Below are 112,759 nucleotides of genomic sequence, written 5' to 3'. Positions count from 1 at the left end.
TCCCAGCAGGCGCCATTGACGAAGGCCGCCTTGGGGCCAGCCAGCAGCACCACCAGCTCGGCGACGAATTGAGGGTCCCCGAGCCGGCCCACCGGAATATTGGCGATGGCCTGCTCGAGGTTGTCGCCCAGCACCGAACGCACCATGGACGTGTCCATCGGGCCGGGGGCGATGGCGTTGCAGGTGACGCCGAACGGCGCCAGGTCGCGGGCGAAGATCTTGGTCAGGGTCAGGATGGCGCCCTTGGAAGCGGCGTAGTGGGCGCCGGTCGCGGTGCCGCCGTTCTGTCCCGCCAGGGAGGCGAGATTGACGATGCGCCCGTAGCCCCGGGCCTTGAAGTGGCGGCCGAAGATCTGGCTGCCGGCGAAGGTGCCGCCGGCGTTGGTGGCGAGCACGGCGTTGAAGTCCGCGGGGTCGATCTCCAGCACCCCCTGGACCGCCGTGCGGGCGGCGTTGTTGACCAGCACCTCCACCGAGCCCCAGCGTTCGAGGCACTTGTCGAGCACGGCCTGGAAGTCGTCGGGGCGGGCCACGTCGAGGGTCGCGGTCACCGCGGTCTCGCCGGAGAGGTCCAGCTCGCTGGCCAGCGCCGCGGCCGGCTCGGGGTCGATGTCGGAGATCACCACCCGGAAGCCGGCGCGGTGCAGGGCGCGCACCGCCTCGGCACCGAAGCCGCGCGCGCCACCGGTGACCACGGCGGTGTGGATCTTGTCAGGGGCAGGTAGCGTCATCAGAACAAATAGCTGAACGAGTTCAGCATCCCGTCGGAGTTGAGCAGGCGTGCCACCTTGTGGCGGATCTTGAAGCCGCCCGGGGTGACGATGAGGGTGTAGGTCAGGTCGGCGGCCCAGATGCGCTGGCGCCCGAACTTGTCCTCGATCAGGTGTTCGGCACAGCGCACCCTGACGTCGTCGCCGTCGACGGACTCGATCACGAAGCGCGACAGCGTGCGCACGGTGCGCGCCGGCGGCGCCGAGGAGATCGAGAAGCCCTGCTGGAAGCGGGTGATGCGCTCACGCCGCATGTGGGCGTCGTCGTGGCACAGGTTGAGCGCGTCGTCGAAGTCCTGGGTATCACCGATCGGCAGGGTGTAGAAGCCATCGTCGCTCCACAGGGCGAGCCACGCCTCGTAGTCGCGGTGGTCGAGCATGTCCGCCTCGGCCCAGATGAAGGCCTGGGCCTGCCATAGCAGGGAGTCGCTGCGGGTATCGGTCGGGGTGTTCATGCCTGCATCATCCTTTTCCACATGTCGTACGCCGCGCGCATGCCGGTCTCGGCGCTGATGTGCCCGCGCGGGCCCGCCTCGCCGGGTTGCTCGTCCTCGAGGCCACGGTTGATCAGGATGGGCAGCTCGGCGCCCCCCTGGATGCCACGCTGGATGCGCTCCCACACCTCGGCGTCGTCGGGCGAACCGAAGCCCATGGGCCCCTGGAAGTGCTCGTGCAGCCGCAGTCGCGCACGGTTGGCGGCGTCGGGGCCGCCATCCATGCCGATGGCGATATGCCGGATGTCGGTGTGATCGACGCTCACCGGCGTCAGCACGCGGAAGAAGGCCAGCGAGAACGAGACGTTGGGGAACAGGTTGAGGTTGAAGCCGGCGCCGCCCACGGCACGCACGATGCGCCGCACCTGGGCCTCGTCGTGCCCCTCGTCGCGCAGCTCCTGGGCCAGGGTCTGGAAGCGTTCGGGGATCGGCGCGTCGAGATTCTCCTCGAGATCCACCAGTTCGGGGATCATCACCATGACCGAGTGGCCGTTGCCGAGATCCTCGACGTAGCCCTTGCCCTGTTCGAGGAACGAGAAGACCGCCTCGGTCTCATCGTCCAGCGACTGCAGGAACGACTTGTGCACCACCGGGAAGTGATAGGCATCGGTGGTGTTTTCGAGCTGGATCTTCCAGTTCATCGGGACGCTGAACTGATGCTCGCCGAGCACCTTGACCGGATACCCCGCGCCCTGCTTCATGAACAGGTCGATCCAGTGGGTCACCGGGCCGAGGAAATCGAGCAGCGGCTCGGCCTGCTCGTCGAAGGTGGCGAAGATCATCCCGGCGTAGGCTTCGGTGCGCAGCTTGAGCAGGCCGTGCTGCGCCTTATCGAAGTCATCGCCGTACTGCTCGGGATAGGGCAGTGCGCGCAGCGAGCCGTCCAGGGCGTAGCCCCAGCCGTGGTAGGGGCACTGGAACGAGGCGGTCTTGCCCTGCTTCACCTCGCACACCGTGGCCGCCCGGTGGCGGCAGCGGTTGATCATGACGTGGATCTTGCCCTTCCTGTCGCGTACCACGATCACCGGATCGCGACCCACCTGGGACAGCTTGAACGAGCCCTTGTCGGGAATTTCGCTCTCGTGAGCGACCCACACCCAGGTCTTCTTGAAGATGCGCTCCATCTCGGCGTCGAACAGCGCCGAGTCGTCGTACATGGGGGTGCGGATGTGGTCCTTGAACACCAGCTCATCCGGTTCAGGGACGAGGTCGATCCGGTTGTCGATCGTCATGATGGCCTCGCGCTAGTCAGCGGTTGTCAGGTCTTTGGCGAAACGTCTGTCGTGAGACGTCTTTCTGTCAGCGTCGGGTACGGCGTACGTCACTCGGGGACGACGAGTTCGCGGCCGATGCGCGCCTCGACACGGCAGTATTTCCAGAGCTTGTAGGTGCCGTCCCCCACGGGGGTGGTGCGGAAGAAGTTGCAGGCCTCGACGATCGCCTCGTAGGTCTCGACGTCGGCCATGATGTAGAAGGTCCAGGGCGCAGCGAGGGAGGGGCCGACCTGGATACGGTCATCGTCCATGATCCCCAGGATGGTGACGCCGGGCAGGCCGTCGATGCTCTGCAGCAGGGTGCGGGTGGCTTCCCAGACCTGCTTGGCCTCGTCGGCGGTGGCGTTCATGAAGTTCTGGTTGATGCCGCAGCAGAACAGTACGCGATGTTTCATGTCGTGATTCTCCGTGGGTGCGTAAAGGGCCCGATCAGCGAAGGGATCGCCCGGCTCACAGGTAGCCCGGCAGCGGGTCGTGGTCGAAGAAGATGGCGCCGGCGTTCTTGAAGGTGATCTCGCCCATGAAGGCGTGCTGGGTACAGAGCATCGAGTCCCGCAGGATGCGTGACAGCGGATGCCCGTTGTCGGCACCGCTCATGCCACTGAGCTGATACACGCAGCGGATAGCCTCGGCACACTCCCGGGTCAGATGGGTCGTCGACAGGCGCAACAGGTTGATCTGGTCGCGACTCGGCTCACCGCCCGCCTCGACGGCGCGCCAGGCCGCTTCGGTGCTCTCGTAGAAGAAGGCGCGGGCGGCGCGTACCTGGGCCTCGGCCTTGGCCAGGCCGATCTGGGCGTATTCGCGCTCGCCCAGGTTCGGCGCGCCGGTGACCGATTTGCGGCCCCCGGCCGACGCCCGCATCACGTCGAGCGCTTCACGCGCCAGCCCCAGGGTGGTCACTGCCAGCACCTGGGCGGCAAAGGCCAGCGACGGGTAGCGGACGAAGGGCGCGTCGATGGTCGCACTGGCACCACGTACGAAGGTCCACTCCTCGGCGACGTAGGCGTCATCCACCACCAGATCGTGGCTACCGGTGGCGGCCATGCCGACCATGTTCCAGGTGGGGTCGATGCGCACCCGATCGGGCGGCAGCACCGCCATGCGCGGCGCGGCGCCAGGCTCGTCGGGCTGGATGCCGACACCGCACAGGGTGGCCCCCATGCAGCCGCTGGCAAACTTCCAGCGTCCCTTGATGCGATAGCCGTTATCGACCTTCTCGGCGGGGTGCGGCGGAAAGATGCCACCGGCGAACACCACGTCCGGGGAGTCCCGCCAGATCCGGGTGATGGTCTCCTCGGGCAGCGCGGCCAGGTAGAAGGGGTTCATGCCGAAACTCGCCACCCAGCCGGCGGAACCGTCGGCCGCCGAGATCGCCTCGACCATCTTCAGAAACTCGGCCGGGGATTTCTCGTCGCCGCCGTAGCGCTTGGGCACCAGGGCCCGGTAGACCCCGATCTCCTTGAACGCCTCGATGATGTCCGCAGAGATATGGCGCTGCGCTTCGAACTCCTCGCGTCGGCCACGGATGTCGTCGAGCAGCGCATCGAAGCGCGCCTCGCCGCCCCATTGGGCTTTATCGACCAGGCTATACATACGCATCTCCTTTGATTTAGGGGGTTGCTGCCGAGCGTGCGAGCAGATAGCGCGCGGCCCGACAGACCCCGGCGTCATCGCCGCGCCGGCCGACGAGCTGCAGGCTCACCGGGCGGCCGTGATCCGGCGCCAGGGGCAGGCTCAGGGCGGGATGACCCGACAGGTTGAAGGGCCGCACCAGGGCCGAGATGGTCAGGTCCTGCTGCCCCGCTTCGGCGGCGGCGAGGGTCAGCGGAAAATGCGGCAGCGTCGGCAGCGCCAGCACCGTGTGCCCCTCCAGCAGCCGATCGACGCTGGCGGCGAAGGCGCGGCGTACCGCTTCGGCCTCGTGCACCTCGGCGTCGGTGATCTCGGCGGCCGCACGCAGCCGGCGCTCGACATCCGCCCCCAGGCGGCCGCTGTCGAGCCAAGGCCGGCAGGCGAGATAGGTTTCACGGTTGATCAGCACCATGGCTGCGGCGTAGGCCTCGTCCATCAGCGGCAAGGGGCGCGTGGTGCTGTCCAGCCCGGCGCTTTCCAGACAGGCTGCGACCGCCCCGCGGATCGCGGGATCGGCACTGACCGCCAGCGCGCACAGGCTGGGCGGCGTGTTGTCGGCGCTGGCGCTGAACGTGGGATCGACCGCCGCCATGAACGCGATCAGGGTGTCGAGATCGGCGCTCAGCGGCCCCACGCAGTCGAGGCTGCTGTGCGCCGGCATGACGCCCCGACGGTCGAGCCGGCCAAAGCTGGGCTTGAGCCCGTAGACGCCGCAGCACGCCGCGGGTACCCGAATCGAGCCCCCGGTATCGGTGCCGATGCCGATCTCCGCCAGCCCCGCAGCGACCGCTGCCGCCGAGCCGCTGGACGAGCCGCCCGGGATCAGCGCCGGGAAGCGCGGATTCTCGGGGGTTCCGGTCCAGGCGTTGAGCCCGCTCATGCCGAACGCCAGCTCGTGCAGGTTGGCCTTGCCGACGAGGCGATAGCCCGCGGCCAGCGTGCGCTCGACGATTGCCGCATGGCGCGTGGCCGGCGGTGCCTCGGCAAGCGCCGCGCAACCGGCGCGGGTGGGATAGCCGGCGATGTCGATGCTGTCCTTAACCACGACCCGGGCGGGGCCGGTGCCGAGATCCAGGGCGTGAACGAGTGCGGACGAGGTCGACTTCATTGACTTATCACATGAAATTTCAAGTTTATGGATAAAAAAAGCGCACGCTCACCGCCCCTCGGCCGACACAGGTCACGAGCCCGAGCACCGGCCGCCACGCGATACCCGCCGGATCGGGCATCGATAAGCGCTCCAGGGAGGGGGATGGAGGATGAGATCGTGGCACGACCTGGGCGGAAGCCGCTGGCGGCGATGTCAGAACTCACCGGCCAGCGCGTGGGGCCGGCGGCCCCTGCCCGGGGCGAGACACTGGCGACTCGCTGTCTCTTCGTCATGGTGCTCTCTCGCGTTGTCGTTGTTGTGGAATCTGTCCATATCGGCAATACAGTCAATATCACATGAAATTTCAAGTAAAGTAAAACCACCTTTCGTCGTAACCCGGTCAGACCACCGCCATACACCCGTCGTATCACACTGTGCCTTGCGCTCGACGCGGCCAGCCACCATCCTTCGCGACGTCTCGGCGGCACCAGCGGTGCCGCCTTCGCGACTCTCAAGGATGAAACCCGTGTCCCGTTCCGCTCTGCCCCACCGGGGCCTGCTTACCCTCGTCGCGCTGCTGCTGGTGGCACTCAATCTGCGCCCGGCGCTCACCAGTGTCTCGCCGGTGCTCGGCAGCATCGCCGAAGCCCTGTCGCTGTCGCCCAGCGTGCAGGGCATCCTGACCACCCTGCCGGTGCTGTTTCTGGGGCTGGCCGCGCCGCTGGCGCCACGCCTGGTGCGCCGGCTGGGCCCGGAGCGCAGTGTGTTCCTGGCGCTGCTGGTACTGGGCGTGGCACTGGCACTTCGGCCCTACGTCGGCACCCTGGGGCTGCTGCTGGGAAGCGCCCTGGCCGGCGGCTGCATCGGGGTGATCGGGGTGCTGCTGCCGGGTATCGTCAAGCGCGACTTCCCCGAGCGGGTCAGCATCATGACCGGGCTCTACACCGTGGCGCTCAATCTCGGCGCCTCAGCGGCGGCCGGCAGCACCGAGCCGCTGCGTCAGGCGCTGGGCGCGGACTGGCAGGGCGCACTGGCGTTCTGGCTGCTGCCCGCAGTGCTCGCCGCGCTGCTGTGGCTGCCGCAACTGCGCGGCAGCGCGGCCACCCGGGTGGCGGCACGCGCCGGGGCGCGCCTGCGCCATGATCCACTGGCGTGGCAGGTATCGCTGTTCATGGGGTTGCAGTCGTCCCTCGCCTACACCGTCTTCGGCTGGCTGCCGACGCTGTTGCAGGATCGTGGCCTGGCACCGGTCACCGCAGGGCTGGCGCTGTCGGTATCGATTCTGCTGCAGGTGACCACGGCGCTGGCGGCGCCGTGGATCGGCAGCCGCATGAAAGATCAGCGTGCGGTGCTGGTGGCGGTGATGGGGCTGACGCTCACCGGCCTGATGGGCTGCCTGTATGCGCCTATCGGCGGTATCTGGCTATGGGTGGTGATCCTGGGGCTGGGCCAGGGCGGTACCTTCAGCATGGCGCTGACCCTGCTGGCGCTGCGCGCGCCGGATGCGCTGACCGCCGCCAGCCTCTCCGCCATGGCCCAGGGCATCGGTTATACCCTGGCGGCGCTGGGCCCACTGCTGGTGGGCCTGCTGCACGACTGGAGCGGTGGCTGGAACGCGGTCGGCGGACTGCTGGTGGTCATCGCGCTGGGCGCCATGGGCGCGGCCCTGGGGGCCGGTCGCGACCGCCAGGTGGCGTCGGTTCAGGGCGGTTGAGTCCCGCCCCGGTGCCAACTAGCCTGGCTCTGGTTCTTGCCCAGGCTATGGTTATGGCCTTAGCTCAGGCCGGAGCCAGGCGATCCGCGCCCCAGCTGCGGCGCAGGTAGCCCATCACCTCCCCCAGCTCGTCGGCGGAGACATGGGCCGGGGCGCCCTCCTCCTGCGGGTCGAGGTGGAAGATATAGAGCCGCGAGGCGAACTGGGCGAACGGCAGCGAGGCCTCGCCGAAGCGCTCGCCGTTGCCGTCGGTGCTGACCTGCACGCCGTCACCCCAGTCCTGGCCGCTGTCGTTGTTGGGGTTGAAGAAGTAGACGCGCATGCCCTCGTCGGGGCCGATCGCCGCCCGCAGGATGGTGATCGCGTGCCAGCCGATGAAGCGCGCGGCGCTGTCGGTCACCGCGATCCCCGCCGGCTGCGGATGCACCAGCGGCTGGTTGCCGTTGTAGAGCGGATGGTAGGCGGCGTAGAAGTGGCGATAGAAGGTCTCGGGGTCTTCGATCCCGCCGGTGGCGATATCCACGCAGATGTGGAAGCCACGCCCGGCCCACCAGCCGTGGAACTCGGGATTGACCCAGCGGTGCGGGTCGCCCTCGCGGCCGATGCACAGCCGCCCCATCTCGGCATAGATGCGGTCCAGATGCGGCACCACCAGCAGCGAGACCGGATCGAGATCCAGCGCCATGCCATGGGATAGCCCGACACCGCTGGCATTGGAGGAGATCGGCTGGCCCTCGAAGTGCATCACGATCTCGTCGTCGCGGGCGGCCCAGGTCACCATCTGCAGCAGATAGTCCGGGTCGTTGTAGGCCCACATCGACAGCGCTCGCGCCGACTGGCAGGTGGGGTTGTTGCCCTGCCCCACGCCCAGCGGCAGGCCGAGCATGCACAGTACGCCCTCCAACAGCCGCGCCTCGGGGGTGGCGGCGTCACCGTAGGCCAGGCGCAGGCGCTGGCGCGAACTCTCGCTCAGCAGCAGACCCAGTTGACGCCACAGCGCCGGCGCCAGCGGCGGCTGGTAGAGAATCCCGCGTTCGAGCAGCAGCGCCAGCCCGTAGAGCCCCTGGGCGGTGGCCGGGTGCGCCACCGCATCGATCAGTGCCCGAATCAGCTGGTGATAGCAGAGCAGACAGTCACGCCCGGTGGTCGAGAGCCCCAGCGCCTCGCTGAGCAGGTGATCACCGTGATCGAGCAGATAGCGCAGCAGCACAGGATGGTAGGGCGAGACCAGGCCGGTATCGTGCATCGCCCGCGCCATGCCGGTGGCTTCCTGCTGCAGCGCCGCGGTATCCATCCCCGCGAGCCGGCCGGCATAGGCCTCGATACCGGGGTCCTCGCGACTCCCCTGGGTCGGCCCATAGAGGCTGCTGACCAGACGCGCCGCGCCCTGACCGCTGGTGCCGAGATCGATCTCCGGATTGGCCTGGCACAGCGCCATCTGGTCGATCATCCGGCGCACCGGGGCGACCATCAGCGGACGCTGTCCGAGCAGCCGCCAGATCTCGTCGATCATGGTATCGACGATGAACTCGTAGCCGATGCGCTCGGCGAGATAGCGCAGCAGCGCCCTGGGCACCTCGGCCAGACGCCCCTGGGTCTCGCGCTCGGCCTCGCCGGAGAAGGCGAAGATCCGCGACAGGTTGAGCGCCAGCACCTGGGTGAGATGGTTGTGCGCCTGCTCGGCGGAGAGCAGCGGATGCACGTAGTCGCCCCGCGCCACCGCCAGCAGCCGCAGCTCGCTGAGCGCTTCGATCACCACCGTCTCGGCCTGGGGGCTGCCGAGGGAGGCCGGGGTCAGCGCCGGCTGCAGACGCTGCGGTTCGGCCCAGTCGGAGTCGGCGAAGGTCCCCGCCTGCTCGATCGCCTGGGCACGCTGCTCCAGCGCCGCGCAGCCACCTGGCTCGAGCAGGATACGCCGCGCCAGATCGAAGACCCGCCCGGCACGGCCGGGACGGGAGAAACTGGGCGCCGACTCGAGCGCGGCCAGTGCCACCTCGAGCTGTTGCAACAGCGCACCCAGGCGCTGCTCGCTGACCGGCAGCTCGTTATCTGATGACATGCGCTGTGACTCCTCACCGCCATGGGCAAACCTGGAAAGACCCTGCCACTGTCGCGGATCAGACGTAGAAATCAAGCGACTCCTGATGTTTGAGCAGATCGCGTAGCGTGTGCGGGTCGTCGCCGAAGAAGAACATCAGCCCCCAGTGGGTACCGAAAGCCGTGCGCTTGGTCACGGTCGCCTCCAGTGGTGCCGAGAGCTCGTGGTAGTCGAAATAGGGGTGCTGCTCGGTCTCCTCCGGGATCTCCAGACGGCTGACCACCCGCCGGCGTGGATAGACGCCGAAGCAACCGGCGTGGCCCTTGGCATCCTTGACCGGCTCGGGGAAGAAGGCGGCGACCTCGTCAGCGGTGGCCTTGGGATCGAACACCAGCATCGATGCCTGGTAGGCGTTGAAACCGTAGGCGCGCTCGATCAGCTCGAACGCCTTGAACCCCGGCGGGCGATAGGCGACCTCGCCGAAGTACATGGTGCCGTCGCTGGTGACGAAGTACTCCGGGTGGATCTGGCCGAACTGGATATCGAAGGTCTTGATCAGCAGCTCGATCTGGCGCGTGATCTGCTCGCGATACTGCTCCAGCTCCGGGGTCGCCGGGACGAAGACCGAATAGCCGAGGGTGACGTATTCGGAGATGTTGAGGAACTGGATCTTGCCATCCCAGACCCAGGCCTCGACGGCGAACTCCCAGCCGTCCAGATGGCTCTCCATCAGCAGCGGATACTCGCTCTCGGGGATGGCGTCGATCTCTTCATAGGTGCGGATCACCCGGTGGCCGAGGCAGCCGGCCTTGTCGAAGGCCTTGAGATGGATCGGGTCGTCGGGGTCGCCATCGAGCTTGAGCAGCGTCTGGTTGACGCGCTTGAAGAAGCGCACCACGTCGCTCTTCTCGTGGGCCTCCTCGAAGATACCCACGCGGATACCGCCGAGCTGCGCGCGGCGCTTCATCAGTGCCTTGTCGCGGAACAGCACCGCCTGGCCGTGCAGGCGCGGATTCTGCATCAATACCGAGTTGATCGCCCCGGCCCACTCCACGGTCTCCTCGAACAGCGGCACCGCCGCATCCACGCCCATGTCGCGCAGGGTCTCGGCGATCTCCATCGAGCGGTCGTTGAGACGTTCGAAGTTCCACGGCAGATAGGGGATTTCGTGCTGGAGGCAGTACTCTTCGGCCCACTCCGGGGCGACCACCACGTAGCGACGATCAAAGGCCGCGGCGGCCTCCACCGCGCCCAGGCTCCAGCCAAGCAGCGCGATGTAGCCCTTGTCGGGATTCTTTTCCATGGTCGTTGTCTCCCTGTTCGCTGTGGTTGTGATTTATGCCTACCTCAGTGTAGGGGAGATGCTGACCTATGCCACCCTACCGGCACAAAGTCGTAACAAAGCCGTCATAATCTCTGCATATCGGCACCAGAAAAACGCATTTTCTGTCATTCTTTATTAGAAATATCATACCCTTCCAGTAGCCACCCCGTGCCGGGGTTATGGTGTTCACGCCTTAAATGCACGCCGACTGCCGTAGAGGCGTCAAGCTCACTGGAATCGGATACCCTAGGACGCTCCCCCCATCGCTTAGGAGATCCGCATGCCAGCCAGAGCCATCAGCCTCGAGCAACAGCAGCAGTTGATCGAGATCGTGCGCGATGCCGCCAAGACCGAAATCCTGCCGCGCTTTCGCAACCTGTCGGAGGAGGCGATTCGCTCGAAGAGCGCGCCGGACGATCTGGTCACCGATGCCGACCAGGGGGCAGAGCGGATGATGACCGCGGCGATTCGCGAGCTGCTGCCGGAGGCGACGGTGATCGGCGAGGAGGCGGTGGCCGACGGCAGCGCCAATCTCGACGACATCGCCGGCGCCGAGCTGGCGCTGATCATCGACCCGGTCGACGGCACCTGGAACTTCGCCCGCGGGCTCAACCAGTTCGGCGTGATCCTGGCCGCCACCAGCTTCGGCGAGACGATCTTCGGGCTGCTCTACGACCCCATGGCGGATGACTGGATCGTCGCGCGCCACGGCGAGGGCGCCTGGTTCGGCCGTCCCGATGGCACCCAGCGCCGGCTACAGGTCTCGGATACCGACCAGTTCGACGAGATGGTCGGCTCGAACTCGATCCGGCTCTTCCCCAAGCCGCAGCAGTATCAGCTGGCGGCGACCTTCCCCGACTTCCAGCGCATGATGGCGTTCGGCTGCGCCTGCCACGAGTACCGCACCATGGCGTTCGGCTTCGTCGACTTCATGCTCACCGGCAAGCTGATGCCGTGGGATCATGCCGCGGGCCTGATGATCCACGCCGAGGCCGGTGGCTACTCGGCGTTGCTCGATGGCACGCCCTACCAGCCGACGATCCACCAGGGCACGGTGCTGGCCGCCAGCTCAAGAGCGCATTGGGAGCAGTTGCGCGAGAAGTTCAGCTTTCTGGGCTAAAAAGTGCCTGCGCTCGCCCATGCGGCGTTAAAAATTGGCTCACTGAACAACGTTCAGAACGTCCGAAGGACGGCCCGAAGGGCGAGCGGAGCGAGTAAAATGCTCATTTACACCCCGTAAACTCCGCGTTTTCGCCAATTTTTGCCTTGCCTGGCCTTCGCTCGTCGACTTTTTTACGCAGGGCATTGGCCATCATCATTGACCACCAAGACGACGAAAACCGGCGCCGAGAAGGCGCCGGTTTTCTTTTCTGTAGCCAATCGGGACGAATCGATCAGCCGGATCGATCAGGGAATGATCCTCTCCGCCCGCAGGCGATCGAACAGGTCGAGGAACGCGGCCCGCGTCTCGCGGAAGTGGTCGAAGCCGAAGTCCCGCGACTTGGTGGTGTCGTTGACGCACTCCTGATCGCGGCCGAGATCGGCATCGGTGTGCCACCAGGAGGCCAGCTTGGTGACATCCGGTTCGACCAGACCATGCTTCGCGGCGATCTCGCGCCAGATCGATTCGGCATCGGCCATCTGCGTTTCCAGCGGCTGCATCGACGCCGGGTCGTCCGAGGCTGCGGGGCCCTGAATCTCGAGACCCTGGGCCTCTAAACCAAAGTACTCGCCGATCTCGTGCCACATCCGGCGCCAGCGGAAGACGTCGCCATTGACCGTATTGAAGGCCTGATTCGCCGCGCCCGGCGTGGTCGCCGCCCACTCCATCTGGCGCGCCAGCACCAGCGCGTCGGTCATGTCGGTGAGCGCGTTCCACTGGGTCCGGGAGCCGGGAAAGACGAAAGCTCGCCCGGTCTCGCGGCAGATCGAGGCGTAGACCGCCAGCGTCACCCCCATGTTCATGGCGTTACCGCGGGCGTGGCCGATCACCGTGTGCGGACGATGGACGTTCCAGGTAAAGCCCTGGCGCTCGGCGGCTTCGAACAGCACGTCTTCCAGCGCGTAGTAGAAGTTGTCACCCGGTACTCGCGGCTCGGACTCGCGGAACGGCGTCTCGATGCGCCCGCTGCCGTAGGCCTCGAACGAGCCCAGATACTGCTTGGTGCCGGTGACCAGCGAGGCATGCGCGACCGGGGCCGTTTCGAGGGCAGCGAACAGGTTGCGCATCATCTGGCTGTTGGCCTCGACGTTGGCCTTTTCGCTGTCGCGGCGAATCCAGGTGCAGTAGAAGACATGGGTGATCGCCAGGCCGGCCAGCGCCTGCTCGGTCGCGGACGGGTCCAGCAGATCGGCGGCGACGGGGATCACGCCGCTCTGCTCGGTGGCACGACGTGACAGGCCGTAGACGGTCCAGCCGCTGGCGATGAGATGGCTGGCCAGATTGCTGCCGGTGATGCCGGTGGCGCCGACCACCAGTGCCGTTCCTTTACGCATGTTGCTCTCCTCGTTCGGCTATGAGAGGCGCCGTGAGCGAGTGGCATCGCGGCGCGTTGACGAGAAGCAGTCTGGGAGCGCTTCGGTGTTGCTACAATCGATATCATCGCAAATCTTTATTGCATGAGACGCAACTCGATGAATCTCGATCGACTCGACCTCAACGCCCTGCGCACTTTCGAACGGGTCGCCGCCAGCGGCAGCTTCACCGTGGCAGCGCATCACTTTCACCGCGCGGTGTCATCGGTGTCGCGCCAGATCAAGGGGCTGGAAGAGGCGCTCGGGCAGCCACTGTTCTATCGCCACACCCGTGCGGTGACCCTGACCGAAGCGGGCTGGCGCTACTACGCCGAGGTGCGCGAGGTGCTCGAACGCCTGGATCTCGCCAGCGAGGCGCTGGCCCACCCCAGCGCCGAGCCCAGCGGCACGTTGCGCATCAATGCGCCGGTGGCCTTCGGCCAGCGCCAGATCGTACCGCTGCTGCACGCCTTCCAGCGACGCCACCCCGCCATCCGCGCCGAGCTGCAGCTCGACGACCGGGTGGTCGACCCGGTGCGTGAAGGGTTCGACATCACCTTTCGGGTCGGCGAGCTGGCCGACTCCAACCTGCGCGCCCGTCGCCTGGCGCCGATGCACTACCGGGTCGCCGCCACGCCCGGCTATCTCGCCTCCCGCGGCACACCCGCCACCCCCGCCGAGCTGGCCGAGCACGACTGCCTGATCTATCAGGGCGAACTGGGCCGCCAGCGCTGGTACTTCCAGGCCGCCGACGAGACCACGCCAACCGCCCTCGAGGTCTCCGGCAGCCTCTACAGCAACGATGCCGAGAGCCTGCTGCGCGCCGCGCTGCTGGGCCAGGGGCTGGTGCTCTTCCCCACCTGGCTGCTCGCCGAGGCGCTGGCCAGCGGCGCCCTGGTCAGCGTGCTCAGGGCATGGCGCTGCGAGGTGATGCCGGGCCAACGCCATATCCACGTACTCACCCCCGAACGCCGCCTGCGCGCGCGCAAGGTGCGCGCCTTTCTCGACCATCTCTTCGCCGCAGTGACACCGCTGCCGCCCTGGGACCGATCGTCGGAATAGTAAAACTTAATTAGCGATTGAATCGTGCACGATCTATATTGTCGGCATGGCAACCACCGATGACACCGACAACGCCCTGGCGCTCGAATCGCAGCTCTGCTTCGCGCTCTATTCGACCCAACTGGCGATGAACAAGCTCTACCGCGGCCTGCTGCGCGAGCTCGACCTGACCTATCCCCAGTATCTGACCCTGCTGGTGCTATGGCAGCGGGATCGTCAGACGGTGTCGGAGATCGGCGAGCACCTCTATCTGGATTCGGCGACGCTGACGCCACTGCTGAAGCGCCTGGCAGCGGCCGGTCTGGTCACGCGTCAGCGCTCGCGACAGGACGAACGCCAGGTGGAGATCGCCTTGACCGATCAGGGCCGGGCGCTGCGGGAGCGGGCCAAGTCGATCCCGCATGCCGCCGGCTGCGCGGGCCAGTGCACGCCGGAGGAGGCCGCCGAACTGCGCGATGCCCTGCACGAGCTGCGCCAGCGACTCGACGGCCAGTGACGTTGTGGCGCGAGAGTTGTGGCGCGAGAGATAGTGACGCCATAGAAATAGCGACGTCATAGATAGCGACGCCTTAGACAGTAGCGCAATGCAGCGCCGAGCGTTTTCACCCCATTAGGTCGTGCACGATTCAATCGTCAGCGACCTTCACCCGGAAGGAGAAGTCCCATGTCACTCGATAAAGTCCTCTACCGTGCCGAAGCCACCGTCACCGGCGGTCGTGATGGCCGTGCCACCGCCGAAGACGGTGCCATCGACCTCAAGCTGTCGACCCCCAAGGAGCTGGGCGGCGCCGGCGGCGACGGCACCAACCCCGAGCAGCTGTTCGCGGCTGGCTACTCCGCCTGCTTCATCGGCGCGCTCAAGCTGGCGGCATCGCAAGAGAAGGCCAAGCTGCCTGAAGAGACCCGAGTCCAGGGTGAAGTCGGCATCGGCCCCAAGGGTGACGGTTTCGGCATCGAAGCCACGCTGACGGTGAAGCTGCCAGGCATGGATCGTGAACAGGCCGAAGCGCTGGTGGAGAAGGCGCATCAGGTCTGCCCCTACTCCAACGCCACCCGCGGCAATATCGACGTGACCCTCAACGTCGAGGTGTAAACCGGCGTCGGCAGCGCCGGCGCCCACCCGGACGCCCCGCCCCTTGAGACAGGGGGCGGGGCGTCATGCTTTGGCGGTGACCAGCGCTATAGCCAATTCGGGTATGGGTTAACTATGCTGAGGAAAATGATCCGCCAAGAGACTCGCCATGCCGGACACCCCCCGCGATAGTGCCGATACCGATCACAAGACCACAGGCGATATCGCCACGCCTCAGGCCGTCTGCGATTTCTGGTTCGAGACGCTGAGCGCCAAGCAGTGGTTTGCCAAGGATGCCGCCCTCGACGGCGAGATCGCCGAGCGCTTCGGCACCACGCTCGCTGCCGCGGCGCGCTGCGAGCTTTGGCACTGGCGCGACTCGCCCACCGGGCGCGTGGCCGAGATCGTGGTGCTCGATCAGTTCTCGCGCAACGTCCATCGCGATACGCCCGCCGCCTTCGCCCAGGACCCGCTGGCCCTGGCGCTGGCCCAGGAGTTGATCGCCCGCGGCGAGGACACGGCACTGCCCCTGGCGCAGCGCATCTTCGCCTACATGCCGTTCATGCACAGCGAGTCGCTGGCGATCCACGCCCGCGCAGTCACCCTGTTCGACACCCCCGGTATGGAAGCGCAGCTCGACTACGAGCACCGCCACCGCGAGATCATTCAGCGCTTCGGCCGCTACCCGCATCGCAACGCCATTCTCGGGCGCGTCTCGACGCCGGAAGAGATCGCGTTCCTGCGCCAGCCGGGCTCGGCCTTTTGAGCCGCTGCTGGTCACGCTTGCCCAGCGTTGACGCAGGTTTTCGCCACCCTCGCCACAAGGCAGAACCGCGTGGTCGTCGGCGGGTCGAAACTCCACGCCACGCTGCACCAGGATACCGCCATGCCACCGCGATCGACTTGCCCCCCTCACTTTCCCGACGCGGCGCTGATGACCCTGATCCGCTCGACCCCGCTGGCGATCTGCATCACCGACGCCGATGGCTGCTTTCAAGTCGTCAACGCCGCCTATTGCCGACTGTATGGCTATACCGAGGAGGAGCTGCTGGGCGAAGAGTTCACGCTGGTGGTAGCGCCCGAACACCGCGAGATGATGCGGACCATGCACCGCGCCTTCATCGAGACGGGCGAGGACAACGACCCGCTGATCGGCAAGCCGGGAGCCCGCGCCGAGTGGGAGGTGCTCGACCGCCAGGGCAGGTCGATCTCGATCCTGGCCGAGGCGGTCCGCCTGGAGGATGACCAGGGTAACGTCTACAAGGCGACCTTCGTGGTCGATATCAGCGAACACAAGGCGCTCGAGCGCTCGCTGCGCAAGGCCAACCAGCGCCTGACCCAGATCGCCATGTACGACGAGCTGACCGGGCTGCAGAGCCGGCGCGCCGGCCTCGAGCGGCTCGAGGCGGAGATTCACGAGCAACAGCGCTACGGCCATCCGCTGTGCATCGCGGTGATCGACCTGGACGGTTTCAAGCAGATCAACGATACCCACGGCCACGCCATCGGCGACGAGATCCTGGTCGGCATCGCCGAGCTGCTGCGCCGATCGCTGCGCGAGAGCGATGCCGCGATCAGACTCGGCGGTGACGAGCTGCTGCTGGTGCTGCCCGGGGTGACGCTGGATCAGGCGACCCAGGCGGTCGAGCGCATCCGTCAGGCCCTGGCGGCGACACCGCTGACCAGGCTGGCCCTCGAGATGACGCTATCGGCGGGCATCGCCGACTATCGCAACGAGAGCCAGGACGCCCTGCTCGAACGCGCCGACCGCGCGCTCTATCTCGCCAAGCGCCGCGGACGCAATCGGCTCGCCCAGGCAACGTGACCCGCGGCTGCCGTTAGCCCTGAACGCTCAGCACCAGCCACAGCACCATGGCATAGCGCAGGCCCTTGCCGATCGCCACCAGCACCACGAAGTTGAGCCACGGCACCCGCATGACCCCACCGATCAGTGTCAGCGCATCGCCACCGATGGGCAGCCAGCCGAGCAGCAGCGACCACTGCCCGTAGCGATTGAAGCGCGCCCGTGCCCGCGCCAACTGCGCCTGGCTGAGCGGAAACCAGCGCCGCTGCTGGAAACGATCCACCTGGCGCCCCAGTACACCGTTGATCACCGAACCGAGGGTATTACCTGCGGTGGCCCAGAACCACAGCCAGAAGAGCGCATGCTCCTGGGTCGCCAGTGCCCCCAGCAGCACCTCGGACGAGGCCGGCAGCAGGGTGGCGGAGACCAGCGCGGTGACGAACAGGGTCAGATAGCTCACGCGGCTCTCCGGATCGGGCGCCTGGGGGTTCTGGATAGGGTTCCTGGATAGGTGCTCGGGATATCAGCTCAGAATGAACCCTACACAGGCGGCCGTCGCCAGCCCCATCACGCCATTGAAGATACGCCACGCCCGCGGCGTCGTCAGCAGCCGCCCGATCGCCATGCCGAATGCCGCCCAGAAAGAGATGCAGAAGAACGCCACACTCTCCATCACCAGCGCCAGCACCAGGGCGTTGAGAACGAGCAGCCCTTCGTGGGGCAGAAAACCCGCCACCAGCGCGATGCCCATGACCCATACCTTGGGATTGACGAACTGGAAGGCTGCCGCCTGCCACGCAGTCAGCGGTCGCGCCCCATCACGAGCGGCAAGGTTCGGTGGCGGAGCACTGGCGATCTTCCACGCCAGATAGAGCAGATAGACCGCGCCCACCACCTTGAGACTCTGCTGGATCAGCGGGTAGCGCTCGAACAGCGTCCCGAGCCCTAGTGCGATGCTCAGAAAGAGTACGAAACCGCCGGCCATGATGCCGAAGATGTGCGGCAGCGTGCGACGGTAGCCGTAGAGCGCCCCGGAGGCGGTGAGCATGACGTTGTTGGGCCCGGGGGAGCCGGTCATCGACGCGGCGAAGAGTGTCAGCGATAGCCACCAAGCGAGCGAGGTCATGCTTGCCCCTCCGCGGTCTGATTCCAGGCCAGGGTGATACGGCGATTACGGGCACCGCGGTTCTTGATGCTGGCCACGTGCAGCGCGCCGATCTGGGCGGTGGAGGTCACATGGGTACCGCCACAGGGCTGGTAATCGATATCACCGATACGCACCATGCGGATCATGCCGGCACCACGCGGCGGCGCCACCGACATCGTCTTGACCAGCTCAGGGCGCGCGTCGAGCTCGGCCTCGCTGATCCACTCGCTGGTGACCGGGTGGTCGGCCGCGATCAGCGCCTTCAGGCCGGCGTTCAGCGTCTCCTTGTCGACGCTGGCCTCACCGAGATCGAAGTCGAGCCGGCCACGCTCGGCGCCGATGCTGCCGCCGGTGACTCCATGCGGCACCAGCACCGAGAGCAGATGCAGCGCGGTATGCATGCGCATGTGCGCCCAGCGCCGCGGCCAGTCGATCTGCTGGGTCACGCTCTGGCCGGCCACGAGATCGTGACCGGGATCGAGGTAGTGCCAGACGTCACCGCCCTCGCCCTTGCGCGTGTCGTGCACCGGCAGACAGCGGCCGTCGGCGGTGATGAATACCCCACGATCGCCGGGCTGGCCGCCCCCCTGGGGATAGAAGAGCGTAGCGTCGGTCACCACCACGCCGTCGGCGCCCACCGCGGTCACGCTGGCCAGACTCTCTTGTGCCATGGGCAAGTCGCGGAAACGCAGCTGCGTGGACATGATGACCTCCTCTCGACCCGGCGCTTGACCGGATCAAATTGTATGGGTTCAATTTATTGACTTTTCGACGTCCATTGCGAACAATTCAAGCATAAACGCCCCAACAACCGGGTCAACCCGATTTTTGTCACCATGACAATCTGGACACCGACACTCTCCGGCAGCGGCCCCCGCTATCGTCAGCTCGCCGATGCCATCGCCGCCGCCGTGGCTAGCGGTGAACTGGCCGCCGGCCACAAGCTGCCCCCGCAGCGCCGGCTCGCCGACGCCCTCGGCGTGACCGTAGGCACGGTCACCCGCGCCTACGCCGTGGCCGAACAGCGTGGTGTGGTCAGCGCGCGGGTCGGCAGCGGCACCTATGTGCGCGGCGCCGAGGCCGGTATCGCCGCCTTCGACCATCTGTTCACGCGGCCACGCGACCGTGGTCTGATCGATCTCAGCCACGCCACGCCGCCGCCGACCGCGCAGCGCAGCCTGCATCTGGCCTGCGCGATGCAGGCGATCCAGCAGAATCCGGAGCAGCTCAACGCGATGATCGACTACCAGCCGGAACCCGGGCAGGCGTGGCAGATTGCCACCCTGGCAGCCTGGCTGGGCAAGATGGGCCGCGCGCTCGACCCGGCCGAGCTGCTGCTCGACCAGGGCGGCATGCACGGTATCCATCTCTGCCTCAGCGCCCTGCTGCTGCCGGGGGAACGGGTCGCCGCCGAACGTCTCACCTATCCGGGCCTGATCAGCGCGCTGCAGCAACTGTCGCTCAAGGGCGTGGCGATACCCCACGATGCGCACGGCATCGACGTCGACGCGGTGGCCCGCGCCCATGACCAGCAGCCGTTCGCTGCGCTCTATCTGATGCCGGATTGCCACAACCCGACGACGGTACGCCTGAGCGAGCCACGCCGCCGCGCCCTGGCTGCGCTGGCCGAGGCACGCGGATTCTGGCTGATCGAGGACGACATCTACCCGCAACTGGGTGCCACGGAGACGCCGCTTTACCAGCTCGCCCCGGCGCACACGCTGACGCTGTTCTCGGTCTCGAAACTGCTCGGCGGCGGGCTCAGGGTAGGGGCGATACGCGCCCCGCAGGCGCTGCACGGGCGGCTGATAGCGGCGCTGCGCGCGCAGTGCTGGATGCCACCGCCGCTGATGAATGGCGTGGTCGCGCACTGGATCACCAGCGGTGACGCCGATGCACTGCTCGCCTGGCAGCGCGAAGAGCTGGAATGGCGCTTCGATCGCGCCCAGGAGAAGCTCGCGGCCTTCCATCCACAAGGCCAGCGTGGAGGCTTTTATCTGTGGCTGCCACTACCTGCGGATCTGCGTTCGAGCCACGTGGAGGCGCAACTGCGGGAGCGCCAGGTCGCCGTCAGCAGCGCCGAGAGCTTCTGCCTCGGCAGCGTCAGCGCCCCCCAGGCGATTCGTCTCTGTATCAGCGCCGCCGAGAGTCGCGACGCCCTCGACCGTGCCCTCGACATCATCGCCGAGACCCTCGGCGACCCGGGACCGATGCTTTGGCAGACGCTATGAGCCGACGCTGCCGTTCTCTCTCAAACGCGCCCGATACCGCTCTGCCTCATAGAGCCCAATGAGGCTGCCCCAATACCCCAGCACCGCCCATGGCCGATATTGATCACTTATTGATCCTCCGGGCGGGCGCCTACGACCTCGGCCCGGCACCGCGCCAGGATCACACCGGCAGCGGGCGGCTCTCGGCCAGCGCCTCCATGGCGAAGTAGGAGGTGACGGTGTCGATCTCGAAGCCATCGATCAGGCGCTGATAGATCAGATCGAAGGCGCCGATGTCGCGGGCCACGATCTTGAGCATGTAGTCGTAGTCGCCGCCGATACGGTAGAAGTCGATCACTTCGGGGATGCCCAGCACGTGCTCGCGGAAGGCCGCCAGCCAGGTCCGCGAGTGGCTGCGGGTGCGAATCATCGAGAACACCACCAGCCCGAAGCCGAGCGCCTGACGGCTCAGCACCAGCCGCCGCGCCTCGATCACGCCCGCCTCTTCGAGCTGCTTGATCCGCCGCCAGCAGGCGTTCTGGGAGAGATTGACCCGCTCGGCCAGCTCGCGCTGGGCGCAGCCGGGGTGCTGCTGCAGCTCGCGCAGAATAGCGAGGTTGAAATGATCCAATTTCACGCCACTCATGGTGTCAAATCACTCGAGCTTGAGGAGGATTTCGGGTCATAACGAGAAATTTACCCGCCGATATCGGGATATCATAGCCTCGTTCGCCGCACTTGCGCGTCCTCTTATGATGAGGCCCCCATGACAACACTCGCCGACTTCCGTCACGCCCTTTCCGGACCGGACCTGCTGCCACGCCTGCGCCAGGGCCTGATCGGCGACGATCTGCCGATCACCACGCCCTTCGGCCAGCGTCGTCTGCTCTACGCCGACTATGTCGCCTCCGGGCGTGCGCTGCGCCAGGTCGAGCGCTTCATCAGTGAAGAGGTGCTGCCGTTCTACGCCAACTCGCACACCGAGGCCTCGCACTGCGGGCAGACCATGACCCGGCTGCGCCAGGAGGCACGGTCGCTGATCGCGCGGGAGCTCAATGCCGAGGATTGCCATGTGGTGTTCAGCGGCAGCGGCGCCACCGCCGGCATCAACCGTATCGTGGCGCTGCTCGATATCGCCGCCGGGGTGCGCCGCGGCGAGCGCATCAGCGTGCTGCTCGGCCCCTACGAGCACCACTCCAACCTGCTCGCCTGGCGCGAGAGCGGTGCGCGCGTGACCGAGATCCCCGAGGGCGACGCCGGCGGGCCGGACCCGGCGGCACTGGAGCAGGCGCTGGAGGAGGCCGCCGGCAGCGATCTGATCGTCGGCGCCTTCTCGGCCGCCTCCAATGTCACCGGCATCATCAGCGATGTCGATGCGATCACCCGCCGCCTCAAACACCACGGCGCCCTGGCGGTGTGGGACTACGCCGGTGCCGGCCCCTACCTGGCGATGGACATGGCACCCGCACCGGACTGCCGCAAGGACGCCATCGTCTTCTCGCCGCACAAGTTCGTCGGCGGCCCCGGCGCCTCCGGAGTGATGGTGGTGCGCGACACCCTGGTGCGGCGACAAACGCCCTCCCTGCCCGGCGGCGGCACGGTCAGCTTCGTCTCGCCCTGGGCGCAGCACTACAGCACCAGTCTGGCGGCGCGTGAAGAGGGCGGCACGCCCAACGTGATCGGCGATATCCGCGCCGCGCTGGCGCTGATGGTCAAGGCGGCGATCGGACTGCCCGAGATCGTCCGCCGCGATGCCGAGCTGCGTCGCCGCGCCCTCGCCCACTGGGCCGGCGAGCCGCGGCTGGAGCTACTGGGGCGCCAGGACGTGCCGGCACTGCCGATCTTCTCCTTCCGGGTACGCGATGCCGACGGTGGCCTGATCCATCACCAGCTGTTCACCCGCATGCTTTCGGATCTCCACGGCATCCAGGCGCGTGGCGGCTGTGCCTGCGCCGGGCCCTACGCCCATCGCCTGCTGGGGATCGACGCAGCCGCCTCGGCGGCGCTGATCGCGCGTCTCGAGCAGGGGCACGAGCTGGAAAAGCCCGGCTGGGTGCGGCTGAGTCTGCATCTGCTCCACGACGACGACCAGGTGGCGCGCCTTCTCGATGGCGTGCTCACGCTGGCCCGGGAGGCGCCGACCTGGGCCCGCCACTACCGCGCCGATCCAGCTACCGCGCGCTTCCGGGTCGAGCCCGCCGAGGGATGACAGCCGCACCGAGGCGGGTAAGATGAGTGCCTTCGTCGCGCCAGTCGCTCCCGTTCTCCTGTTCGAGCCATCGCCATGACCCATCTGATTCGCCGCCCCTTCGTCTTTCTGCGCCACGCCCAGAGCACGCGCAACCAGGAGCGGCGCATCGGCGGTCAGCACGACGTGCCCCTTACCCCCCGCGGCGAGGCCGAGGCGCGCCGGGCCCAGGCGCTGGTCGGCGGTCTCGACTGGTCGCTGGCAGTCGCCAGCCCGCTGGCACGAGCCCGGCATACCGCCGAGCTGGCCCTGGGGCGCGCCCCCGACCGCCTGGTCGAGGGCCTGATGGAGCGCCACTGGGGTGACCTGGAGGGTCAGCCGATCCCCCCCGAGATCCCCTATACCGACACGCCGCCCAACGGCGAGGCCTGGGAGGCCTTCGTCAGCCGCATCGCCACCACCCTCAATGGGCTGCTCGACGAAGCCGACACCCCGCTGGTGGTGGGCCACTCCGGGCTGGTGCGCGCGGTGCGCTGGCTCACCAGCGGCAGCCCCACCGGCCCGCGTTCGGCCAATGCCACCCCACTGTGGATCGCCCCTACCGCCGGCGACCTGTGGGAGATTCGCGACTTCACCGCCGCCGATCGCGCCAGGCTCGGGGGCTAGCACGGCACGCAGGCGACCCATGGCTTCTCCCTGGGCAGCGGCGCAACGGGGCGCGCCGCGTTGACCTGTTCACGAATAAAAATGATAATGATTATCTTTAATCAACTAGAAAAATATTGCCGATGCTTGCCCGCCGCGGCCGCCCCGCTTCTCCCCTGCGTCACTGGCGCCGATCGCTTCCCCGTCTGATCCTCTGTGCCTGGCTGCTGCCAGGGCTGTTGTCCCAGGCGGCGGTGGCCGACGCTGCAGCCAGCGGCGATACGCCGATCAGCGACAGCTCCATCGACGACACGTCCGCCGGCACGAGTGCCGAAACGCACGCAGAGACCCGCTATCCGCTGCAGGTGACCGACCTCGCCGGGCGCGTGGTGACCCTCGACCATCCTCCGAAGCGAATCTTCCTCGACGACCCCCGGCATCTGCTGGCACTGGCGGCACTGCTGCCCGACCCGGTGGCGCGCCTGAGCGGCTGGCACGGCTCGCTCGCCGACTTCGACCCCGAGGCCCAGGCACGCTTCACCAGCGCCTTCCCCGCCCTGGCCCGGCTGCCGGTGCTGCAGGGTGGCGACCCGCTGCCCAGCGCCGAGGCACTGCTCACGCTCGCCCCGGATCTGGTCCTGGTCAATCTCTCACGCTACGGCGCCATCAGCGGCACTCGGCTGCTGACACAGCTCGATGCCCTGGGCATCCCGGTGCTGTTCATCGATTTCCAGCGGCATCCGCTGGCGGATACCCGCCCCTCGCTGACGCTGCTGGGTCGCGCGCTCGGCGTCGAGCCGCGGGCGGCAGCGCTGAACCGGCGGCTGGACGGGCTGGAGGCGGCGGTGGATGCCTGCGTCGACGCCGCCGCCCACGACACCGATGGCGACACCGCCAGAAACACTGCCAAAGCCCCCCGTCCCAGCGTGCTGATCGATATCGCCCCCGGTCTCAAGGTGGCGTGCTGTCGCAGCAACTTCGATAGCGGCCTGGCGGACCTGGTGGCCCGGGCCGGCGGCGACAACATCGCCGCCGGCATGACCCCGGGCAGCGAGAACGTGCTCAATCCGGAAGCGATTCTGGCGCGCGACCCGGCGGTCATCATCGCCACCGCGGCCCAGTGGCCGGCGGGGGGCTCGGTGCGCGCCGGTTTCGGCGTCACCCCCGCGCAGACACAGCGGGACCTGGCCGATGTGGTCAGCCGTCGCCCAGGCTGGGCGACGCTCTCCGCGGTCAATCAAGGTGGCCTCCACGCCCTCTGGCACGGCTATCACCAGAGCCCGTTCAGCGCCCTCGCGTTGACGGCCATCGCCCGCTGGCTCCACCCCCAGGCCTGCGCCGCGCTCGATCCCGAGGGGGCGCAGCGAGCGCTGTTCCGCGACTTCCTGCCGATCGCCGCCGACGGCACCTTCCGCGCCACCTACGGGGAATCGCTCCCCGGCCGCTGATCGCCCCGCGCCGACGGCACACCAAGACGTTCAACGACAACAAGCCAAGACGCTCGACAACAACAAGACACGACGACCTTCAACGACAACGCACCGGCACCGAGGGCCACCCGGCGCCGTCAGGGAACACCACACATGACTGCACGATCCTTCACCCCGGGGCGCGCCCTGCCACGCTGGCAGCCACTCGCCGCCCTGCTGACCCTGTTGCCACTCACACCCGCTCACGCCGAGGACACCGGCGAGGTCGCCCTCGACCCGGTGGTGGTCAGCGCCCGGGCCCCGGTTGATTCCGTCGAGGGCTATCGCCCCGGCGCCTCGAATCTCGTCACCGGCCGCCGTACCGATTTTCTCGCCCAGGCGCGTACCGTCGATGCGCTCACGCCGCAGCTGCTCACCGATATTGGCGCCGACTCCCTGACCGATGCCATGGCGTTCGTGGCCGGGGTCACCCAGGGCAACACCATGGGCGGCACCGAGGCCGGCTTCATCAAGCGCGGGTTCGGCAGCAACGGCGACGGCTCGATCCTGCGCGACGGCATCCGCCAGCCGCGCAATACCTTTCCACTGTTCACCACCGAACGCATCGAAGTACTCAAGGGGCCGAGCTCGTTTCGTTACGGCATCCAGGAGCCCGGCGGGGTGATCAACGTCATCAGCAAGAAGCCACAATACGCCTGGGCGCGCACCATCAGCGGCAAGGGCACCTCTTTCGGCGGCGGCAATGCCAGCGTCGACGTCACCGGTCCGCTGGGCGACAGCGGCGCGGCGTTTCGCTTCATCGTCGGCCAGCAGGACGAGGATTACTGGCGCGATTTCGGCAGCAACCGCCAGACGGTGGTGGCGCCCTCGCTGAGCTGGGAGGACGACAATACCCGGCTGTGGTTCGCCTATGAGTATCGCGACTATGATCTGACCCTGGACCGTGGCACCGCCTTCGTCGACGGCGATCCCGTCGACGTGCCGCGAAAGCGCCGCTTCGATGAGGAGTGGTCGCGGGTGACCGGCCACGATCAGTCGTTCACCGCGCGCTGGGAGCAGGATCTGAACAGCGCCTGGACCAGCCGCCTGACCTACGGCTGGACCCGTCGCCAGTACGACGACGGCCAGCTGCGGGTGCTGAGCGTCGACGAGGATGGCACCGCCAGGCGTCGCGCCGATGCCAACCACGGCTTCGATCGGCGCGTGATCTATACCGCCGCGGAGCTGCTCGGCGATGCCGAACTGGCCGGTATCCGCCACGAGATGACCGTCGGCATCGATCACGAGCGCCGCCGCGACTACCTGGCCGACCGCTATCGCGGCGTCAACGATACGATCTCGATCTACCACCCGCATCATGGCGATCTGACGCTGGACGGCGCCACCTATCTCGACGGCAGAAGTCATCGCCTCCACGAGATCAACACCACCGGCGCCTACGCCGACGACAACCTGCATCTGGGTAAACGCTGGATCCTCGGCCTGGGCGGCCGTTTTCAGCACACCGAGCAGTATGGCGGCCAGGGTCGACCCTTCGTGGTCGACACCGATACCCAGGACGACATCTTCCTGCCCCACGCCAGCCTGCTCTACCAGGTCGACCCGCTGACCTCGGTCTATGTGAGCTACAGCGAATCCTTCGTCCCCAACGCCCCGGACAGCGACACCGGTCAGCGCTTCGATCCCGAGCGGGGTCGCGGCTGGGAGGCCGGGCTCAAGCGCCGCCTGTTCGACGAGCATGTGGACGCGGCGCTGGCCTACTTCGAGATCACCAAGGAGAACGTGGTCGTGAGCGACAACGACGTGTCGCGGGCGGTGGGCAAGAGTCGTGCCAGAGGCGTGGAGATGTCGCTGCAGGGCCAGCTGACCGATCGGCTGTCGCTGCTCGCCAACTACGCCTACACCGATGCCGAGGTTGTCGAGGACGCCGACGGCGGCACGGCCGGCAACGCGCTACCCAACGTGGCACGGCACACCGCTTCGCTGCTGCTGGCCCAGACGCTGGCCCTGAACCCGGATCTCGGCCGCTGGCGGGTCGGCGGCGGGCTGCGCTACGTCGGCAGTCGCGAAGGTGACAGCGACAACAGCTTCACTCTCGACGCCTACACCGTCGCCGACGCCTTCGTCGCCTGGGACACCCGCTGGCTGGGCGACGCCACCCATCTCCAGCTCAATGTCCACAACCTGTTCGATACCACCTACTACCCCTCCGGTCTCGGCGACACCCGGGTGGTGGTCGGCGAACCGCTGGAAGTCACACTGCAGGCCAGCGTGACGTTCTAGCGAGGCTGACTCACGCGCGCTACCGTGACCGTCAACGCCCCTTGGTGGTCGCGAGATCCAGCCCGACGACCTGTCCGTGCCAGCCGTCGCCCTGGCGGGTCGCGATGACGAGCGCATCATGGTCATCGGCCGCGGCCAATGGGCCTGAGTCGGTCCAGAAGCCGCTGCCCCCGATCGCCGCCATGCCGCCGCTGGTGCCGTTGTGGTTGGCCATGCCGACCAGCATGGCATAGCGCTCGGCGATCTCGGCCAGGCGCCGGGTATCGGCGTCATAGCCGCCCGCGGTGATCAGGGCCCCGGCCAGATAGACCGTCGCACCCAGCGACGCGCACTCGGCGGCATGCGCAGGGGCGTTGGTATCGGCACAGATGGCGAAGGCCACACGCTCGTCGCCGAACTCGCAAACCACCTGCGTCTCGCCGACCTCGAAGACGGCCTCTTCCCCGGCATGCAGGTAGCGCTTGGCGTAGGTCATGGGCTCGTCATCCTCCGGGCCGACAATCACCACCCCGACCCGGGGCCGAGCCTCACCGTTCAGCGGCACCCCCGCCACCACGTGCATGCCGTAGCGTCTGGCCGCTGCGCGCAGCGGAGCCAGACGCTCGCTGCGCGACGGCACCGCCAGCACGGCGGCCAGATCGGGCTCGTATCCCGTCAGGGAGAGCTCGGGGAACACCAGCAGCGAGACACCCTGACGGGCTGCCGCCTCGACCACCGCCAGGTGCCGCGCCAGGTTGGCGTCGAGATCGCCGGCCAGCGCAGACAGCTGCGCCAGGCCGATCACCAGCTCGGATCGCGCCAACGTCGCCTCAGTCATTCAGCGTCGTCTTCCAGGTCAGCGACTCTCCGGCCCGATAGGGCACGAAGGTGTTCTCGCCCTCGCCCACGCTGGGTGCCACCGGGGTCGGCTGGCGGGTCAGGGTGATCGTGCCCTGGTTCAGCGGCAGGCCGTAGAAGCGTGGGCCGTTCTCGGAACAGAAGGCTTCGAAGTGATCGAGCGCCCCCTCCTGCTCGAAGACATCGGCATAGACCGACAGCGCAGCCTCGGCATTGAACACGCCGGCACAGCCGCAGGAGGTCTCCTTGGCAGCGGTGACATGAGGGGCGGAGTCGGTGCCGAGGAAGAAGCGCGGATGCCCGCTGGCCACCGCGCGGCGCAGCGCCGCCTGGTGCTCCTGACGCTTGAGGATCGGCAGGCAGTAGAGGTGCGGGCGGATACCGCCGACCAGCATGTCGTTACGGTTCTGGGCCAGGTGCTGCGGGGTCAGGGTGGCGCCCAGGTACTCGTCGCCCTCGAGCACGAACTGAGCCGCATCCCGGGTGGTGATGTGCTCGAACACCACGCGCAGCTCGGGGAACTGGCGGCGAATGTCACTCATCACCTCATCGATGAAGACCTTCTCGCGGTCGAAGATATCGATCTCACCCCGCGTCACCTCACCGTGCACCAGCAGCGGCATACCGATCCGCTGCATCGTCTCCAGCAGCGGATAGACGTCGCTGATGCGCTTGACCCCATGCTGGGAGTTGGTGGTGGCGTTGGCCGGGTAGAGCTTGGCCGCGGTGAAGACGCCCTCGGCATGCCCGCGGGTCAGCGTCTCGGCGCTCACGCTCTCGTTGAGATAGCAGGTCATCAGCGGGGTGAAGTCATGACCGGCGGGCAGCGCGGCGAGGATACGTTCACGATAGGCCGCAGCGGCCTCGACCGTGGTCACCGGCGGCGCCAGGTTGGGCATGACGATGGCACGGGCGAAGGTCGCGCTGGTGTAGGGCACCACGGTCTGCATGACCTCGCCGTCACGGAAGTGCAAGTGCCAGTCATCGGGGCGGCGGAGGGTGAGCATGTCGGGCGCAGCGGTCATCGGAAACTCCTGGCAGGGGTGAACGAAGGGACCCCGTAGCATATCAGAGCTCGAGGCCATGGACGCAGCGGCGCTTGCCCGGCCAACCTGCACCGCGGGGCGGCATCCCTGGAGAGCTCTTCGGTCGAGATGGCGCCCTTCGCCATATGGCGCTATGATTTTGCCATATGGCGAATGCCGCGAGGAATTGAGAATGACGACCACCGAGTTCGGGTCCTCCCGGGAACCCAGCATCAGTGAGCGAGCGATCCGCCGCCTCACGGGCAGACGCCGGGTCGCGGCCACCTCCCCCTACGAAATCCATCGGCTCATCGAGCAAGGCTTTGCGTCGGCCGGGGTGATCAAGTTCTTCGAAGAGGTCGATCTGCTTCAGGACAGAAAGATCGCGGTCAAAATCCTCGGTGTATCCGAGCGGACCCTGTATCGCCGGCGGGACAAACCCGACACCCTCAGCCCGGAAGAGAGCGGTCGCGCCTGGCGGTTCGCCGAAACGCTCACCCGCGCGGAAGACGTCTTCGGCAGCACCGAGGCGGCCCAGCGCTGGCTGGACACCCCGGCCATGGCGCTGGAGGGGCGCAAGCCGCTGGACTTGATGACCACGCCGGTCGGCCACGATCTAGTCGACGATCTGCTGACCCGTCTGGACTACGGGGTCTATACCTGACCATGGCCGCCGCGAGCCACAGTCTCCGGTTCTGGCGCCTCGAACGCGACCGCCATGTCGCCACCTGGGAGAAAGGCATCGGCGCGGAGCGCGCGGGCGGGCGCTGGAACTCTCCCGGCCGCCCGGCGGTGTATGGCTCGCTGGATGCGGCCACCGCGATACTCGAAGTCGCGGTCCACAAGGGCTTTGCGACCCTGGATACCGACCCGCACACGCTTCTGTGCATCGAGATAGCGGACCCGACCTGCATTCACTGGGTGAACGCCGAGACGCTGCCGAATCCCAACTGGCTGGTGCCGGGCACGCCCAGCGCCGGCCAGCAACGCTATGGCGACGCCCTGCTCGATGCATACCCCTTCTTCGTCGTGCCCTCGACCGTGTCACGCCATAGCGCGAACCTGGTGATGAACCCGTATGCCGCCCAGGGCAAGTACCAAGTGGTCCTGCAGGAGCGGTTCTCGCTCGACACCCGCCTGAACCCGCCGCCGCGTTAGCCGTTGAAGGCGAGGCGAAGGCTGCGCTATGTCGCCTCGCTCCCCCTCACCCCGCCTTGGCCGCTGGGCGGCGCAGCAGCAGGCCCAGGGCCACGCAGCAGAGCAGCGCCACCAGGGCATCGAACAGCAGCCCGGTGAGCTGCAGCCCGAGCACGCTGGCGACCAGGCCGATACCGATCACCGGCAGCGAGATCGCCACGTAGGCGACGACGAAGAAAGTCGAGACCACCGCCGCCTTGTGCTGCACCGGGCTGGCCGCGGCCACCGCGCCCAGCCCGGCGCGGAAGGCGATGCCCTGGCCGATGCCCGCCACGATGGGGCCAAGGATGAAGCCTGCCAGGGTCTGCGCGGCCATGCCCCAGGCCAGCAGCAGGACGCCGACCAACAGCACGCCGCAGCCGATCGGCAGACGCCGGGCTTCGGGCAACTTGTCCTGCACCATCTGCCCCAGGGTGGAGGCGATGAACAGGCTGCCGGCGACGACACCGATCAGCGCCGGGTTGTGATAGCCGAGCTGACCGCCGACGAAGGCCGGGGTCACCGAGGTGGCGAAGCCGCACACCATGAAACCGGCGAAGGCGGCGATCGCCGCCGGCACGAAGACACCGCGCACCTCCGGCGGCACCTTGAGCTTCTGTACCCGCAGACGGATGCGCGCCGGACGCGTGACCGTCTCCGGGGCGCGCCAGATGAACAGCGCCGCCAGCAGCGCCAGCACCAGATGCAGCACATAGGGCAGCACCAGCGGCAGCGGCGCCAGCGCCGCCAGCACTCCAGCCACCATCGGCCCCAGCCCCAGTCCACCCATGTTGGCGGCGGTGGCGACCAGCGGGCCGACCCGCTTCCAGGCATCGGGGACCAGCTCCATCACTGCGACCGTGGCGGTGCCGGTGAAGATGCCGGCGGAGATGCCCGACAGCACCCGCCCGAACAGAATGGGGCCGAGCCCCTGGGCGTGCCAGAACACCAGGTCGCTGGCCGCCGAGATCAGCACCCCCGCCAGCAGCATCGGCCGCCGCCCGAGCTGGTCGGACCAGCGCCCGGTGATCAGCAGCGCCCCCATCACCCCGGCCGCGTAGACCGCGAAGATGATGGTGATGGTGAGCTGCGAGAAGCCGAAGGTCTGCTGATAGATCGGATAGAGCGGGGTCGGCATGGTGGTGCCGATCATGGTGAGCGCGAAGGCGAAGGCGGCACCCAGAAATGCCGCACGCCCGCCGCGGGCCGCGGTGGCTGAAGCGTTCATGACAGATCCTTGTGAATGAGGAGGGTCGCCCGCGCGGGCTCGGAGCGCGCGCCGTGAACGGCGATGATGCCGACAAGCATCGTGAATGCCGCGCCGGGGCGCAACCGCTCACCACGCTCATTGCGCGTGGCGGCCTCGATGCCACTCGCCCCCACCGCGATCCCAACCCCCGGGGGATTCGTGGCATACTGTGCGGCTTCACGCACCCTGATCACGGCCACGTCATGTCTCGACCCGACACCCCGGTCTCCGCCTTCGCCAACGCTTCCGCCGCGCCCGCCACCCAGGGCACGCTCTACATCGTCTCTGCCCCCTCCGGTGCCGGCAAGACCAGCCTGGTGCGCGCGCTGCTCGAGCGTAACGCGGCGATCGGCGTCGCCGTCTCCCACACCACCCGCGCCATGCGGCCCGGCGAGGCGGACGGCGTCAACTATCACTTCGTCACCGAAGAGACCTTCGAGGCGATGATCGCGCGCGGCGAGTTCTTCGAACACGCCTGGGTCTTCGACCGCCACTACGGCACCTCCCGTGCCGAGGTGGAGAAGCGTCTGGCGCTGGGCGAGGACGTGATTCTGGAGATCGACTGGCAGGGCGCGCGCCAGGTCCGTGAGCTCGCCCCCGAGGCCGAGTCGATCTTCATCCTGCCGCCCTCGCGGGAGGCCCTGCGCGAGCGTCTGGCCGGACGCGGCACCGACGACGACGCGGTGATCGCACGCCGCATGCGCGATGCGGTGAGTGAGATGTCACACTTCGACGAGTACGAGCACGTGATCATCAACGACACCTTCGAGCACGCCCTGCACGAGCTGGAGTGCATCGTGCATGCGCGCCGCTCGCGGCTCGACAAGGTCCGCACCCGCTACGCCAGGCTGCTCGCCGAGCTGCTCGACGCCCCCCGCTGAGCCGCGTGCCGCCCCCCGCCAGCGGGCGGCACGCGGGCCTTTCGCCTTGTCAGCTACGCCAAAGGTCCAGTAGACTGCACGGTCCCGCATGGCCCCGCTTCGGCTGGGGTGCGACCACTCATTTTCTGGCAGCAGGGTTACCACCATGGCACGCGTGACCGTCGAAGATTGTCTGGACCATATCGAGAACCGTTTCAAGCTGGTGATGATCTCCTCCCAGCGCGCCCGCCAGCTCTCGCGCGGCTCTCGCGACGCGCTGCTGCCGTGGGAGAACGACAAGCCCACCGTCATGGCGCTGCGCGAGATCGCCGCCGGCCAGGTCGACGAGAGCGTGCTCGACGAGCCGATCGAAGCGGCTCCGCCGCGTCCGCGCCCCGAACCGCACCAGGATTTCGAGCTCTGATCCGGCCGCGCCTCGCGTAACTCTCTCGTTCGCGGCCCGCGCGAGCGCGCGGTGCCGGCACGGCCTTCGAACCGGCCCGACCCCTGGAATAGGCGCGCAGTATGTTCACCATCGATGACCTGGCCGATCGCCTCGGCGGCTATCTTCCCATGGAGGAGATCCAGCAGGTCAGGCGCGCCTTCTACTACGCCGAGCAGGCCCACGACGGCCAGACCCGCCGCTCCGGCGAACCCTACGTCACCCACCCCCTCGCGGTCGCCAATATCCTCGCCAACATGCACATGGACCATCAGAGCCTGATGGCCGCCATGCTGCACGACGTGATCGAGGATACCGGGGTGACCAAGGACGCCCTCGCCGCCCAGTTCGGCGAGGCGGTGGCGGAACTGGTCGACGGCGTCTCCAAGCTGACCCAGATCACCTTCGAGGACAAGGCGGTCGCCCAGGCCGAGAACTTCCAGAAGATGGTGATGGCGATGTCCCAGGACATCCGCGTGATCATCGTCAAGCTCGCCGACCGCCTGCACAACATGCGTACTCTGGGGGCGCTGCGGCCTGACAAGAAGCGCCGCATCGCCCGCGAGACGCTGGAGATCTACGCCCGCATCGCCGGACGCCTGGGGATCAACACCATCCGTGTCGAACTCGAGGATCTCTCCTTCCAGGCGATCCACCCGATGCGCGCCGAGCGCATCAAGCGCGCCGTGGCACGGGCCCGCGGCAACCGCCGATCGACCATGCGCCAGATCCAGAGCAGCCTGCAGCGCCGGCTCGACGAAGATGACCTCACCGGCAGCGTGGTCGGCCGCCAGAAGCATCTGCTGTCGATCTATCGCAAGATGCACGACCAGCGCAAACCGTTCGCCGAAATCATGGATGTGTTCGGTTTTCGCATCATCACCGACGATGTCGACAACTGCTATCGCATCCTCGGCGCGGTGCACAATCTCTACAAGCCGGTGCCCGGGCGCTTCAAGGATTACATCGCGATCCCCAAGGCCAACGGCTACCAGAGCCTGCACACCACCCTGTTCGGGCCCAGCGGCATGCCGATCGAAGTGCAGATCCGCACCCGCGAGATGGAGGCGATGGCCAACAACGGCATCGCCGCCCACTGGCTCTACAAGGCGGGCCAGACCGAGCGGCCGATCGCCGTCGGCAGCCACGCCCGGGCCCGCGAATGGGTCCGCGGGCTGCTCGAGATGCAGCGCCACGCAGGCGACTCACTGGAGTTCATCGAGCACGTCAAGAACGATCTTTTCCCCGACGATGTCTACATCTTCACCCCCAAAGGCGACATCATGGAACTACCCCAGGGGGCCACGGCGGTCGACTTCGCCTATACCGTGCATACCGATATCGGCAACAGCTGTATCGCCTGTCGTATCGACCGCCATCTGGCGCCGCTCTCGACCCCGCTGGAGAGTGGACAGACCCTGGAGATCATCACCGCGCCCGGCGCCCGACCCAATCTCGCCTGGCTCAACTTCGTGGTCACCGCCAAGGCGCGCTCGGCGATTCGTCACGCACTCAAGAGCCAGCAGCGCAGCGAGGCGATCCAGCTCGGCCGGCGCCTGCTCAACCGCGCCCTGAGCAGTTTCGACACCAGCCTGGAGAAGCTGCCCGCGGAGCGTCTCACGGCGCTGCTGGCGGAGCTCGATCTGGCCAACGAAGATGATCTGCTCGAGACCATCGGCCTCGGCACCCGGCTGGCCCACGCCACCGCCAAGCGTCTGGCCGACGCCAGCCTGAGCGGCGACGAGGATGCCGCAGGGTCGCCGGATGCCTCACCGCATACGGGGCCACACACCGGGCCGATCGTCATCAACGGCTCCGAGAGCATGGCGATCAGCTTCGCCCGCTGCTGTCACCCGCTGCCCGGCGACCCGGTGATCGGCCATCTATCGATGGGCAAGGGGATCGTCGTGCACCGCCACGATTGTGGTAATCTCGATGAACTGCGCGATGACCCCGACAAGCTGGTCTCCTTGACGTGGTCGAACCAGATCGAGCAGGATTTCCCGGTGCCGCTGCGCATCGAGGTGGAAACGAGACGTGGGCTGATCGCCGAACTGGCCAGCCTGATCACCGACGCCGATGCCAACATCGAACGCATCGGTATCGAAGAGCGCGATGCCCGGCTGTCGATCGTCAACCTGACCATTCTGGTCAAGGGGCGTATCCACCTGGCCCGGATCATCAAGCGCCTGCGTAACCTGAATCATATCGGCCGTATCGTTCGCGCGAGAAGCTGATACGCAGGCTCCGACGCCCGCCCGGCGTCGGCCAGACATATGAACACGACCTTGCCCCGCCATGGCCCACCACGGCGGGGCGTCGTTTTTTACGTCGTTCCGGGACGCGGGACGCCGAATCGAAGCGTCGTCTTCGGGACGCAATAGAAGGCATCGTCTTCGGGAGGCAATAGATAGCAAGACGCGTCCCGGCGCGCAGGAAAAGATCGCTGCATCTCAATCGATAACATCTGGAGGGTACGCCATGAGCAACAAAGCCGTTATCAACACCGACAACGCCCCGGCCGCCATCGGCCCCTATTCCCAAGCCGTGAAGTCCGGCAACACCGTCTATCTCTCCGGCCAGATCCCGCTCGATCCGTCCACCATGGAGATAGTCTCCGATGACTTCGAGGCCCAGGCGCGTCAGGTCTTCAAGAACCTCTCCGCCGTATGCAAGGAGGCCGCCGGCTCGCTGCAGGACATCGTCAAGCTCAACCTCTACCTCACCGATCTCGACAACTTCGGCGTGGTCAACAAGGTGATGGAAGAGTTCTTCACCGCCCCCTTCCCTGCGCGGGCCGCGGTCGGCGTCAAGCAGCTGCCCAAGGGCAGCCTGGTCGAGGCCGAAGCGGTGATGGTGATCGGCGACTGAGACCGGAACACTGACAGCGTTGGCGGGGCAGCCTCAGCGCTCCGCCAGTGCCGGCGCCGGCAGATCGCCGCGCAGCTTGATCACGTCCGCCCGCGGCGGCACCCCGAACATGCGGCTGTATTCACGGCTGAAGTGGGAAGGGCTGCTGTAACCGACGCGATAGCTGGCCGTGGCGGCTTCCATGCCCTCGGCCAGCATCAGCCGGCGCGCCTCGTGCAGACGCAGGCGCTTCTGGAACTGTAGCGGCGACATCCGCGTCACCTGCTTGAAGCTGTGGAACAGCGACGACTCGCTCATGCTGACCAGGTCGGCGAGATCGCCCACCCGCAGCGGCTCCCTGAAGCGCGCCTGGAGCACACCGATCACCCGGGCCATGCGGTGGGTCTGGCTGTCAGCCATGGCTAACTTGCGCATATAGGGCGCCAGTTCTCCCACCAGCGCTCGATAGAGGATCTCACGCCGCACCAGCGGCGCCAGGATCGCGATATCCTGGGGTGTGTCCAGTAGGCCCACCAGACGCGACAGCGCCTCCAGCATCCCCCGATCGGCCAGCACGTGGCCGAGCCCGCAGGCCCCCTCCGGGCACGCCTCCTCTTCCGTCTGCCGTACCACTGGCAGGCCCATCGCCAGGATCAGATCGGAGACCTCCTGAGGATCGATCGTGAGCTTGATACCCAGATACGGTGTCTGGGGCGAGGCATCGGTCACCTTGCCGAGAATCGGCAGCGGCACCGCCGAGACCATGCAGCTGAGCGGGCCATAGTCGATCTGGCGATCCCCCAGCCACACCGTCTTGGCGCCCTGGGCGATCAGACAGAGCGCCGGCTCGTAGACCCGTGATCCCATGCAGGCCGTGGTCGAATCGGCGCGTACCAGCTCGAGGCCGGGAATGGTGCTGGCGATGAATCCCTCCTCGTCGGCATGGGCGAGAATTCGCGCCACGAGAGTATTCATCAATGCTTCGAACGACGAATCGGCGTGCCTCGGGATGGGCTGCGCGGCGGTCACGGCGTCACTCCCCTGCTGGGCGGATAAAAAGGCGTCAAGCGATCGAGCGCGAGTATAAGCCCGATTTCGGCGATTTTGGGCGCCTTTGACCCAGACTTGCAGAATCGGGCAAGCACTCTGAAGTATCCGGCAAGTCCCCGCCGCCGCGCCAACCCCGGTGTCGTTCCCGCCATGAAGCGGCACATACGGCCCAGGCGGCATTGCGGAGAATCAGGCAATCAATCGACAGGAAGCCGATAACGCTCCCTGACTGCCACCCCTTAGATTGGCGCTCCATGCCCCAGGCGGTTTCCCCCGCCGCGCTCGACCTCGACGTTCCAGACAAGCGCCTGGGTCGAGCCAATAGCGAGTCCTCCACCGGGGAATATCACACGGAGCGAACCATGATGGAGAAGTTCAATCAGCCCCCTGCGCCTGGCGCAAGGTCGGCCGCCTTCACGCCGGTCACCGGGCAGCCGGTCAAGTGGCTACCGGCCATATGGCTGCTGGCGGCCCTGAGCCTGGCCGGCTGCGATGCCCACGGCGAGCCCCAGGCCGCCGCACCGCCACCGCCCGAGGTCGATGTCGCCACCGTCGCGGCCGAGCCGATCACACTCACGGAGACCTTTACCGGGCGCATCGAGGCCCCCGAGACCGTGGCCTTGCGCCCGCGGGTGAGCGGCTATGTCGATGAGATCGCCTTCACCGAGGGCCAGTTGGTGAAGGCCGGCGACCTGCTCTTCCGCATCGATCCGCGCCCCTACGCAGCGCGCGTCGATGCCGCCAAGGCGGCCCTGGCGCAGGCCCGTAGCCAGCGTCAGCTCGCCGACGTCGAGGCCGGCCGCTCGCGCAAGCTGATCGGCCGGCACATGATCTCCCAGGAGCAGCACGACCAGCGCCAGGCGGCGGCACAGGACGCCCGCGCCCGCGAAGCACAGGCCCGCGCCACACTCACCAGCGCCGAGCTCGACCTCGAGTACACCCGCGTCACCGCGCCGGTGGCCGGACGCGCCGGGCGGGCGATGGTCACCCGCGGCAATCTGGCCAACGCCGACCAGACGCTGTTGACCACGCTGGTCTCGGTCGACCCGCTCTACGTCTACTTCGACAGCAACGAAGGCGGCGCCGAGAGCACGCAGGCGAACCTCGACCCGGCCCATCCCGTGCCGGTGCGAGTGAGCCTCACCGGCGAGAGCGGCTTTCCCCATCGCGGGCGGCTCGACTTCGTCGACAACCGTATCGATCCCACCACCGGCACCCTGACCTACCGCGCCGTGCTCGACAATCCAGAAGGTCGCATCCGGCCCGGCCAGTTCGCCCGCGTCGAGATGCCCGTCGCCTCGCTCACCGCGGCGGTGCTGATCGACCGCCAGGCGGTGTTGACCAACCAGGATCGGCGCTTCGTCTATCGGGTGGCCGACGACAACAGCGTCACCCCGCGCCCGGTGGTGACCGGCCGCGCGGTGGGTGACCGGGTGGTGATCCGCGACGGTCTCGCCCCCGGCGACCGCATCGTGGTCAACGGCACCCAGAAGATCTTCGCCCCCGGCATGACGATCTCACCGCATCCGGTCGATCAGCATCCGGCCAACACGCAATCCACGGCCGAGGGCGCGCTCACCTCGCGCTCTTGAGCGACGGCGGCGCCAGGTGCGCCGCCCACGCCCCCATTCCCGGGAACGACGACAAGCGGCGGGCATCGCATCCGCCGCGCAGGAGCCCCAAGGCATGAATGTTTCGCGTTTCTTCGTCGACCGCCCGATCTTCGCCGCGGTGCTGTCGATCGTCATGCTCGCGCTCGGCGCGATCTCGATCCCCAACCTGCCGATCGGCGAGTATCCGGACGTGGTGCCACCCTCGGTGCTGGTGCGCACGGTCTACCCCGGCGCCAACCCCAAGGAGATCGCCGACACCGTCGCCGCACCGCTCGAGGAAGCGATCACCGGCGTCGAGGGGATGATGTACTACAAGTCCGTCGCCGGTTCCGACGGGGTGCTGCAGATGACGGTCACCTTCCGCCCCGGCACCGATGCCGAACAGGCCACGGTGCGGGTGCAGAACCGCGTCAGCCAGGCCCTGGCACGCCTGCCCGAGGCGGTGCGTCGCCAGGGTGTGACCACCCAGAAGCAGTCGCCGACCTTTCTGATGGTGGTGCATCTGGTCTCGCCGGACGACCGCTACGACACCCTCTACCTGCGCAACTACGCCCGCCTGCACGTACGCGACCAGCTGGCGCGCATTCCCGGCGTGGGTGAGGCGCAGATGTTCGGCGGCGGCGACTACGCCATGCGCGTATGGCTCGACCCGGACCGGGTCGCCGCCCACGGTCTGACCGCCGGCGATGTGGTGGCGGCGATTCGCGACCAGAACGTGCAGGTCTCCGCCGGGCAGATCGGCGGCGAGCCGATGCCGGACAGCGACTTCCTGACCCTGATCAACGCCAAGGGGCGCCTGACCAGCGAGGCGGAGTTCGGTGACATCGTGCTCAAGACCGGCGCCGATGGCGACATCCTGCGGCTCAAGGATGTCGCCCGACTGCAGCTCGGCGCGGGCGACTACACCCTGCGCGCCCGCCTGGACGGCAAGGACGCCGTGGCGATCGGCATCTTCCAGTCACCCGGGGCCAACGCGCTGGAGATTCGCGACCAGGTGATCCACACCATGGACGAACTGGCGACCCAGTTCCCCGCCGGGCTCGAGTATCGCAGCGTCTACGACACCACGCTGTTCGTCACCGACTCGATCCACTCGGTGATCCAGACACTCCTCGAAGCGGTGCTGCTGGTGGTGCTGGTGGTAACGCTGTTTCTGCAGACCTGGCGCGCCTCGCTGATCCCGTTGCTGGCGGTACCGGTATCGGTCGTGGGCACCTTCGCGGTACTGCTGCTGCTCGGCTATTCGATCAACACCCTGACCCTGTTCGGGCTGGTGCTGGCGATCGGTATCGTCGTCGACGACGCCATCGTGGTGGTGGAGAACGTGGAGCGCAACATCGAGCAGGGGCTGGCACCGCATGCCGCGGCTCACCAGGCGATGCGCGAGGTCTCGGGGCCGATCGTGGCCATCGGCCTGGTGCTGTGCGCGGTGTTCGTACCGATGGCCTTTCTCTCCGGCGTTACCGGCCAGTTCTATCGCCAGTTCGCGGTGACCATCGCCATCTCCACGGTCATCTCGACGGTCAACTCGCTGACGCTGTCGCCGGCCCTGGCAGCGATGCTGCTCAAGCCCCACGATGCCCCCAAGGATCGCCTGACGCGCCTGATCGATTTCCTGTTCGGCTGGCTGTTCCGCCCCTTCAACCGGCTCTTCAATGCAGGCTCCGAGCGCTATCGGGGCGTGGTGTCGCACAGCCTGAAACGCCGCGGCGCGGTGTTCGTGATCTACCTGATACTGCTGGGCGCCACCGGCTATCTGTTCAAGGCGGTGCCGCCAGGGTTCATTCCGGTGCAGGACAAGATGTACCTGATCGCCGGCGTCAAGCTGCCCGAGGGCGCCTCCCTCGAACGCACCGACGCCCTGTTGCGCCAGGTGGTGGAGATCGCCAAGCACACCGATGGCATCGAGCACACCCTCTCGTTTCCCGGCCTCAACGCACTGCAGTTCACCAACACGTCCAATACCGGCCTGGCGTTTCTGACGCTGGCACCGTTCACCGAGCGCACGCGCTCCGCGGCACAGATCAATGCCGAGCTCGCCGGCAAGCTCGCCCAGCTCAAGGCCGGCATCGCCTTCTCGTTCATGCCGCCACCGATCCTGGGTCTCGGCAACGGCTCCGGCTACCAGCTGTTCCTCGAGGATCGCGGCGGCCTCGGCTATGGCCCGCTGCAGGAAGCGGTGAACGCCTTCCAGGGGGCGGTGATGCAGACCCCGGGGATGTCCTACCCGATCACCAGCTATCAGGCCAACGTGCCCCAGCTCGATGCCGAGGTCGATCGCTTGAAGGCCAAGTCGCAGGGGGTGGCGGTAGCGGATCTCTTCGCCACCCTGCAGACCTATCTGGGCTCGATCTATGTCAACGATTTCAACCAGTTCGGCCGCACCTGGCAGGTCATTGCCCAGGCCGACGCCCCCTACCGCGACAGCGTCGAGGACATCGCCCGCCTGCGCACACGCAACGCTCAGGGCGAGATGGTACCGATCGGCTCGATGATAAAGGTCAACCAGACCTTCGGCCCCGACCCGGTGCTGCGCTTCAACGGCTATCCTGCCGCCGATCTCGCCGGCGAGGCCGACCCGCGGGTGCTCTCCTCGCCCCAGGCGATGGCCGAGCTGACCCGGATCGGCGCCCAGGTACTGCCGGCGGGGATCGACTTCGAGTGGACCGATCTCAGCTATCAGCAGGCGACCCAGGGCAACGCGGCGCTGATCGTGTTCCCGCTGGCGGTGATGCTGGTGTTCCTGGTCCTGGCCGCGCTCTACGAGAGCTGGACCCTGCCGCTGGCGGTGATCCTGATCGTGCCGATGTGCGTGCTCTCGGCACTGATCGGAGTGCGCCTGGTGGGCGGCGATACCAATATCTTCGTCCAGGTGGGGCTGGTGGTGCTGATCGGGCTGGCCTGCAAGAACGCGATTCTGATCGTCGAGTTCGCGCGTGAGCTGGAGCTGCAGGGGCGCGATACCGTGACCGCGGCGCTGGAGGCCTGCCGCCTGCGCCTGCGCCCGATCATCATGACCTCGATCACCTTCACCGCGGCGGTGATACCGCTGGCGCTGGGCCACGGCGCGGGTGCCGAGGTGCGCCAGGCACTGGGGGTCGCGGTCTTCGCCGGCATGCTCGGGGTGACCCTGTTCGGCCTGCTGCTGACGCCGGTGTTCTACGTTGTACTGCGTAAGCTGGCCGGGCCGCTGAAGCACGCGCATGCCTCCACGCTGGAGGGTGAAGAGTCACGGCCGAACCCCGATACCCACTGAGCGGCAACCGCGGTCGCATGGGGAAGCGTTGGCACGACGGGAAGCGATGCGTCACCCTGCGGGTAACGCCATCGGGAGCCACGCTCGTGACCCTTTCTCGCCGACTCTTCTTCGCCCTGTGGCCCGACGACGCCAGTCGCCGGGCCCTCGCCACCGAGGCCGAGCGCCTGGCACCCCGCTGCGGTGGCTATCCGCTACCGGCGCAGAACATGCATATCACGCTGGCGTTTCTGGGCAGTGTCGACGCCTCGCGGCTGACAGCACTGCTGGAGCTGACCCGAGCGTGGCCGGCGCTGCAGGGCGAGTGGACGCTGGATCGACTCGGCCACTTCCCCCAGCCGCGCATCGTCTGGGCCGGCAGCCAGATGCCGGACCCTGCCCTGCTGGCGCTCAATGCCGAGCTCTGGCAGGCGCTGGCACGGCACGGTTTCACTGCGCCACAGCGTGACTTCACCCCGCATGTCAGTCTGGTTCGCCAGGCCGACCGCGCACCGCCCTCATCACGGCTCTCCGCCCCGCTGTGCTGGCGTTTCGACCATCTCGCGCTGGTGGAGTCGCAGCTCGGCGAGGGCGACTCGCGCTATCGCACCCTGGCTTGCAGCCACGGCACTGCTTGACCCCGGGGTCAGCACCGAATCTCCTGACTGTCACAGGCGACCTCGACGCCCTCGGGCAGCATCGGGGGCGCAGCCAGCCAGTGGGCGTCCAGTTCGTGACTGATGTGTGTCAGCCAGGCGCGGGAAGGGCCCAGACGCTCGATGATCTCCAGTGCCATGGTGAGGTTGTTGTGGTTACGCGGCGTGTCAGAGGAATCCGGATGGGTCGCGTCGATCACCACGCCATGGGGCTGCCACTCGCTCAGGAAGCGCTCGGTGGCCCCGGGCAGGCCAACGGTGTCGCACAGCCAGGCCAGACGGTTGACGCCGTCTTCGATCGCATAACCCAGCGTCGGCTTGCTGTGATTGAGCGGCAGCGGCGTCAGCGTGAGGCCACCGAGGATGAGCGGCCGAAACGGCTTGAGACCCGGGCGGAAGTCGAGAATGCCGGGGTTCTTGTGCAGGTCGGCGCAGCCCTGGGCATCCTTGGGGCCATACACCGGAATCGACTCACCCCGCCCCCAGCGCAGGTGCAAAAGCCCCTGGACGTGATCGGCGTGGTAGTGGGTCAGCAGAATCGCGGCCGGGCGCTGACGCTCGCAGCGTTCAGCCAGGTCCATACGACCGGCGTCGATCAGGATCAGCTCGCCATCGAGCTCGATCTCGCCGGCGCAGGGCCCGCGGCGGTGGCCGTTCAGCAGCCGCGCCCGCTGACACGCCGGGCAGTCGCAACCGAAGCAGGGCACCTGGGCGCTGTCGCCGGTGCCGGCGAAACGCAGCTTCACGCCGAGGGCTCCGTCAGGTGCGGCGCCTCGATCCAGGCTTCGAGCGCCGCGACGCTCAGTGCCAGTTCGCCGCCGTTGTCGAGCCGCGGGATGTCGCCCAGGGTCTCCTCGTCGCCGACCCGCGCCAGCCGCGCCTCGATCTCGGCGGGCGTCTCGCGCCCACGCGCGAGCAGACGTCGGCGCAGCACCTCGGCATCCGCCACCACCAGCAGGGGCAGCAGCGACTTCCCGAAGCGCGCCCGCGCGAGCGCCAGCGCGCGGCGGCTGCCGTTGAGCACCACCGTATGCCCCGCCGCCAGCCAGGACTCGAGCTCGATGCCGACGCCATAGTCGAGTCCATGGGCGTGCCACGCCAGGCAGAACAGCCCCTGCGCCCGGCGCTCGGCGAACTCGGCGGCGCTCAGCTCGACGCAGTTCTCGCCGCTACCGCTGGCCCGAGTGATATAGCGATGCGCCACCAGCACATCCGGGCGGTGCTGGCGCAGTTCGCGCAGCAAGCTGTCCTTGCCGACCCCGCTGGCACCCATGACGTAGATCAAACGACCGTCGCTCATTTCAGCCTCTTTCTATCTACGTATTCCAGATACTCCCGGCCGTGAGATAAATTGCCGGGCGTGATGACCGAGACATCGGCATTTATCCAGGGTCGATCTGAAAATCGACTAGCGCAGTCCAGACAAGGCAAAAATCGGCGAAAGAGCGGAGTTTACGGGGTGTAAATGAGCATCTTGAGCCGATTTTTAACGCCGTATGGACAAGCGCAGGCATTTTCAGACGTACCCTCAGTGAACTTGCTTACCGGCAGACCAAACCCGCTGCACCACCGGATGCCCGTCGATCACGCGCACCCGAAGCAGATCGGCACGCAGCCCCGGCGCCAGACGGCCGCGGTCGGTCAGGCCGACCGCCTCGGCCGGCAGGCGTGTCGCCGTGGCAACCGCCTGGGGCAGTGCGTAGCCGTTCTCCATCGTCGCCACCTTGAACACCGCATCGAGCAGCGCCGCCGGGTAGTAATCCGACGACAGGATATCCAGCACGCCCAGTTCGACCAGCTCGGCAGCGGCGATATTGCCGGAGTGGGAGCCGCCACGAACCACGTTGGGCGCCCCCATCATCACCGCCATGCCGGCCCGGTGAGAGGCCTGTGCCGCCTCGCGGGTGGTCGGAAACTCCGCCACACGGGTCCCATACTCGGCGCTGTCGGCGACGTGCTCGACGGTGGCGTCATCATGGCTGGCGATCGCCAGCCCGCGCTCGCGACAGATCGCCGCGATGGCGCGACGATGCTCGGCGCTGTAGCGCTGGCTGTTGTCGATCTGGGACGCCATGAAGGCATTCATGGCCGCGTCGTCGAGCTTGTACTTGCCCTGATAATAGATGCGATAGGCGTCGAGGCTGGCGAACTGGCGCTGACCGGGGGCGTGATCCATCAGCGACACCAGCCCCAGCAGCGGTGATGACGACAGCTCGTGGAAGCGCGCCAGCGTGTTCGGGTGGCTCACCTCGCAGCGCAGATGGAGGCGATGATCGACCCGCGCCAGCCCCTCGTGGGCGATCCGCGCCAGGGCGTGGCACATCGCATCGAGTGCGCCATGACGCATGCTCTGTTCGTCGACGTCACCCACCGAGACCGCGTCGAACACCGTGGTGATGCCGCTCGCCGCCATCTGGGCGTCATGCGCCAGCGCGGCCTGGAGCCCCGGCCACTCGACCTTGGGCCGCGGCTCGAAATACTTCTCCATATTGTCGGTGTGCAGCTCGACCAGCCCCGGCAGCAGGATGTCGCCCTCGCAGTCGATGGCAGCCGCGACCTGACTGGCACCGCGATCGACGGCGGCGATACGACCGTCGCGGATCACCAGGGTGCCGTCGATCGTCTCGTCGTCGAGCACCAGTGTGGCGTGCGTCAGAATCTGTTCCCGTACGCTCATGACAGGCTCTCCCGGCAGGGCTGGCTGGCGTTGGACAAGCCGCCCAGACTGCCATCCAGCGGCAGCAGGCGGTCGGCGACGCGCTCGCGCACGTCTTCGTCGTGAAAGATGCCGAGCATGGCGGTACCGCGCGCCTTGGCCTCACCGATCAGTGCAATCACCACGTCACGGTTGGCGGCATCCAACGATGCGGTGGGCTCGTCGAGCAGCAGCAGCGGATGCTCGCCGATGAAGCCGCGGGCGATATTGACCCGCTGCTGCTCGCCACCGGAGAAGGTCCCGGGGGGCAATTGCCACAGCCGCTCGGGCAGGTTGAGTCGCGCCAGCAGCGTCTCGGCCCGCTGGCGCGAGTCGGCTTCGTCGGCACCGCGGGCCAGCAGCGGCTCCATCACCACGTCGACGGCGGCGACCCGCGGTACCACCCGCAGAAACTGGCTGACATAGCCGATCACGTCGCGGCGCAGGCCATGCCAGGCATAGGTCGGCAGGGTTTCCAGGTCGAGATCGCCATCGTCGAAGTGCAGCCGGATCCGGCCCTGATCGATGCGGTAGTCGCCGTAGAGCATCTTCAACAGCGTGCTCTTGCCGATACCGCTGCGTCCGGCCAGCACCAGACATTCGCCAGCCTGCAGCGTCAGCGAGAGATCGCGCATCACGTCGATTTCGACCCCGCCCTGGCCGTGGAGCAGAAACCGCTTGTGGAGCCCCGCCACCGTGAGGCGAGGTCGGGCACGCTTCGGGGAAGCGCCAGTCTCGGAAAGCATCGAAGATATCCTCAAGGGGTGAGCACGGATGACACCAGCAGCTGCGTATATTCGTGCTGCGGATCGTCGAGAATCTGGTCGGTGAGGCCGGTCTCGACCACCTGACCTCGGCGCATCACCAACAGCCGGTGGGCGAGCAGGCGAGCCACGGCGAGATCATGGGTCACCAGCACCACTGAGAGGCCGAGTTGACGTACCAGCGTGCGCAGCATGTCGAGCAGCCGCGCCTGTACCGAGACGTCGAGCCCGCCGGTGGGCTCGTCCATGAACACCAGCCGTGGCCGGGTGACCAGGGTGCGGGCGATCTGCAGGCGCTGCTGCATGCCGCCGGAGAAGGTCCGCGGAGCATCGTCGATACGCCCGGGGTCGAGTTCGACCTGACGCATCCACGCTTGGCCGCTGGCGCGGAGCTGGCCGTAATGGCGCTGGCCCTGGGCCATCAGTCGTTCGCCGATGTTGGCCCCGGCGGACACGCCCATACGCAGGCCATCGCGGGGGTTCTGATGCACCAGCCCCCACTCGAGACGCAACAGTGCCCGGCGTCGCGCCTCGCCGATGGCGTAGAGATCGAGCTCGGCGTCCTCGCCCCCCGCGTCATCCGCCTGACGGCGGTACAGGACCTGTCCGGCATCCGGCGCTTCCAGGCCGGCGAGTACCCGCAGCAGGGTCGACTTGCCGGAGCCGGACTCGCCGACGATGCCCAGCACTTCGCCGGCGTGGAGTTGAAAGTCGATCGCCTCGCAGCCCTTCGCCGGGCCGTAGAGTCGGGTGATGCCCTGCACATCCAGCAGGACCGGGCGTTCCAGTACCGGCTTCTTCATGCCACCTCTCCCCGCCGGCTCTGGCAGTAGTCGGTATCGGAGCAGACGAATATCCGCCCGCCCTGGTCGTCAGTGATCACTTCGTCGAGATAGCTGTGATCGCTGCCGCACAGCGCGCAGGCGTGCTCCCAGCGCTGGACCTCGAACGGGTGGTCCTCGAAGTCGAGGCTCTCGACCCGGGTGTAGGGCGGAATCGCGTAGAGCCGCTTCTCGCGCCCGGCGCCGAACAGCATCAGCGCCGGATTGCCGTCGAGCTTGGGATTGTCGAACTTGGGGATCGGGGAGGGATCCATCACGTAGCGTCCGTCGACCTTGACCGGGTAGGCGTAGGTGGTCGCGATATGGCCGTAGCGGGCGATGTCCTCGTAGAGCTTGACGTGCATCACGCCGTACTCCTCCAGCGCGTGCATCAGCCGGGTCTCCTGCTCGCTGGGTTCGATGAAGCGCAACGGCTCGGGGATCGGCACCTGGAACACCAGAATCTGGCCGGCGCGCAGCGGGGTTTCGGGAATCCGGTGGCGGGTCTGGATCACGTCCGCCGCCGTGGTTGCGGTGGTGGTCTCGACCCCGGCCACGCGCTGGAAGAAGTGGCGGATGCTGACCGCATTGGTGGTGTCGTCGGCGCCCTGGTCGATCACCTTGAGGATGTCGTCGGCGCCGAGAATGCTCGCGGTGAGCTGCACACCGCCAGTGCCCCAGCCGTAGGGCATCGGCATCTCGCGGCCGCCGAACGGCACCTGGTAACCGGGGATCGCCACCGCCTTGAGCAGCGCGCGGCGGATCATCCTTTTGGTCTGTTCGTCGAGATAAGCGAAGTTGTATCCGTTCATATCAACGCTCCTCCGGCTTGGGGCTGGCCGCATCACGGGCACCTTCGACTTCGGCCTGGCGCGCGGCATGTTCGCGACGCAGTCGCCTGAGCAGATCGAGCTCGGACTGGAAGTCGACGTAGTGCGGCAGCTTCAGGTGGGAGACGAAACCGGAGGCGTCGACGCTGTCGGCGTGGGCCAGCACGAACTCCGCCTGCTGCGCCGGGCCGCTGATCGGCTCGCCCAGCTCCTCGGCGCGCAGAGCGCGATCGACCAGCGCCATGGCCATGGTCTTGCGCTCGTTGTGGCCGAAGGCGAGGCCATAGCCGCGGGTGAACTGCGGCGCGGCTTCGCGCGAGCCGCCGAACTGGTTGATCATCTGGCACTCGCTCAGCGCGATCTCGCCGACGCAGATCGTCTCGTCCCACTCCTCGACATGGATCTCCACTTCCACCTGGCCCTGGCGAATCTCACCGGCGAACGGATGGTTGCGGCCGTAGCCGCGCTGGGTGGAGTAGCCCAGCGCCAGCAGGTAGCCCTCGTCGCCGCGGGCCAGCATCTGCAGCCGGGCGGCGCGCTCCATCGGGTAATCCGGCGGATCGCGGGTGATATCCATGGGCTCGCTGCCGTCGTCGATCGCCTGCTCCACCAGGCCCTCGTCGTTGAGCAGTTCTAGGATCTGCGGGCAGGGCTCGGCGTCGGTGACGTCATCCCGGGTCTCGGCAGGCGGCACCTCAGCGCCGACCAGCTGGAGGAAGTCGAGCAGCCGATGGGTGTAGTCGTAGGTCGGGCCCAGAATCTGGCCGCCGGGAATATCCTTGTAGGTGGCACTGATGCGCCGTTCGATGCGCATGCCGGCGGTGTCGAGCGGCTCGCTGACCGCCAGCCGCGGCAACGTGGTGCGATAGGCGCGCAGCAGGAACACGGCCTCGGTGAGGTCGCCACTGGCCTGCTTGAACGCCAGCGCGGCGAGTTCGGGATCATAGAGCGAGGCTTCGCTCATCACCCGGTCGACAGCCAGACGCAACTGATCGCCGATCTGGGCGACCTCGAGCTCCGCACGGTCGCGATCGCCCCGGCGGCGGTCGGCCAGCCAGCGGTGGGCACTGGCGATCGCCTGCTCGCCTCCCTTGACGGCAACGTACATCAGTTCACCTCCTTGGCATCGGCGCGCGTGACGCGGGTGCTGCGTGGCACCGCCGCCAACCGCGCGCTGCAGCCGAAGATCATGTCCAGCCCCTGGGGGAAGCTGGTGCGATTGGCGCCAAGGCGGCTCATCAGCCGCCGGCAGCCGGGGCTGTCACCGATATCGAGCAGCCGCGAGTCGGCGATACCGGGGCCACTGAGCCGCCAGCCGTTGGTATCGCCGCGTGCCTCGTTCGATTCGTTTTCCAGCCGCTCGACGGCGACCAGCAGCGTGGTGCCGCGGTCGGGGTAGGTATCGCTGCCCAGCGCAAACGGCATCTCTGGATCGAAGGCGTCATGGGTCAGCAGCGCAAAATCGGCGCTCGCCGGGTCGTCGGTGACGCGCGCCCCGGTGTGGAAGGTCAGCGCCTGGCGCAGGGCCGGCGAGTCGAGATCGGCGGCGATCCACACACGTGTCTCGAGATCGCAGAGCGTCAGCACCACGCCCCATAGCGCAGCGCCCAGGGCGTCACTCGGCGGTGCGGGCAGTGTCAGCGTCTCGAGCGTGCCCGGCTCGGACATCGCGCCGAGGATCTGGCGAAACAGGCGCTGGCTGTCGTGGGCGGGGTCGGCCAGCCCGGGCCAGGCTGCACTCACCGTCTCTCTCTGCACCCTCTCTCTGTTTTCTCTTTCTCTCTGCGCCATTGTCACTCCCCCCTGACCAGCGTGAAGAAATCGACCCGGGTGGCAGCAGCGGTGGCGGCATCACGTCGCTGGCGCTCGGCGAGTTCGTCGGCCAGCGGCGCCAGCACCTGGGTCTCGAGTGCCTCCTGCCACTCCGCGTGCTGGGCGACGGCATCGGCCAGCGCGATCAGTTCAGCGTGACGATGGTCGCGCCCGCGCACCCAGCCGTGGCCGACGGTGCCGTCATCGAGCGCCACGCTGGCACGGGTCAGGGTCATCTCGCCCAGGTGGAAAGCGTTGCCGGTGGCGCCGATGCGCCCCTTGAGCATCGCCATGCCGGTCTCCGGCCCGCGCAGGCAGCGGTGGCCGGGCAGCCGGCCCAGCGCGCCCCAGTGGGCCTCGATGTGGTGACGGGAGGAGAGCGCCAGCAGCCGCTGGCGGGCGCCTCGGGAGGTGCGAGTCATGCGTCGTCCTCGTCGGATGGAAAGAGAGCGGAAGCGGCGCTTGCGCCGGGGCTTGCGTGGCCCTGGCCCGCGGCTTCCTCGAAATCCCGGCCCGCGGCTTCTTCGAAATCAACGTGGTAGGCGAGCCGATCGGCACGCGCTCGCCCCACGGAGACCTCCACCAGCGCCCCCTCGGCATCGGTGTTGTCGCTGGTCATCACCAGCAGCGGAGCGTTGAGCGGGCACTGTAGCCAGCGGGTGTCGTCGCGATCGGCGCCGACGGCGTCGATGCGCACCCGCCGCCGATGCAGCTGCAGGCCGTAGTGCTGGGTCAGCAGGGCGCGGGTGGAACCGCCGCGATAGCGCGCCAGCCAGCCCGGTACCCGCGCCGGATCGAACCAGTGGCGCAGTCGCATCAGCGGGGCGTCGTCGACGGTGCGCACGGTATCGACCCGCAGCAGCGGCTCGCTGGCGGGGCGCCCGAAGCGCTGGGCGATGGACTCGGGAGGCTTCACGAGCCCCTGCTCGAGACAGCGGGTCGTCGAGGGCAGCCCGAGGCCGGCCAGGTTCTGGGTCACCTTGCTGCCGGCGCTGACGGCGTAGTCGAGCCGGCGGTCGACGACCTGGGTGCCGCGCCCCTGATGGCGGGTCACCATGCCGGCGGCGACCAGTTCGTCCAGCGCGCGACGCACGGTGTGGCGGTTGACCGCGAAGCGCTTGGCGAGCTGCGCCTCGGTCGGCAGCAGATCGCCCGGGGCATAGTCGGTATGGACCTCGCGCACCAGCACCTCGGCCAGTTCGCGGTAGCGGGGTAGTGTCAAAACTTGTCTAGACATCATCGGATACGCTCAAACCTGGATTGGAATATCCTCCGGGCCGTCTACGAAAAGTCGCCGAGCGACGCCCAGCCCTAGGCCCGTTCCCTACGGGCCAACGCACTTCCCACCTCCCTGTGGGTCGCAAGGCAAAAATTGGCGAAAAAGCGGAGTTTACGTGTGTGTAAATGAGCATTTTTTACCGGGCTGGCGTTCCAGCCGATTTTTAACGCGGTATGGGCGAGCGCAGGCAGTTTTCGTGATGGCCTAGATGAAGCGCTTGCGAACACGCTGCGACACCATGTCCAGCAGCGTCACGGCGACGATGATCACCAGCATGATCGTGGCGGTCTCGGTGTACTGGAAACCGCGCATGGTCTCCCACAGCGAGACGCCGATACCGCCGCCGCCGACCATGCCGAGCACCGTGGCGGAGCGGATATTGGATTCGAAGCGATAGAGGCTGACCGAGATCCACAGCGGCAGTACCTGGGGGATCAGGCCGAAGACGATCTCTTCCAGCCGCCCGGCACCGGTGACGCGGATACCCTCCATCGGCCCGGCGTCGGTGGCCTCCACGGCTTCCGAGAAGAGCTTGGCGAGCACACCGGTGGTATGCACGAACAGCGCCAGGGTGCCGGCGAAGGGGCCGAGCCCGACGGCGACCACGAAGAGCATTGCGAACACCAGCTCGTTGATCGCACGGCAAGCGTCCATCAGCCGCCGCACCGGCTGGTTGATCCACCAGGGCGCCAGGTTGTCCGACGAGAGCAGACCGAAGGGGATAGCGAACAGCACCGCCAGCAGCGTGCCCCAGATGGCGATCTGGATGGTGACCAGCATCTGGTCGATGTAGTGGTCGAGACGGCCGAAGGTGGGCGGCACGAAGTCGGCGGCCAGGGTCGCCATGTTGCCGGCGTTCTGGAACAGCAGGCTCGGCGCCATCTCGGCGCCCTGCCAGGCCCAGCCCAGCACGACGACGGCAATGGCCCAGCCCAGCAGCGTGGTCCAGCGGCGTCTGCCGGATCGGGCACGGATGTCGAAGGAAGCGGCGCTTTGCATGTGCGTTGTCCTGACGAAATCGGTGAAGGCCGAGGTGGCGCTATCGCTGGCGGCCGGGCGCTGTCCGCGACCTGCCGCCAGCGAGGGACATGGCCTAATCGACCATCGCCGTGGTGTGGTCGGCCTGAGCGGCGTCACGCGCTTCCATACGCTGGTTCAGCGCGTCGAGACGGGCGTCGAGCTCTGCCAGCTGTTGCTGCTTGGCGCTGGCATCGAGGGAGTCGTCGGCGGCGACCTGGGCACGCTGCTTGAACAGCTCGAGCTGACGAATCGGCAGCAGCTGGTCGTTGTCGGAAGCCGCGAAGCCGGACCACTGCAGCGGCTCGAGGATCGCTTTCTGCTCGTCGGTATCGCCGTAGCCGAGGAAGAACTGGCGCAGTTCATCCTTGGTCTGCTGCGGCAGATTGGTGCGCCAGACCAGCGGGTCGGACGGGATCAGCGGTGACTTCCAGATCACCTTGAGCTGGGCGGCCTTGTCGGGATGGGTGATTTCGAGGCGCTCCATGCTCTCGGTATTGAACGTGGCGACGTCGACCTGGCCGTTGGCCACGGTCAGCGCATTGGTCTCGTGGTTGGCGTTGAGAGTGCGCTTGAACGCGGTGTTGGGATCGACATGGTTCTTGGCGAAGACGTAGTAGCCCGGCACCAGATAGCCCGAGGTGGAGTTGGGATCACCATTGCCGAAGGTCAGCTTGCTGGCATTGGCGAGGATGTCCTGAACATCGTTGTAGGGGCTGTCCTGATTGACGATCATCAGGCTCCAGTAGCCCGGCGCGCCGTTGGCGGCGACGGTCTGGGCGAAGATCTCGCCGCTGGCGCGGTCGACCGCTTCCATCGCCGACTTGTTGCCGTACCAGGCCAGGTCGATCTTGTCGAAACGCATCGCCTGGATCACTGCGGCGTAGTCGGTGGCGAAGAACGGCTCGACCTTGACGCCCAGGGCATCGGACATGTCATCCAGAAACGGCTGCCACTGGGTCGCCTGATTGGTGCTCGACTCGGTGGAGATGATGCCGAAGCGCAGTGGCTCGTCGGCGGCCTGGGCGGAACCGGCGGCAAGCGTACCGCCGAGCAGACCGACCCCAGCGATCAGAGGCAGGGCCGTGCGGCGCAACAGGGAGGAGATCATGTCGTTTCCTTGAAGTGTCGTTGGTGATGACGCTTTGGGTGTGGTGCGTGGGTGAGGTGTCATGGGCCTTGAATCGCCCGCCCGAACGGCTCAGCCCACCGCATGCAGCGGCGGCGCGAACCGGTGATCGGCTTGGCGAGCTTCGAGCTCATCGAGGCCCGCGTTCTCGTAGAGCGCCTGCAGGCGAGCGTCGGTGAGGCCGGCGATGGGCCCGTCGTAGTAGAGGCGCCCCTGCTTCAGCGCGATGGCACGACGGCAGTAGCGGCGGGCGACGTCGACCTGATGCAGGGTGACGACGATGGTGCGGCCATCCTCGCGATTGATGCGCTGCAGGATCTCCATCACCTCCCGGGCACTGCGCGGATCGAGGGAGGCGATCGGTTCGTCGGCGAAGATCACCTCCGCCTCCTGCACCAGCGCCCGAGCGATGGCGACGCGCTGCATCTGACCACCCGACAGCGTATTGGCGCGCTGGTGGGCCAACCCGACGATGCCGACCCGCTCGAGGGCCCGTAGCGCCTGGTCCCGTTCCTGATGGGTGAAGCGGCCGGTCAGGGCGCGCCAGCGCGGCATCGCGCCGAGATGGCCGACCAGCACGTTGGTCATGACGCTCAATCGGCCGGCAAGGTTGAACTGCTGGAAGATGTAGCCGCAGCGACGCCGCTGTTCGCGGCTCGCCCCGAGCAGACGTCCGCCGCGCTGCACGTCGCGATCCAGTACCCGCACATGGCTGTGCGACTGGCGGTCAGCGCGGCTCAGGCCGATGAGGTGACGCAACAGGGTCGACTTGCCCGACCCCGACGGCCCGATCAGCGTGACCAGCTCGCCGGCGTGGATCTCGAAACCGATCTCGCGCAGCGCCGCATGGGTGCCGAAGGATTTGTCGAGCCGTTCGACGCTAACGATGGCAGTCATACGATTCGTCCCGGAAAGTGTCGGGCCGTGATTCGGACTACGAACCCCTGGCCCCGAAGTGTTGAGCACAGTCTGGCGACGTCGTGTGACGCTTATTTATCTAGACAATTAAGAAGGGATGACAGCTGGGGCGGCTTCGCGGGGCACAAAAAAAGCGCCCGGAGGCGCTTTATCAGAGATTTCAGCAGGTTGAAAAAGTCCGTCATCGAATCGACATCGATTTGTCGTCGAACCGTCACAGGCAAGTGGCGGCGCGCGTCGAGCTTGCGCGCTCACCTCATGCCTTCTCCTTGGCCGGTAGAAAACCGCCCTGCTTGAGGATGTCGGCGTAGCCTTCGCGGAAGGAGGGGTAGTGGAAGGTGTAGCCCGAGGCGCGCAGGCGAGCGTTGTTGCAGCGCTTGCTCGAACGCCGACGCAGCGGTGACTGGATCACCTCCGGCGTTTCCACCTTGAGCTGCTTGGCGATCCACGCCATCACCTCGTGCAGTGGCGCCGACTCGCCGTCGCTGGCGAGGTAGATCGATTCCAGCGGCTCGTCGCGCTCGGCCATCCCGATCAGATGCGCCAGGACCCCGGCGCAGTCGTCGCGATGAATGCGGTTGGAGTACATCGGCGGGTTGGCGGCGGCGATCCGGCCCTCTTTCACCTGGCGAATCAGGCGGTCGCGGCCCGGGCCGTAGATGCCGGAGAGGCGCACCACGGTGCCTGGCAGCGTATGGTCGAGCAGCGCCTGCTCCGCTTCGCGCATCAGCGTGCCGGAGAAGCCGTTGGGCTCGGTGGGCGAGGTCTCGTCGACCTCCTCGCCGCCCTGCTGGGCGTAGACGCTGGTCGAGGAGACGAAGAACAGCCGCCTGGGCGGCGTCTCGCGCTGGGCGAACTGGGCGATCACCGCCTTGAGCCCTTCCGGGTAGGCCGCGGCGTAGGCGCTCTCTTCGAAGCGATCGGCGGTTACCGCATAGATCACGAAATCGGCATCCGGTAGCGCGGCCAGCGCCGCGTCGTCGGTGACGTCCAGCGCCACCGGCTCGATGCCGGTGCCTTCCAGCGCGCCGGCGTTGCGCCGCGCGCCGATCACGCGATGACCGGCGGCGATCAGCTGCTTGCCGAGCTGGGTGCCGATATCGCCGCAACCTAGAATTAATGTGGTTTTCTTCACCTTTCCCTGGCCTCTTGGTAAAACATCCTTGTTAATACATCCGTGAAGACACGAATGACCACGAGAGACGGTCTCAGGTCACAGACGTGGGTGACGTCTGCGGCCCTTTGCGATGATTCTCTTCTCTGCGAATTAAGGGAGCCTTTCGGTCCCACCTCATGACTCTAACAGAACTCCGTTACATCGTAACCTTGGCGCAGGAGCGTCACTTCGGCCGCGCTGCCGAGCGCTGCTTCGTCTCGCAGCCGACGCTGTCGGTGGCGGTCAAGAAGCTCGAGGAGGAGCTCGGCATCGCGCTGTTCGAGCGCTCCAAGTCCACCGTTCAGGTGACCCCGCTGGGCGAGCGTATCGTCGAGCAGGCTCACCGCGTGCTGGAGCAGGCCACGCTGATCAAGGAGATGGCCAGCGAGGGCAAGGACCAGCTGATCAGCCCGCTGCGCATCGGCGCCATCTACACCATCGGCCCCTACCTGTTCCCGCATCTGATTCCGGCGCTGTCGCGCATCGCCCCGCAGATGCCGCTCTACATCGAAGAGAGCTTTACCGGCGTGCTGCGGCGCAAGCTGCGTAGCGGCGAGCTGGATGCAATCTTCGTCGCACTGCCGTTCAACGAGCCGGATGTGGTCACCAAGACGCTCTATCAGGAGCCGTTCGAGATCCTGCTGCCGGCCGGTCACCCGTGGACCGAGCGTGCCGCGATCGACAAGGAGGATCTGCTCAAGGAGCGCCTGCTGTTGCTCGGCGAGGGCCACTGCTTCCGCGATCAGATCCTCGAGGCGTGTCCGGCGATCAACGCCCAGCTCAACAACCCCGAGAACACGCTGATCGCCGAGGGTGGCTCGCTCGAGACGATCCGCCACATGGTCGCCTCGGGGCTGGGGATCACGGTGCTGCCCAAGCTGGCCATCGGCACCAGCCACTACGAGGGTGGCCTGCTCGAGAGCCGGCCGTTCAAGGGGGACGTGCCCACGCGCAGTGTGGCCCTGGCCTGGCGCGCCAGTTTCCCGCGGCCGCGCGCGATCGACGCGCTGATCCAGGCGATCGATCAGGTTCACGGTAGCGACGTCGAGGCGGCATGAGCCTCGACGCCCCGGTCACCGAACTCGCCGGCGTCGGCGAAGCACTCGCGCTCAAGCTGGCCCGGCTGCGGATCGTCCAGATCGCCGATCTGCTGTTCCATCTGCCGCTGCGCTATCAGGATCGCACCCGGATCACCCCGATCGGCACCCTGCGGGCAGGGACCGAGGCGGTGGTCGAAGGTGAGGTGAGCGCCGCCGAGGTGATTCGCGGCCGCCGCCGCAGCCTGCTGGTGCGGCTCAAGGATGGCTCAGGCATTCTCAGCCTGCGCTTCTTCCACTTCTCGCCTGCCCAGCAGCAGCAGTTCGTCAAGGGCGTCCAGGTGCGCTGCTTCGGCGAAGCCCGCGCCGGCAGCACCGGGCTGGAGATCTACCACCCCGAGTACCGTCTGGTGCAGAGCGAAGCGCCGCCGGTGGACGAGCACCTGACGCCGATCTATCCGGCCACCGAAGGACTCGCCCAGCCGCGCCTGCGGGCGCTGATCCAGCAGGCGCTGAAGCGCCTGGCAGAGGCGCCGGACGCGCTGCCGGAGTGGATTCCGGCGACGCTGCGCCAGCGCTTTCGCCTGCCCGGCCTGATCGAAGCGCTGCGCTACCTGCACGAGCCGCCACCGGACGCCCCGCAGGAGGTGCTCGCCTCCGGGCGCCATCCGGCCCAGCGCAGGCTGGCGCTGGAGGAGCTGCTGGCGCACCAGCTGAGCCTGCGCCAGGTGCGGCTGCGCATTCAGACCGACGGTGCCCCGCGGCTCGCCGGCAGCGGCCATCTGCAGGCGCGTTTTCTGACCCAGCTACCGTTCTCGCTGACCCAGGCCCAGCGCCGCGTGCTCGACGAGATCGGGCGCGATCTCGAGCGCGAGGTGCCGATGCTGCGCCTGGTCCAGGGCGACGTCGGCTCAGGCAAGACGGTGGTCGCCGCCATGGCGGTACTGGCCGCGGTCGCCGGCGGCTGCCAGGCCGCCGTGATGGCGCCGACGGAGATTCTCGCCGAGCAGCACTTCCGCCAGTTCCGCAGCTGGCTCGAGCCGCTGGGCATCGAGGTGGGCTGGCTCGCCGGCAAGCTCAAGGGCAAGGCACGCGGCGACACCAAGGCGGCGATCGCCGATGGCCGCGCCCAGGTGGTGGTGGGCACCCATGCGCTGTTCCAGGACGACGTCATCTTCCAGCGCCTGGGCCTGGCGGTGATCGACGAGCAGCACCGTTTCGGCGTCCACCAGCGCCTGGCACTGCGCCAGAAGGGCGAGAATGGCGGCCTGACCCCGCACCAGCTGATCATGACCGCCACGCCGATCCCGCGCACCCTGGCGATGAGCGCCTACGCCGATCTCGATCTCTCGGTGATCGACGAGCTGCCACCGGGGCGCACGCCGGTGCATACCGTGGCGGTGCCCGACGAGCGCCGTATCGAGGTGATCGAGCGTATCCGCAACGCCTGCGCCGAGGGGCGCCAGGCCTACTGGGTCTGCACCCTGATCGAGGAGTCGGAAGCGCTTACCTGCCAGGCTGCGGAAGTCACCCGCGGGACCCTGACCGAAGCGCTGCCGGAACTCCAGATCGGGCTGGTCCACGGGCGCATGAAGGCCGCCGAGAAGGGCGAGGTGATGGACGCCTTCAAGCGCGGCGAGCTCGACCTGCTGGTGGCGACCACGGTGATCGAGGTCGGCGTCGACGTGCCCAACGCCAGCCTGATGATCATCGAGAACCCGGAGCGCCTGGGGCTCTCCCAGCTGCATCAGCTGCGTGGCCGAGTCGGCCGCGGACGCGTCGACAGCTACTGCGTGCTGCTCTACCACCCGCCGCTGTCGCACCACTCCCGCGAGCGCCTGGGCATCCTGCGCGACACCACCGACGGCTTCAAGGTCGCCGAGAAGGATCTCGAACTGCGCGGCCCCGGCGAGGTACTGGGTACCCGTCAGACCGGCTTGGCGCAGATGAAGATCGCCGACCTGGAGCGCGACCGCGACCTGCTCGATACCGTCACCGCGCTGGCGACGGCACTGCTCGAAGAGGCCCCCGACGTGGCGCCGGCACTGATCCAGCGCTGGCTCGGCGACGAGGCGGGGCGCTACGGGCAGGTCTAGGCGAGCCTATCCATTCCACGGTGTAAGTGATGTCTGTCTGACGCTGTAAGCCATTTCCGTCTGGCAATGTAAGCCATTTGCGCTAGACGAAATAGACAGACATCTCATGCACTTATCCGTCCTTTTACTTAGTCATTTCGCATTAGTCATTGCTATGTTTCCTCATAGCGAGTCTTCCGGCGTGGAAGGCTGACGATCGCCAGTGGCCGCTCCGACTCGCCCCGGGAGCGGTGCCGCCATACCAGGACGGCGCCGCCGACAGCAGCGAATGTGCGCAGGGAGGTCGGCATGGCCGGTCACTACGAGATCCATCCACGCATCGGCGTGGCACGCCTGGGTAACAGCCCGGACGAATTCTATCTAGCACCGGAGCGTATCGGTGGACTGCCGATCCATTGCGACGCCTCGGGCAATACCATCGATAGCGATGGCAAGCCTTCACCGGTGCGGCAGTTCAAGGACAGCATCGGCAGAATCAAGCGCCAGGCGGCCAAGTTCCAGGTCTTCGCGCGCGACGCTGAGGGCTCACGCGCGGTCTCGCTCGATGATGACGACATCGAGAAGATCGTCTGGACGGTGCACATCGCCAACAAGAAGCCGGTCTGGTACACCTTCTCCGAGCTGCAGGGCGATCTCGAGTTCGGTGCCGCCAACAGCTATGCCAACCAGCACATTCCGGTCAACAATCCCGATGTCATCGGCGACAAGGCACGCCAGCGGCTGATCATCGACCCCGGCCCGCGTCATATCGAGCACCCCGGCGACCGGATCGCCTTCTCGCGCTACAACATTCCCGACGACTACCCCTGCGGCAGCTTTCCGCCACTCAATGCCGGCGGCGAGCAGATCGACTCGCTCGGCGAGCTCCGACTCGATGATGCCGGCAACCTGATCGCTCTCAGCGGATTCGGCCAGGTCACCGGCACCGGCGATATCACCTCTTTCCGCGGCGCCGCCGGTTACTGGGACGACATCGCCGACGGTTACGTGCTCGCCACCGTGCATCTGACCAGTGGTGAGACGGTCGAGGCCGAGGCCGGCTGGCTGTTGATCGGCAGTCCCAAGTACGCCCCCGAGCTGGTCAACATCACCACGCTGTACGATACCGCCTACGACGTCGCGATCCGCCATATGAACGCCGACCCGGCGATCTACCGCGAGAACTGCGACTCCGCCAGCGCTTTTCCGAGCCACGCCGGTTACACCCCGTTGGCCGGCTACGACCCCGAGTACGAAGTCGACTACGAGACCCAGGTCAAGCCGATCATCGAACGGATGCAGGGCTATCGCTGGGTTGCCGACATCCCCTATCTCAACGACTTCGCCAACCCCGGCTTCGATCTGCGCGATGCTTCGTCAGGCAATGCCGAACATCGCTGGCGCTACTTCGGTTACTTCCGCGTGCCGGTTCTACCGCTCGATTACGCCGAGTGGATCGACAAGGTGCCCAACGGCCCCAACCAGCTGTTCTCGAACGACGGCATCCCGCTGATGCCGCTCAATTCCGGCGATAACTCGGTGACCAACCAGGGCCCCATCTACAAGTTCGAGACCCTCTCGCCGACTCAGTACTTCTTCCTGCACCAGTGGGCGGCCGGCAAGTTCCGCACTGGCGCCGCCAAACCACGCGACCTGGCCGAACGGCTCGACGAAGCCCACACCGGCAATTGCGTCGGCGCGCCCTTCTCACCCGGCATCGAAACCACCTGGATCGTGCGCAACGCCCCCATCTATCGGGCTCCGCTACAGCTCAAGCTGGCGCATCATCAGAATGGCGACGCGCACTTGCAGGCTTACTACCGGGAACACGGCCTGAGCCCCACCGCCGACGAAGCCGAGGGTCAAGGCTGTGAACCGGGCGATCTGACCAAGCGCATGGCGATCCCGTGGCAGGCCGACTTCCACGAATGCACGGTGCAGACGCCCAACATCACCAACCCGAGCATCAACCAGTTCGCCGACGGTACCGGCATCCAGGTGCCGCCGACGTTCTATGTTTACTGGTGGCCACCGCAGAGTCCCATGCACGTTGTCACCGGTGACATCGAGCCCGATGCTCAGGTGCTGGACGCGGTGGTCTCGCGCATCGACGACCAGACGGTGATCGCCGCCGGACAGCGGGTCCCCTATCAGCGCGGTATCGACTCGACCGCCGCGATCATCGCCAACTGGAGCCGGCTCGGTTTCATCGTCAATCAGGGTCCCGAGGGCTTCCCCTACTTCGTCGAGCGTGAACGTAACCATGCCGCCCTGGCGCAAGGCGTGATCCAACGCGCCTCTGCCACATGAGCCGGTCATCGGCGGCGCGGCTCTGGGATGTGGTGATCCTGGGTGGCGGGCCGGCGGGTAGTGCCGCCGGTCTCACGCTGCTGCAGCGCGACGATCTCGCCATCGCCATGGTCGAGGCCGACCACTACGACGGACCCCGTATCGGCGAGTCCCTTTCGCCGGGGGCCCGTCCCCTGCTCGACTACCTCGGTATCTGGGAGCGCTTTCGCGCCACCCAGCCGCTGGCATCGTTCGGTAGTCTCGCCGCCTGGGGCGGCGAGACACCCCAGGCGCTCGACTATCTGTTCACGCTACACGGCAACGGCTGGAGTCTCGATCGGACCGGTTTCGATCGCCTGCTGGCCGAGACGTTCCAAGAGCGTGGCGGCCGCCTGTGGCAACGGACCCGCTTACGGGCTGCGCAACGTCTACCGTCGGGGGAGTGGCAACTGCAGCTGCATGGGGAAGAGACGAGTCCGCGTTCGCTGCGCACCCGATTCCTGATCGACGCCACCGGGCGCAGCGGACGCCTTGCACGCCACATCGGCACGGTCCGCTGCCACGAGGACCGGCTGGTCGGCGTCGCGCGTATCGCACAGTTGCCGGAGACAGCCGCGATCCCGTCGGCCATCCATGTCGAGGCATGCGATGACGGCTGGTGGTACGCGGCCCCCTTGCCGGAGCGCCGTCTGGTGGTGGTGGCGATGAGCGATGCCGATCTGATCGGTGAACGGCGGCTGACCGACGCTCAGTGCTGGCAGCAACGGCTGGCAGCGATGCCAATGATCGCGCCGCTGACCGAGGGGGTGCGTTTCACCACGCCCCCACGCGGTTTTCCCGCACACACCTCGCGTCTCGTCGCCCCAGGGGGCGACGGCTGGGTCGCCGTCGGCGATGCGGCCACGGCACGCGACCCCCTGTCCTCGACGGGCATTCCCTATGCACTGGGCAGCGGCATCCACGGCGCCCTGGTCGCGGTCAATGCCTTGACCCACAACGCCGACATGCTACCCAGTTACGCGCGGAGCCTGAACGATGACTACCAGCAATACCTGAACTCACGCTGGAACATCTACCGCCGCGAAACGCGCTGGCCGGACCAGCGGTTCTGGCAACGCCGGCGCACCCGGGTCGAGCTGGACCCCATGACGCCCCTGTCCGACGTGGCGCCGGCGACCCGGCTCGATGCAACCAACCCGGTGCATCTGACACCTGGCCAGGCGCGGGCCCTGCTCGCCCACTGTCGATCGGGCGCTTCCTCCCACCAGGTGGTCCGCGATTTTGCCGAGTGCCATCCGGAACTGCCCGATCAACGCATCATTCTCGGCCTGCAGGAGCTGGCCGAGGCGGGATTGGTCACGCTGGAGCGAGCCGTGGCGTCATGACGGGCGGGCGTTCTCGGCCGGGTTTTGGCCGCTGGGCAGGCGGCGGGCGTAGCGGCAGCGATACGGCGCGACGTCTCAGCCCAGCGGCAGCCGGTTGGTCGACTTCACCTCGCGCAGCGACAGGCTGGAGCGGATATTGGTCACCCCCGGCAGCCGCCGCAGCTCGCGCTCCACGAACCGGCTGTAGTCGTCCAGATCCTTGGCCACGATGATCAGCAGGAAGTCGTCATCGCCGGTGGTGTTGTGGCAGGCGAGAATATTGGGGCTGGCGTTGACGATGCGCTCGAACGTCGCCACCGAGCCGGCATGGTGCTCCGAGCAGTTGAGCTGGACGAAGGCCAGCACCCCCAGCCCCAGCCGCTTGCGATCCAGGTTGGCCTGATAGCCGGTGATCAGCTTCTCCTCTTCCAGCCGCTTGAGCCGCCGCCAGCAAGGCGTCTCGCTCAATGCCAGGCGCTCGGCCAGCTTGGCGTTGGTCATGCGGCCATCCTGCTGGAGCAGATCCAGCAGGCGCAGGTTGATGTCATCCAGCGGCTTCAAGGAAAGATCCTTCTCTATTTTGGCGATTCGATAAAACAAGCTTGCCACCTGGCCACGATAGGGGGAAATAACGCAAAGCTATTTCGGCCATCCGCGGTAGCCTGTCTCACAGGGTCGGCCATTGTTCGCGCCGCGTCTCTCCCACTCTCCAGCGTACGAGTCATCGCCATGAAAGCCGTGGTCTTCGAAAGCTTCCAGACACCCCCCAGTATCCAGACCGTGCCCGATCCCTCACCCGAGCCCCACGGCGTGGTGGTGCGGGTGGGGGCGTCGGGGCTGTGCCGCAGCGACTGGCACGCCTGGATGGGGCACGACAGCGACATCGTGCTGCCCCACGTCCCCGGACACGAGCTGGCCGGCACCATCGTGGCGGTGGGCAAGGAGGTGACCCGCTGGCAGCCGGGGGCGCGGGTCACCGTGCCCTTCGTCAGCGGCTGCGGCGCCTGCCACGAGTGCCGCAGCGGCCACCAGCAGGTGTGCCACCATCAGGTGCAGCCCGGTTTCACCCAGTGGGGCTCCTACGCCGAGTACACCAGCCTGCAGCATGCCGATCTCAACCTGGTCGCGCTGCCCGAGAGCATGGACTTCGCCACCGCCGCAGGCCTCGGCTGTCGTTTCGCCACCGCCTTCCGCGCGGTGGTCGATCAGGGCCGGGTCAGCGGCGGGCAGTGGGTCAGCGTCTACGGCTGTGGTGGGGTCGGCCTCTCGGCGATCATGATCGCCAGCGCCCTGGGTGCCCAGGTGGTAGCGGTGGATATCGACGACGCCAAGCTGCGCCTGGCCCAGGCGCTCGGCGCCACGGCGACGCTGAATGCCAAGCAGTGTGCGGATGTCGTCGAGGCGGTCCGCGAACTGAGCCAGGGCGGTGCCCACGTCTCCCTGGATGCGCTGGGCAGCCAGCTCACCTGCCAGAACTCGATCCTGAGCCTGCGCACCCGGGGCAAGCATGTGCAGGTGGGGCTGATGGCGGGGGATCAGCAGTCGCCGCCGCTGCCCATGCACCGGGTCATCGCCGAGGAGCTGGAGATTCTGGGCAGCCACGGCATGCAGGCGCACCGCTACGGCGCCATGCTCGACATGGTCCGTCACGGCCGCCTCGACCCGGCGCGGCTGGTCGGCCAGCGTATTGGCCTGGCCGAGGCGCCGGCGGCGCTGATGGAGATGGATTCGTTTCAGGGTGTGGGGGCCACGGTGATCACCGATTTTTCGTCGTAGACGGGTGCCACCAATCGCCTGCGCCCGTTGGGCGCAGGCATGTCCTTCCCCTCTTCTACTTCTCCTGCTCAGCTCTCCCACTCGGCGCCGAACACCTCCTTGAGCTCCTCGATCTGCGACCGGGTGAGCTCGCGGTAGGGCTTGTCGCGCAGCAGCAGATAGAGCTTGGCGGTCTCCTCCAGCTCCTCGGCGGCGCTGACCGTGGCGTCGAGCGTCTTGCCGGTCACCACCGGGCCGTGATTGGCCAGCAGCACGGCGGCGTGCTTGGGCGCGTAGCGGGCGATGTCGTCACCCAGCCGCACATCGCCGGGGCGGCGGTACGGCAGCAGCGGCAGGTTGCCGATGCGCATCACGAAGTAAGGGGTGATCGGCGGCAGCGCGTTGTGTGGGTCGAGATCGTCGAGACAGGCCACCGCGCTGGAGTAGCTCGAGTGCAGGTGGACGATCGCCTGCGCCGCCGGCCGATGGCGGTAGTACGCCAGATGGAAGAAGTACTCCTTGCTCGGCGGCTCGCCGCCGAGATGGTTGCCTTCCCAATCGAGCAGGCTGATCTCTTCCGGCTCGAGTTCACCCATGCAGGAGTTGGTCGGCGTGCACAACCAGCGCTGCTCGTCGAGGCGCACGCTGATATTGCCGCTGGTCCCCGGACTCAGGCCGCGGGCATAGAGGCGCTGGCCCAGGGTGGCGATGCGCTGGCGTAACTGATGTTCGGTGGTGGCGTCGCTCATCGAATGATCTCCCAGGCGCTGGTGAACATCTCGGGGGCACCGAAGTTGCCCGACTTCAGCGCCAGATGGATATCGCCCTCGGCGGTGGTGGCATGGGTCCAGGGAACCCCAGGGGCGATCTCGGGGCCGATACGCAGCGCCGCGATCCCCAGCGCCTGCACGATCGCCCCGGAGGTCTCGCCGCCAGCGACGATCCACTGGCGCACGCCCTGGGCGAGCAGACGCTCGGCCAGCGTCGCCAGGGCGCGCTCGATCAGCGCACCGGCGGCCTCGACCCCGAGCTGCGCCTGGGCCGCCTCGACCGCCTCGGGCCGGGTATCGCTGTGGATCAGCAGCGGCGTGTCGCCGAGCTGCGGCGCGGCCCAGGCCATGACCGCGTCGAGGGTGGCGTCGAAGGCGTCTGCCAGGCGCTGCGGATCGAGGGTGTAGGTGGGCAGGCGCGCAGTGGCGTGCTCGATCTGCTCGCGGGTGCGCCGCGAAGCGCTGCCGGCCAGGATCACCGCACTGCCCTGAACCGGCGGCAGCTGGCCAGGGTCGGCGACTGCCGGCTGGTAGAGCGCGCCGAGGCCGAGCGCCAGCCCGGAGCCGCCGGTGACCAGCGGCAGATGGGCGCTGGCACGGGCCAGGGTGGTGAGCTGGGCATCGTCCAGGGTATCGGTGACGATCAGCGGCCGCCCCTCAGCGATCAGCTGGTCGATCCGCTCACGCGTGGCCGCCTCGCCGCGGCTCAGGCAGGCGTGGTCGACCAGGCCGGTGGCGGCCTGGGTCTGACGCCCCAGCCAGCGTACCAGGTCGGCGTCGTGCATCGGGTTGAGCGGATGCTGCTCCATGCCGCTGTCGTTGAGCAGGCGGTCGCCCACGAACAGATGCCCCTGATAGACCGTGCGCCCGGTGGCGGGAAACGCCGGGCAGAACAGCGTGCCATCGACACCCAGCGCATCCATCAGCGCCTCGGCCACCGGCCCGATGTTGCCTGCCGGGGTGGAGTCGAAGGTGGAGCAGTACTTGAAGTAGAACTTCTCGCAACCCTGGCGGCGCAGCCACTCCAGCGCCGCCAACGACTGGGAGACGGCGTCCGCGGCGGGGATGCTGCGCGACTTCAGCGCGACGACGACCGCATCGACCGCCTCGTTCGGGCTTTCGCTATCGGGCACGCCGATGACCTGGCGGGTACGAAACCCGCTCTTGACCAGATTGTTGGCGAGGTCGGTGCCGCCGGTGAAATCGTCGGCGATACAGCCAATCAGAGGCATCGTGGGGCTCCTGGGCTAGCGGTTGAGAAGCGGATCGGTATGGGGCGGCGCGGCGTGCTCGGCTGCGGACGGCTCGGTGACGGGCACGCAGCTCAGCGCGATGCCGCGCTCGGCCAGCGCCTGGCGCGCCGGTGACGGTAACGCCTCATCGCTGACGATGAGATCGAACGCCTCCAGCGAGCAGGCGCGGAAGCGCCCGAAGCGGCCGTACTTGGCGCTGTCGGCGAGCAGCACCCGCCGCGCGGCACTGCGTAACAGCTGCTGCTTGACCACCAGCTTGGCCTCGTCCGGCGTGGTCATGCCGCGTTCGAGATCCCATGACGAGGAGCTGAAGAAGGCCTGGTCCAGATTGACCCCGCTCAAATACGCCGCCACCGCCGGCCCCACAGTGGCGTGGTTGTCGGGATCGACCCGGCCGCCGGCGTGGTGCAGCTCGATCTGCGGATAGCCGGCGAGCAGCGCGCTGATCTGGAAGTTGTTGGTGATCACGCACAGCTGGCGATGGCCAGTGAGCAGCGCCGCCATCTCGTAGAGGGTGGTCCCGGCATCCAGATAGATGGTCTGCCCCTCCTTGACCAGCGCGGCGGCGTGGCGGGCAATGGCGCGCTTGGCCGCGGTGTTGGTGGCGGCCTTGTGCGGCCAGGCGGGCTCGCGGTGGAGCGCCGCCACCCGACGCACGCCGCCGCTGACCGCGAGCACCCGCCCCGCCTGTTCGAGACGCTGGATATCGCGGCGCACGGTCATGTGCGAGACCTCGAGATAGGTGGCGAGCTCCGCGATGGCGAGTTCGTTATGGGTGTCGAGCAGGTCGAGCAACTGCTGGCGGCGCTGGCTGGGAATCACGAGCGGCCCTCGAGAGCGGATGATGTATTTTGTGAAAAATTCACAAAAATGATCAAGAGCGCTCATGCTCGGGCCAGCAGGGGCGAATGTCAAATGCCAGCGCGCGCGATGTCGGTACAGGCGAGCGCGCCGGCGAGAGAGATCGATGGGGACACCCCCGGGGCGCGCAGGGCGAGCGCGCGGCGGGGCTTGGCTTCAGTCTGGAGCGGAGGTAAGCGAGGCAGTCTCGGCGGGCCGTGCTACCAGACGTTCGGCGGCGTCGTGCAGCGGCGTCAGTTGGCGCGCGATGTGCAGCAGCTGGCCCTGGATCAGGCGGCGCTCGTCGTCGGCGTCGTCCTGGGCGCTGGTCGGCTCGCGCTCGAACACCGCCATCAGTTCGGCCTGCACGGCCTTGGTGTCGGGGGGTGTCTCGCGTGCCGCCAACCGCGCCGCCAGCGCATCGAAGCGATCCGCCAGAGTGCGCGCGGCGGTGTAGAGTTCGGCATCCTGTGCACTGGCGCTGACACTGCCGCGGTGGGCCCCCAGCGCCGAGAGATAACCGAGCAGGGTGTGCGAGGCGACCAGGAAGCGGAAGCCCTCGTCGGCATCCTTCTTCCGGTAGTGGCCCGGCTCCTGGAGCATGTTGGAGAGCACCGTGGAGAGTGCGGCGTCGGCGTTGTGGGCATTGCGCCGCGCCAGACGATAGGCGAGATCGTCCTGCTTGCCGCTCTCGTACTGGTGGATGATTTCGCGCAAATAGGCGGTGCTGTTGGCAAGCGCCGTCGAGGCCACCTTGTGCAGCCGCCGCCCCTGCCAGTCGGGCAGGATCAAGAATACCGCCAGGCCCGAGATCAGCGCGCCGATGAGCGTGTCGAACAGCCGCGGCATGATCAGGTCGAAGCCGTCGCCGACCTGATTGAAGCTCGCCAGCACCAGGGTGGTGATGGCGGCGGTGGCGACCACATAGTGCTTCTCGCGATTGGCGAAGAACACCACCCCCGCGGCGATCGCGATCAGTGACTGCATGAGCGGTTCGACGAACAGACTGATCAGCGCCCAGCCGGTCACCAGCCCGAGCACGGTCCCGACGATACGCTGATACAGAAAGCGCCGGGTGGCGCCGAAGTTGGGCCGGCACACGAACAGCGTGGTGAGCAGGATCCAGTAGCCCTGGGTGGGATGGATCAGGTGCAGCACGCCGTAGCCCAGCAGCAGCGCGGTGGAGAGCCGCAGCGCGTGACGGAACAGTGGCGAGCCCGGTGTCAGGTTGAGGCGCACCCGCTCCCAGGCGTCCTTGAGGCTGCGCGGCGAGCGGTTGAACAGGCTCGCGTCCTGCTGGTCGGCCACCATGTCGGGGTTGTGGGCGCGGGAGAGCTGGTCCTCCAGCGTCGCCAGGTTGCGCCCCAGCGCCTGCAGCGAGCGCAGCAGCGGGGTCCAGGCGGGGTTGCGCTGGGCGCGCAGATAGACGATCGAGGCGCGCAGATCCTCCAGTGCCTGCTCGCTCAGGCCGTGGTCGAACGGCTGGCGCAGCAGCAGCGCCTTGGCCAGCCGCTTGCACGCCCGCCCCTGCTGGTCGAGCAGACGTTGGCAGCGGAACAGCACGTCATGGTGAAAGAAGGTCTCGGCCAGCGCCGAATAGGGGTAGTGCGAGGCACTGACGCGCTCGTGGATGTCCTGGGCGATGAAGTAGAGACGCAGGTAGCGATTGAGCTTGCGGTTGGCGCGCTGGCCTTCGAGACGCCGGAAGATCATCTCCTTGGCCTGGTTGAGCGCCATCACCACGCGCCCGTTCTGGCGCGCCAGCTCGACCCGGCGAGCCTCGACGTCGAGCCCGCGCAGCGGTTCGAACAGCGTCGCCTTGATGATCAGGTAGGTACCCAGCTCACGGTAGAGCTGGGCCATGCTCTGCTTCACCGGCTGGCGCGAGAAGAGCAAACACCATATCACCGAGATGACCCCATACCAGGCCGCCCCGGCCACCAGCAGCAGCGGCTGGAGCCAGATATCCTCGTTGGTGCCGCCGTGCTGTTCGATGTTGATCATCGAATAGACCGAGAGGATCAGGGTCGCCGAGCCGATGGTGGCGTAGCGCTGCTCGACCGCGCCGAGCATGACGAGGACGAACGCCGAGAGCGCCAGCCCCGGCGCGAACAGCCATGGCCACGGGAACAGCACCTCGACGCTGAGCGAGGCGACGAAGAAGCAGACCAGGATCACCAGCAGCGCCCGTACTCGCCCCTCCCAGCTGTCGTCGGTCTCGGCCAGGGCGCTGGCGATGATGCCCAGGAACAGCGGAATGGCGAGCCCGATCTGGTCCTGCTGCCAGCTCAGCGCCATGGCGCCACTGAAGGCCATGAACACGCGCAGGCTGTAGGCGAACTTGTCGAGGGTCCACAGGCGGCGCAGGGAGTGGGAAAGCGAGTCAGAGATTGCGGCGGCTCCAGCAGGATAGTGATGTTCACACGATAGCCTGTCGGGGCATCGGACAGGCCGAGATTAGACTTTAGTATAACGCCTCTTGGCCTATGGACGGCAACGCCCTGCGCTTCCCTCCGCGCCGGGAGTCCGGCACCATCGTGGTGCGCCCGCCACGCCGGGCGGCCCTAGAACAGGAACCCCTGCCCCACATGCCAAGACAGACCTCTCGGAACCTGAGCGCCCCCGCCTCCCGAGCGCGCCGACTGCTGCGCGGCGCAGGCCATCTCCTGCGCGCGCTGGCGCTGCTGCTGGTCATCGCCTGGGGCGCCCTGGCGCTGCACTTCTCACTGCCGGGGCCGCGCCCGCTGGTGCTGGGTATCATCGCCCTGTGGCTGGCGCTCGGCCTCGCCGCCCTGCTCGCCCCGGCCTGGCGCCGCTATCGGCCGCGGGGCATCTCGACCCCGCAGCCACCCGCGCAGCGCCACCTTGGGCTGGAGCGCGCGAGTGTCGCCACGCGCCTCGCCTTTGCCCTGGCGCTGCTGGTCGTGGTCGTCTGGTGGCAGCAACTGACGCCCCGCAACGACCGCGACTGGGCACCGGACGTGGCGCACCAGCTGGTGGTCGAGCGCCACGGCGACCGGGTGCACCTCGACAACGTGCGCGACTTCGAGTGGCTCACCCCGGATCTCGCCCGAGTGCGCTGGGAGAGCCGCGATTACGATCTCGCGCAACTGTCGAGCGTCGACATGATCGTCTCCTACTGGATGGGCCCGGCGATCGCCCACACCTTGGTCAGCTTCGGCTTCGACGATGGCCGTCACCTCACCTTCTCGGTGGAGATCCGCCGCGAACGCCACGAAGCGTTCTCGATCGCGGGCGGCTTCTTCAAGCAGTTCGAGCTCAATCTGGTCGCCGCCGACGAGAACGATATCCTGCGCCTGCGCAGCAATGTCAGAGGCGAAGACGTCTATCTCTACAGCGTGGCGCTCACCCCGGCGGCGCGGCGCGAGCTGTTCCTGGCCTATCTCGACGAGGCCGAGCGGCTGCACGCAGAGCCCGCGTTCTACAACACCCTGACCAGCAACTGCACCACCATCGTCTTCGACATGGTCGCCCGGATCGTCGACGGCCTGCCACGCGACCCGCGGCTGATCCTCTCCGGCTATCTGCCCGGCTATGTCCATGATGTCGGCGGCCTGGCCCAGGGCGTACCGCTGGAAACGCTGCGCCAGCGCGGCTATATCAATCCGCGCGCCCAGGCGGTGCCCTACACTGAGGGCAGCCTGGCCTTCTCGAAGGCCATCCGCACCGGCGTGCCGAGCGCCACGCCACCCACCGACGACGACATCGAGCGAGCCCCATGAGCGCGCCGTTCACGCCCCTGCGCGACGCTATCGAAAAGCGCATCAGCCATCTGACCGGGCGCACACTCGGCGGGGTCGACTATACCCAGCCCAAGGGCGACCCGGGGCTGTTCGGCCCCGATACCGTGGCCTGGCGGGTGCACGGCGACTTCACCTCGATGATGTGCGGCGGCATCAGCGCCCTGCTGCTGCAGATGCTGCACCCGCTGGCGCTGGCCGGGGTGTGGGATCACTCCAACTTCCGCCACGACATGATCGGCCGCCTGCGCCGCACCAGCCAGTTCATCGCCGTGACCACCTTCGGCTCCCACGACGACGCCGAGCGCGTGCTCGAGCGGGTGCGCCGGGTGCATGCCGGGGTGCAGGGGACGAGCGCCGATGGCCGCGCCTATGCCGCCAGCGATCCGGCACTGCTCACCTGGGTCCATGTGGCCGAGATGAGCCGCTTTCTCGCCGCCCACCTGCGCTATCGCAATCCGCGCCTGGCGCTGGCCGAGCAGGATCGCTACTTCGCCGAGACCGCCCGCGTGGCGGAGGCGCTGGGCGCGACCCAGGTGCCCACCAGCCGCGCGGCCATCGACGCCTACCTGCAGCATCAGCGCCGCTATCTGGTGTGCGATGCACGTACCCGCGAGGTGATCGAGATCCTGCTTCACGCGCTGCCGCCGAGCCCACTGGTCAAACCGGTGGGAGCGCTGTTCATGCGCGCCGGCATCGACCTGCTGCCGCCCTGGGCCGCCACTCTGCTGAGTCTCGAGCTCGCCACGGCGGAGCGCCGCGCGGTGCGTGGCGGCATCCGCACCATCGCCCCGGTGATGCGCTGGGCGGTGCGCAATGGCTCCTACCGCCGCGCCATGGAGCGCATGCAGGCTCGCGAGCAGGCGCGTCAGCCGCGCTGAGCGCCGTTGGCATGCGTCACCCGGCGCGTCAGCCCGCTGCCAGCTCCCGCGCCAGCCACGCCGCCAGGTGCTCGCCGCGCCGCCGCTCGCGCCCCGGAGCGAGCCACAGCCCCAGCGCGGCGTCGGTCTCCAGCGCCGGCCAGGGCGCGACCAGCCGCCCCTGGGACAGATCGCTCGCCACCAGCAGCTCGGGGGCGATGGCCACTCCCAGCCCCGCCAGCGCCGCCTCCAGCAGATAGTAGAGATGCTCGAAGGTGCGCCCGCGCTGGCGCGCCGCGGCCAGCGTCGTCGGCTCGACGCCCATCGCCGCAGCCCACTGCGGCCACGCCTGGGGCCGTGAGGCGGTATCCAGCAGCGTGGCCTCCCCCAGCATCGCGGCCGCCGTGTGGTGGGACGTATGCGCCCATACCGCCGGCGTGGCCACGGCGACGATACGCTCGGACTGGAGCGGAAACACCGCGATATCCTCCGGCCACGGCGGCGCGGCAAAGCGCAGCGTGGCGTCGATATCGTCGCGCCGCGGATCGAGCTCCCCCTCACTGGAGACCACGCGCAGACGCAGCGCCGGCAGATCGGCATTGAGCCGGTCGAGCCGTGGGATCAGCCAGCGCGCCAGCAGGCTGCCGGGGCAGGCCAGGGTGAAGGGCTGGCTCTCGAGCTGGCGCGAGAGAGCGTCACAGCCGGCCGCGAGGCGGGCAAAAGCCTCACGGATCGACGGCTGCAGCAGGCGCCCATGGGCAGTGAGCGCAAGCCCACGTCCCGACTTGTCGAACAGCGGCGTGCCGAAGTGGGCTTCCAGCGTGCGCAGTTGGCGGCTGACCGCGCCGTGGGTGACATGCAGCGCCTCGGCGGCGGCGGTGACACTGCCCAGCCGGGCCACCGCGTCGAAGGCACGCAGCGCATTGAGCGACGGTAGCGATGTCATGGCGATCCTCGGTCGACAAGCCCGCCCGCGAGGGTTCCCGTGGGCGCCACTGCGTGAGATTTTCTCACAGATCAGCGAGAGTTTATCGATTTTTTCCGCACGCGCACCCGGCTAACGTGGATGCCATGACGCCAACCGGAGCCCCGCGATGACAGACTATCCCGACATTCATGGCTTTTTCGGCGGCAGCGACGGCTACGGCGGGCGCTACGTCGCCGAGACGCTGATGTCGCTGATCGGTGAGATCGAAGCCGCCTACGACAGCGCCCGCCAGGACCCCGACTTCAACGCCGAGCTGGCAGCGCTGCAGCGCGACTACGTCGGCCGCGCCACGCCGCTCTATCTGGCCGAGCGGCTGAGCGCCCACGCCGGCGGTGCGCAGATCTATCTCAAGCGCGAGGATCTCAACCACACCGGCGCGCACAAGATCAACAACGCCCTCGGCCAGGCGTTGCTGGCCCGGCGCATGGGGCGCACCCGGCTGATCGCCGAGACCGGCGCCGGCATGCACGGGGTGGCGGTGGCCACGGTGGCGGCGCGTCTGGGCCTTACCTGCACCATCTACATGGGTGCCAAGGATATCCAGCGCCAGCAGCCCAACGTGCAGCGCATGCGCCTGCTCGGGGCCAAGATCGTGGCGGTGGAGAGCGGCACCGCGACGCTCAAGGACGCCATGAACGATGCCCTGCGCGCCTGGGTCGCCAGCGTCGAGGACACCTTCTACGTCATCGGCACGGTGGCCGGCCCGGCGCCCTACCCGCGCATGGTGCGCGACTTCCAGTCGGTGATCGGCCGCGAGGCGCGGGCGCAGATCATCGAGAAGACCGGGCGCCTGCCCCACAGCCTGATCGCCTGTGTCGGCGGCGGCTCCAACGCCATGGGGCTGTTCCACCCCTTCCTCGATGACCCGGTGGCACTGATCGGCGTCGAGGCCGGCGGTGAAGGGGTGGAGAGTGGACGCCACGCGGCCAGCCTGAACGGCGGCAGCCCCGGGGTGCTCCACGGCAATCGCACCTATCTGCTGCAGAACGCCGACGGCCAGATCCAGGATGCCCACTCGATCTCCGCCGGGCTCGACTATCCCGGCGTCGGCCCCGAGCACGCCTGGCTCCACGACAGCGGGCGCGCCCGCTATGTCAGCATCACCGACACCGAAGCGCTGGCGGCGGTCGCACTGTGCTGCCGCCTGGAGGGCATCCTGCCGGCGCTGGAGTCGGCCCACGCACTGGCCGAGGCGACCCGGATGGCCGCCGAGCTGCCGCCCGAAGCGGCGCTGGTGGTCTGCCTGAGCGGCCGCGGCGACAAGGACATGGCCACCATCATCGAGCATCTACCCGCGCAGGAGGCAGACCTATGAGCCCGCACGATCTCACCCCGCCGTCGCGCCTGCAGGCGCGCTTCGCCACCTGCCAGGCAGAGCAGCGCGCCGCGCTGGTGACCTACGTCATGGCCGGCGACCCGGACCTCGCCAGCAGCCAGGCACTGCTGTCACAGCTGCCCGCCGCCGGCGCCGATATCATCGAGCTGGGCATGCCGTTCAGCGACCCCATGGCCGACGGCGAGGCGATCCAGCGCGCCGGCCAGCGTGCCCTCGGCGACGGCCAGACCCTGACCCGCACCCTCGCCATGGTGAGAGAGTTCCGGCGCCAGGACACCACCACCCCGCTGGTCCTGATGGGCTATCTCAACCCGATCCAGTGCTACGGCGAGACGCGCTTTCTTACCGATGCCGCCGCCGCGGGAGTGGATGGCCTGATCGTGGTCGACCTGCCGCCGGAGCACGGCGCCGGATTCACCGCCCGGGCCCGGGATCTCGGCCTGGCGCGGATTCCGCTCGTCGCCCCGACCACCCCGGCCTCTCGGCTACCGGCGCTGCTCGCCCAGGGCGACGGCTTCGTCTACCGCATCGCCTACAACGGCATCACCGGACGCGCCGGTGGCGCCCCCAGCGGCGATATGACGAGCGCCCTGGCCCAGCTGCGCGAGCACACCGCACTGCCGCTGGCGGTGGGCTTCGGTATCCGCGATGGCGACGCCGCGGCCGCGGTCGCCGGGGTCGCCGACGCAGTGGTGGTGGGCAGCGCCCTGGTCGAGCGCCTGGACACGCAGGGGCCGGAGGGAGCCCTGGCGCTGGTGCGCGAGCTGGCAGCGAGCATGAAACGTAGCGCGGGCTGAGGCTCGGCTCTGTACAAAAACGGCCAGCACGCGTCGCACGGCGTCGGCTGAAACCATTCTATTACTTAGGATGAAACAGGCGATAAAACGCGCTTTTATACCAAAAAATAGAATCTAGACTCTCTCCAACGGTGCCGACCCGCGTGTCGGCCCTCTTTCAGGAGAGACGCCATGTTGACGATCCGACGCAGCGACGAACGCGGCTATGCCGACCACGGCTGGCTCAAGAGCTTCCACTCGTTCTCCTTCGCGGGCTACCACGACCCGCAGTACGTCCACTTCAGCGTCCTGCGGGTGATCAACGAAGATCGCGTGGCACCGGGGCAGGGCTTCGGCCAGCACGGTCACCGCGACATGGAGATCTTCTCCTACGTCCTCAGCGGCGAGCTGGCCCATCGCGACACCCTGGGCAACGGCTCCGCGATCGGCCCCGGCCGGGTACAGATCATGACCACCGGCACCGGGGTCGAGCACAGCGAATTCAACCACTCCGCCAGCGACCCGGTGCACTTCCTGCAGATCTGGCTGTTTCCGCGTGCACGCGATCTCGAACCGCGCTACGCCGAGAAGGATTTCACCGCCGCCGACAAGCGCGGCCGGCTGTGCCTGATCCTGTCGCCGGACGGCCGCGACGGCTCGCTCACCCTGCAGCAGGATGCCTGCATCTACGCCGCGCTGTTCGATGGCGACGAGCGCGCCGAGCTGGCCCTGGGCGCGGATCGTCAGGCCTACGTGCACCTGGTGCGGGGCGCACTGACGATCAACGGCACCCGGCTGACGGGCGGCGATGCGCTGATGCTGACCGACGAACCGACGGTGACGCTCGCACAGGGCGAGGACGCCGAAGTGCTGGTGTTCGATCTGCCGGTGATCAGTGCCGCCTGACGGCAGGCAACCCATGGGACGCGCCGCTCGGGCGCGTCTGTCTCCCCACACGCATTCCCTTCACTAGGCTTTGTCCAACCCCAGGAGTCACTCCATGTCTTACCGTAACCTGCGCCAATCCCTGACCCTGACCGCCGCGCTGCTCGCCGGCGCCACCAGTGCCAGCGCCCTGGCCGATAGCGTCACCTACCAGATGGACCCGATGCACACCAGCGTGGTGGCCTCCTGGAGCCACTTCGGCTTCTCCCACCCCACGGCGAGCTTCTCCGACGTCAAGGGCACGATCCACTTCGACCGCGATGCGATCGCCGACTCCAGCGTGGAGGTGAGCATCCCGGTCAAGACGGTGGACACCCGCGTGCCGGCGCTGAACCAGGAGTTTCTGGGCGAGAACTACTTCGATGTTGCGCAGTACCCAGACGCGACCTTCAAGAGCACCCGCATCGAGGCCACCGGCGATGATCACTACGACGTGCATGGCAAGCTGACCATCAAGGGCGAGACCCATCCGGTGGTGCTCCACGCCACCCTCAATCAGGTCGGCGAGCACCCCATGGCCAAGGTGCCGGCGCTCGGCTTCGACGCCGAGACGACCATTCAGCGCAGCGACTACGGGCTCGACCAGTACGTGCCCAACGTCAGCGACGCGATCCACATCCGCATCTCGAGCGAAGCCGAGGCCGGCGGCAGCGACAGCTGATACGCACGTCTATCGTGTGCAGGTCACCGAACGCGAAAGGCCCCCGAACGCGATCGCGTTCGGGGGCCTTTGTGCAGGTCGGTCAGACGTCACACTACCGACCTAGAGAAACTTGAGCAGGCTCTGCAACCGCTCCAGATCCCGTGAATCGCCGACCAGGCGCAGGCGTCCGTCGAACAGACCTTCGCGGAAAGCGCGCTGGGAGGGCTTGCGCAGGAACTGGGTGGCGCTGTCGGCATCGCGAAAGCGCAATTCGAGATTGAGGTCCACCGGCAGCCCGCTCTGGCTGTCGACGCGCTCCGGCGTCATCCGGTAGTGGCGCGCGATCGCTCTGTCCTCGGTCGCCACGCCCCAGTCGAAGCGCTTAAGGCGCGTCAGGGCCTCACGAAATTCGGGCTTGCGCGCGCGCGTTCGCTTCAGCATCACGCCCAGCCACCACAGCATCAACTTGAGCTTCATGCGCCCTCGCACAGCGTCAGGTCAAAGAAGAAATGCCGACCCACCCGCTGCCGGGGGATCGGTCATCGATGGGCCACTCGCCATGAGCGAGCGCCGCCGGGCCTCGAGCCCGTCGCAGCAGCGATTACTTGCTGACCGCGTCCTTGAGTGCCTTGCCGGGTTTGAACGCCACGGTCTTGCTGGCGGGGATGTTCAGCGGCTTGCCGGTCTGCGGGTTCTTGCCGGTGCGGGCGGCACGCTCGCGTACGGTGAACGAGCCGAAGCCGATCAGCGTGACGTCGCTGCCCTTGGACACCGTGCCGGTGATCTCGTCGAGAATGACGTTGAGTACCTGGCTGGCCTTGTCCTTGGAAAGATCCGCACGCTCGGCGATCGCCGCAGCGAGTTCTGGCTTACGCATAAAGCCCTCCTTGTTTGGCTCTACTTGGGCGAGGTCGTCGGTGATTACGCCTCGCAATTCCTAAGCGCTGTTGTTATCGGGGCACACCGCCGGGTAGGCGCACACCCCAGCGCATAATAGGCAGCTCTCGACGCGGTTTGTAAAGCCTTACATGAGGATTTGCGGTTCGCGCCCGACCACCGCTGCTAGCCTAGCAACGGCGGCGCCGCCCGCGCCAGTTCGACTTTTCGCCGCACGCAGGCGCCGGTCAGGGCAAATCCGATCAGCCGCCCGGCGGTATCCTCGGCCACGGCACTGAAATCCCCCGCCTCGCCGTCGATGCGCCAGCGCGCCGGGGTCTCCCGCGGCGGCAGTGCGACGATCGGCAGCAGCGAGGTCTTGACCATCACCGGCCAGGCACCGTAGCCCACCGCCGTCGGCGTGCCGGTGAGCGTGGCGGCCAGCGCCTTGGCGCTGGCCTGCAGCGGCTGCACGTACATGGCGTTGAGGCCATCGACGCAGGCCACATCGCCGAGCGCATGAATGTGCGGGTCGCTGGTCTGCAGGTGGCGGTCGGTGAGAATGCCCGCGGCGCTGGTCTGCAGCCCGGCGCCCGCGGCCAGCGCGGTGCGCGGGCGCAGCCCGGTGGCGACCAGGACCAGATCGGCGGCGAGGCGCTCGCCGTCGTCGAGGGTCAGCGCCACGCCGCCGTCACTGGCCTCGAGCGCCTGCACCTGACGCTCGAAGTAGCCGGCGATACCGGCGGCGGCGAACGCCTCGGCCAGTGCCAGCCCCAGTGGCGGCGGCAACAGCCGCGGCAGCGGCGCCGGCTCCGGGGCGATCAACGCCACCCGATGGCCGCCGGCGTGGAGGTCGTTGGCGAACTCGCAGCCCACCAGCCCGGCGCCGACGATGGCCACCCGGGCCGGCTGCCCGGGGTGGCGTTCGAGGGCGGCGCGAAACCGCCGGTAGTCATCGAGATCATTGACCTGGAAGACCCGCTCGGCGAGCGCCTCGGGGGTCTCGAACGGCTGCCACGGCGCCGCACCGGTGGCCAGCACCAGGCGCTCGTAGGGCAGGCGTTCGGCGCCCAGCCACAGGGTGCGCTGATGCGGATCGATCGCCTCGACCGGAGTGTGGCAGCGCAGGGTCGCATGGATCGCATCGGCAACGCCGAGGGCGTCGCGCTGCGCCAGCGCCGCGGCGCTCTGGCCCTTGGTGAAGGCGCTCGAGAGCAGCGGCTTGGCATACTCGTCGCCGCTGTCGGCGGTGATCAGGGTCAACGCGCGGTGGGGGTCGCGGCTGCGTATCGCACGGGCCAGGCCCAGGCCGGCCATGCCGGTGCCGATGATCGTCAGGGGCGCACTCATGCCTTCCTCTCGGTCGCGGATTGGGCCCATGATACACTACGCCGCCCCAGGGCCGCCGCGCCCGGGCCCTCGCGGCCAGTCCTGTTCGGAGTCGTGTGTGTCCTTATCTTCCCCCCCTCGCTCGCCCAGCAGCCGACTCGCCATGGGCAGCTGGCAGCGCACCCCGACGCTGCGACGCTGGAGCCCGGCCGCCGCCTGGCGCCCGGCGATGGACCCCCGCTGGTGGCGCTGGGTCGCCTCGACCGATTCTCTTACCGCGCGCCTGATCGCCGCCTCACCGCAACCCTTTCGCGTACGCCTGCTCGAGCAGGGCATCGGCGTGCCCCGGCGCGACGAGGCCCAGGCGCTGGGGCTGGCGCCGGGCCGCGTGGCCTGGATCCGCGAGGTGCTGCTGATGAGCGGCGAGCGCCCCTGGGTCGCGGCGCGCTCGGTGGCGCCGCTGACCCGCAGCGGCTGTCGCAGCCTGCGCGCCCTGGGCGAGCGCTCGCTGGGCAGTTGGCTGTTCGCCCAGCCGGATCTCGAACGCGGGCCGATCGAGCTGAGCGCGGATCACCAAGGCGTCTGGCTGCGCCGTTCGCGCTTTCGCCACGGCCGCATTCAGCTGCTGGTGCAGGAGCGCTTCCTGGGGCAGATGGCCGCCGATCTGGAGCTGCCGCCGGGGACGTGAGCCCGGCTTTCGGACTGTGTGAGCCCCCGCTTCCCGCCTACAATCGCCCGGCGAGGGCCGCCTCGAAGATGCCGCGATAGGCTGCGGCGTCGAAGGCGATCGGATTGCCGCCGGCGGAGGGGTCCTCCACCGCCATTTGCCCGACCCGCTCGGCGCGACTGTCGTCGATCCCCAGTTCGCTCAGCGCATGGGGGATACCCAGGCGTTCGCGCAGCGCCAGCACCCAGTCGATCACCGCAGCGACACCCGGCTGCGGCAGATCGAGATAGCGCGCCAGGCGCACCATCGGCTCGCCGATCGCGCGGGTGTTGGCGCGCAGCACATAGGGCATCAGCACCGCGTTGAGCAGGCCGTGGTGGGCATCGAACAGCGCCCCCAGCGGGTGCGCCAGGGCGTGCATCGCCCCCAGCCCGCGCTGGAACGCGGTCGCCCCCATCATCGACGCCACAAGCATGTCGGTGCGCGCGGCGAGATCATCGCCGTGCAGGTAGGCCCGCGGCAGCGCATCGCGGATGCGCCGCATGCCCTCCACCGCGATGCCTTCGGCCTGGGGGTGGTAACCGGGAGCGCACCACGCCTCGAGACAGTGGGAGAGCGCGTCCATGCCGGTGGCGGCGGTGAGTGCCGGCGGCAGTTCGCGGGTCAGCAGCGGGTCGAGGATCACCGCCCCGGGCAGCATGCGCGGATGGAAGATGATCCGCTTGACCTCGGCCTGGGCGTCGGTGATCACCGAGGCGCGCCCGACCTCGGAGCCGGTGCCGGCGGTGGTCGGCACCGCCACTACCGGCAGCACGGCATCGGCATCCGCCTGGCGCCAGTTGTCGCCGCGGTCCTCCAGCGCCCACAGCGAGAGCGACTCGGGCTGGCGCGCCATCAACGCCACCGCCTTGGCCGCGTCCAGCCCCGAACCGCCGCCGAAGGCGATCACACCGTCATGATCGCCGGCACGGAAGGCGGCCACACCCGCCTCGACGTTGGCCCCGGTGGGGTTGCCCTGGATCTGACTGAACACCTCGACCGTCAACCCCGCCTGGCGGCAATGCGCGAGCGCCTGCTCGACCATCGGCAGCGCCGCCAGCCCGGGGTCGGTGATCAGCAGCGGTGCGCGCATACCCAGCGCCTGGCAGGCCGCGGGCAGCTCCTCGGCCCGCCCGGCGCCGATCCGGATGGGTGTGGGGTAGTTCCAGTCGGCGCGGTAGCGTGCAAGATCGAAGTCACTCATGGCGGGTCTCCTGTCTGGCGGTCGGCGTGGATCAGGCGTGCTTCAGGTGGAAGGACTTCGGCCGTGTCAGCGTCTCGTAACCGATCCGCGACAGCGAGCAGCCGCGCCCGGACTGCTTGACCCCGGTCCAGGCCAGCTCCGGGTCGAGATAGTCGCAGCGATTGGTGAACACGGTGCCCGCCTCGAGACGCGCGGCGAGCGCCTCGCCCACGGCGAGATCGCGGGTGAACACGGCGGCCGTGAGACCGAACTCGCTGTCGTTCATCAGCGCCACCGCCTCGTCGTCATCGGCCACCGTCATGATGCCCACCACCGGGCCGAAGCTCTCCTCGCGCATCACCGCCATGTCATGGGTCACCTCGGTCAGCACCTGCGGCGCCAGATAGGCGCTGCCCGGCACCGACAGCGGATAGTCGCCGGGGTCGATCCATGCCTTGGCGCCGGCGGCGACCGCGGCCTCGATCTGGCCGCGCACGAAGTCCGCCGCCGCCGGACGCACCAGCGGCCCCAGCGTGGTCTGCGGGTCGGTGGGGTTGCCGAGCCGGAGCTTGCGCACCCAGGCCACCGCCCGCTCGACGAAGGCCTCGGCGATGTCGCGGTGGACATAGATGCGCTCGATGCCGCAGCAGCTCTGCCCCGAGTTGAAGAAAGCGCCATCCATCACTGCCGGCACGGCGGCGTCGAGATCGACGTCGGCACGGATATAGGCCGGGTCCTTGCCACCCAGTTCGAGCCCGGTGGCGATGAAGCGTCCCGCCGCGTTGCGCTCGACCATGGCCCCGCCCGCCACCGAGCCGGTGAAGGAGACATGGGCGATACGCGCATCGCGGATCAGCGCCTCGGTATCGGCATGGGCCAGATGCAGGAACTGGAACACCCCCGCCGGCAGACCGGCGTCGGCGAACGCCTCGAACAGCCGCTCGGCACATAGCGGCGTCTGCGCCGAGTGCTTGAGGATCACCGTATTGCCGGCCATGATCGCCGGCACCACGGCATTGACGGCGGTCATGAAGGGGAAGTTCCAGGGCGCCACGATCAGCGACACGCCCAGCGGCTCGCGGGTGATATAGCGGGTGAAGCCGGGCTTGTCGGCCATCCGGATCGGCGCCAGCGCCGACTCGGCGAGGGCGATCATGCCGCGTGCGCGCTCCTCGAAACCGCCGATTTCGCCCCCCGCGGCGGCGATCGGCCGCCCCATCTGCCAGGTCAGCTCCTCGGCCAGCCGATCACGCCGCGCGACGAAGGCATCGACCATCGCCGTGCACAGTCGCGCCCGCTCGGCCAGCGGCGTCTCGCGCCACGCCCGCTGCGCCGCCACGGCGGCGGCGACGCAGGCCTCGATCTGCGCCGGCTCGGCCAGCTCGCGTTCGACATAGACCCCGCCATCCACGGGGGAAATCGTGTGTTGTCGTGCCATGCGCTGCTCCCACCCAGAAAGTGTCGTTATCCCGGCCGTGCACCGGGGCTTAGGGAAGCACTGCATAAATGCCTGGCGCGGGTGAATCGCTGCGTTGCGCGGTGCTCGAAGACTCGCCTAACCCCATGTCATGTCTCGCATGACGCGTTGCCTTCGGCAACTTGCCCTGACGGGCCGCCCTACGGGCGTTCTCTACGCGTTGCTTCGAGTCTGTGCTCCGTGCGCCTTGCGCTTCATCCCGCTCGCCGATTGATTCAGCGCTTCCTTAGATGATTTCGAAGTAACGCGCCAACTCCCAATCGGTGATATGACGACGGAACTGGCGCTCCTCCCACTCGCGGGTAGCGGCGAAGTGCTCGACGAAGGCGTCGCCGAACAGCTCGCGGGCGGCACCCGAGCCGCGCAGGCGGCCGGCGGCATCCCACAGCGTGCGCGGCAGTGCCAGCGACGCCGGGTGCTCGAGCTCGTAGGCGTTGCCGGTGATCGGCGCCTCCGGTTCGAGCCCCTGCTCGATGCCGTAGAGCCCAGAGCCGATCGCGGCGGCCAGTGCCAGATAGGGGTTGGCATCGGCACTGCCGAGGCGATACTCGACCCGCTGGGAATGCGCCGAGCCGGGGATCACGCGCAGCGCACAGGTGCGGTTCTCGACGCCCCAGGTGGCATCGGTGGGGGCCCAGAAACCGGGGATCAGCCGAGTGTAGCTATTGATCGTGGGGGCGAACATCGCCAGCAGCTCCGGCATCAGACGCTGCTGGCCGGCGACGAATTGGCGCTGGATCTGGCTCATGCCGTGGGGCGCGTCGGCATCGTAGAAGGCCGAACGGCCATCGTCATGATGGCGCAGCGAGAGATGGATATGCCCGCTCTGGCCGGGGTAGTCCGGCGACCACTTGGCCATGAAGGTCGCCATCAACCCGCGCCGCTGTGCCCACACCTTGGTGAAGGTCTTGAACAGCGCCCCCTTGTCGCCGGCGGCCAGGGCATCGTCGACGCCGATCGCCGCCTCGAGCACCCCGGGGCCGGTCTCGGTGTGCAGCCCCTCGATGGGGAAGTCCATCGCCTCCGCCAGCGCCAGCAGATCGTGGTAGAGCTCGCCGTGGACCGAGCTGCGCAGCATCGAGTAGCCCATCATGTCCGGGGTCAGCGGCTTGAGCTGGCGAAAGCCCTTCTCACGGATCGACTCGGGGGTCTCCTGGAACAGGAAGAACTCGTACTCCAGCGAGCCGAAGACATCGAAGCCCAGCGCCGCGGCGCGGGCGAGCACGCGCCTGAGCAGACCGCGCGGGCAGAGCTGGCCGGCCTCGCCCTCGAACTCGGCCAGGAACAGCAGCATGTCGCCCTCGAACGGCACCTCGCGGCAGCTCTCGGGGATGATCCGCAGTGGCGCATCCGGATAGCCGGTATGCCAGCCGGTGAAGGCGACGTTGTCGTAGAGCTCGTCCTTGCTGTCCCAGCCCAGCACCACGTCGCAGAAGGCAAACCCCTTCTCCAGGGCGGCGAAGAACTTGTCCCGCTGCATGTACTTGCCGCGCATCACCCCATCGATGTCGAACATGCCGACCTTGACGTGGCTCAGCCCGCGCGCCTCGACGAGTTCGCGCGCCTGGGCGGCGGTACGCACGGTTCTGGCTTGGTGATCACTCATGGCCGTTCCTCGCTCACGCTGTCAGGGGGATCGGGGTTACGCCGCGCGACCATCGTCGTCGTCCGCGGCCTGCTCGCCTCGCTGCATGGCGAACTCCTCCTCCGGCGACAGGATCAGACGGTGCCGCCCGATGAAGGCGAAGTAGCAGATACCCACCGCCAGCCACAGGGCGACGCCGATCACGCCGACCCGGTAGGTGCTGTCGCTGAGCTGGAAGTAGATCGTCATCAGCGCGATGACGATGGTCGCCACGGCGCCGGGAATCCCGAAGGGACTGCGGTAGGGGCGCTCGATATGAGCATGATGGCGGCGCAACAGGATGAAGGAGAGGGCCTGGGCGATGTAGGAGCACATGGCGCCGAATACCGCCATGTTGAGCAGGGTACCCCCGATCACCGCAGAGCCCTCCTGGGTGCCGAGACCGAAGAAGCAGATCAGCATGATCGTCAGGCCCACCAGCGCGCCGCCGATCATCGCCACGTGCGGCGTCTTGCGCGTGCCGTGGGTCACCGAGAGGAAGGTGGGGAAGTAGCCGGCACGGGAGAGCGAGTAGATCTGGCGGCCCTGGGCGAAGATGATGGTATGGAAACTGGCGATCAATCCGACCAGCGCCAGCAGCGCGAGGAACTTGGCCGTGCCGGCACCGAAAATGGCCTGGAAACCGTCCAGCAGCGGCTCGCCGGACTGGCTCAGGGCATAGGCGCCGACGCCCACCACCGACGGGTTGAGCACCAGGATCAGCGTGGCAGAGATGATCAGGGTAGTGATGCCGAGCAGGATGCCGCGCGGCATGTCACGCCGCGGGTCGACCGACTCCTCGGCGGCCAGCGGCAGCTGCTCGATGGCCAGGAACAGCCACACCGCAAAGGGCATTGCCGCCAGCGCCCCGCCGATGCCCATCGGCAGCAGCGGCCCGTAACCGCCTGCGAGCTCACCGCCGCCGGGTGCGATGTTCAGCGCCCAGGTCGAGAAATCGAGATGGGTGAAGGCGCTGAACCAGAACACCACCAGGACCGCCAGCGCCAGCAGGGTCACCGCCAGCGTCACCCGGAACGAGAGCTCGACGCCGACGATGTTGAGGCCGACGAACAGCAGATAGCCCAGCAGCCACCACACCGGCTGGAACGCCGCTGGCGTCTCGAAGATGCTGCCCAGATAGGCGCCGATGAAGAACACGATCACCGCCGGCGTGAGCACGTACTCGACGTTCTCGCAAAGCCCGGTGACGAAACCGCCCCAGGGCCCCATGGAGGAGCGCGCGAAGGAGTAGGCGGCGCCGGTGTGCGGCAGGGCCGGCGACATCTCGGCGATACAGAAGGTCAGGCCCAGATACATCACCGCGATGATCGCGGTGGCGATCGCCATGCCGCCCCAGCCGCCCGAGGCGAGCCCCAGGTTCCAGCCCGAGTAGTGGCCCGAGATCACCGCCCCCACGCCCAGCGCCCAGAGCGACCAGGGGCCGGCGTGGCGGCGCAGGCCGCGCTTGTCGAAGTAGCTGGCATCCTGCTGCTGGTAGTGGATGCCGGCGGAGGGTTTAGCGTGGTTTGTCATTGTTCTACTCCCAGGATCGAGCCACCCAGTCTCGCGATCCCACTGCCGCCAGCGTCGTCGACACCCCCGGGGCGACGCCGACCTACGCTGACCGCGCCCACCTCGAGTCTGAGCACGTCGGGGAGACAAAAGCAATCCCTATCGCGACGGCCCGTCCCCTATCGTGCCCTCATCGCCACGTCCATCGCTGCGCCCACTGCCGCACCTCGCTGCCGGCGGGGTTGTGGTGTAAGGTCCAGCCAGTCGCGTCCCGCTCGCCGTTCTGGAGAATTCGATGTCAGCCGCCGGCCCCGATTCCGTCACCGTCGCCGACCCCGCGCCACGCCCCCGGGGCCTGGCTCGCCTACCCGATTTCCTGCGTCTGACCCGGCTCGACAAGCCGATCGGCACCTGGCTGCTGATGTGGCCCACGCTGTGGGCGCTGTGGCTCGCCGCCGGCGGCCTGCCGGATCGCGCCAACCTGATCATCTTCGTGCTCGGCGTCTATGTGATGCGCGCCGCCGGCTGCGTGGTCAACGACTACGCCGATCGCAAGATCGACGGCCACGTCAAGCGCACCCGCGAGCGCCCGCTGGCCACTGGTCGCATTCGCGAGCGCGAAGCCAAGATCCTGTTCGCGGTGCTGGTGGCGGCCGCTTTCGTACTGGTCTGCTTCACCAATCTGCCCACGGTCCTGCTCTCCTTCGTCGGCGTGGCGCTGGCCGCGCTCTACCCCTTCATGAAGCGCTACACCCATCTGCCCCAGGTGGTACTGGGGCTGGCGTTCTCGTGGAGCATCCCGATGGCGTTCATGGCGGTGAGCCGCAGCGTGCCGATGGAGGCGTGGCTGCTGCTGCTGGCCAATCTGGCCTGGACCGTGGCCTACGACACCCAGTACGCCATGGTCGACCGCGACGACGACATCAAGATCGGCGTGAAGTCCACCGCGCGCCTGTTCGGCCGCGCCGACAAGCTGATCATCGGTCTGCTGCAGCTGGCCACGCTGGCGCTGCTGGCCTGGATCGGGGCACGGCTGACGTTGGGCGGGTTCTTCTGGCTGGGGCTGGCGGCGATGGCGGCGACCTTCCTCTATCAGCAGTGGCTGATCCGTGAGCGCGAGCGCGGCCCCTGCTTCCAGGCCTTCCTCAACAACTTCTGGTCGGGGCTTCTGCTGTTCGCCGGCGTGGTGCTGAGCCTGTGGCCGGTGCTATGAGCCGCTGAGGGCATCGGCCGCTGACCGCCGCGCGGAGCGATGATCTCGACGCTGGCTCGTGCCGGGATGACACCGATGTCATGTATTTGTCATATTTCCACGCTGTAATCGTCACCGTTCTGTCACGGCCGGAAGGTTGTCCGCTGTACGCGCACATCCACCGGCGGCTCACTCGAGGCCTGTCATGAGCTCCAAGACCGTACTCATCGTTGACGACGAGCCCTCCATCCGCGAAATGATCGCGGTGGCACTGGAGATGGCCGACTATCGTGTGCTGGAGGCGGACAACGCCCAGAGCGCCCACGCCATGGCGCTGGATCACAAGCCGGACCTGATGCTGCTCGACTGGATGATGCCAGGCACCAGCGGGATCGAGCTGGCGCGCCGACTCAAGCGCGAGGAGGCCACCGCCGAGATGCCGATCATCCTGCTCACCGCCAAGGGCGAGGAGGACAACAAGGTGCAGGGGCTCGAGGCGGGCGCCGACGACTACATCACCAAGCCGTTCTCGCCGCGCGAGCTGGTGGCCCGGCTCAAGGCGGTGCTGCGCCGGGCCACACCGCCGGGCATCGAGGAGGCGGTCGAGGTCGAGGGGCTCAAGCTCGACCCCGCCAGCCATCGCGTCACCTCCCACGGCAGCGCGCTCGAGATCGGCCCCACCGAGTACCGCCTGCTGCAGTTCTTCATGACCCATCAGGAGCGCGCCTACACCCGCAGCCAGTTGCTCGATCAGGTCTGGGGTGGCAACGTCTACGTCGAGGAGCGCACCGTCGACGTGCATATCCGCCGGCTGCGCAAGTCGCTGGGTGAGACGCATCAGCATCTGATCCAGACGGTTCGCGGCACCGGTTACCGCTTTTCGATCAGGGAGTAAGTCGCAGCGTGCGCTACTGGATCAACGAACTGTGGCGCCTTGGCTACATGCTGTTCGGGCTCGGCGCGATGGGCACGCTGCTGGGCGAACTGTTCGACGCGCTGTTCGCCGGCCTCGGCTGGGGGCTGGCCGCGGGGCTAGGGCTCTATGTCTTCCTGCATCTGCGCCATGTGCGCCTGCTCTATGTGTGGCTGCTGCGCCATCCGCGCGAGGCGCCACCACCCGGCACCGGAGTGTGGGGCGATCTGTTCGACCGTCTCTACACCTACCAGAAGGCACAGAGCCAGATGCAGCGCCGGCTGCGCGATATCCTGCGGCGCATCCAGGACTCCTGCGAGGCGATGCGCGACAGCGTGGTGATGCTCGATCCGCGCGGCGACCTGGAGTGGTGGAACAGCGCCGCCTCCGACATGCTCGGCCTGCAGCCCGACCATGACCGCGGCCAGCCGATCACCAACCTGCTGCGCGATCCGCGCTTCGTCGACTACTTCGAGGCCCGCGACTACCGCGAGCCGCTGATGATCCCCTCGCCGATCGACGCCGCCCATACGCTGCAGTTCCATATCACCCTGTTCGGCGATGATGAACGCCTGCTGATGGTGCGCGACGTGACCCGGCTGCATCAGCTGGAGATGATGCGCCGCGACTTCGTCGCCAACGTCTCCCACGAGCTGCGCACACCGCTGACCGTGCTGGCCGGCTATCTGGAGACCTACTCCGACCATGCCGAACAGCTGCCGACGCGCTGGCAGCGAGGCTTCTCGCAGATGCAGGCGCAGACCACACGCATGCAGAACCTGGTCGAGGATCTGCTGCTGCTGTCACGGCTCGAGATCGACAGCCCCGACAACGACCGCGACCTCCTCGATGTCCGCGTCCTGCTCGAGAGCGTCGTCGACGACGCCCGCGGGCTCAGCGCGGGGCGCCAGCAGATCGCGCTGCAGGTCGACGAAACGCGCCATCTGGTCGGCAACACCAAGGAGATCCGCAGCGCGGTCTCCAATCTGGTCTTCAATGCCGTGCGCTACACCCCCGAGGGCAGCCGCATCACGCTGCGCTGGAAGCCTTGGCACGACGGCGCCGCAATCGAGGTGGAAGATGATGGCGAGGGCTTCGATCCGGTACACATCCCACGCCTGACCGAGCGCTTCTACCGCGTCGACAAGGGGCGCAGCGCCGCCACCGGCGGGACCGGCCTGGGACTGGCCATCGTCAAGCACGTGCTGCTGCGTCACGACGCTCAGCTCGAGATCGTCAGCCGGCCCGGCATGGGCGCCCGCTTCCGCTGCGCCTTCCCCGCCACGCGGCTGATCGAGGCCGACTCAGGCTCGACGCCCTCCCCCTGAGCGACGCCGTCACGGCCATGCCGGCCCACGGCGATCGCTGCTCGCATGCCGGCCAGCACTCCCACCTGCCAGCACTCCCTCCCGATCCTATCGCCAGAATGGCTGATCGCGTTTTACCGCGCCGGCGTGCCACCCTCCGGCCGGCTTCCGAGTTCCACATCGCAACAGTGCGAATCGTTATCTCAATCTTAAGTAGAAACTGCCGATAAAGGGGGCGGACTAATAATCCATTCCTCTAGATGAATCGGCAGATACCTCGGATAAGGACGGTTTTCGCGATGACGATGCGGCAAAAACTCTGGATCACGGTGGGACTGATGTGGTTCGGCATGCTGGTGCTGGTGGGCTGGATGGCCCTGGAAAAGCGCGACACCTTGATGGCCGAGCGCGTCAAGGGCCTCAAGAGCTTCGTCGCCAGCGCCCAGACGCTGGTGCAGCGCTACGCCGATCGCGCCGCCCAGGGCGAGTTCAGCATCGAGACGGCGCAGGATCTGGCGCGACGCGACCTGTCGGCGCTCGATCTCGATGGCAGCTATGTCTACGCCTTCGACGGCAAGATTCACCTGGTCTATCACCCCAAGCGGGCGATCGGCACCGACATGAGCAACTTCCGTGACGACAACGGCGTCTACTTCTATCGCGAACTGAAGGCGCTGGCCGACTCGCCCGACGACGGCACCCTGGAGTACACCTCGACCAACGCCGACGGCGACGACGTCTCGCGCATCAACTATGTGCGCCATGTCCCCGCCTGGGACTGGTATCTGGCCGCCAACGTCTATGTCAGCGACATCCAGCATGCGTTCTGGATGGGCGTGCTCAAGATGGGGCTGATCGCGGGCACGATCGGGCTCTGCATCACCCTGGTGATGGCGTGGATCATCCGCAGCGTGCTGAGCGACCTGGGCGGCGACCCGCGCCACGCGCGCAACGCGGTGCTGGGCATTGCCGAGGGCGACCTGACCCGAGCGCTGACGCTCAAGCCCAATGACCGCCACAGCCTGCTGCACGCCATCGAGGGCATGCGCCTGCATCTGGCCGATGCCCTGGGCGGGGTGCGTCAGGCCTCCACCACCATCACCGTGGGCGTGGGTCAGATCCACAGCGGCAACCAGGATCTGGCCGCACGTACCGACCAGCAGGCCGCCTCGATCGGCGAGACCGCCTCGAGCATGGAGCAGCTGACCCAGACCGTGCGTCAGAACGCCGAGAACGCCCGCCAGGCCAATGGCCTCGCCGGCCAGGCGCGCACCACCGCCAGCGAGGGCGGAGCGATGATGGATGAGGTCGTCTCCACCATGCAGGGCATCACCGACAGCTCGCGTCAGGTGACCGAGATCGTCGCAGTGATCGATTCGATCGCCTTCCAGACCAATATCCTCGCCCTCAACGCCTCGGTGGAAGCGGCACGCGCCGGCGAGCAGGGCCGCGGCTTCGCCGTGGTCGCCAACGAGGTTCGTACCCTGGCCAGCCGCAGCGCCAACGCCTCGCACGAGATTCGCGAGCTGATCGACGCCTCCAATCGCAAGATCGAGGCGGGCTCGGGCATCGTCGCCAAGGCCGGCGAGACCATCAGCCGGGTGGTCGATTCGGTCTCGCGCATGACCGATCTGATCGAAGAGATCTCGGTCGCCTCCGCCGAGCAGTCCAACGGCATCGACCAGGTCAACGAGGCGGTGGTGCAGATGGATCAGGTCACCCAGCAGAATGCCTCGCTGGTCCAGCAGGCGAGCAGCGCAGCAGCGACCCTCAACGAACAGGTACAGCGCCTGGAGCAGGCTCTGGCCGGCTTCCAGATCGCCGAGGGGGAATCGCGCCCGACCCCGGCCGCCGCGCCCACGGTCCAGGCTCGAGTTCAGGCTCAGGTTCAGGCACCGGCGCCCCGCCTGAGCGCGACCCGCAGACCGGCCATGACCAGCACCGAAGAGGATTGGGAGTCGTTCTGATCCCATCCCAGCGGGGGCCGGCACGCCGGCCCCACTCTCTTTGACGGCAACCCTGGCCGATACCCACGCCGGCCGACGCCATCTCGGGACAACGACAGGTTAAGATGGGCGCTTTCACCTCTGCTGGAGCGTCGTGCCCATGCCGTCGATCACCCGCCCGCGATCTCTTCCTGCTCGGCGCCGCTGGCGCCACGGCCCGACCACCCTGCTGCTGGCCGCCACGCTCTGGCTGTGGGCCGCCGCTGCCGTGGCGGAGCCGGTCGCGATCACCTTTCCTGCCAGCGTCGAGCAGGGCTCGATGGTGATCGGGCGGGTGCCGCCGGGCAGTCAGGTCCAGGTGGCGGGGCATGCGCTGCGGGTCACCGGCTATGGCACCGTGGTGTTCGGCGTCGGCCGCGATGCCCAGGGCGCCCAGACGATCGAGATCGTCACACCGGATGGCCGACAGCAGCAGGCGTCGGTGGCGATCACCCCGCGCGACTGGCCGATCGAACGCATCAACGGCGTACCGCCGAAGACGGTCTCGCCGCCGCCGAAGATCGCCGCCCGTATCGCCCGCGAGCAGGCCGCGGTGAGCGCCCAGCGTCACCGCGACGACGACCGGGTCGGTTTCGCCGAGCCCTTCATCTGGCCGGTGAAGGGCCGCATCAGCGGGCGTTTCGGCAACCAGCGGGTCTACAACGGCACCCCCGGCTCGGCCCACTCGGGCATGGATATCGCCGCCGCCACCGGTACCCCGGTGAAGGCGCCGGCCAGCGGTGTGATCACCTTCGCCGATGACCTCTACCTCACCGGCGGCACCGTCCTGCTCGATCACGGCTACGGCATCAGCTCCAACTTCCTGCATCTGTCGCGGATCGATGTGGCGGTGGGCCAGCACGTCGACCAGGGCGAGGTGATCGGCGCGGTGGGCGCTACCGGCCGCGCCACCGGGCCGCATCTGCACTGGGGCATGAACTGGTTCGAGACGCGTATCGATCCCCTGCTGGTGCTCGATAGGACTCGATGAGCCCGAGCTTCGTCTGAAAGATCGGCGAGCACAGACATTTTTCAGATGAAGCTCAGCGTTTCCAGTAGCCCGTGACCAGATGCTGCCCCTTGGCCAGCGCGAACTCGCTCTTCAACCGCTTGCGCAGGCACTGGCTGACCTCGGCCTCGCCGGCGAACCACACGAAGCGATCGCTGTCCGCCGCCGGCAGCGCCGCGATCACTGCACTGGCGAGCTGGGTGCTGGGGGCATGGCCCTGGCAGCGGTAGCACCAGTGCAGGTGCGCACCGGGATGGGCCGGCAGCGTGAGCCGGTCCGCCGGCGACTCGACCTCCAGCCACGCCTCGATGCGCGCCTCGGCCGGCAGCGTCTCGAGCAGGCGCGAGATCGCCGGCAGCGCGGTCTCGTCCCCCGCCAGCAGATAGTGCGCAGCACTGGCGACGCCGCGCCCGTAAGGCCCGGCCATGCCACAGAGATCGCCGGGGCGGGCACGGCGGGCGAAATCGCCGCCCGGCCCCGGTGCCGCGTGCAGCAGGAAGTCGATCTCGACCTCGCCGCGCTCGCGATCCAGGCGCCGGATGGTGTAGTAACGGATCGCCGCGCGCACCGCTTCCGGCGGCCACAGGGTGGCACCCTCCGCCGTCGGCCGGGGCCACTGCGGCCGCTCGAGGCCCGGAGGCGGAAAGTGCAGCCGTACGTGCCACTCCTCGTCATTATCAAAGCGCGCCAGATCTTCTCCGGCCAGGGTCAACCGGCGCATGCTCGGCGACAGCGCCTCGCTCTTGACCACCCGCATCTCGCGGAAGTTGGCGAAAGTCGGCGCGGCGACGACATCGCCATGCCAGTGCAGCGGCACCGCGTTGTCGCCGGCGAACTGCGCCGCATAGTGCTCGATCACACTGCGCAGCGTCTCCAGGCCATCGCGGGTGGCGGCAAACGCCTCCAGGCGCAGGCCGACCCGAATGCGGGTAAAGCTCGCCTCGCCCCCGGGCAGCTCGACCACGATGCTGGCGGCATCGCTGCGATAGCCGACATCGTACTCATCCAGAAAGGCTCGCAGCCGCGATTGAAAATTATTTACATCGGTGAGCGTCAGTGTGGCGTCGCAGCGAAGTGCAGTCATGGTGTCTAACCGTCAGCGGGATGGAGCAGAAAGCGCGAGGAGAAAACGACGCAGGCCGGCGGGCGCCGACACGTTCGATAGACTAGCAGACATGGTACCGGGATACAGGCCCCCAACGCAGCATGCCCCCGTCGAGACGGGGGCATGGCAGGATCACACGGCCAGGCTGGGTGCCGGGCACGGTGGGCCGATCAGGCAGTCGCTTCGGCGTAGCGACGGTTGACCTCATCCCAGTTGATGACGTCGTAGAAGGCCGAGATGTAGTCCGGACGCTTGTTCTGATACTTCAGGTAGTAGGCGTGCTCCCACACGTCCAGACCCAGGATCGGCGTCAGGCCGTCCATCAGCGGGCTGTCCTGGTTGAGGGTGTTGATGACCTTGAGCTTCTTCTCCGGGGTCACCACCAGCCACGCCCAGCCGCTACCGAAACGACCGGTGGCCGCCTTCTTGAACTCCTCTTTGAAGTTCTCGTAGCCGCCGAGTTCGCTGTCGATCGCTTCAGCGACCTTGCCGGTCGGGGCGCCGCCGCCATCCTTGGACATCACGGTCCAGAACAGCGAGTGGTTGGCGTGACCGCCACCGTTGTTGATGACCGCCTGGCGCTTGTCCTGCGGCACCTTGTCGATGTCGGCCATCAGCTTGTCGACCGGTACGTCTTCCAGCCCGGTGCCTTCCAGCGCGGCATTCAGGTTGTTGACGTAGGTCTGATGGTGACGAGTGTGGTGGATCTCCATCGTCATCGCATCGATCTTGGGTTCCAGCGCGTCGTAGGCGTACGGCAGTGACGGTAAGCTATGAGCCATGATCAAACTCCCTTTCTCAAGAGGCCTGTGCCCGACGTGGGCGCCTCGCGGGTGAATAAAAATAGTGAGCAGCGCGCAGCGGTGTCAAGCTGAGCGGCACCGCCTGGCGCCCTGCTCTTTGATGCTAACTTGCTGATGTTTGATGCCTTTTACAAAGCCGCCCGACGCGGAGCGACTTGGCAAAAACCTCGTCTCACATCACCTACATGGCGTGCGCCAGGGGCGCTTTCAACCCCTGCCCCTGGGGTTTTTTTCCGTAAGCGCGCCGGGCGGCCGTGCACCGCCACCGAATGCGTCTCACAGCACCTGGGTGAACACGAACATCAGCATGAACCCCAGCAGCACGCCGGCGGTGGCGAAGCTCTCGTGGCCCTTGCGGTGCGACTCGGGGATCACCTCGTGGCTGATCACGAACAGCATGGCACCGGCGGCGAAGGCGAGCCCCAGCGGCAGCAGCGCCGAGGCCAGATTGACCGCCAGCGCGCCGACGATGCCGCCGATCGGCTCCACCAGGCCGCTGATCAGCGCTGCCAGCAGCGCCATGCCGCGGGAGTAGCCGATGGCGATCAGGCCCAGCGCCACGATCAGCCCCTCGGGCAGGTTCTGAATGCCGATGCCCAGGGTCAACGCCAGCCCGGCTGAGACGTCACCGGTGCCGTAACCGACCCCCACCGCCACACCCTCGGGGAAGTTATGGATGGTGATGGCCAGCACGAACAGCCAGATACGCCGAATCTGCAACGCATCGGCACCGCTCTGCTTGCCCAGGGCGAAGTGTTCATGGGGCAGCAGGCGTTCGATCGCCAGGATGGCGACCCCGCCCAGGGTCATGCCGGCGCAGACGATGGCCAGCGCCAGGCCCTGGCTGCGGCTCAGCGTCAGCGCCTCCTCGAATCCCGGCAGCATCAACGAGTAGGCGGTCGCCGCCAGCATCACGCCGGCGCCGAAGCCCATCAGCGAATCCTCCAGACGCTGACCGATACGCCGCAGCAGCAGAATCGGCAGCGCCCCCACCGGGGTGAACAGCCCCGCGATCAGACTCGCCAGGATGCCCGCCTGGACATTCCCCAGCGCCGCGAAGCTCTCGTGCAGGCCGGTGAGAGAGACCGCCGCCAGGAGGATGGCGGCGACCAGCAGGAGCATACCGAGGCCACGCTGCCAGCTCACAACGTCACGCAGATCCGACATATCGACCTCAACGCGCCGCGACGGGAAGGGAGCGGTAGTAGCGGTCCCACAGCATCACCCCACCGGCGACACCACCCGGCAGCAGCACCAGATTGAGCAGCGGCACCCAGGTCGCCAGTGACATGCAGCCGCCGTAGGTCAGGGTCGGCCACCAGCGCGCGCGCAGTCGCCGACGCATGTCGGTGAAGGCGACCTGGTTGTTGTCCATCGGGTAGTCGAGATACTGGATCGCCATCATCCAGGCGGAGAACGCCGCCCACAGGAAGGGCGTGATCAGGTTGAGGCCGGGCACGAAGCCGAGCAGAAACAGCAGCGCCATGCGCGGCAGCAGGTAGCCCAGCTTGACCAGCTCGCGCCCTACCGCGTCGACACCGGTCTTGATCCAGCCGCGCTCGTCACTGGGCGGACGCCCGGTCAGGCGGGTCTCCACCTTTTCGGCCAGAAAGCCGTAGAAGGGTGCCGCGATGAGGTTGGAGACCAGGGTGAAGGTGAAGAACACCATCAGCACCAGCACCACCACCAGCAGCGGCCAGATCAACCACTCCAGCCAGTCGAGCCAGCTGGGCACCTGGCGCATGCCGTAATCGAGCCAGCCGCCGAAGTTGCCGATCAGATAGTAGATGGTGCCGCCGTAGAGCAGCAGGTTGACCACGATAGGGCCGATGACGAAGCGCCGCAGGCCCGGCTCGAGTACCAGCCGGGTCCCACGGACGATCGCTTGCAGGGAGTAGATCATTCGAATTCCGCCATCCGGACAGTGCGTTGCAAGATCGACAAGCTAACACAGTCCGCGCCCCCGAGAAGCTACCCTGGCGTCACGGCGAGGGCGATCGCCCGGCTCAGCTCTGGTCGGTTTTGTCTGACTGACCGCCCTGGCTCAGGGAGGCGGGATCGAGCTTGTCGATCGAGGTGTGGCGGATATCGTGGCCCTTGACCAGATAGACCACGTGCTCGGCCAGGTTGTCGGCATGGTCGCCGATCCGCTCGAGCGCACGCAGTACCGTCATCACGTTGAGGATGCCACTGATCGAACGCGGATCTTCCATCATGAAGGTGGAGAGCGAACGCATGGCGGAGGTGTACTCGGTATCCACCGAGTCATCTTCCTGCAGCACGCTCAGCGCCAGCTCGGTATCGAAGCGAGCGAAGGAGGTCAGGGCGTCGCGCAGCATGCGACGCACGTGCTCGCTGATGTGGCGGATCTCGACGCTGCCCTGGGGAATGCGCCCTGCGTCGATCAGATCGATGGCGTTGCGCGCGATCTTGTTGGCCTCGTCGCCCATGCGCTCGAGGTCGTTGGTGGCACGGATCACCGCGATCACCAGACGCAGGTCGGAGGCCGCCGGCTGGCGCCGGGCCAGGATGCGCACGCACTCCTCGTCGATCTTGAGCTGCAGCTCGTTGACGCTGGTGTCGTTGTCGCGCACGAGGGTCGCCAGCGTACTGTCCCCTTCGAGCAGCGCGGAGATGGATTCCTGCAGCTGCTTCTCGACCAGACCGCCCATGGCCATCAGTTGGCTCTTGAGCGCTTCGAGATCCTGGTTGAACTGCTGCGAGATGTGCTGGCTGTGGGTATCGCTGGTGATATCCATCGAGGACTCCGAAAGGACGAGACGTCAGGGCGATGGCCGTAGGCGGACGTCGTGGGCGTATTACGACCTATCGCAGCATGGTGCCGCGACTTTATTGCAGGTATATGACACCGACAGAAGGCTCGGGTATACGACACCACACGCCTTCGCCACGCAGCGCCCCGGCCTGGCGCTCATAGCGGCGTCAGCTTGGCAAAGCCCAGCACCAGCCACTTGTCGCCTTCACCCTCGAAGCTGACATGGACCCGGGCGCGGGCGCCCTCGCCTTCGGCATCCAGGATTACCCCTTCGCCGAACAGCGGATGGCTGACGCGCTGCCCCAGGGACAGCGAGGGCAGCTCGTCGCCGCCCTCGACGCGCTGCTGGCGCGCCGCGCCGACGTTCGGCCGCGACGTCACCGGACGCGACACCTGGCCACGCAGGCGGATCTCCTCGAGCAGCGCCTCGGGGATCTCGCGCAGAAAGCGCGACGGGCGTGCCATCGTCTCGCGGCCGTGGAGGCGGCGAATCTCGGCGTAGGTGAGATAGAGCTTGCGCATCGCCCGGGTCAGGCCGACGTAGCAGAGCCGGCGCTCCTCTTCGAGCCGCCCCGGCTCCTCCAGCGACATCTTGTGCGGGAACAGGCCCTCCTCGACCCCAGCGACGAAGACCACCGGGAACTCCAGCCCCTTGGCCGAGTGCAGCGTCATCATCTGCACGCAATCCTCGAACTCGTCGGCCTCGTGATCGCCGGCATTGAGTGCCGCCTCGGCCAGGAACGGTTCCAGCGCCGCCGCGCCCTCGCCGGCCTCCTGCAGGTCGATCGGGTTGCCCTCGCTCTGCTGGAAAGCGCGCGCAGCGTTGACCAGCTCCTCCAGGTTCTCGACCCGCGCCTGGCCCTTCTCGCCCTTCTCGTTGCGGTGATGCTCGACCAGCCCGGTGAGCGTGATCACGTGATCGATGATCTCGTGCAGCGCCATCCCCGCGGTGTCGTTGTCGAGGCGTTCGATCAGCTCGGCGAAGGCGTTGACCGCGTTGCCGGCACGCCCCTTGAGGGTGGCATCGCCAAGACTGTCATGGAGCGACTGCCACAGTGACACCCCGGTGTCGCGGGCGCGCAGGCGCAGGATCTCGACCGTGCGCGTGCCGATGCCCCGCGCCGGCACGTTGATCACCCGCTCCAGCGAGGCGTCATCCTCGCGGTTGAGCAGCAGGCGCAGATAGGCCAGGGCGTTCTTGATCTCGAGCCGCTCGTAGAAGCGCTGGCCGCCGTAGATACGGTACGGCACGCCGCTGCGGATGAGCGCTTCCTCGATCACCCGCGACTGGGCGTTGGAGCGGTAGAGCACCGCCATTTCGCGCCGGGCGTGGCCGTTGCGGTGCTGCTCGTTGATGGTGTCGACGATGAAGCGCGCCTCGTCGAGATCGTTGAAGCCGGCGTAGACCGAGATCTTGTCGCCGGCGTCACCGTCGGTCCACAGCTCCTTGCCCATGCGCCCGGTGTTGTGGCTGATCAGGGCGTTGGCGGCATCCAGAATGGCGCTGGTGGAGCGGTAGTTCTGCTCCAGACGCACCGTGCGCGTGTCGCTGAACTCGGTCTCGAAGCGGCGGATGTTCTCGACCCGGGCGCCGCGCCAGCCGTAGATCGACTGGTCGTCGTCGCCGACCACCGTCATGCAGGCGCTATCGCCATCGCTCTCGGTGCCCGCGAGCAGCTTGAGCCAGGCGTACTGCAGGGTGTTGGTGTCCTGGAACTCATCGACCAGGATATGCCCGAAGCGCTCGCGATAATGCTTGAGCAGCGCCGCATTGTCGCGCAGAAGCTCCAGGCTGCGCAGCAGCAGCTCGCCGAAATCGACCAGCCCACCGCGTTCGCAGGTCAACTGATAGCGCTCGTAGAGATCGACCATCTGCGCCATGTAGGCATCGCCGTGGGTGGCGACCTGTGACGGGCGCAGCCCCTCCTCCTTGCAGCCACTGATGAAGTACTGCACCTGCTTGGGCGGGAAGCGCTCGTCGTCGACGCCGTGGTCCCGCAGCAGGCGCTTGACCAGGCGCAGCTGGTCGTCGCTGTCGATGATCTGGAAGTGCTGCGGCAGGCGCGCATCGTGCCAATGGGTGCGCAGCAGGCGGTGGGCGATGGAGTGGAAGGTGCCCACCCACAGGCTGCGCAGCGAGACGCCCTGCAGAGCCTCCAGGCGGGTCCGCATCTCGCGCGCCGCCTTGTTGGTGAAAGTCACCGCCATGATGGCGTAGGGCGAGACACCCTCGGCCTGCAGCAGCCAGGCGATGCGATGCACCAGCACCCGGGTCTTGCCCGACCCGGCGCCGGCCAGCACCAGCATGTTGCCCGGCGCGGCCGCCACGGCTTCGCGCTGGTTGGCGTTGAGGGAGTCGATGAGTGCCGAGACGTCGTCCATGGAGAGCTGCGAGACCTGCGGTTGGAGAAGCGGCCGGCGCGGCCACACGAAAGCCGGCACGCGCCCGGGGGCACGCACCGGCCAGCTAACAAGACGGCCGCGCAACGAGGTGTCAGTCTACCACAGCCGCCCCACGGCCCGGCGCCACCCGAGGGCGCCGGCAGCGCTCAGCGCTTGGTCGCGGCATCCTCGGCGGCAGCGCGGATGGCGGCATCCTGCGGACGCTCGGTGGCCGAGGGCGTGGACGAGCCCGGGGCCTGCTTGTCGGCATCCAGCGGCTTGCCGTGGTCGTGGGTGGTACCGGCAGGCCCAGCGCTGGCCTCGGCGGCGGCCTGAGTGGTCGGCGTGGCCTCGGCGCGGCGGGCGGCGCCTGCGTCGCTCTCTCTCTCGCTGTTGCTGTCGGAGGCCGTGCGCTGGCGGGTGATGGCTTCGGGCTTGGGCGGCGGCTCGATCACGGTTTCATGGTGCATATCGGCAAGTTTCTCGGCCCCCTTGGCCACGTGGTGGTACAGGTCGCGGTAGTCCTCGACCATGCGCGTCATGGTCGCCGAGACCTGCTCGAAGTGCTCACGCACCTCGTTCTTGTAAGCCTTCTGCTCACGATGCAGTTCGCGCATCGGCTCGGTGTTGTGCCCCCCGAGCTTGGCCCCCAGCCAGTAACCCACCAGCACCCCCACGGCCCCGACCGCCACGACGATCGCAATCCAGGGCCCTACGCCAATGCTCTCCATACTCCGCTGCCTCTCGGTTATCGATGAAATCGGGCGCTCGTGCCCCGGCCACAAGGGAAACGCTGAACACATCGACTAGCGAAATGAAGCGCAAGGCGCGTGGAACACAGAACACGATACATAACATGGGGTTAGGCGAGTGTTCGAGTACTACGCAACGCAGCGATTCGCTAGCGCAGGCATTGATGCAGCGTTTCTCAAGAGACCGGAGGCGAACGCGTATGGTTCCCTACCTAAGCATAATTCAGCCGCCTTCGGCCAGCCTGGCGGGCCGCGCCGAACACCTCGACTCAATGAAAATCCCGGCTATGTGGGGTGAGCCCATCGAGCAGTGGGCTGAGGTCGATCAGGCGCCGGGCAATGACATGGCGCACGCCCTGATGACGCTCGTGGCGACCCACCACCCGCAGCAGGCGCGCTTCCAGCAGCACGCGACGATAGCGCTCGGCGAGCCGCTTCCACACCACCACATTGAACAGCCCGAACTCGTCCTCGAGGGTCAGGAAGGTCACGCCCTTGGCCGAACCCGGGCGCTGACGCCCGATCACCAGCCCGGCCACATGGACACCGACATCGCCGGGCAGCGTGGCCAGGCGGCGTGAGTCCACTACCCCGCCGAGGCCGCGGGCGTGGCGCAGCAGCGCCAACGGGTGCGGCCCCAGGGTGGTGCCGACGCTGGCGTAGTCGGCGCGCACCGCCTCGGCCACCGCCATGGGCGGCAGCGCGATCGCCGCCTCCTCGACGTCGTGCTCGCCGAACAGCGGCAGCGTGGTCTCGATGCCGGCCACCGCCCAGCGCGCCTGGTGGCGATCGCCGACGAGCGCCGCCAGGGCCCCGGCATCGGCCAGCCGCGACATCACCGCCGGCTTGACCCCGGCGCGGGCGGCCAGCCGCGCTACGCTGTCGCAGTCGGGCGTATCGCGCGCCGCCAGCAGGCGCTCGGCATCGGCCTCGGCGAGGCCCTGGATCATGTGCAGGCCGAGGCGGATCGCCAGCTCGCCGGTGCCCGCGCCGGTGCGCTCGTCCACCGGCTCCAGGGTGCTCTCCCACTGGCTCTGGCGGATGTCGACCGGGCGCACCTCGACCCCGTGGCGGCGGGCGTCCTGCAGCACCTGGTCGGGCGAGTAGAAGCCCATCGGCCAGCTGTTGATCAGCGCACAGGCGAAGATCGCCTGCTCATGGCACTTGAGCCAGCAGCTGGCGTAGGTGAGCAGGGCGAAGCTGGCGGCGTGGGATTCGGGGAAACCGTAGCTGCCGAAGCCCTTGATCTGCTCGAACAGGCGCTCGGCGAACGCCTGCGCGTAGCCCCGCGCCAGCATGCCCTCGACGATCCGCTGGCGGTGATGTTCGAGCCCGCCGTGACGCTTCCACGCCGCCATCGAGCGGCGCAGCTGGTCCGCCTCGCCGGGGGTGTAGCCAGCCGCTGCCACCGCCAGCGCCATCACCTGCTCCTGGAACAGCGGCACGCCGAGAGTACGCTCGAACACCGCCTTGACCTCCGCCGAGGGGTAGGTGATCGCCTCCTCGCCGCTGCGCCGCTTGAGATAGGGGTGCACCATGTCGCCCTGGATCGGCCCCGGGCGCACGATCGCCACCTCGATCACCAGATCGTAGAAGTTGGCCGGTTTCAGCCGCGGCAGCATCGCCATCTGCGCGCGGGACTCGATCTGGAACACCCCCAGGGTATCGGCGCGCTGGATCATGGCGTAGGTCGCCGCATCATCCGCGGGCAGGTCCGCCAGGCCGTAGTCGAGGCCGCGGTGGCGGCGCAGCAGGTCGAAGCTGCGCCGCAGCACCGTGAGCATGCCCAGGGCGAGCACGTCGACCTTCATCAGCCCGACCAGATCGAGATCGTCCTTGTCCCACTGGATCACGGTGCGCTCAGCCATGGCGGCGTTCTCCACCGGCACCAGGGTGTCGAGGGGGGCATCCGAGATGACGAAGCCGCCGGGGTGCTGGGAGAGATGGCGCGGAAAACCTATCAGCGTACCGGCCAGCACCAGGAGCCGCCGCAGTGGCGGCTCCTCGGGCACGAAGCCGTACTCGCGCAGGCGCGCCGCGTCGGGAATCTCATCGCTCCAGCGCCCGGCACAGCGGGCCAACTGGTCGATACGCTCGGGGGCGAAGCCCAGCGCGCGGCCGATATCGCGGATCGCACCGGCGGCGTGATAGTGGCTGACCACCGCGGTCAGCGCCGCACGGTGGCGGCCATAGCGGCGGAAGACGTACTGGATCACCTCCTCGCGGCGGGCGTGCTCGAAGTCGACGTCGATGTCCGGCGGCTCGTTGCGCTCCGGCGAGATGAAGCGCTCGAACAGCAGCGCGGTGTGGGCCGGGTCGATCGAGGTGATACCGAGGGCGAAGCAGACCGCCGAGTTGGCCGCCGAGCCGCGCCCCTGGCACAGGATGCCGGCATCGCGGGCAAAGGCGACGATATCGTGCACGGTCAGGAAGTAGTGTTCGTAGCCCAGCGTGGTGATCAGCTCGAGCTCATGGTCGAGCTGGCACTGCACCTTCTCCGGCACCCCCTCGGGCCAGCGCCACTGCGCCCCCCGGCGGGTCAGCTCGGCGAGCCATGCCGCCGGGGTATGCCCCGCCGGGACCACTTCGTGGGGGTAGGTATATTCGAGCTCGCCGAGATCGAAATGGCAGCGCGCCGCCAGCGCCACGCTCTCCGCCAGCAGCCCGGCAGGGTAGATCGCCGCCAGCGCCGCACGGGTGCGCAGATGGCGCTCGCCGTTGGGGAACAGCGTGTCGCCGGCCTCGAACACGCTCTGATGCTGGCGGATCGCGGTCAGGCAGTCCTGCAGTGCGCGCCGCCCGCGGGCGTGCATGTGCACATCCCCCGCGGCCACCAGCGGGATCTTCAGCGTCGCCGCCAGCGCCCGCCAGCGGGCCAGCCGGGCGCCATCGTCGAGCCCCTGGGCGAAGCCGTAGTGCAGCTCCGCCGCCAGCCACAGCCGCCCGGGAAAGTAGCCGGCGAGACGCGCGCCTGCCGCGAGCGTGGCGCTGTCGTCCGGGAGCCACAGCGCAAACAGCCCGGCGCCACCGTCGAGCGTGGCCAGGTCGGCATCGTAGAGACGGTACTCGCCCTTGGGCGCGCGGCCGCGAATCCGTGTCAGCAGCCCGCACAGCTGGGCGTAGCCGTGGCGATTCTCCACCAGCAGTACCAGCTTGAGGCCGCTGTCGCTGCGCAGCTCGGCGCCCACGATCAGGCGTACACCGTGGGCCCTGGCGGCCTGCCAGGCGCGCACGATGCCGGCCAGGGTCGCCTCGTCGGTGATCGCCAGGGCGTGATAACCGAGCCGCGCGGCGCGGGCGAACAGTTCGTCCGCGGTGGAGGCGCCGCGCTGGAAGCTGAAGGCAGAGAGACAGTGCAGCTCGGCGTAGGCATTGGCCTCGTGAACTCGCTCTTCATAGGTGCCCGAAGCCGCGCCCGGGGGCGTTGTCTCGTCATAGGCGCCCGAAGCCGCGCCAGGGGGCATTGCCCCGTCATGGGCGCCCGCAGCCGCGCCGGGGGCCGCTGTCTCGTCGCCATTGACGGCCGCACCGGCATCGTTGGCGGCGTCGCCGGATGGCGTCCAGGCAGACGGCCGGCTCATCCGAACCACCCGTGCAGATGAAAGCCCTCGCCGCCGGGTTCGCGCCAGACCCAGGCGTGGCGGCCGTCGTGCCACTCGGCCAGATAGTAATCACGGCGCACGTCGTCGCCATCCCACCAGCCGCTCTCGATCCGCTCGGGCCCGGCCAGCAGCCGGGCGATGCCGGCCTCCGCCGGGGGCATCTCGGCGAGCAGCCAGCCGGGCCGTAACCGGGCCTCGGGGATATCGGTGGCGCGCGGCCCGGCGGCGGCGAACACCGCGGCTTCGGGGCGGTGCTCGCGGTGCTCGACCAGCGGCTTCAGCGCCGCACCGCCCAGCCGCGCCACCAGGCGCTGATGCAGTGCCGCCCAGGCCTGGGCCTGACGCGCGGGGCCAGCCAGCAGCTCGCGGCGCACCGGCGCATAGGCGGTGAGCCGCGAGGCCGCCAGGGTCACACTCAGCACCGGCCCTTCGAGACGCACCCGCTCGAGCTGCGCGCGGGTCAGCTCGAGCAACGTCTCGGCCTCGCGCTGGGGCGCCAGCAACCCGATCTCGAAGCGCTGCGCCGGGCCGCCCTCCAGCCCCAGCACCAGGCTGAAACGCTCGATGCCGGCATCCTGGCCACGCAGGAAAGCGCTCAGCTCCTGCAGCAGGCGCTTGAGCGGGAAAGCCAGCCCGGCAATGGCGTGCACCGGGCGGTCGAACTCGAAGCTGCGCGAAAAGTGCTGCGCCGGCCGATGGACCGTCAGCGCCAGCGGCCACTCGCCACGCAGCTCGCCGAGATGACGCATCACGCCACTGCCGAAGCGCCGCGCCAGCGCCGGACGCGGCAGCGTGAACAGCTCGCCGAGCCGACGGAAACCGCTGCGGGCCAGGGTCTGCACGCTCTCCGCCGCCAGCCCGCTGCGCGTCAGCGGCAGTCTCGCCAGCGCCGCTTCCAGCCCGGCCTCGTCCACCGCCAGGCCGTCGTGGGCGTTGACCAGCACCCGCGCCGCCGCCGGGTTGGGCGCCACCACCAGGCGGTGAGTGAAGCCCAGTGCGGCGAGCTCGCCACGTAGCCGCGCCTCGAACGCAGGCCAGGGGCCGAACAGCGCCAGACTGCTGGCGACCTCGAACACCAGCGCATGGGGATAGTCGAGACTCACCTGACCACTGTAGGCATAGGCCCAGGCGGCCAGACGCTGGCGCCAGCGCTCCACCGCCGCGGGCTCCAGCGGGGCGCAGCCCAGTTCGGGGCAGAGCGCCTCGGCCAGCCCGCGCGGCTGGCCGGGCTTGATCCCCTGGGCGCGCGCGGCCTGGTTGGCGGCACGAATTCGCTGACGCGGCGGCGCCCCTTCGAGCAGGGCGAAGGGCGCCGCGGGGTCGTCGCGGCGACGCAGCGCCCCCTCCAGCGCCAGCCGCGGGAACAGCAGACAGGCCCAGCGCATGGCGTCACGCCCCCGCGCCGATGGCGATGCGGGTGGCGTGCGGCCACCCGCCACGACACTTGAGCACTTCCAGCGCCGGCGTGTGCCCCTCACCCGGGCCATGGAGGCGCAGGCGCAGCGCCGCTGGCGAAGCCTCGCCGACCCGCGTCAGCGTCCGATGCACGAAGCCCAGGGTGTCACCGCTTGCCGCCGCCACCTGCAACCGGCGCAAGGCGCGCGCATCGGCCTGCGGCAGCCACGCCAGCACCGCGGCACAGCAGCCGGCCCGCAGGCACTGCTCGGTGGCCCACAGCGCTTCGCGCCCACTCACGTCGAGCCAGTGGCAGTGGCCGAGCTCGACTCCGGCCTGCCGCCAGGCGGCCGGATAGGGCAGCGCCGGCGGCGCCACCAGCACCACCGGCCGCTGCTCGCGGGTCAGGCGTGCCAGCAGTGGCCACAGCAGCGCGAGTTCACCGCTGCCGGCCCCGTCGGAGAGCAGCTCGCTGATCGCCCCGCGCGGCCAACCGCCCGCCGGCAGTGCCGCATCCAGCGCCGGGTGGCCGCTGGCGACCGCACTGGCAGGAGCCTCGGCGGCACTCTCCTGGGCACGCCAGACGACACGGCTATCGAGCAGCCGATCGAGCGCGCTCACCGCCCGCGGCCCCGGCAACGATAAAGACACGGGCAACGGCCGCTCACGGCGATGCAGCGGCAAACCCGGCAATGACGCTCAGACATGGGTGACGCCCCCTCCCCTGGCCTTCGAGGAGATAGTGTCGCTCACAACCCCGAATACTGTCTATATATACAGTATAAATGACCTCACTTTGCCCCGCGGTGGCGGCGTGCCAGCACCAACCCGGACCAGCCAGAGCGGAGCCGGCAGGTAGCCGCGCCCGGGACGCCGCGCCGGCAGAGCGCGTATGAGCGAACGAAGACTGGGCGAACGAATGGACAAGACGGGCGCGAACCCCGGCAAGCGCCGGGGGGAGAGAAGGCAGAGAGGACAGCGTCCGAGGGAGTGGTGCAGAGAAAGCGGTGCAGAGAGAGCGTGCGCGTCAGGCCGAGGACGAGGGGGTATTGGGTACCCGCAGCGTGCCCAGGCTGCGCTTGATCGCCTTGAGCTGGTCGCTGATCTGCGGGCCGCGGTTCTTGGCCACCCCCACCGCCAGCACGTCAATGGTCAAAAGATGCGCAATACGCGAGGTCATGGGAATGTAGACCTCGGTGTCCTCCTGCACGTCCACCGGCAGCACCAGGCTCACCTCATGGGCCAGCGGCGAATCGCTGGGACACAGCCCGATCACCGTAGCGCCGGCCTTGACCGCGGTCTTGGCACTGGCCAGCAGCGCCCGGGTACGCCCGGTCTGGGAGATCGCCACCACCACGTCGCCGACCTTCAGCGTCGCCGCCGACATCGCCTGCATGTGCGGGTCGGCGTAGGCCGAGGTCTGGATCTGCAGGCGGAAGAACTTGTGCTGGGCGTCGGCGGCGACCACGCCGGAGGCGCCATAGCCGTAGAACTCGACCCGGTTGGCCACCGCCAGCGCGGCGATCGCCCGGCCGAGTGCGTCGTTGTCGAGGCTGTCGCGCACCTGTTCGAGCGTCTCGATAGTGGTATCGAAGATGCCGTGGGAGAACTCGGAGACGCTCTCGGCATCGGTCAGCGAGAACTGCGCGTACTGGCTGCCCTTAGCCATCATCTGGGCCAGCTTGAGCTTGAACTCCTGGAAGCCGGCCATGCCCATGGCGCGGCAGAAGCGCACCACCGTGGGCTCGCTCACCTGGGCTTCACTGGCGAGATCGGTGATCCGCATCAGGATCACTTCGTCGGGGTGGCGCAGCACGAAACGGGCGACTTTCTGCTCGGAGCGCCGCAGGCGACCCATATGCACACGCAGTTCGTCGAACAGCGAACGGCTCATGCCCGTCCCTCGTATCGCAGCATTATCGGTCTCGCTATCGAGTGAGGTAGCTAGTATGCCCCACTCACTACGTGGGAGCACGCGCCCACCGGGCGCCGAAAAAGGGAAAAAAGTCGGGCGTCACGATCTTGTAAAGTTGGGTATAGTATGCATGTCGGGCACCTTAACCCGATGATCTGAGGATGCCAGGAGATTCGATCAATGAAGGACATTGAAAATCTTCACGCCCTGAAGAGCGAAATTTTCGACATTTTCATGCATCTAGAAGTCGACGAGCACGAACAGCGCAAGCGCCGCGCTGCGGTGCGCTACCTCAAGGCACGTCGCGGTATCGAACAGCGCGCCGAGAGACGCCGTCTGCAGCAGCGTATCGCCGAACTGCCCGACTAGGACGGTTCGTTCTACACATCAGGCGCCCCCCTGCCGGGGCGCCTGCCCCTCTGGGGAGCGGCCCACAGCCGCTGCCCTACACTGCCTTATCGCGCCAATGCCGGCGCAAAGATGACGGCGCTCAAACGGCACGGGCCCGTGCCGTATGCGTCTTTCAGCTTTTGAAAACAAGCGCTTTCGAAAAACAAGCGCTCTTGAAAATCAGAGGCTGTTGAAGAACACCACGATGACGCCGATGGGGGCGACGTAGCGCGACACGTAGTGCCACAGCACACGCCCTTTCGGCCCCAGGCCCAGCTCCTGCTTGACGCTTTCGCTATCCAGGAACCAGGCGGTGAAGATGATCACCGCGAGCCCGGTCAGCGGCAGCATCAGCTTGCTGGTGAGGGCATCGAGCAGATCGAAGACGTTGAAGCCGAACGGCTGGAAGCCGGACCAGAGGTTGAACGCCAGCAGCGCCGCGATCCCCAGGCTCCAGGTCGCCAGCGCGGCCACGAACGCCGAACCGAGTCGCGACAGCGGCGTACGCTCTTCCAGGAACTCGGTGACCGGCTCCAGCAGCGAGATCGCCGAGGTCAGCGCAGCCACCGTGAGCAGGGCGAAGAAGATCGTGCCGAACACCAGCCCCCAGGGCATGTCGATGAATGCCAGCGGCAGGGTGACGAAGAGCAGGCCCGGGCCGGCGCTGGGGTCGAGGTTGTTGGCGAAGACCACCGGGAAGATCGCCATGCCGGCGCCGAGGGCAATCACCGTGTCCAGGATCACCACGGTACGCGCAGTCTTGATCAGATCGACCTCCTGACCCAGGTAGGAGCCGTAGGCCATCATGATGCCCATGCCCAGCGACAGGGTGAAGAAGGCGTGCCCCAGTGCGGCGAGGATGACGCCGCCGTTGAGCTTGCTCCAGTCGGGGGAGAACATGAAGGTGGCCGCCTGGCCGAAACCGGAGGTGGTCATGCCGAAGCCGATCAGCACGATCAGCGCCACGATCAGCAGCGGCATCAGCCACTTGGCGGCGCGCTCCAGGCCGCCCTTGACCCCGCCGGCGACGATGCCGAAGGTCAGCAGCATGAACAGCGTGTGCCACAGCAGCAGCGTGCCCGGCTGGCCCAGCAGGGTGGTGAAGTAGTCACCCACGCTGACATCGCTGGAGCGGCCGAGATCGCCGGTCAGCGTGCTCCAGGTGTAGTTGAGCGACCAGCCGCCGACCACGCTGTAGAACGAGAGGATCAGAAACGACCCGAGCACGCCGGCGATCCCCACCAGCACCCAGTCCGGCGACTTCTTCTCTTTACGGCTGATCGTCTGCATGGTGTTGATCGGGTTGGACTGCCCGCGGCGGCCGAGCAGCCACTCGGAGACCAGGATCGGCAGCCCGATCAGCGCGATACAGACCAGGTAGACGAGCACGAACACGGCGCCGCCGCTGTCGCCCACCATGTAGGGGAATTTCCAGATATTGCCGAGCCCGACCGCCGAGCCGGTCGCCGCCAGGACGAAGGCCGTGCGAGAGGACCACTGCGCATGGGTGTGGGATTTGGCCATGAGTTCACCATCGACTGGATGTGTTGTTGGGAGTCCACCGGGCCTGCCGGGTCTCCTTATTTTCCGCGCGGATTATAGCGACTCGCGCATTGTTGATCCCGTCTGGCGCGGGAAAAGCGATAAAAACGGGGCAAAAACCCGGAATCTCCTCCCTAAAGCACCGTCTCAGCGTGGGTGAAAATGATCCGGCAGCCGCGCCCGCGGGGCGAAGTGTCGGGCGTTCTTGTAGGGCATCTTCATGTAGCCGGAGACCCCCAGGCCGTCGATCTCCGGCACCGCCGCCAGCAGCGTCTCCAGGCACTGGCGAAACTCCTCCTCGCGGGCCGGATCGAGCAGGCGGTAGTGGCTGTGAATCTTGAGATGGGTCGGCAGCGCCTCGAAGATGATCATCCCGGTGTGGTGAATGGCGTTGAGCCGCGACAGCGCCTCGATCATCACAGGCGGCAGGCGCAGAAACTCCTCCGGATCGGGGCCATCCTCGAAATAGGAGTGCTCGCGGCTGGTGTCCTCCAGCTCCGGGGTGGGGCTGACCTCGTAGGGGATCGCCCAACCGGGCTCGGGCAGGAACGGCTGGGTGGCGTCGTCACGGTCGATGTGCAGGGTGCGCCGGGCGTTGAACAGGCACGCCTTGAACACCCCTTCGGGGCGGTGAATCGCCCGTGCCAGGGTGACCATGTTGTTGACCGCGGCGACGAAGGCGCTGCGCAGCCCGCTCTCGTGCAGGCTCAGCGAGGTGTCGACCTCCACCCCCGCCGAGCTCCAGCGCAGCGCCAGCCCGCCCACCACCGGGTAGCGGCCGAGCCGACCCACCGCGACCAGGAACGCCTTCTCGAGATCGCCCATGCCCTGCATGAAGTGCTTGTAGTAACGGTCGAGCTGAACGTCGTTGAGCGCCCGCAGGGCATCTTCGTCGCGCCCCTCCTGGCGCGCGTCCTCGCGCAGGAAGGCCTTGCGCGAGCTGTAGACCACGGTCTCGATCTCCTGCTCCAGCGAGCGCACCCACACCGGCACCAGCGGCGTCTCCGTCGGCGTGGCCACCTCGGGCAAGCGAGTGTGTGCGATCCGCGGCATGTGAGTGAGGAAGTAGTCTCCGGCGCGGCGCGCCAAGCTGGGATCGTCGGCGAGCATGGCGTCCAGCAGGCGCGCGAATTCCACCGGCAGGCCCAGCGCCGTGGCCGGGATGGTGGCGCGGCCGAAGCGGCTCGACTGCGCCGTGGCCAGGGCGTAGAGGGTCGCCGCCGCGCCCTGCTCGTCGAAGCGCGGCGACGACAGCGCGCCGTTGAGCTGGACCTCGCCGATATAGTAGACGTCACCCATGCGCGCGTTGGTGTGCTGCAGGTCGTCTGACATCAGCGCCATCACGTGGCGCGACAAGAACTGGCCCTCGGCATCGAGCTGGGCGAAGACCGAGGAGCCCCAGTCGATCAGCGCGATATGGCCGCTCTCCGGGTCGAACATCAGGTTGGAGGGCTTGATGTCGCCATGGACCACGATGCGCCCGCGCTCGGCGTCTCGTCGCAGCGTGCGCAGGATATCGGCGAGCTGGGCGGCGATGGCGATGATCAGCCGCGCCGGCAGGCGGCCGTGGCGCAGCGAGTACTCCTCCAGATTGACCCCGGGGGCGCGCTGCATCACCAGCATCGCCTGATGGCGCAGGGTGCGATAGGCGATCAGCCGCGGCACCCGCGGATGCTCGACCTGCTCGAGCATGAACGCCTCCTCCTCGAGGCGCTCGTGGAACGCCTGGGGCAGGTTCTGGCGGGTGAACTTGAACACATGGCTGGCGCCGCTGGCATCGATGCCGGCGAAGACGAAGCCGTAGGCGCCCTTGCCGATCAGCGCGACGTCGCGGTAGCCGATCTGGGTCAGCTGGCGGCAGCAGCGCGCGATCCAGGCGCGCAGCTGGCGTGCCTGACTCTGACTGAGCAGGTAGACCGACTGCTCCTCAGGGATATAGAACTGCTGAATTCCCATCGGCTCGAGGCTCATGGGGTCGCCTCAGCGCAGCTCGGTGAGCATGCTCTCCGGTGCTTCGAGGTAGCCCTTCCAGCGGTTGCAGAAGCGCGCCATGGTGCCGCCGTCGAGCACACGGTGATCGCCGGACCAGGTCACGGTCATGATCGAGCGCGCCACCACCCGCCCCTCGGCATCGAAGCGCGGCAGCCGCTGCACCCGGCCGAGGGCGACGATCGCCACCTCCGGCGCGTTGATGATCGGCATGGCGTAGGTACCGCCGAGCGCGCCGATATTGGAGATGCTGATGGTGCCGCCCTTGAGATCCGCCGGCGCGACCCGGCCCTCCCGCGCGGCACGGGTCAGGCGCTCGACCTCCGCCGCCACCTGGCGCAGGCTCAGCCCCTCCACATGCTTGACGTTGGGCACCAGCAGGCCGCTCTGGCTATCCACCGCCATGCCGATATGGCAGCCGTCCTGATAGTGGATCGCCTCGGCGTCGGCATCGAAGCGGCAGTTGAGCAGCGGGAACTCGCTCACCGCCAGTGCCAGCGCCTTCATCAGCAGCGGCATCAGGGTGAGCCGCTCGTCGCGCTCGGCGAAGCGCGCCTTGAGCCGTTCGCGCAGGGCCAGCAGCTCGGTGACATCGAACTCGTCACCGTAGGCGAAGTGGGGAATGCTCGCCGCGGCCTCGCTCATGCGCCGCGCCATCACCGCGCGAATTCCCTTGAGCGGCTCGACCTGCACGCCCGCTGGCGCCTCTGCGCCCCGAGCGGTAGCGGTAGTGGCGGTCTCGGTGGCCGCCTTGGCCGCGGGCTGCGCTGTCTCGGCGGCGCTGTCGCGGTGCTGTTGGAACGCCAGCACATCCTCCTTGAGCACGCGGCCATCCTTGCCGCTGCCGGGAATCTCATCGAGATTCAGCCCCAGCTCACGCACCCGCCGGCGCACCGCCGGGCTGGCGGGCGTGCGCCGGCGCCCATCCCGCATGGGTGCCGCAGACGCCGAGGTTCCACGTGAAACACTGGCCTGTGTCGTTGCCGGTGTAGCTGCTGGCGCAGTTGCCGGCGCTGCGTCGGATGCCACGCGGGACGTCGTGTCGGTTGTCGTACCGGTGGCGTTGGGCGACTCGCCCCCCGCGGGGTGATAAGTGAACAGCGGCGTATGCACCCGAGCGCTCTCGCCGACCTGGCAGTGGCGCCGTACCAGGCGCCCCGCCTCCGGCGCGGTGATCTCCATCACCGCCTTGTCGGTGCTGACTTCGACCACCGGCTGATCCTCGGCGATCTCCTCGCCCTCTGCGACCCGCCACGCCACCACCTCGCACTCGACGATGCCTTCGCCGAGATCGGGCAGGAGAAACGGCTTGGCCGCGGCGGGCGTCTGCTCGCCGCCCGGCTCAGGCGGCTGCGGTATCTCCGCCTCGGCGGTGGCCGCTGCCGGCTCGGGCGCGCGGGTTGTCGGGCCGGCGCCGGCGGCATGGTCATGCCCGTTGGTGTCGTCACCGCCACTGACGCTATCGGTGTGCGTCGCGATGTCCGATGAAGTGTCGTAGGCGAACAGCGGCGCATGTACGCGGGCGGTCTCACCCTCGCCGCAGTAGAGCCGGGTCACCTGCCCGGTGTCGGGCGCGGTGATCTCCATCACCGCCTTGTCGGTGCTCACCTCGACCACCGGCTGATCCTCGGCGATGCGGTCGCCCTCACCGACCAACCACTTGACCACTTCGCACTCGACGATGCCCTCACCGAGATCGGGTAGCAGGAAATCGCTCATCGTCGCCCCCTCAAAAGTCCATCGTCTGCTGGATCGCCTCGAACACCTTCAGGGGCCCGGGCATGTACTCCTTCTCCAGCGTCAGCGGAAACGGCGTATCGAGCCCGGTGACCCGCGCGATCGGCGACTCCAGATAGAGGAAGCAGCGGCTCTGGATGGTAGCCGCGATCTCGGCGGCGAAGCCGCCGGTCAGCGGTGCCTCGTGGCTCACCACCAGCCGCCCGGTCTTGAACACCGAGCTGGCCACGGTCTCCACATCCCACGGCACGATGGTGCGCAGATCAATGATTTCACACGAGATACCGGCTTCCTCCGCCATCTCCGCCGCCTGCTCGACCACCTCCAGCTGGGCGCCCCAGGCGAGCAGGGTGATATCCTCGCCGGCCTTGATCACCTCGGCCTGGCGCAGCGGCAGCTGGTAATCCTCGTCCGGCACCTCGCCCACGGCGGCGCGATAGAGCCGCTTGGGCTCGAAGAAGATGACCGGATCCGGCGAGCGGATCGAGGCCAGCAGCAGACCCTTGGCCTGATGCGGATTGCGCGGCACGACCACGGTCAGCCCGGGGGTGTGGGAGAAGTAGGCTTCCGGCGACTGCGAGTGGTAGTGGCCGCCGGCGATGCCGCCGCCGTAGGGGGCGCGAATGGTGAGCCCGCCGACATCGAACAGGCTACCGGAGCGGTAGCGGAACTTGGCACTCTCGTTGACGATCTGGTCGAACGCCGGAAAGATGTAATCCGCGAACTGGATCTCGGCCACCGGCACCGAGCCTTGGGCCGCGAGCCCGTTGGCGAAGCCGACGATGCCCTGCTCCACCAGCGGGGTGTTGAAGCAGCGCGCGCGGCCGTACTTCTCCTGCAGATGGCTGGTGGCGCGGAACACGCCGCCGAACACGCCCACGTCCTCACCGAAGCAGAGCACCCGCGGGTCCGCCGCCATGGCGGTATCCAGCGCGTTATTGATCGCCTGGAGCAGATTCATGCGGCTCATGGGTGCGTCTCCCCGTCACGGGTCGAAGGGTCATCCTGCATCGCCGCGTCGGCCTGGTCGGCATCGAGCCAGGGCGCGCTGCGCGGGTAGGCCTCCGGGTGGCGTCGAACATGCGCCACCAGCTCGCCGAACTGCTCACGCAGCGCTGGCGGCACCTCGGCATAGACGTCGGTGACCAGCGTCTCCAGCGCCGGCGGGCGGCGTTTCTCGGCGCGCTTCATGGTGTCGAGCACCTCGCGGCGCAGCGACTCCACCAGCTCGTGCTCTTCCGCTTCCTCCCACCAGCCGAGATCGAGCAGCCAGCGCTGCATGCGGCGTAGCGGGTCCTTCTTGCGCCACGCCTCCTCCTCTTTCTTGCTGCGGTAGCCGGAGGGGTCGTCGGAGGAGGAGTGCGCCGCCAGGCGATAGGTCATCGCCTCGATCAGCACCGGTTCGTTGTGCTCCACCGCCAGCCGTCGGGCCTCGCGGGTGGCCTCGTAGACCGCCAGCACGTCGTTGCCATCGACCCGGATCGACTGCATGCGGTAGCCGAAGGCGCGGGCGGCGACACCGTCGCCGGCGAACTGCTCGGTGACCGGGGTGGAGATGGCGTAGCCGTTGTTACGGCACAGAAAGATCACCGGCACCTTGTGCACCGAGGCCATGTTGAGTGCGGCGTGGAAGTCCCCCTCCGAGGCCGCCCCCTCGCCGAAGATCACCAGCGTGCAGTGGCCCTGGCCGGCCAGCTTCTGCCCGTAGGCGTAGCCGGTGGCCTGGGGAATCTGGGTCGCCAGCGGCGACGAGATGGTGAGGTAGTTGAGCTCACGCGAGCCGTAGTGGATCGGCATCTGGCGGCCATGGGCGGGGTCGCCCTGATTGCCGAACAGCTGATCCATGAACGCCTCGGTGGCAAAACCGCGGTAGGCCAGCGCCCCCTGCTCGCGGTACTGGGCCATGATCATGTCGGCATCGTCGAGCGCCGCGGTGGCGCCGACCACTGCGGCCTCCTCGCCGGTGCACTGCATGTAGAAGCTGAGCCGCCCCTGGCGCTGGGCCGCCATCATGCGTTCGTCGAGCACCCGGGTGTAGAGCATGGCACGGTAGAGACGCCGCGCCGTGTCGCGCTCCAGGCTCGACTTGCCCGCGCCGGCGTAGAGGGTGCCATCGGGCTTGAGCAGGGTGAATACGGGGATCTGGATATCGTCGCCATTGGCGAAGACGGGCTTGTGGACCGGCTTCGCCGTGGATCGGGTCGTCTTCATCTGACGCTTCCTGAAATCGAGATGGCCGAGAGGGCGATGCGCTTTGTGAGCGGCTTTTGACATATGACCTTGACGTTAATGTCAACTTGTCGCCATCCGACCTTGGTCTTTCAGCACTAGGTCCTATTGTCCTGCGCGACGCAGCGTCGCTAGAACAGAGAGCCATGCTGCGCCCGACCTACCCGGTCAGGCGCGTGCGCCCTCTCGCTATGAGGGGTTTCCCGACGAGAGGCTTTTCCAGAAGAGA

Annotated in this window: 99 protein-coding genes (1 of these 99 cut by a window edge); 39 read left to right on the top strand and 60 right to left on the bottom strand. The window is 67.7% G+C overall.

The window, feature by feature from the left end; all coding sequences use genetic code 11:
- The 6 genes from DOM67_RS01485 to DOM67_RS01460 all read right to left on the bottom strand — a co-directional run.
- Nucleotides 1–731, bottom strand: the 5' portion of a protein-coding gene (locus DOM67_RS01485; protein WP_110673898.1) for an SDR family oxidoreductase. The gene continues 28 nt to the left of window position 1, outside the view; only the first 731 of its 759 coding nucleotides appear in the window; the start codon lies at nt 729–731; its stop codon lies off the left edge, out of view.
- Nucleotides 731–1,225, bottom strand: coding sequence for an aromatic-ring-hydroxylating dioxygenase subunit beta (locus DOM67_RS01480; protein WP_110673897.1), 495 nt, complete (start codon nt 1,223–1,225; stop codon nt 731–733). Before DOM67_RS01480 ends, DOM67_RS01485 begins: the two co-directional genes overlap by 1 nt.
- Nucleotides 1,222–2,496: an aromatic ring-hydroxylating dioxygenase subunit alpha gene (locus DOM67_RS01475; RefSeq protein WP_110673896.1), complete on the bottom strand. Its 1,275-nt coding sequence runs from the start codon at nt 2,494–2,496 to the stop codon at nt 1,222–1,224. The genes DOM67_RS01480 and DOM67_RS01475 overlap by 4 nt, the downstream gene beginning before the upstream one ends.
- A gap of 89 nt (nt 2,497–2,585) precedes the next feature.
- Complete coding sequence (locus DOM67_RS01470; protein WP_110673895.1) at nt 2,586–2,933, bottom strand: IacB protein; 348 nt, start codon at nt 2,931–2,933, stop codon at nt 2,586–2,588.
- A gap of 55 nt (nt 2,934–2,988) precedes the next feature.
- Complete coding sequence (locus tag DOM67_RS01465) at nt 2,989–4,134, bottom strand: acyl-CoA dehydrogenase family protein (protein WP_110673894.1); 1,146 nt, start codon at nt 4,132–4,134, stop codon at nt 2,989–2,991.
- 16 nt (nt 4,135–4,150) lie between these two features.
- Entirely contained in the window at nt 4,151–5,281 is a 1,131-nt protein-coding gene (locus DOM67_RS01460) for an amidase (RefSeq protein ID WP_110673893.1), read from the bottom strand.
- A gap of 499 nt (nt 5,282–5,780) precedes the next feature.
- Here DOM67_RS01460 and DOM67_RS01455 point away from each other — a divergent pair, with 499 nt between their 5' ends.
- Complete coding sequence (locus DOM67_RS01455; protein WP_110673892.1) at nt 5,781–6,977, top strand: MFS transporter; 1,197 nt, start codon at nt 5,781–5,783, stop codon at nt 6,975–6,977.
- A 64-nt stretch (nt 6,978–7,041) separates the two neighbouring features.
- Here DOM67_RS01455 and DOM67_RS01450 read toward each other — a convergent pair whose 3' ends face one another.
- Together DOM67_RS01450 and DOM67_RS01445 are read right to left on the bottom strand one after the other, a co-directional pair.
- Complete coding sequence (locus tag DOM67_RS01450) at nt 7,042–9,036, bottom strand: hypothetical protein (RefSeq protein WP_110673891.1); 1,995 nt, start codon at nt 9,034–9,036, stop codon at nt 7,042–7,044.
- Between the two features lie 58 nt (nt 9,037–9,094).
- The gene (locus tag DOM67_RS01445; RefSeq protein WP_110673890.1) at nt 9,095–10,318 is read right to left on the bottom strand and encodes a carboxylate--amine ligase; all 1,224 of its coding nucleotides are present in this window, start codon (nt 10,316–10,318) and stop codon (nt 9,095–9,097) included.
- A 301-nt stretch (nt 10,319–10,619) separates the two neighbouring features.
- Here DOM67_RS01445 and DOM67_RS01440 point away from each other — a divergent pair, with 301 nt between their 5' ends.
- Entirely contained in the window at nt 10,620–11,459 is an 840-nt protein-coding gene (locus DOM67_RS01440) for an inositol monophosphatase (RefSeq protein WP_110673889.1), read from the top strand.
- A gap of 287 nt (nt 11,460–11,746) precedes the next feature.
- Here DOM67_RS01440 and DOM67_RS01435 read toward each other — a convergent pair whose 3' ends face one another.
- Nucleotides 11,747–12,835: an SDR family oxidoreductase gene (locus DOM67_RS01435; RefSeq protein ID WP_110673888.1), complete on the bottom strand. Its 1,089-nt coding sequence runs from the start codon at nt 12,833–12,835 to the stop codon at nt 11,747–11,749.
- A 138-nt stretch (nt 12,836–12,973) separates the two neighbouring features.
- Between DOM67_RS01435 and DOM67_RS01430 the strand changes: the two genes are divergently transcribed.
- The 5 genes from DOM67_RS01430 to DOM67_RS01410 all read left to right on the top strand — a co-directional run bounded on the left by DOM67_RS01430 (nt 12,974) and on the right by DOM67_RS01410 (nt 16,812).
- A complete protein-coding gene (locus tag DOM67_RS01430; protein WP_110673887.1) occupies nt 12,974–13,915 on the top strand; it encodes a LysR family transcriptional regulator in 942 nt (313 codons plus the stop codon).
- A gap of 46 nt (nt 13,916–13,961) precedes the next feature.
- The gene (locus DOM67_RS01425) at nt 13,962–14,411 is read left to right on the top strand and encodes a MarR family transcriptional regulator (protein ID WP_110673886.1); all 450 of its coding nucleotides are present in this window, start codon (nt 13,962–13,964) and stop codon (nt 14,409–14,411) included.
- A gap of 168 nt (nt 14,412–14,579) precedes the next feature.
- A complete protein-coding gene (locus tag DOM67_RS01420; protein WP_110673885.1) occupies nt 14,580–15,008 on the top strand; it encodes an organic hydroperoxide resistance protein in 429 nt (142 codons plus the stop codon).
- A 148-nt stretch (nt 15,009–15,156) separates the two neighbouring features.
- Nucleotides 15,157–15,753 (top strand): DUF924 family protein, encoded by a 597-nt coding sequence (locus tag DOM67_RS01415; RefSeq protein WP_110673884.1) that lies wholly within the window; start codon nt 15,157–15,159, stop codon nt 15,751–15,753.
- Nucleotides 15,754–15,873: 120 nt separating this feature from the next.
- The gene (locus DOM67_RS01410) at nt 15,874–16,812 is read left to right on the top strand and encodes a sensor domain-containing diguanylate cyclase (protein ID WP_110673883.1); all 939 of its coding nucleotides are present in this window, start codon (nt 15,874–15,876) and stop codon (nt 16,810–16,812) included.
- Between the two features lie 13 nt (nt 16,813–16,825).
- Here DOM67_RS01410 and DOM67_RS01405 read toward each other — a convergent pair whose 3' ends face one another.
- The 3 genes from DOM67_RS01405 to DOM67_RS01395 all read right to left on the bottom strand — a co-directional run bounded on the left by DOM67_RS01405 (nt 16,826) and on the right by DOM67_RS01395 (nt 18,642).
- Complete coding sequence (locus DOM67_RS01405; protein WP_110673882.1) at nt 16,826–17,251, bottom strand: YqaA family protein; 426 nt, start codon at nt 17,249–17,251, stop codon at nt 16,826–16,828.
- Between the two features lie 63 nt (nt 17,252–17,314).
- Nucleotides 17,315–17,917 carry a LysE family translocator gene (locus DOM67_RS01400; protein WP_110673881.1) on the bottom strand — a complete coding sequence of 201 codons (603 nt, stop codon included), beginning with the start codon at nt 17,915–17,917 and terminating at the stop codon, nt 17,315–17,317.
- Nucleotides 17,914–18,642: an alanyl-tRNA editing protein gene (locus DOM67_RS01395; RefSeq protein ID WP_110673880.1), complete on the bottom strand. Its 729-nt coding sequence runs from the start codon at nt 18,640–18,642 to the stop codon at nt 17,914–17,916. Before DOM67_RS01395 ends, DOM67_RS01400 begins: the two co-directional genes overlap by 4 nt.
- A 132-nt stretch (nt 18,643–18,774) precedes the next feature.
- Here DOM67_RS01395 and DOM67_RS01390 point away from each other — a divergent pair, with 132 nt between their 5' ends.
- On the top strand, nt 18,775–20,169 hold the full coding sequence (locus DOM67_RS01390; protein WP_110673879.1) for a PLP-dependent aminotransferase family protein: 1,395 nt from the start codon (nt 18,775–18,777) through the stop codon (nt 20,167–20,169).
- A 160-nt stretch (nt 20,170–20,329) separates the two neighbouring features.
- Here the strand turns inward: DOM67_RS01390 and DOM67_RS01385 are convergent, their stop codons facing one another.
- Complete coding sequence (locus DOM67_RS01385) at nt 20,330–20,785, bottom strand: Lrp/AsnC family transcriptional regulator (RefSeq protein ID WP_198651693.1); 456 nt, start codon at nt 20,783–20,785, stop codon at nt 20,330–20,332.
- 129 nt (nt 20,786–20,914) lie between these two features.
- On the opposite strand from DOM67_RS01385, the gene DOM67_RS01380 reads away from it, so the two are divergent.
- The 4 genes from DOM67_RS01380 (at nt 20,915) to DOM67_RS01365 (ending at nt 26,694) form a co-directional block, all read left to right on the top strand.
- Complete coding sequence (locus tag DOM67_RS01380) at nt 20,915–22,357, top strand: aminotransferase class V-fold PLP-dependent enzyme (RefSeq protein WP_110673877.1); 1,443 nt, start codon at nt 20,915–20,917, stop codon at nt 22,355–22,357.
- 75 nt (nt 22,358–22,432) lie between these two features.
- A complete protein-coding gene (locus DOM67_RS01375) occupies nt 22,433–23,002 on the top strand; it encodes a histidine phosphatase family protein (protein ID WP_110673876.1) in 570 nt (189 codons plus the stop codon).
- A gap of 122 nt (nt 23,003–23,124) precedes the next feature.
- On the top strand, nt 23,125–24,429 hold the full coding sequence (locus DOM67_RS01370) for an ABC transporter substrate-binding protein (protein WP_110673875.1): 1,305 nt from the start codon (nt 23,125–23,127) through the stop codon (nt 24,427–24,429).
- A gap of 135 nt (nt 24,430–24,564) precedes the next feature.
- On the top strand, nt 24,565–26,694 hold the full coding sequence (locus tag DOM67_RS01365) for a TonB-dependent siderophore receptor (RefSeq protein WP_110673874.1): 2,130 nt from the start codon (nt 24,565–24,567) through the stop codon (nt 26,692–26,694).
- A gap of 31 nt (nt 26,695–26,725) precedes the next feature.
- Here DOM67_RS01365 and DOM67_RS01360 read toward each other — a convergent pair whose 3' ends face one another.
- Nucleotides 26,726–27,511, bottom strand: coding sequence for a carbon-nitrogen hydrolase family protein (locus DOM67_RS01360; RefSeq protein ID WP_110673873.1), 786 nt, complete (start codon nt 27,509–27,511; stop codon nt 26,726–26,728).
- On the bottom strand, nt 27,504–28,556 hold the full coding sequence (pyrC, locus tag DOM67_RS01355) for a dihydroorotase (protein ID WP_110673872.1): 1,053 nt from the start codon (nt 28,554–28,556) through the stop codon (nt 27,504–27,506). Before pyrC ends, DOM67_RS01360 begins: the two co-directional genes overlap by 8 nt.
- Nucleotides 28,557–28,749: 193 nt before the next feature.
- On the opposite strand from pyrC, the gene DOM67_RS01350 reads away from it, so the two are divergent.
- Both DOM67_RS01350 and DOM67_RS01345 read left to right on the top strand, forming a co-directional pair.
- Entirely contained in the window at nt 28,750–29,220 is a 471-nt protein-coding gene (locus DOM67_RS01350; protein ID WP_110673871.1) for an antitoxin Xre/MbcA/ParS toxin-binding domain-containing protein, read from the top strand.
- 2 nt (nt 29,221–29,222) lie between these two features.
- Nucleotides 29,223–29,714 carry an RES domain-containing protein gene (locus tag DOM67_RS01345; protein WP_110673870.1) on the top strand — a complete coding sequence of 164 codons (492 nt, stop codon included), beginning with the start codon at nt 29,223–29,225 and terminating at the stop codon, nt 29,712–29,714.
- A 46-nt stretch (nt 29,715–29,760) separates the two neighbouring features.
- Here the strand turns inward: DOM67_RS01345 and DOM67_RS01340 are convergent, their stop codons facing one another.
- Nucleotides 29,761–30,960 carry an MFS transporter gene (locus tag DOM67_RS01340; RefSeq protein WP_110673869.1) on the bottom strand — a complete coding sequence of 400 codons (1,200 nt, stop codon included), beginning with the start codon at nt 30,958–30,960 and terminating at the stop codon, nt 29,761–29,763.
- 224 nt (nt 30,961–31,184) lie between these two features.
- Here DOM67_RS01340 and gmk point away from each other — a divergent pair, with 224 nt between their 5' ends.
- The 4 genes from gmk (at nt 31,185) to DOM67_RS01315 (ending at nt 35,154) form a co-directional block, all read left to right on the top strand.
- On the top strand, nt 31,185–31,862 hold the full coding sequence (gene gmk, locus DOM67_RS01330) for a guanylate kinase (RefSeq protein ID WP_110673867.1): 678 nt from the start codon (nt 31,185–31,187) through the stop codon (nt 31,860–31,862).
- 145 nt (nt 31,863–32,007) lie between these two features.
- Nucleotides 32,008–32,265, top strand: coding sequence for a DNA-directed RNA polymerase subunit omega (gene rpoZ / locus DOM67_RS01325; protein ID WP_110673866.1), 258 nt, complete (start codon nt 32,008–32,010; stop codon nt 32,263–32,265).
- A 101-nt stretch (nt 32,266–32,366) separates the two neighbouring features.
- Entirely contained in the window at nt 32,367–34,520 is a 2,154-nt protein-coding gene (locus DOM67_RS01320; RefSeq protein ID WP_110673865.1) for a RelA/SpoT family protein, read from the top strand.
- 244 nt (nt 34,521–34,764) lie between these two features.
- Nucleotides 34,765–35,154, top strand: a complete 390-nt coding sequence (locus DOM67_RS01315; protein ID WP_110673864.1) for a RidA family protein — start codon at nt 34,765–34,767, stop codon at nt 35,152–35,154.
- Between the two features lie 33 nt (nt 35,155–35,187).
- Here the strand turns inward: DOM67_RS01315 and DOM67_RS01310 are convergent, their stop codons facing one another.
- Entirely contained in the window at nt 35,188–36,108 is a 921-nt protein-coding gene (locus DOM67_RS01310; RefSeq protein ID WP_110673863.1) for an AraC family transcriptional regulator, read from the bottom strand.
- Between the two features lie 437 nt (nt 36,109–36,545).
- On the opposite strand from DOM67_RS01310, the gene DOM67_RS01305 reads away from it, so the two are divergent.
- The 3 genes from DOM67_RS01305 to thpR all read left to right on the top strand — a co-directional run bounded on the left by DOM67_RS01305 (nt 36,546) and on the right by thpR (nt 41,669).
- Nucleotides 36,546–37,775, top strand: a complete 1,230-nt coding sequence (locus tag DOM67_RS01305; RefSeq protein ID WP_232825097.1) for an efflux RND transporter periplasmic adaptor subunit — start codon at nt 36,546–36,548, stop codon at nt 37,773–37,775.
- Between the two features lie 94 nt (nt 37,776–37,869).
- Nucleotides 37,870–41,052, top strand: a complete 3,183-nt coding sequence (locus DOM67_RS01300) for a multidrug efflux RND transporter permease subunit (protein WP_110673862.1) — start codon at nt 37,870–37,872, stop codon at nt 41,050–41,052.
- A gap of 86 nt (nt 41,053–41,138) precedes the next feature.
- Nucleotides 41,139–41,669 carry an RNA 2',3'-cyclic phosphodiesterase gene (thpR, locus tag DOM67_RS01295; RefSeq protein ID WP_157958763.1) on the top strand — a complete coding sequence of 177 codons (531 nt, stop codon included), beginning with the start codon at nt 41,139–41,141 and terminating at the stop codon, nt 41,667–41,669.
- Between the two features lie 8 nt (nt 41,670–41,677).
- Here thpR and phnP read toward each other — a convergent pair whose 3' ends face one another.
- From phnP to DOM67_RS01225, 14 genes are all read right to left on the bottom strand, one after another.
- On the bottom strand, nt 41,678–42,433 hold the full coding sequence (gene phnP / locus DOM67_RS01290) for a phosphonate metabolism protein PhnP (RefSeq protein WP_110673860.1): 756 nt from the start codon (nt 42,431–42,433) through the stop codon (nt 41,678–41,680).
- Nucleotides 42,430–42,987: a ribose 1,5-bisphosphokinase gene (phnN, locus tag DOM67_RS01285; protein ID WP_110673859.1), complete on the bottom strand. Its 558-nt coding sequence runs from the start codon at nt 42,985–42,987 to the stop codon at nt 42,430–42,432. The genes phnP and phnN overlap by 4 nt, the downstream gene beginning before the upstream one ends.
- 228 nt (nt 42,988–43,215) lie before the next feature.
- On the bottom strand, nt 43,216–44,364 hold the full coding sequence (locus DOM67_RS01280; protein WP_110673858.1) for an alpha-D-ribose 1-methylphosphonate 5-triphosphate diphosphatase: 1,149 nt from the start codon (nt 44,362–44,364) through the stop codon (nt 43,216–43,218).
- Complete coding sequence (gene phnL, locus DOM67_RS01275; RefSeq protein WP_110673857.1) at nt 44,361–45,128, bottom strand: phosphonate C-P lyase system protein PhnL; 768 nt, start codon at nt 45,126–45,128, stop codon at nt 44,361–44,363. Before phnL ends, DOM67_RS01280 begins: the two co-directional genes overlap by 4 nt.
- A gap of 11 nt (nt 45,129–45,139) precedes the next feature.
- A complete protein-coding gene (phnK, locus tag DOM67_RS01270; RefSeq protein ID WP_110673856.1) occupies nt 45,140–45,949 on the bottom strand; it encodes a phosphonate C-P lyase system protein PhnK in 810 nt (269 codons plus the stop codon).
- Entirely contained in the window at nt 45,946–46,779 is an 834-nt protein-coding gene (locus DOM67_RS01265; RefSeq protein ID WP_110673855.1) for an alpha-D-ribose 1-methylphosphonate 5-phosphate C-P-lyase PhnJ, read from the bottom strand. The genes phnK and DOM67_RS01265 overlap by 4 nt, the downstream gene beginning before the upstream one ends.
- 1 nt (nt 46,780) lies before the next feature.
- A complete protein-coding gene (locus DOM67_RS01260; protein WP_110673854.1) occupies nt 46,781–47,905 on the bottom strand; it encodes a carbon-phosphorus lyase complex subunit PhnI in 1,125 nt (374 codons plus the stop codon).
- Nucleotides 47,905–48,540 carry a phosphonate C-P lyase system protein PhnH gene (phnH, locus tag DOM67_RS01255; RefSeq protein ID WP_232825096.1) on the bottom strand — a complete coding sequence of 212 codons (636 nt, stop codon included), beginning with the start codon at nt 48,538–48,540 and terminating at the stop codon, nt 47,905–47,907. The genes DOM67_RS01260 and phnH overlap by 1 nt, the downstream gene beginning before the upstream one ends.
- 50 nt (nt 48,541–48,590) lie before the next feature.
- Entirely contained in the window at nt 48,591–49,031 is a 441-nt protein-coding gene (gene phnG, locus DOM67_RS01250; RefSeq protein WP_110673852.1) for a phosphonate C-P lyase system protein PhnG, read from the bottom strand.
- Nucleotides 49,028–49,846, bottom strand: a complete 819-nt coding sequence (phnF, locus tag DOM67_RS01245; RefSeq protein WP_157958762.1) for a phosphonate metabolism transcriptional regulator PhnF — start codon at nt 49,844–49,846, stop codon at nt 49,028–49,030. Before phnF ends, phnG begins: the two co-directional genes overlap by 4 nt.
- 246 nt (nt 49,847–50,092) lie before the next feature.
- Nucleotides 50,093–50,887 (bottom strand): phosphonate ABC transporter, permease protein PhnE, encoded by a 795-nt coding sequence (gene phnE / locus DOM67_RS01240; RefSeq protein ID WP_110673850.1) that lies wholly within the window; start codon nt 50,885–50,887, stop codon nt 50,093–50,095.
- A 94-nt stretch (nt 50,888–50,981) separates the two neighbouring features.
- The gene (phnD, locus tag DOM67_RS01235; RefSeq protein WP_110673849.1) at nt 50,982–52,016 is read right to left on the bottom strand and encodes a phosphonate ABC transporter substrate-binding protein; all 1,035 of its coding nucleotides are present in this window, start codon (nt 52,014–52,016) and stop codon (nt 50,982–50,984) included.
- A gap of 90 nt (nt 52,017–52,106) precedes the next feature.
- Nucleotides 52,107–52,931, bottom strand: a complete 825-nt coding sequence (gene phnC / locus DOM67_RS01230) for a phosphonate ABC transporter ATP-binding protein (protein WP_110673848.1) — start codon at nt 52,929–52,931, stop codon at nt 52,107–52,109.
- Nucleotides 52,932–53,208: 277 nt separating this feature from the next.
- Nucleotides 53,209–54,087 carry an SDR family oxidoreductase gene (locus tag DOM67_RS01225; RefSeq protein WP_110673847.1) on the bottom strand — a complete coding sequence of 293 codons (879 nt, stop codon included), beginning with the start codon at nt 54,085–54,087 and terminating at the stop codon, nt 53,209–53,211.
- 158 nt (nt 54,088–54,245) lie between these two features.
- Here DOM67_RS01225 and DOM67_RS01220 point away from each other — a divergent pair, with 158 nt between their 5' ends.
- The 4 genes from DOM67_RS01220 to DOM67_RS01205 all read left to right on the top strand — a co-directional run bounded on the left by DOM67_RS01220 (nt 54,246) and on the right by DOM67_RS01205 (nt 60,894).
- Nucleotides 54,246–55,166 carry a hydrogen peroxide-inducible genes activator gene (locus DOM67_RS01220; RefSeq protein WP_110673846.1) on the top strand — a complete coding sequence of 307 codons (921 nt, stop codon included), beginning with the start codon at nt 54,246–54,248 and terminating at the stop codon, nt 55,164–55,166.
- Nucleotides 55,163–57,241 (top strand): ATP-dependent DNA helicase RecG, encoded by a 2,079-nt coding sequence (recG, locus tag DOM67_RS01215; protein WP_110673845.1) that lies wholly within the window; start codon nt 55,163–55,165, stop codon nt 57,239–57,241. The genes DOM67_RS01220 and recG overlap by 4 nt, the downstream gene beginning before the upstream one ends.
- Nucleotides 57,242–57,529: 288 nt before the next feature.
- Nucleotides 57,530–59,530 carry a CTQ-dependent lysine 6-oxidase LodA gene (lodA, locus tag DOM67_RS01210; protein ID WP_110673844.1) on the top strand — a complete coding sequence of 667 codons (2,001 nt, stop codon included), beginning with the start codon at nt 57,530–57,532 and terminating at the stop codon, nt 59,528–59,530.
- Entirely contained in the window at nt 59,527–60,894 is a 1,368-nt protein-coding gene (locus DOM67_RS01205; RefSeq protein ID WP_110673843.1) for a tryptophan 7-halogenase, read from the top strand. The genes lodA and DOM67_RS01205 overlap by 4 nt, the downstream gene beginning before the upstream one ends.
- Nucleotides 60,895–60,969: 75 nt before the next feature.
- Here the strand turns inward: DOM67_RS01205 and DOM67_RS01200 are convergent, their stop codons facing one another.
- Entirely contained in the window at nt 60,970–61,434 is a 465-nt protein-coding gene (locus DOM67_RS01200; protein ID WP_110673842.1) for an Lrp/AsnC family transcriptional regulator, read from the bottom strand.
- A gap of 168 nt (nt 61,435–61,602) precedes the next feature.
- Here DOM67_RS01200 and DOM67_RS01195 point away from each other — a divergent pair, with 168 nt between their 5' ends.
- Complete coding sequence (locus tag DOM67_RS01195; protein WP_110673841.1) at nt 61,603–62,649, top strand: zinc-dependent alcohol dehydrogenase family protein; 1,047 nt, start codon at nt 61,603–61,605, stop codon at nt 62,647–62,649.
- Nucleotides 62,650–62,717: 68 nt separating this feature from the next.
- Here DOM67_RS01195 and otnC read toward each other — a convergent pair whose 3' ends face one another.
- The 4 genes from otnC to yccS all read right to left on the bottom strand — a co-directional run bounded on the left by otnC (nt 62,718) and on the right by yccS (nt 67,882).
- Nucleotides 62,718–63,377, bottom strand: a complete 660-nt coding sequence (gene otnC, locus DOM67_RS01190; protein WP_110673840.1) for a 3-oxo-tetronate 4-phosphate decarboxylase — start codon at nt 63,375–63,377, stop codon at nt 62,718–62,720.
- A complete protein-coding gene (gene otnK, locus DOM67_RS01185) occupies nt 63,374–64,630 on the bottom strand; it encodes a 3-oxo-tetronate kinase (RefSeq protein WP_110673839.1) in 1,257 nt (418 codons plus the stop codon). The genes otnC and otnK overlap by 4 nt, the downstream gene beginning before the upstream one ends.
- A gap of 15 nt (nt 64,631–64,645) precedes the next feature.
- Nucleotides 64,646–65,473: a DeoR/GlpR family DNA-binding transcription regulator gene (locus DOM67_RS01180; protein ID WP_110673838.1), complete on the bottom strand. Its 828-nt coding sequence runs from the start codon at nt 65,471–65,473 to the stop codon at nt 64,646–64,648.
- A 195-nt stretch (nt 65,474–65,668) separates the two neighbouring features.
- On the bottom strand, nt 65,669–67,882 hold the full coding sequence (gene yccS / locus DOM67_RS01175) for a YccS family putative transporter (protein ID WP_110673837.1): 2,214 nt from the start codon (nt 67,880–67,882) through the stop codon (nt 65,669–65,671).
- Between the two features lie 197 nt (nt 67,883–68,079).
- Here yccS and DOM67_RS01170 point away from each other — a divergent pair, with 197 nt between their 5' ends.
- The gene (locus DOM67_RS01170) at nt 68,080–69,234 is read left to right on the top strand and encodes a DUF4105 domain-containing protein (RefSeq protein ID WP_110674002.1); all 1,155 of its coding nucleotides are present in this window, start codon (nt 68,080–68,082) and stop codon (nt 69,232–69,234) included.
- Nucleotides 69,231–70,133, top strand: coding sequence for an oxygenase MpaB family protein (locus DOM67_RS01165; protein ID WP_110673836.1), 903 nt, complete (start codon nt 69,231–69,233; stop codon nt 70,131–70,133). Before DOM67_RS01170 ends, DOM67_RS01165 begins: the two co-directional genes overlap by 4 nt.
- 28 nt (nt 70,134–70,161) lie before the next feature.
- Here DOM67_RS01165 and DOM67_RS01160 read toward each other — a convergent pair whose 3' ends face one another.
- On the bottom strand, nt 70,162–71,058 hold the full coding sequence (locus DOM67_RS01160; RefSeq protein WP_110673835.1) for a LysR family transcriptional regulator: 897 nt from the start codon (nt 71,056–71,058) through the stop codon (nt 70,162–70,164).
- A gap of 148 nt (nt 71,059–71,206) precedes the next feature.
- Here DOM67_RS01160 and trpB point away from each other — a divergent pair, with 148 nt between their 5' ends.
- From trpB to DOM67_RS01140, 4 genes are all read left to right on the top strand, one after another.
- Nucleotides 71,207–72,415 (top strand): tryptophan synthase subunit beta, encoded by a 1,209-nt coding sequence (trpB, locus tag DOM67_RS01155; RefSeq protein WP_110673834.1) that lies wholly within the window; start codon nt 71,207–71,209, stop codon nt 72,413–72,415.
- Nucleotides 72,412–73,233, top strand: coding sequence for a tryptophan synthase subunit alpha (gene trpA / locus DOM67_RS01150; RefSeq protein ID WP_110673833.1), 822 nt, complete (start codon nt 72,412–72,414; stop codon nt 73,231–73,233). The genes trpB and trpA overlap by 4 nt, the downstream gene beginning before the upstream one ends.
- A gap of 171 nt (nt 73,234–73,404) precedes the next feature.
- On the top strand, nt 73,405–74,118 hold the full coding sequence (locus tag DOM67_RS01145; RefSeq protein WP_110673832.1) for a pirin family protein: 714 nt from the start codon (nt 73,405–73,407) through the stop codon (nt 74,116–74,118).
- Between the two features lie 94 nt (nt 74,119–74,212).
- Entirely contained in the window at nt 74,213–74,818 is a 606-nt protein-coding gene (locus DOM67_RS01140) for a YceI family protein (protein ID WP_110673831.1), read from the top strand.
- Between the two features lie 102 nt (nt 74,819–74,920).
- Here DOM67_RS01140 and DOM67_RS01135 read toward each other — a convergent pair whose 3' ends face one another.
- The 3 genes from DOM67_RS01135 to DOM67_RS01125 all read right to left on the bottom strand — a co-directional run bounded on the left by DOM67_RS01135 (nt 74,921) and on the right by DOM67_RS01125 (nt 77,026).
- Nucleotides 74,921–75,277 carry a hypothetical protein gene (locus DOM67_RS01135; protein ID WP_110673830.1) on the bottom strand — a complete coding sequence of 119 codons (357 nt, stop codon included), beginning with the start codon at nt 75,275–75,277 and terminating at the stop codon, nt 74,921–74,923.
- 124 nt (nt 75,278–75,401) lie between these two features.
- Nucleotides 75,402–75,677 (bottom strand): HU family DNA-binding protein, encoded by a 276-nt coding sequence (locus tag DOM67_RS01130; protein WP_035472794.1) that lies wholly within the window; start codon nt 75,675–75,677, stop codon nt 75,402–75,404.
- Between the two features lie 185 nt (nt 75,678–75,862).
- The gene (locus DOM67_RS01125; protein WP_110673829.1) at nt 75,863–77,026 is read right to left on the bottom strand and encodes an FAD-dependent oxidoreductase; all 1,164 of its coding nucleotides are present in this window, start codon (nt 77,024–77,026) and stop codon (nt 75,863–75,865) included.
- 142 nt (nt 77,027–77,168) lie between these two features.
- Here DOM67_RS01125 and DOM67_RS01120 point away from each other — a divergent pair, with 142 nt between their 5' ends.
- Entirely contained in the window at nt 77,169–77,693 is a 525-nt protein-coding gene (locus tag DOM67_RS01120) for a chorismate lyase (RefSeq protein WP_188115158.1), read from the top strand.
- A gap of 37 nt (nt 77,694–77,730) precedes the next feature.
- On the opposite strand, the gene DOM67_RS01115 is transcribed toward DOM67_RS01120, so the two are convergent.
- The 4 genes from DOM67_RS01115 to DOM67_RS01100 all read right to left on the bottom strand — a co-directional run bounded on the left by DOM67_RS01115 (nt 77,731) and on the right by DOM67_RS01100 (nt 83,528).
- Entirely contained in the window at nt 77,731–78,915 is a 1,185-nt protein-coding gene (locus tag DOM67_RS01115) for an iron-containing alcohol dehydrogenase (RefSeq protein ID WP_110673828.1), read from the bottom strand.
- A gap of 31 nt (nt 78,916–78,946) precedes the next feature.
- On the bottom strand, nt 78,947–80,332 hold the full coding sequence (locus DOM67_RS01110) for an aldehyde dehydrogenase family protein (RefSeq protein WP_110673827.1): 1,386 nt from the start codon (nt 80,330–80,332) through the stop codon (nt 78,947–78,949).
- 265 nt (nt 80,333–80,597) lie between these two features.
- On the bottom strand, nt 80,598–81,977 hold the full coding sequence (locus DOM67_RS01105; protein WP_110673826.1) for a glutamine synthetase: 1,380 nt from the start codon (nt 81,975–81,977) through the stop codon (nt 80,598–80,600).
- A 36-nt stretch (nt 81,978–82,013) separates the two neighbouring features.
- On the bottom strand, nt 82,014–83,528 hold the full coding sequence (locus tag DOM67_RS01100) for an amino acid permease (protein WP_110673825.1): 1,515 nt from the start codon (nt 83,526–83,528) through the stop codon (nt 82,014–82,016).
- Nucleotides 83,529–83,802: 274 nt separating this feature from the next.
- Between DOM67_RS01100 and ubiA the strand changes: the two genes are divergently transcribed.
- The 5 genes from ubiA (at nt 83,803) to DOM67_RS01075 (ending at nt 89,895) form a co-directional block, all read left to right on the top strand.
- On the top strand, nt 83,803–84,720 hold the full coding sequence (ubiA, locus tag DOM67_RS01095) for a 4-hydroxybenzoate octaprenyltransferase (protein ID WP_110673824.1): 918 nt from the start codon (nt 83,803–83,805) through the stop codon (nt 84,718–84,720).
- A 184-nt stretch (nt 84,721–84,904) separates the two neighbouring features.
- Nucleotides 84,905–85,594 carry a phosphate regulon transcriptional regulator PhoB gene (gene phoB / locus DOM67_RS01090; RefSeq protein WP_110673823.1) on the top strand — a complete coding sequence of 230 codons (690 nt, stop codon included), beginning with the start codon at nt 84,905–84,907 and terminating at the stop codon, nt 85,592–85,594.
- Between the two features lie 8 nt (nt 85,595–85,602).
- Nucleotides 85,603–86,940: a phosphate regulon sensor histidine kinase PhoR gene (phoR, locus tag DOM67_RS01085; RefSeq protein ID WP_110673822.1), complete on the top strand. Its 1,338-nt coding sequence runs from the start codon at nt 85,603–85,605 to the stop codon at nt 86,938–86,940.
- Between the two features lie 278 nt (nt 86,941–87,218).
- Nucleotides 87,219–88,886 (top strand): methyl-accepting chemotaxis protein, encoded by a 1,668-nt coding sequence (locus DOM67_RS01080; protein WP_232825094.1) that lies wholly within the window; start codon nt 87,219–87,221, stop codon nt 88,884–88,886.
- 139 nt (nt 88,887–89,025) lie between these two features.
- Nucleotides 89,026–89,895 carry a M23 family metallopeptidase gene (locus tag DOM67_RS01075; RefSeq protein WP_110673821.1) on the top strand — a complete coding sequence of 290 codons (870 nt, stop codon included), beginning with the start codon at nt 89,026–89,028 and terminating at the stop codon, nt 89,893–89,895.
- A gap of 52 nt (nt 89,896–89,947) precedes the next feature.
- On the opposite strand, the gene DOM67_RS01070 is transcribed toward DOM67_RS01075, so the two are convergent.
- From DOM67_RS01070 to hexR, 11 genes are all read right to left on the bottom strand, one after another.
- Nucleotides 89,948–90,997: a siderophore-interacting protein gene (locus DOM67_RS01070; RefSeq protein ID WP_110673820.1), complete on the bottom strand. Its 1,050-nt coding sequence runs from the start codon at nt 90,995–90,997 to the stop codon at nt 89,948–89,950.
- Between the two features lie 191 nt (nt 90,998–91,188).
- Nucleotides 91,189–91,800 (bottom strand): superoxide dismutase, encoded by a 612-nt coding sequence (locus tag DOM67_RS01065; RefSeq protein ID WP_110673819.1) that lies wholly within the window; start codon nt 91,798–91,800, stop codon nt 91,189–91,191.
- A 297-nt stretch (nt 91,801–92,097) separates the two neighbouring features.
- A complete protein-coding gene (locus DOM67_RS01060; protein ID WP_110673818.1) occupies nt 92,098–92,988 on the bottom strand; it encodes a ZIP family metal transporter in 891 nt (296 codons plus the stop codon).
- 7 nt (nt 92,989–92,995) lie between these two features.
- A complete protein-coding gene (cysZ, locus tag DOM67_RS01055; protein WP_110673817.1) occupies nt 92,996–93,724 on the bottom strand; it encodes a sulfate transporter CysZ in 729 nt (242 codons plus the stop codon).
- A 103-nt stretch (nt 93,725–93,827) separates the two neighbouring features.
- A complete protein-coding gene (gene phoU / locus DOM67_RS01050; protein ID WP_110673816.1) occupies nt 93,828–94,580 on the bottom strand; it encodes a phosphate signaling complex protein PhoU in 753 nt (250 codons plus the stop codon).
- A gap of 173 nt (nt 94,581–94,753) precedes the next feature.
- Nucleotides 94,754–96,979, bottom strand: coding sequence for a DNA helicase II (gene uvrD, locus DOM67_RS01045; protein WP_110673999.1), 2,226 nt, complete (start codon nt 96,977–96,979; stop codon nt 94,754–94,756).
- Nucleotides 96,980–97,146: 167 nt separating this feature from the next.
- Nucleotides 97,147–97,710, bottom strand: a complete 564-nt coding sequence (locus tag DOM67_RS01040) for a DUF1043 family protein (protein ID WP_157958761.1) — start codon at nt 97,708–97,710, stop codon at nt 97,147–97,149.
- 290 nt (nt 97,711–98,000) lie between these two features.
- Nucleotides 98,001–101,312, bottom strand: a complete 3,312-nt coding sequence (locus DOM67_RS01030; protein ID WP_232825093.1) for an error-prone DNA polymerase — start codon at nt 101,310–101,312, stop codon at nt 98,001–98,003.
- Nucleotides 101,309–102,718, bottom strand: coding sequence for a DNA polymerase Y family protein (locus DOM67_RS01025; protein ID WP_110673813.1), 1,410 nt, complete (start codon nt 102,716–102,718; stop codon nt 101,309–101,311). Before DOM67_RS01025 ends, DOM67_RS01030 begins: the two co-directional genes overlap by 4 nt.
- A 4-nt stretch (nt 102,719–102,722) precedes the next feature.
- On the bottom strand, nt 102,723–103,379 hold the full coding sequence (gene imuA / locus DOM67_RS01020; protein ID WP_198651691.1) for a translesion DNA synthesis-associated protein ImuA: 657 nt from the start codon (nt 103,377–103,379) through the stop codon (nt 102,723–102,725).
- Between the two features lie 376 nt (nt 103,380–103,755).
- Entirely contained in the window at nt 103,756–104,622 is an 867-nt protein-coding gene (hexR, locus tag DOM67_RS01015; protein ID WP_110673811.1) for a transcriptional regulator HexR, read from the bottom strand.
- A gap of 201 nt (nt 104,623–104,823) precedes the next feature.
- Between hexR and DOM67_RS01010 the strand changes: the two genes are divergently transcribed.
- The gene (locus DOM67_RS01010) at nt 104,824–105,012 is read left to right on the top strand and encodes a hypothetical protein (protein ID WP_106419030.1); all 189 of its coding nucleotides are present in this window, start codon (nt 104,824–104,826) and stop codon (nt 105,010–105,012) included.
- A 201-nt stretch (nt 105,013–105,213) separates the two neighbouring features.
- On the opposite strand, the gene DOM67_RS01005 is transcribed toward DOM67_RS01010, so the two are convergent.
- From DOM67_RS01005 to DOM67_RS00985, 5 genes are all read right to left on the bottom strand, one after another.
- A complete protein-coding gene (locus tag DOM67_RS01005) occupies nt 105,214–106,557 on the bottom strand; it encodes a sodium-dependent transporter (protein WP_110673810.1) in 1,344 nt (447 codons plus the stop codon).
- Between the two features lie 165 nt (nt 106,558–106,722).
- On the bottom strand, nt 106,723–108,546 hold the full coding sequence (locus DOM67_RS01000) for a phosphotransferase (protein ID WP_110673809.1): 1,824 nt from the start codon (nt 108,544–108,546) through the stop codon (nt 106,723–106,725).
- 9 nt (nt 108,547–108,555) lie between these two features.
- Nucleotides 108,556–110,283 carry a dihydrolipoyllysine-residue acetyltransferase gene (locus tag DOM67_RS00995; RefSeq protein ID WP_110673808.1) on the bottom strand — a complete coding sequence of 576 codons (1,728 nt, stop codon included), beginning with the start codon at nt 110,281–110,283 and terminating at the stop codon, nt 108,556–108,558.
- Between the two features lie 10 nt (nt 110,284–110,293).
- Nucleotides 110,294–111,271: a transketolase C-terminal domain-containing protein gene (locus tag DOM67_RS00990; RefSeq protein ID WP_110673807.1), complete on the bottom strand. Its 978-nt coding sequence runs from the start codon at nt 111,269–111,271 to the stop codon at nt 110,294–110,296.
- On the bottom strand, nt 111,268–112,512 hold the full coding sequence (locus DOM67_RS00985) for a thiamine pyrophosphate-dependent dehydrogenase E1 component subunit alpha (RefSeq protein ID WP_110673806.1): 1,245 nt from the start codon (nt 112,510–112,512) through the stop codon (nt 111,268–111,270). Before DOM67_RS00985 ends, DOM67_RS00990 begins: the two co-directional genes overlap by 4 nt.
- Between the last annotated feature and the right edge of the window lie 247 nt (nt 112,513–112,759).

The sequence above is a fragment of the Salinicola sp. RZ23 genome, from assembly GCF_003206675.1.
Taxonomy (GTDB): domain Bacteria; phylum Pseudomonadota; class Gammaproteobacteria; order Pseudomonadales; family Halomonadaceae; genus Salinicola; species Salinicola endophyticus.
This window is presented reverse-complemented; position numbering and strand designations above follow the sequence as displayed.

What these genes read in the sequence shown, in the direction of transcription:
- phoU (WP_110673816.1), bottom strand. Translation starts at nt 94,580, where the DNA reads ATGGATATCACCAGCGATACCCACAGCCAGCACATCTCGCAGCAGTTC.
- DOM67_RS01365 (WP_110673874.1), top strand. Translation starts at nt 24,565, where the DNA reads ATGACTGCACGATCCTTCACCCCGGGGCGCGCCCTGCCACGCTGGCAG.
- DOM67_RS01370 (WP_110673875.1), top strand. Translation starts at nt 23,125, where the DNA reads ATGCTTGCCCGCCGCGGCCGCCCCGCTTCTCCCCTGCGTCACTGGCGC.
- gmk (WP_110673867.1), top strand. Translation starts at nt 31,185, where the DNA reads ATGTCTCGACCCGACACCCCGGTCTCCGCCTTCGCCAACGCTTCCGCC.
- trpA (WP_110673833.1), top strand. Translation starts at nt 72,412, where the DNA reads ATGAGCCCGCACGATCTCACCCCGCCGTCGCGCCTGCAGGCGCGCTTC.
- DOM67_RS01030 (WP_232825093.1), bottom strand. Translation starts at nt 101,312, where the DNA reads ATGAGCCGGCCGTCTGCCTGGACGCCATCCGGCGACGCCGCCAACGAT.
- DOM67_RS01305 (WP_232825097.1), top strand. Translation starts at nt 36,546, where the DNA reads ATGATGGAGAAGTTCAATCAGCCCCCTGCGCCTGGCGCAAGGTCGGCC.
- DOM67_RS00990 (WP_110673807.1), bottom strand. Translation starts at nt 111,271, where the DNA reads ATGAGCCGCATGAATCTGCTCCAGGCGATCAATAACGCGCTGGATACC.
- DOM67_RS01010 (WP_106419030.1), top strand. Translation starts at nt 104,824, where the DNA reads ATGAAGGACATTGAAAATCTTCACGCCCTGAAGAGCGAAATTTTCGAC.
- DOM67_RS01410 (WP_110673883.1), top strand. Translation starts at nt 15,874, where the DNA reads ATGCCACCGCGATCGACTTGCCCCCCTCACTTTCCCGACGCGGCGCTG.
- DOM67_RS01340 (WP_110673869.1), bottom strand. Translation starts at nt 30,960, where the DNA reads ATGAACGCTTCAGCCACCGCGGCCCGCGGCGGGCGTGCGGCATTTCTG.
- DOM67_RS01360 (WP_110673873.1), bottom strand. Translation starts at nt 27,511, where the DNA reads ATGACTGAGGCGACGTTGGCGCGATCCGAGCTGGTGATCGGCCTGGCG.
- DOM67_RS01135 (WP_110673830.1), bottom strand. Translation starts at nt 75,277, where the DNA reads ATGAAGCTCAAGTTGATGCTGTGGTGGCTGGGCGTGATGCTGAAGCGA.
- DOM67_RS01455 (WP_110673892.1), top strand. Translation starts at nt 5,781, where the DNA reads ATGAAACCCGTGTCCCGTTCCGCTCTGCCCCACCGGGGCCTGCTTACC.
- DOM67_RS01100 (WP_110673825.1), bottom strand. Translation starts at nt 83,528, where the DNA reads ATGACAAACCACGCTAAACCCTCCGCCGGCATCCACTACCAGCAGCAG.
- cysZ (WP_110673817.1), bottom strand. Translation starts at nt 93,724, where the DNA reads ATGATCTACTCCCTGCAAGCGATCGTCCGTGGGACCCGGCTGGTACTC.
- DOM67_RS00985 (WP_110673806.1), bottom strand. Translation starts at nt 112,512, where the DNA reads ATGAAGACGACCCGATCCACGGCGAAGCCGGTCCACAAGCCCGTCTTC.
- DOM67_RS01465 (WP_110673894.1), bottom strand. Translation starts at nt 4,134, where the DNA reads ATGTATAGCCTGGTCGATAAAGCCCAATGGGGCGGCGAGGCGCGCTTC.
- DOM67_RS01380 (WP_110673877.1), top strand. Translation starts at nt 20,915, where the DNA reads ATGACAACACTCGCCGACTTCCGTCACGCCCTTTCCGGACCGGACCTG.
- recG (WP_110673845.1), top strand. Translation starts at nt 55,163, where the DNA reads ATGAGCCTCGACGCCCCGGTCACCGAACTCGCCGGCGTCGGCGAAGCA.
- uvrD (WP_110673999.1), bottom strand. Translation starts at nt 96,979, where the DNA reads ATGGACGACGTCTCGGCACTCATCGACTCCCTCAACGCCAACCAGCGC.
- DOM67_RS01400 (WP_110673881.1), bottom strand. Translation starts at nt 17,917, where the DNA reads ATGACCTCGCTCGCTTGGTGGCTATCGCTGACACTCTTCGCCGCGTCG.
- DOM67_RS01390 (WP_110673879.1), top strand. Translation starts at nt 18,775, where the DNA reads ATGACAATCTGGACACCGACACTCTCCGGCAGCGGCCCCCGCTATCGT.
- DOM67_RS01320 (WP_110673865.1), top strand. Translation starts at nt 32,367, where the DNA reads ATGTTCACCATCGATGACCTGGCCGATCGCCTCGGCGGCTATCTTCCC.
- DOM67_RS01005 (WP_110673810.1), bottom strand. Translation starts at nt 106,557, where the DNA reads ATGGCCAAATCCCACACCCATGCGCAGTGGTCCTCTCGCACGGCCTTC.
- lodA (WP_110673844.1), top strand. Translation starts at nt 57,530, where the DNA reads ATGGCCGGTCACTACGAGATCCATCCACGCATCGGCGTGGCACGCCTG.
- DOM67_RS01260 (WP_110673854.1), bottom strand. Translation starts at nt 47,905, where the DNA reads ATGTACGTTGCCGTCAAGGGAGGCGAGCAGGCGATCGCCAGTGCCCAC.
- DOM67_RS01025 (WP_110673813.1), bottom strand. Translation starts at nt 102,718, where the DNA reads ATGCGCTGGGCCTGTCTGCTGTTCCCGCGGCTGGCGCTGGAGGGGGCG.
- DOM67_RS01475 (WP_110673896.1), bottom strand. Translation starts at nt 2,496, where the DNA reads ATGACGATCGACAACCGGATCGACCTCGTCCCTGAACCGGATGAGCTG.
- DOM67_RS01140 (WP_110673831.1), top strand. Translation starts at nt 74,213, where the DNA reads ATGTCTTACCGTAACCTGCGCCAATCCCTGACCCTGACCGCCGCGCTG.
- phnD (WP_110673849.1), bottom strand. Translation starts at nt 52,016, where the DNA reads ATGATCTCCTCCCTGTTGCGCCGCACGGCCCTGCCTCTGATCGCTGGG.
- DOM67_RS01415 (WP_110673884.1), top strand. Translation starts at nt 15,157, where the DNA reads ATGCCGGACACCCCCCGCGATAGTGCCGATACCGATCACAAGACCACA.
- otnC (WP_110673840.1), bottom strand. Translation starts at nt 63,377, where the DNA reads ATGAGCGACGCCACCACCGAACATCAGTTACGCCAGCGCATCGCCACC.
- DOM67_RS01425 (WP_110673886.1), top strand. Translation starts at nt 13,962, where the DNA reads ATGGCAACCACCGATGACACCGACAACGCCCTGGCGCTCGAATCGCAG.
- DOM67_RS01375 (WP_110673876.1), top strand. Translation starts at nt 22,433, where the DNA reads ATGACCCATCTGATTCGCCGCCCCTTCGTCTTTCTGCGCCACGCCCAG.
- DOM67_RS01220 (WP_110673846.1), top strand. Translation starts at nt 54,246, where the DNA reads ATGACTCTAACAGAACTCCGTTACATCGTAACCTTGGCGCAGGAGCGT.
- otnK (WP_110673839.1), bottom strand. Translation starts at nt 64,630, where the DNA reads ATGCCTCTGATTGGCTGTATCGCCGACGATTTCACCGGCGGCACCGAC.
- DOM67_RS01470 (WP_110673895.1), bottom strand. Translation starts at nt 2,933, where the DNA reads ATGAAACATCGCGTACTGTTCTGCTGCGGCATCAACCAGAACTTCATG.
- DOM67_RS01170 (WP_110674002.1), top strand. Translation starts at nt 68,080, where the DNA reads ATGCCAAGACAGACCTCTCGGAACCTGAGCGCCCCCGCCTCCCGAGCG.
- DOM67_RS01310 (WP_110673863.1), bottom strand. Translation starts at nt 36,108, where the DNA reads ATGAATACTCTCGTGGCGCGAATTCTCGCCCATGCCGACGAGGAGGGA.
- DOM67_RS01350 (WP_110673871.1), top strand. Translation starts at nt 28,750, where the DNA reads ATGACGACCACCGAGTTCGGGTCCTCCCGGGAACCCAGCATCAGTGAG.
- DOM67_RS01280 (WP_110673858.1), bottom strand. Translation starts at nt 44,364, where the DNA reads ATGAGCGTACGGGAACAGATTCTGACGCACGCCACACTGGTGCTCGAC.
- DOM67_RS01145 (WP_110673832.1), top strand. Translation starts at nt 73,405, where the DNA reads ATGTTGACGATCCGACGCAGCGACGAACGCGGCTATGCCGACCACGGC.
- DOM67_RS01430 (WP_110673887.1), top strand. Translation starts at nt 12,974, where the DNA reads ATGAATCTCGATCGACTCGACCTCAACGCCCTGCGCACTTTCGAACGG.
- DOM67_RS01300 (WP_110673862.1), top strand. Translation starts at nt 37,870, where the DNA reads ATGAATGTTTCGCGTTTCTTCGTCGACCGCCCGATCTTCGCCGCGGTG.
- hexR (WP_110673811.1), bottom strand. Translation starts at nt 104,622, where the DNA reads ATGAGCCGTTCGCTGTTCGACGAACTGCGTGTGCATATGGGTCGCCTG.
- DOM67_RS01195 (WP_110673841.1), top strand. Translation starts at nt 61,603, where the DNA reads ATGAAAGCCGTGGTCTTCGAAAGCTTCCAGACACCCCCCAGTATCCAG.
- DOM67_RS01345 (WP_110673870.1), top strand. Translation starts at nt 29,223, where the DNA reads ATGGCCGCCGCGAGCCACAGTCTCCGGTTCTGGCGCCTCGAACGCGAC.
- DOM67_RS01160 (WP_110673835.1), bottom strand. Translation starts at nt 71,058, where the DNA reads ATGACATCGCTACCGTCGCTCAATGCGCTGCGTGCCTTCGACGCGGTG.
- DOM67_RS01480 (WP_110673897.1), bottom strand. Translation starts at nt 1,225, where the DNA reads ATGAACACCCCGACCGATACCCGCAGCGACTCCCTGCTATGGCAGGCC.
- DOM67_RS01065 (WP_110673819.1), bottom strand. Translation starts at nt 91,800, where the DNA reads ATGGCTCATAGCTTACCGTCACTGCCGTACGCCTACGACGCGCTGGAA.
- DOM67_RS01445 (WP_110673890.1), bottom strand. Translation starts at nt 10,318, where the DNA reads ATGGAAAAGAATCCCGACAAGGGCTACATCGCGCTGCTTGGCTGGAGC.
- phnF (WP_157958762.1), bottom strand. Translation starts at nt 49,846, where the DNA reads ATGTCTAGACAAGTTTTGACACTACCCCGCTACCGCGAACTGGCCGAG.
- DOM67_RS01420 (WP_110673885.1), top strand. Translation starts at nt 14,580, where the DNA reads ATGTCACTCGATAAAGTCCTCTACCGTGCCGAAGCCACCGTCACCGGC.
- DOM67_RS01110 (WP_110673827.1), bottom strand. Translation starts at nt 80,332, where the DNA reads ATGGCACGACAACACACGATTTCCCCCGTGGATGGCGGGGTCTATGTC.
- DOM67_RS01075 (WP_110673821.1), top strand. Translation starts at nt 89,026, where the DNA reads ATGCCGTCGATCACCCGCCCGCGATCTCTTCCTGCTCGGCGCCGCTGG.
- DOM67_RS00995 (WP_110673808.1), bottom strand. Translation starts at nt 110,283, where the DNA reads ATGAGCGATTTCCTGCTACCCGATCTCGGTGAGGGCATCGTCGAGTGC.
- rpoZ (WP_110673866.1), top strand. Translation starts at nt 32,008, where the DNA reads ATGGCACGCGTGACCGTCGAAGATTGTCTGGACCATATCGAGAACCGT.
- DOM67_RS01000 (WP_110673809.1), bottom strand. Translation starts at nt 108,546, where the DNA reads ATGAGCCTCGAGCCGATGGGAATTCAGCAGTTCTATATCCCTGAGGAG.
- DOM67_RS01040 (WP_157958761.1), bottom strand. Translation starts at nt 97,710, where the DNA reads ATGGAGAGCATTGGCGTAGGGCCCTGGATTGCGATCGTCGTGGCGGTC.
- DOM67_RS01395 (WP_110673880.1), bottom strand. Translation starts at nt 18,642, where the DNA reads ATGTCCACGCAGCTGCGTTTCCGCGACTTGCCCATGGCACAAGAGAGT.
- DOM67_RS01070 (WP_110673820.1), bottom strand. Translation starts at nt 90,997, where the DNA reads ATGACTGCACTTCGCTGCGACGCCACACTGACGCTCACCGATGTAAAT.
- phnC (WP_110673848.1), bottom strand. Translation starts at nt 52,931, where the DNA reads ATGACTGCCATCGTTAGCGTCGAACGGCTCGACAAATCCTTCGGCACC.
- ubiA (WP_110673824.1), top strand. Translation starts at nt 83,803, where the DNA reads ATGTCAGCCGCCGGCCCCGATTCCGTCACCGTCGCCGACCCCGCGCCA.
- DOM67_RS01435 (WP_110673888.1), bottom strand. Translation starts at nt 12,835, where the DNA reads ATGCGTAAAGGAACGGCACTGGTGGTCGGCGCCACCGGCATCACCGGC.
- DOM67_RS01315 (WP_110673864.1), top strand. Translation starts at nt 34,765, where the DNA reads ATGAGCAACAAAGCCGTTATCAACACCGACAACGCCCCGGCCGCCATC.
- DOM67_RS01105 (WP_110673826.1), bottom strand. Translation starts at nt 81,977, where the DNA reads ATGAGTGATCACCAAGCCAGAACCGTGCGTACCGCCGCCCAGGCGCGC.
- DOM67_RS01205 (WP_110673843.1), top strand. Translation starts at nt 59,527, where the DNA reads ATGAGCCGGTCATCGGCGGCGCGGCTCTGGGATGTGGTGATCCTGGGT.
- phnG (WP_110673852.1), bottom strand. Translation starts at nt 49,031, where the DNA reads ATGACTCGCACCTCCCGAGGCGCCCGCCAGCGGCTGCTGGCGCTCTCC.
- pyrC (WP_110673872.1), bottom strand. Translation starts at nt 28,556, where the DNA reads ATGACCGCTGCGCCCGACATGCTCACCCTCCGCCGCCCCGATGACTGG.
- DOM67_RS01115 (WP_110673828.1), bottom strand. Translation starts at nt 78,915, where the DNA reads ATGAGTGACTTCGATCTTGCACGCTACCGCGCCGACTGGAACTACCCC.
- DOM67_RS01450 (WP_110673891.1), bottom strand. Translation starts at nt 9,036, where the DNA reads ATGTCATCAGATAACGAGCTGCCGGTCAGCGAGCAGCGCCTGGGTGCG.
- DOM67_RS01165 (WP_110673836.1), top strand. Translation starts at nt 69,231, where the DNA reads ATGAGCGCGCCGTTCACGCCCCTGCGCGACGCTATCGAAAAGCGCATC.
- DOM67_RS01120 (WP_188115158.1), top strand. Translation starts at nt 77,169, where the DNA reads ATGGGCAGCTGGCAGCGCACCCCGACGCTGCGACGCTGGAGCCCGGCC.
- DOM67_RS01060 (WP_110673818.1), bottom strand. Translation starts at nt 92,988, where the DNA reads ATGTCGGATCTGCGTGACGTTGTGAGCTGGCAGCGTGGCCTCGGTATG.
- phnE (WP_110673850.1), bottom strand. Translation starts at nt 50,887, where the DNA reads ATGCAAAGCGCCGCTTCCTTCGACATCCGTGCCCGATCCGGCAGACGC.
- phoB (WP_110673823.1), top strand. Translation starts at nt 84,905, where the DNA reads ATGAGCTCCAAGACCGTACTCATCGTTGACGACGAGCCCTCCATCCGC.
- phnL (WP_110673857.1), bottom strand. Translation starts at nt 45,128, where the DNA reads ATGCTTTCCGAGACTGGCGCTTCCCCGAAGCGTGCCCGACCTCGCCTC.
- DOM67_RS01130 (WP_035472794.1), bottom strand. Translation starts at nt 75,677, where the DNA reads ATGCGTAAGCCAGAACTCGCTGCGGCGATCGCCGAGCGTGCGGATCTT.
- phnK (WP_110673856.1), bottom strand. Translation starts at nt 45,949, where the DNA reads ATGAAGAAGCCGGTACTGGAACGCCCGGTCCTGCTGGATGTGCAGGGC.
- phnN (WP_110673859.1), bottom strand. Translation starts at nt 42,987, where the DNA reads ATGAGCGACGGTCGTTTGATCTACGTCATGGGTGCCAGCGGGGTCGGC.
- DOM67_RS01080 (WP_232825094.1), top strand. Translation starts at nt 87,219, where the DNA reads ATGACGATGCGGCAAAAACTCTGGATCACGGTGGGACTGATGTGGTTC.
- DOM67_RS01460 (WP_110673893.1), bottom strand. Translation starts at nt 5,281, where the DNA reads ATGAAGTCGACCTCGTCCGCACTCGTTCACGCCCTGGATCTCGGCACC.
- DOM67_RS01440 (WP_110673889.1), top strand. Translation starts at nt 10,620, where the DNA reads ATGCCAGCCAGAGCCATCAGCCTCGAGCAACAGCAGCAGTTGATCGAG.
- DOM67_RS01265 (WP_110673855.1), bottom strand. Translation starts at nt 46,779, where the DNA reads ATGAACGGATACAACTTCGCTTATCTCGACGAACAGACCAAAAGGATG.
- trpB (WP_110673834.1), top strand. Translation starts at nt 71,207, where the DNA reads ATGACAGACTATCCCGACATTCATGGCTTTTTCGGCGGCAGCGACGGC.
- DOM67_RS01125 (WP_110673829.1), bottom strand. Translation starts at nt 77,026, where the DNA reads ATGAGTGCGCCCCTGACGATCATCGGCACCGGCATGGCCGGCCTGGGC.